The organism is Paenibacillus oleatilyticus, from assembly GCF_018998565.1.
Classification (GTDB): domain Bacteria; phylum Bacillota; class Bacilli; order Paenibacillales; family NBRC-103111; genus Paenibacillus_G; species Paenibacillus_G oleatilyticus.
This window is the reverse complement of the sequence record NZ_JAHNZO010000019.1, coordinates 57,672-148,807: the sequence shown is the minus strand read 5'-3', so window position 1 is coordinate 148,807 and position 91,136 is coordinate 57,672. Positions and strand designations below refer to the sequence as shown.

Annotated in this window: 80 protein-coding genes (1 of these 80 only partly in view); 34 read left to right on the top strand and 46 right to left on the bottom strand. The window is 55.3% G+C overall.

The features are described 5' to 3' along the window. Nucleotides 1–580 precede the first annotated feature (580 nt). The 7 genes from KQX66_RS23075 (at nt 581) to KQX66_RS23045 (ending at nt 8,849) form a co-directional block, all read left to right on the top strand. Entirely contained in the window at nt 581–1,837 is a 1,257-nt protein-coding gene (locus tag KQX66_RS23075) for an APC family permease (RefSeq protein ID WP_216795161.1), read from the top strand. 231 nt (nt 1,838–2,068) lie between these two features. Continuing rightward, on the top strand, nt 2,069–4,501 hold the full coding sequence (gene nirB / locus KQX66_RS23070) for a nitrite reductase large subunit NirB (RefSeq protein ID WP_216795160.1): 2,433 nt from the start codon (nt 2,069–2,071) through the stop codon (nt 4,499–4,501). Between the two features lie 36 nt (nt 4,502–4,537). Next, nucleotides 4,538–4,876: a nitrite reductase small subunit NirD gene (nirD, locus tag KQX66_RS23065; protein WP_216795159.1), complete on the top strand. Its 339-nt coding sequence runs from the start codon at nt 4,538–4,540 to the stop codon at nt 4,874–4,876. A gap of 60 nt (nt 4,877–4,936) precedes the next feature. Beyond that, nucleotides 4,937–5,716 (top strand): formate/nitrite transporter family protein, encoded by a 780-nt coding sequence (locus KQX66_RS23060; protein ID WP_216795158.1) that lies wholly within the window; start codon nt 4,937–4,939, stop codon nt 5,714–5,716. Nucleotides 5,717–5,810: 94 nt separating this feature from the next. Continuing rightward, nucleotides 5,811–6,560 carry an ABC transporter ATP-binding protein gene (locus tag KQX66_RS23055; protein ID WP_216795157.1) on the top strand — a complete coding sequence of 250 codons (750 nt, stop codon included), beginning with the start codon at nt 5,811–5,813 and terminating at the stop codon, nt 6,558–6,560. After that, the gene (locus tag KQX66_RS23050; RefSeq protein WP_216795156.1) at nt 6,557–7,801 is read left to right on the top strand and encodes an ABC transporter permease; all 1,245 of its coding nucleotides are present in this window, start codon (nt 6,557–6,559) and stop codon (nt 7,799–7,801) included. Before KQX66_RS23055 ends, KQX66_RS23050 begins: the two co-directional genes overlap by 4 nt. A 133-nt stretch (nt 7,802–7,934) precedes the next feature. Next, complete coding sequence (locus KQX66_RS23045; protein WP_216795155.1) at nt 7,935–8,849, top strand: alpha/beta hydrolase; 915 nt, start codon at nt 7,935–7,937, stop codon at nt 8,847–8,849. Nucleotides 8,850–8,909: 60 nt separating this feature from the next. On the opposite strand, the gene KQX66_RS23040 is transcribed toward KQX66_RS23045, so the two are convergent. Continuing rightward, on the bottom strand, nt 8,910–9,932 hold the full coding sequence (locus KQX66_RS23040) for a Gfo/Idh/MocA family protein (protein ID WP_216795154.1): 1,023 nt from the start codon (nt 9,930–9,932) through the stop codon (nt 8,910–8,912). A 125-nt stretch (nt 9,933–10,057) separates the two neighbouring features. On the opposite strand from KQX66_RS23040, the gene KQX66_RS23035 reads away from it, so the two are divergent. Next, complete coding sequence (locus tag KQX66_RS23035; RefSeq protein ID WP_216795153.1) at nt 10,058–10,891, top strand: AraC family transcriptional regulator; 834 nt, start codon at nt 10,058–10,060, stop codon at nt 10,889–10,891. A 27-nt stretch (nt 10,892–10,918) separates the two neighbouring features. On the opposite strand, the gene KQX66_RS23030 is transcribed toward KQX66_RS23035, so the two are convergent. The 3 genes from KQX66_RS23030 to KQX66_RS23020 all read right to left on the bottom strand — a co-directional run bounded on the left by KQX66_RS23030 (nt 10,919) and on the right by KQX66_RS23020 (nt 13,621). After that, complete coding sequence (locus tag KQX66_RS23030; protein ID WP_216795152.1) at nt 10,919–11,353, bottom strand: thiol-disulfide oxidoreductase DCC family protein; 435 nt, start codon at nt 11,351–11,353, stop codon at nt 10,919–10,921. Nucleotides 11,354–11,497: 144 nt separating this feature from the next. Beyond that, nucleotides 11,498–12,721, bottom strand: coding sequence for an FAD-dependent monooxygenase (locus tag KQX66_RS23025; RefSeq protein ID WP_216795151.1), 1,224 nt, complete (start codon nt 12,719–12,721; stop codon nt 11,498–11,500). 117 nt (nt 12,722–12,838) lie between these two features. Beyond that, nucleotides 12,839–13,621 carry a helix-turn-helix transcriptional regulator gene (locus KQX66_RS23020; RefSeq protein ID WP_216795150.1) on the bottom strand — a complete coding sequence of 261 codons (783 nt, stop codon included), beginning with the start codon at nt 13,619–13,621 and terminating at the stop codon, nt 12,839–12,841. Nucleotides 13,622–13,798: 177 nt separating this feature from the next. Here KQX66_RS23020 and pyk point away from each other — a divergent pair, with 177 nt between their 5' ends. Next, a complete protein-coding gene (gene pyk / locus KQX66_RS23015; RefSeq protein WP_216795149.1) occupies nt 13,799–15,226 on the top strand; it encodes a pyruvate kinase in 1,428 nt (475 codons plus the stop codon). An 88-nt stretch (nt 15,227–15,314) separates the two neighbouring features. Here the strand turns inward: pyk and KQX66_RS23010 are convergent, their stop codons facing one another. Next, entirely contained in the window at nt 15,315–16,106 is a 792-nt protein-coding gene (locus KQX66_RS23010; RefSeq protein ID WP_216795148.1) for an alpha/beta fold hydrolase, read from the bottom strand. A gap of 206 nt (nt 16,107–16,312) precedes the next feature. Beyond that, entirely contained in the window at nt 16,313–17,257 is a 945-nt protein-coding gene (locus tag KQX66_RS23005; RefSeq protein ID WP_216795147.1) for a protease complex subunit PrcB family protein, read from the bottom strand. A 166-nt stretch (nt 17,258–17,423) separates the two neighbouring features. Between KQX66_RS23005 and KQX66_RS23000 the strand changes: the two genes are divergently transcribed. The 4 genes from KQX66_RS23000 (at nt 17,424) to KQX66_RS22985 (ending at nt 21,586) form a co-directional block, all read left to right on the top strand. Continuing rightward, nucleotides 17,424–17,579 carry a hypothetical protein gene (locus tag KQX66_RS23000; RefSeq protein ID WP_216795146.1) on the top strand — a complete coding sequence of 52 codons (156 nt, stop codon included), beginning with the start codon at nt 17,424–17,426 and terminating at the stop codon, nt 17,577–17,579. Between the two features lie 342 nt (nt 17,580–17,921). Then, nucleotides 17,922–19,016, top strand: coding sequence for a sugar ABC transporter substrate-binding protein (locus KQX66_RS22995; RefSeq protein WP_216795145.1), 1,095 nt, complete (start codon nt 17,922–17,924; stop codon nt 19,014–19,016). 73 nt (nt 19,017–19,089) lie between these two features. Then, nucleotides 19,090–20,595 (top strand): sugar ABC transporter ATP-binding protein, encoded by a 1,506-nt coding sequence (locus tag KQX66_RS22990; protein ID WP_216795144.1) that lies wholly within the window; start codon nt 19,090–19,092, stop codon nt 20,593–20,595. Between the two features lie 4 nt (nt 20,596–20,599). Then, entirely contained in the window at nt 20,600–21,586 is a 987-nt protein-coding gene (locus KQX66_RS22985) for an ABC transporter permease (RefSeq protein ID WP_216795143.1), read from the top strand. A 115-nt stretch (nt 21,587–21,701) separates the two neighbouring features. Here KQX66_RS22985 and KQX66_RS22980 read toward each other — a convergent pair whose 3' ends face one another. After that, a complete protein-coding gene (locus KQX66_RS22980; RefSeq protein WP_216795142.1) occupies nt 21,702–22,109 on the bottom strand; it encodes a hypothetical protein in 408 nt (135 codons plus the stop codon). Nucleotides 22,110–22,285: 176 nt separating this feature from the next. Here KQX66_RS22980 and KQX66_RS22975 point away from each other — a divergent pair, with 176 nt between their 5' ends. Genes KQX66_RS22975 through KQX66_RS22960 form a run of 4 tightly spaced genes read left to right on the top strand, consistent with a single transcriptional unit; the run spans nt 22,286 to nt 24,553 of the window. Further along, nucleotides 22,286–22,843, top strand: a complete 558-nt coding sequence (locus KQX66_RS22975; RefSeq protein WP_216795141.1) for a helix-turn-helix domain-containing protein — start codon at nt 22,286–22,288, stop codon at nt 22,841–22,843. A gap of 5 nt (nt 22,844–22,848) precedes the next feature. Continuing rightward, entirely contained in the window at nt 22,849–23,553 is a 705-nt protein-coding gene (locus KQX66_RS22970) for a YhfC family glutamic-type intramembrane protease (RefSeq protein WP_216795140.1), read from the top strand. A gap of 27 nt (nt 23,554–23,580) precedes the next feature. Then, nucleotides 23,581–24,357, top strand: a complete 777-nt coding sequence (locus KQX66_RS22965; protein WP_216795139.1) for a YhfC family intramembrane metalloprotease — start codon at nt 23,581–23,583, stop codon at nt 24,355–24,357. 58 nt (nt 24,358–24,415) lie between these two features. Next, entirely contained in the window at nt 24,416–24,553 is a 138-nt protein-coding gene (locus KQX66_RS22960; RefSeq protein WP_010495774.1) for a hypothetical protein, read from the top strand. Nucleotides 24,554–24,652: 99 nt separating this feature from the next. On the opposite strand, the gene KQX66_RS22955 is transcribed toward KQX66_RS22960, so the two are convergent. The 4 genes from KQX66_RS22955 to KQX66_RS22940 are packed head-to-tail and all read right to left on the bottom strand — an operon-like array spanning nt 24,653 to nt 27,671. Next, nucleotides 24,653–25,309 (bottom strand): amino acid ABC transporter permease, encoded by a 657-nt coding sequence (locus tag KQX66_RS22955; protein WP_216795138.1) that lies wholly within the window; start codon nt 25,307–25,309, stop codon nt 24,653–24,655. Between the two features lie 30 nt (nt 25,310–25,339). Next, nucleotides 25,340–25,999: an amino acid ABC transporter permease gene (locus KQX66_RS22950; RefSeq protein ID WP_216795137.1), complete on the bottom strand. Its 660-nt coding sequence runs from the start codon at nt 25,997–25,999 to the stop codon at nt 25,340–25,342. A gap of 46 nt (nt 26,000–26,045) precedes the next feature. Continuing rightward, a complete protein-coding gene (locus tag KQX66_RS22945; protein WP_216795170.1) occupies nt 26,046–26,897 on the bottom strand; it encodes a glutamate ABC transporter substrate-binding protein in 852 nt (283 codons plus the stop codon). Between the two features lie 45 nt (nt 26,898–26,942). Then, a complete protein-coding gene (locus tag KQX66_RS22940) occupies nt 26,943–27,671 on the bottom strand; it encodes an amino acid ABC transporter ATP-binding protein (protein WP_216795136.1) in 729 nt (242 codons plus the stop codon). A gap of 271 nt (nt 27,672–27,942) precedes the next feature. Here KQX66_RS22940 and KQX66_RS22935 point away from each other — a divergent pair, with 271 nt between their 5' ends. Next, complete coding sequence (locus KQX66_RS22935) at nt 27,943–29,415, top strand: CAP-associated domain-containing protein (protein ID WP_216795135.1); 1,473 nt, start codon at nt 27,943–27,945, stop codon at nt 29,413–29,415. Nucleotides 29,416–29,490: 75 nt separating this feature from the next. Here KQX66_RS22935 and KQX66_RS22930 read toward each other — a convergent pair whose 3' ends face one another. From KQX66_RS22930 to KQX66_RS37860, 6 genes are all read right to left on the bottom strand, one after another. Further along, complete coding sequence (locus KQX66_RS22930; protein WP_216795134.1) at nt 29,491–30,375, bottom strand: metal-dependent hydrolase; 885 nt, start codon at nt 30,373–30,375, stop codon at nt 29,491–29,493. 38 nt (nt 30,376–30,413) lie between these two features. Further along, the gene (locus tag KQX66_RS22925; RefSeq protein WP_216795133.1) at nt 30,414–31,646 is read right to left on the bottom strand and encodes an MFS transporter; all 1,233 of its coding nucleotides are present in this window, start codon (nt 31,644–31,646) and stop codon (nt 30,414–30,416) included. A gap of 108 nt (nt 31,647–31,754) precedes the next feature. Then, nucleotides 31,755–33,641, bottom strand: a complete 1,887-nt coding sequence (locus KQX66_RS22920) for an MHYT domain-containing protein (RefSeq protein ID WP_216795132.1) — start codon at nt 33,639–33,641, stop codon at nt 31,755–31,757. Nucleotides 33,642–33,747: 106 nt separating this feature from the next. Continuing rightward, complete coding sequence (locus KQX66_RS22915; protein WP_216795131.1) at nt 33,748–34,449, bottom strand: AIM24 family protein; 702 nt, start codon at nt 34,447–34,449, stop codon at nt 33,748–33,750. Then, nucleotides 34,446–34,955, bottom strand: a complete 510-nt coding sequence (locus KQX66_RS22910; protein WP_216795130.1) for a hypothetical protein — start codon at nt 34,953–34,955, stop codon at nt 34,446–34,448. Before KQX66_RS22910 ends, KQX66_RS22915 begins: the two co-directional genes overlap by 4 nt. A 227-nt stretch (nt 34,956–35,182) precedes the next feature. Next, a complete protein-coding gene (locus KQX66_RS37860) occupies nt 35,183–35,314 on the bottom strand; it encodes a hypothetical protein (protein WP_281940989.1) in 132 nt (43 codons plus the stop codon). A 427-nt stretch (nt 35,315–35,741) separates the two neighbouring features. Here KQX66_RS37860 and KQX66_RS22905 point away from each other — a divergent pair, with 427 nt between their 5' ends. Continuing rightward, a complete protein-coding gene (locus KQX66_RS22905; protein WP_010495759.1) occupies nt 35,742–36,215 on the top strand; it encodes a ribonuclease H-like YkuK family protein in 474 nt (157 codons plus the stop codon). Between the two features lie 331 nt (nt 36,216–36,546). On the opposite strand, the gene KQX66_RS22900 is transcribed toward KQX66_RS22905, so the two are convergent. The 8 genes from KQX66_RS22900 to KQX66_RS22865 all read right to left on the bottom strand — a co-directional run bounded on the left by KQX66_RS22900 (nt 36,547) and on the right by KQX66_RS22865 (nt 46,117). Further along, on the bottom strand, nt 36,547–37,389 hold the full coding sequence (locus tag KQX66_RS22900) for a sugar phosphate isomerase/epimerase family protein (RefSeq protein WP_216795129.1): 843 nt from the start codon (nt 37,387–37,389) through the stop codon (nt 36,547–36,549). Between the two features lie 49 nt (nt 37,390–37,438). Continuing rightward, entirely contained in the window at nt 37,439–38,314 is an 876-nt protein-coding gene (locus KQX66_RS22895; RefSeq protein ID WP_216795128.1) for a sugar phosphate isomerase/epimerase family protein, read from the bottom strand. A 94-nt stretch (nt 38,315–38,408) separates the two neighbouring features. Continuing rightward, complete coding sequence (locus KQX66_RS22890) at nt 38,409–39,467, bottom strand: Gfo/Idh/MocA family protein (RefSeq protein ID WP_216795126.1); 1,059 nt, start codon at nt 39,465–39,467, stop codon at nt 38,409–38,411. Between the two features lie 84 nt (nt 39,468–39,551). Next, nucleotides 39,552–40,421, bottom strand: a complete 870-nt coding sequence (locus tag KQX66_RS22885) for a carbohydrate ABC transporter permease (protein ID WP_216795124.1) — start codon at nt 40,419–40,421, stop codon at nt 39,552–39,554. Between the two features lie 19 nt (nt 40,422–40,440). Then, entirely contained in the window at nt 40,441–41,316 is an 876-nt protein-coding gene (locus KQX66_RS22880) for a carbohydrate ABC transporter permease (RefSeq protein WP_216795123.1), read from the bottom strand. Between the two features lie 68 nt (nt 41,317–41,384). Then, a complete protein-coding gene (locus KQX66_RS22875; protein ID WP_216795121.1) occupies nt 41,385–42,725 on the bottom strand; it encodes an extracellular solute-binding protein in 1,341 nt (446 codons plus the stop codon). A gap of 99 nt (nt 42,726–42,824) precedes the next feature. Beyond that, complete coding sequence (locus tag KQX66_RS22870) at nt 42,825–44,360, bottom strand: helix-turn-helix domain-containing protein (protein ID WP_216795119.1); 1,536 nt, start codon at nt 44,358–44,360, stop codon at nt 42,825–42,827. After that, a complete protein-coding gene (locus KQX66_RS22865; protein ID WP_216795117.1) occupies nt 44,357–46,117 on the bottom strand; it encodes a cache domain-containing sensor histidine kinase in 1,761 nt (586 codons plus the stop codon). The genes KQX66_RS22870 and KQX66_RS22865 overlap by 4 nt, the downstream gene beginning before the upstream one ends. A 276-nt stretch (nt 46,118–46,393) precedes the next feature. On the opposite strand from KQX66_RS22865, the gene KQX66_RS22860 reads away from it, so the two are divergent. From KQX66_RS22860 to KQX66_RS22850, 3 genes are read left to right on the top strand one after another with little or no spacing between them, the layout of a single operon-like run. Next, nucleotides 46,394–47,500 carry an alanine racemase gene (locus KQX66_RS22860; protein WP_216795115.1) on the top strand — a complete coding sequence of 369 codons (1,107 nt, stop codon included), beginning with the start codon at nt 46,394–46,396 and terminating at the stop codon, nt 47,498–47,500. Nucleotides 47,501–47,518: 18 nt separating this feature from the next. Next, nucleotides 47,519–49,123 carry an N-acyl-D-amino-acid deacylase family protein gene (locus tag KQX66_RS22855; protein ID WP_216795113.1) on the top strand — a complete coding sequence of 535 codons (1,605 nt, stop codon included), beginning with the start codon at nt 47,519–47,521 and terminating at the stop codon, nt 49,121–49,123. 30 nt (nt 49,124–49,153) lie between these two features. Next, complete coding sequence (locus tag KQX66_RS22850; protein ID WP_108533338.1) at nt 49,154–49,618, top strand: RidA family protein; 465 nt, start codon at nt 49,154–49,156, stop codon at nt 49,616–49,618. Between the two features lie 96 nt (nt 49,619–49,714). On the opposite strand, the gene KQX66_RS22845 is transcribed toward KQX66_RS22850, so the two are convergent. Further along, nucleotides 49,715–50,515, bottom strand: coding sequence for a phosphotransferase family protein (locus KQX66_RS22845; RefSeq protein ID WP_216795111.1), 801 nt, complete (start codon nt 50,513–50,515; stop codon nt 49,715–49,717). 141 nt (nt 50,516–50,656) lie between these two features. Here KQX66_RS22845 and KQX66_RS22840 point away from each other — a divergent pair, with 141 nt between their 5' ends. Next, nucleotides 50,657–51,520, top strand: a complete 864-nt coding sequence (locus KQX66_RS22840; protein WP_216795110.1) for a polysaccharide deacetylase family protein — start codon at nt 50,657–50,659, stop codon at nt 51,518–51,520. A 74-nt stretch (nt 51,521–51,594) separates the two neighbouring features. On the opposite strand, the gene KQX66_RS22835 is transcribed toward KQX66_RS22840, so the two are convergent. Next, on the bottom strand, nt 51,595–52,605 hold the full coding sequence (locus KQX66_RS22835) for an LLM class flavin-dependent oxidoreductase (protein ID WP_216795109.1): 1,011 nt from the start codon (nt 52,603–52,605) through the stop codon (nt 51,595–51,597). 325 nt (nt 52,606–52,930) lie between these two features. On the opposite strand from KQX66_RS22835, the gene KQX66_RS22830 reads away from it, so the two are divergent. After that, nucleotides 52,931–53,785, top strand: coding sequence for an ABC transporter ATP-binding protein (locus KQX66_RS22830; protein WP_216795107.1), 855 nt, complete (start codon nt 52,931–52,933; stop codon nt 53,783–53,785). A gap of 176 nt (nt 53,786–53,961) precedes the next feature. Continuing rightward, nucleotides 53,962–54,612, top strand: a complete 651-nt coding sequence (locus tag KQX66_RS22825; protein WP_216795106.1) for a hypothetical protein — start codon at nt 53,962–53,964, stop codon at nt 54,610–54,612. A gap of 142 nt (nt 54,613–54,754) precedes the next feature. Here KQX66_RS22825 and queF read toward each other — a convergent pair whose 3' ends face one another. Both queF and KQX66_RS22815 read right to left on the bottom strand, forming a co-directional pair. Further along, nucleotides 54,755–55,249: a preQ(1) synthase gene (queF, locus tag KQX66_RS22820; RefSeq protein ID WP_054973159.1), complete on the bottom strand. Its 495-nt coding sequence runs from the start codon at nt 55,247–55,249 to the stop codon at nt 54,755–54,757. A 53-nt stretch (nt 55,250–55,302) separates the two neighbouring features. Beyond that, complete coding sequence (locus KQX66_RS22815; RefSeq protein ID WP_216795105.1) at nt 55,303–55,518, bottom strand: hypothetical protein; 216 nt, start codon at nt 55,516–55,518, stop codon at nt 55,303–55,305. 237 nt (nt 55,519–55,755) lie between these two features. Here KQX66_RS22815 and KQX66_RS22810 point away from each other — a divergent pair, with 237 nt between their 5' ends. The 3 genes from KQX66_RS22810 (at nt 55,756) to nfsA (ending at nt 65,094) form a co-directional block, all read left to right on the top strand. Beyond that, nucleotides 55,756–56,895 (top strand): S-layer homology domain-containing protein, encoded by a 1,140-nt coding sequence (locus tag KQX66_RS22810; protein ID WP_216795103.1) that lies wholly within the window; start codon nt 55,756–55,758, stop codon nt 56,893–56,895. A gap of 868 nt (nt 56,896–57,763) precedes the next feature. After that, a complete protein-coding gene (locus KQX66_RS22805) occupies nt 57,764–64,156 on the top strand; it encodes a fibronectin type III domain-containing protein (protein WP_216795102.1) in 6,393 nt (2,130 codons plus the stop codon). A gap of 203 nt (nt 64,157–64,359) precedes the next feature. Continuing rightward, the gene (gene nfsA / locus KQX66_RS22800; RefSeq protein WP_216795101.1) at nt 64,360–65,094 is read left to right on the top strand and encodes an oxygen-insensitive NADPH nitroreductase; all 735 of its coding nucleotides are present in this window, start codon (nt 64,360–64,362) and stop codon (nt 65,092–65,094) included. Between the two features lie 4 nt (nt 65,095–65,098). Here the strand turns inward: nfsA and KQX66_RS22795 are convergent, their stop codons facing one another. Continuing rightward, nucleotides 65,099–65,791: a DNA alkylation repair protein gene (locus tag KQX66_RS22795; RefSeq protein ID WP_216795100.1), complete on the bottom strand. Its 693-nt coding sequence runs from the start codon at nt 65,789–65,791 to the stop codon at nt 65,099–65,101. 130 nt (nt 65,792–65,921) lie between these two features. Here KQX66_RS22795 and KQX66_RS22790 point away from each other — a divergent pair, with 130 nt between their 5' ends. Beyond that, the gene (locus tag KQX66_RS22790; RefSeq protein ID WP_216795098.1) at nt 65,922–66,353 is read left to right on the top strand and encodes a DUF6526 family protein; all 432 of its coding nucleotides are present in this window, start codon (nt 65,922–65,924) and stop codon (nt 66,351–66,353) included. 580 nt (nt 66,354–66,933) lie between these two features. Here the strand turns inward: KQX66_RS22790 and KQX66_RS22785 are convergent. Together KQX66_RS22785 and KQX66_RS22780 are read right to left on the bottom strand one after the other, a co-directional pair. After that, nucleotides 66,934–68,769 (bottom strand): DUF4179 domain-containing protein, encoded by a 1,836-nt coding sequence (locus tag KQX66_RS22785; RefSeq protein ID WP_216795097.1) that lies wholly within the window; start codon nt 68,767–68,769, stop codon nt 66,934–66,936. Further along, nucleotides 68,747–69,331, bottom strand: a complete 585-nt coding sequence (locus KQX66_RS22780) for an RNA polymerase sigma factor (protein WP_308647263.1) — start codon at nt 69,329–69,331, stop codon at nt 68,747–68,749. The genes KQX66_RS22785 and KQX66_RS22780 overlap by 23 nt, the downstream gene beginning before the upstream one ends. A gap of 189 nt (nt 69,332–69,520) precedes the next feature. Between KQX66_RS22780 and KQX66_RS22775 the strand changes: the two genes are divergently transcribed. Continuing rightward, nucleotides 69,521–70,447 (top strand): M15 family metallopeptidase, encoded by a 927-nt coding sequence (locus tag KQX66_RS22775; RefSeq protein WP_438804207.1) that lies wholly within the window; start codon nt 69,521–69,523, stop codon nt 70,445–70,447. Nucleotides 70,448–70,537: 90 nt separating this feature from the next. Here the strand turns inward: KQX66_RS22775 and KQX66_RS22770 are convergent, their stop codons facing one another. From KQX66_RS22770 to isdC, 13 genes are all read right to left on the bottom strand, one after another. Then, nucleotides 70,538–72,112, bottom strand: a complete 1,575-nt coding sequence (locus tag KQX66_RS22770; protein ID WP_216795094.1) for a copper amine oxidase N-terminal domain-containing protein — start codon at nt 72,110–72,112, stop codon at nt 70,538–70,540. 116 nt (nt 72,113–72,228) lie between these two features. Further along, nucleotides 72,229–73,239: a YeiH family protein gene (locus tag KQX66_RS22765; protein ID WP_216795093.1), complete on the bottom strand. Its 1,011-nt coding sequence runs from the start codon at nt 73,237–73,239 to the stop codon at nt 72,229–72,231. Between the two features lie 122 nt (nt 73,240–73,361). Beyond that, a complete protein-coding gene (locus tag KQX66_RS22760; protein ID WP_216795092.1) occupies nt 73,362–73,637 on the bottom strand; it encodes a hypothetical protein in 276 nt (91 codons plus the stop codon). A gap of 346 nt (nt 73,638–73,983) precedes the next feature. Continuing rightward, a complete protein-coding gene (mglC, locus tag KQX66_RS22755) occupies nt 73,984–74,994 on the bottom strand; it encodes a galactose/methyl galactoside ABC transporter permease MglC (protein ID WP_216795091.1) in 1,011 nt (336 codons plus the stop codon). A 33-nt stretch (nt 74,995–75,027) separates the two neighbouring features. Further along, nucleotides 75,028–76,536 (bottom strand): sugar ABC transporter ATP-binding protein, encoded by a 1,509-nt coding sequence (locus KQX66_RS22750; protein ID WP_216795090.1) that lies wholly within the window; start codon nt 76,534–76,536, stop codon nt 75,028–75,030. A gap of 90 nt (nt 76,537–76,626) precedes the next feature. Further along, nucleotides 76,627–77,703, bottom strand: a complete 1,077-nt coding sequence (locus KQX66_RS22745) for a galactose ABC transporter substrate-binding protein (protein ID WP_216795089.1) — start codon at nt 77,701–77,703, stop codon at nt 76,627–76,629. A gap of 433 nt (nt 77,704–78,136) precedes the next feature. Beyond that, nucleotides 78,137–78,934: a class B sortase gene (gene srtB, locus KQX66_RS22740; protein ID WP_284439840.1), complete on the bottom strand. Its 798-nt coding sequence runs from the start codon at nt 78,932–78,934 to the stop codon at nt 78,137–78,139. 19 nt (nt 78,935–78,953) lie between these two features. After that, nucleotides 78,954–79,724 carry an ABC transporter ATP-binding protein gene (locus KQX66_RS22735; RefSeq protein WP_216795167.1) on the bottom strand — a complete coding sequence of 257 codons (771 nt, stop codon included), beginning with the start codon at nt 79,722–79,724 and terminating at the stop codon, nt 78,954–78,956. 1 nt (nt 79,725) lies between these two features. Then, complete coding sequence (locus tag KQX66_RS22730; RefSeq protein ID WP_216795088.1) at nt 79,726–80,709, bottom strand: FecCD family ABC transporter permease; 984 nt, start codon at nt 80,707–80,709, stop codon at nt 79,726–79,728. 29 nt (nt 80,710–80,738) lie between these two features. Next, a complete protein-coding gene (gene isdE, locus KQX66_RS22725; protein WP_216795087.1) occupies nt 80,739–81,632 on the bottom strand; it encodes a heme ABC transporter substrate-binding protein IsdE in 894 nt (297 codons plus the stop codon). Nucleotides 81,633–81,723: 91 nt separating this feature from the next. Then, complete coding sequence (locus KQX66_RS22720; protein ID WP_216795086.1) at nt 81,724–85,419, bottom strand: NEAT domain-containing protein; 3,696 nt, start codon at nt 85,417–85,419, stop codon at nt 81,724–81,726. A 118-nt stretch (nt 85,420–85,537) separates the two neighbouring features. Beyond that, nucleotides 85,538–86,008 carry an NEAT domain-containing protein gene (locus KQX66_RS22715; RefSeq protein WP_253957368.1) on the bottom strand — a complete coding sequence of 157 codons (471 nt, stop codon included), beginning with the start codon at nt 86,006–86,008 and terminating at the stop codon, nt 85,538–85,540. Next, a complete protein-coding gene (gene isdC, locus KQX66_RS22710) occupies nt 85,905–86,762 on the bottom strand; it encodes a heme uptake protein IsdC (RefSeq protein ID WP_216795085.1) in 858 nt (285 codons plus the stop codon). The genes KQX66_RS22715 and isdC overlap by 104 nt, the downstream gene beginning before the upstream one ends. A 422-nt stretch (nt 86,763–87,184) precedes the next feature. Here isdC and KQX66_RS22705 point away from each other — a divergent pair, with 422 nt between their 5' ends. The 4 genes from KQX66_RS22705 to isdG are packed head-to-tail and all read left to right on the top strand — an operon-like array spanning nt 87,185 to nt 90,263. Further along, complete coding sequence (locus tag KQX66_RS22705) at nt 87,185–88,141, top strand: ABC transporter substrate-binding protein (protein WP_216795165.1); 957 nt, start codon at nt 87,185–87,187, stop codon at nt 88,139–88,141. Nucleotides 88,142–88,147: 6 nt separating this feature from the next. Next, entirely contained in the window at nt 88,148–89,143 is a 996-nt protein-coding gene (locus tag KQX66_RS22700) for a FecCD family ABC transporter permease (protein ID WP_216795084.1), read from the top strand. Continuing rightward, entirely contained in the window at nt 89,143–89,955 is an 813-nt protein-coding gene (locus KQX66_RS22695) for an ABC transporter ATP-binding protein (RefSeq protein WP_216795083.1), read from the top strand. The genes KQX66_RS22700 and KQX66_RS22695 overlap by 1 nt, the downstream gene beginning before the upstream one ends. Continuing rightward, entirely contained in the window at nt 89,943–90,263 is a 321-nt protein-coding gene (gene isdG, locus KQX66_RS22690) for a heme oxygenase (protein ID WP_054977710.1), read from the top strand. The genes KQX66_RS22695 and isdG overlap by 13 nt, the downstream gene beginning before the upstream one ends. A gap of 53 nt (nt 90,264–90,316) precedes the next feature. On the opposite strand, the gene KQX66_RS22685 is transcribed toward isdG, so the two are convergent. Further along, nucleotides 90,317–91,136, bottom strand: the 3' portion of a protein-coding gene (locus KQX66_RS22685; RefSeq protein WP_216795082.1) for a substrate-binding domain-containing protein. Its footprint extends 167 nt past the window's final position; the window shows 820 of its 987 coding nt (coding positions 168–987); its start codon lies beyond the right edge, outside the window — the gene reads right to left on this strand; its stop codon occupies nt 90,317–90,319.

The following is a 91,136-nucleotide window of genomic DNA, read 5'->3' as shown; positions in this document are numbered from 1 at the left end:
CGTTCGTCCTGAGCCAGGATCAAACTCTCCATTAAAGAAAAGCTGATTAAAGCTCAAAAGTTACTACTGACGAGAATATGCATTCTCTTTATGACACTCACTCGATGTTCAGTTTTCAAAGGGCAATTCGATTTTAGTATGCCTCCGAACCGTTTGTTCCAAACAGCCGGAAGACTAACTTACCACATCGTTTGTCTGATTGCAACTGTTAATTTTTTTAGGCCATTCAGCCGTTTCAATTAAGAGAAGCTTTCGAGACAACGATCATTACTCTATCACATTTGCTGTCTGTTTGGCAAGCACTTTATTTTTCCATTCCAGGGGACGAACCCGCAAGCGCAGAAGTTGTAATCAAGTGCTGCATGAGACAGCGAAAGTAACTTTACCACACTTCACGGAGGAGATGCAAGTCCAAATTTTATCAGCTTTTGCACTTAACCTGCGTGAAACTTGTGACCGGCTCAAACGGCCGGAATGACACTATAACATAATTGCTGTCTTATGCGCAAGAGCTCTCAAAAATATCCTCTTTCATGTTAATCTATTTAAAGAAGATAAAGATAAGAAGCGGAGGGCGCGGATGACGAAACGAACAATTACGATGGCACAAGGCGTGGCTCTATATATGGGCGCCGTTCTAGGATCGGGCATTCTGATTTTGCCGGGATACACGGCGGACGCCGCCGGGCCCGCGGCGATTGTCTCCTGGCTCTTGCTTTCCTTATTAAGTGTTCCGATTGCCTACACGTTTGCCAGACTTGCGTTGAAATACGAAAACTACGGCGGGATCGCAACGATCGTGCAGCAGGCGTTCGGAGAAAGATCCGGCGCTGTGGTCGGCTGGTTCTTTTTTGCTTGGGTCGCGACGGGACAAGCCGTGGTCGGATTAACCGGCGCTTCTTATATTGTTACGGTTTTCGGACTGGCGGGCGAATGGCTGTATGGCTTCGCCTTCCTATTTCTCGTAGCGGCGCTTGCCGCCAATCTGCTCGGGATGCGTATCAGCGGGCTCGTGTCGCTGGGGTTGAGCGGGATTGTGCTCGTCCTGCTGGTGCTGACGATCGCCTTCAGCCTTCCAGCCATTGAGGCGGTCCACTTCCGCCCTTTCGCTCCTCACGGATTGACCGGAATCGGGCAAGCGTGCGTCCTTATTTTTTGGGCGTTCTTCGGCTGGGAAAGCATCACCCATCTTGTACCGGAGTTCCGCAATCCGCAGCGGGACGTGATGCGCTGCACCTGGGCCAGCGTCTTTATTATCGGCGCCGTATACACGCTGTTATCCGCGGTGACGATTGGAACGCATACGTACGGAGACATTGGGACCGAAGCGCCGCTGGCTGCGCTGATGAACCGGGCGCTCGGATTAAACGCGGGGCTGGCAACCGTGGTTGTGGCCTGTATCGTCTGTCTCGGCACGCTGAACGTGTACCTCGCCAGCTCTTCCCGCCTCGGGTATGCGCTGGCCGTCGAAGGAAAGCTGCCGCGATGGTTTGCGAAAACAAGCAAAAGCGGGACGCCCTACCGCTCGGTGTTCTTTCTATTTGTAACAAATACGTTGACGCTGGCTTTCAGCTATGCGGCTTCGTTTTCCGTGGACCGCTTGATTTTGGTGCCCACCACGCTCGGGATTCTCGTATATATTGTAGCTTCGTTTGCCTGCGTAAAGCTGTTGTGGAGCGATAAAGCCGGACGGTTGGCCGCATTGACATCGTCAGCGCTTTGTCTGGCGATTGCGCCCTTTTCGATGCAGTACTTGGCCGTACCGGCCGTCGTGGCTGCGAGCTGCCTGCTGTATTTGCGCTATCGACGCAAAGTATCGGCCGTGAATTCGCCATAACGATATGACAAAAGATCGCCATGTCCGGCCAAGGATTTCGGCGGTCTTTTTCGCGTTTGATAACGGAGAACCTACGGCCATTGATTGCAGACGTACTAAATTTGTCACATTTGACGCTCCTCTGTGATAAATATCGCATAGTTGTGAAAAAAATCACTAATTTTTCGTTAGCTTCCCTGTATACTTTCCTTATACAAAAGAAAAATTCAAAGCTTTCGAGGAGGCCGGACAATGACCCTCAATAAAGAGAAACTTGTCGTTATCGGAAACGGAATGGCTGGCATCAGTACCGTGGAACAAATTTTGAAACTGACAAAACGATTCGATATTACCGTTTTTGGCAGTGAACCGCATCCCAACTATAATCGTATTCTGCTCTCCTATGTGCTGGAAGGCAGCAAAACATTCGACGATATTGTATTAAACGGATGGGATTGGTATAAAGAAAACGGCATTACACTTCATACCGGAACGACGGTTTCGTATATCGATCAAGCTGCTCATGAGGTCGTAACGGAAAATGGAGAGCGTGTGCCTTACGACAAAATCATTATTGCGACGGGCTCGAATCCGTTTATTCTGCCCATCCCCGGCACCGACAAGCAAGGCGTCATCGGCTTCCGGGATATTTCGGACTGCCAGCAAATGCTGGAGGCAGCCAAGTCCTACAAGAAGGCGGCCGTTATCGGCGGAGGGCTGCTTGGACTGGAAGCGGCCAAAGGCCTTGTTCATCTCGGCATGGACGTAACGGTCGTTCATCTAATGGAAGATCTGATGGAGCGCCAACTGGATCATCAGGCAGCATCGATGCTGAAGGCGGAGCTCGAACGTCAAGGCATCAAATTTAAGATGGGAGCAAAGACGGTAGAACTGTTCGGAGACGAACGTGTGGCCGGGCTGCGGTTTGCTGACAATACGGTGCTGGAGGCGGAGTTCGTCGTCATGGCCGTAGGCATCAAGCCGAATGTGGCCGTGGCGCAGGCAAGCGGAATCTGGACGAAACGCGGTATCGTGGTAGACGACTATATGCAAACTTCCATGCCGGACGTTTATGCCGTCGGCGAATGCAATGAACATCGCGGTGTCTGCTACGGACTGGTTGCCCCGCTTTTTGAACAAGGCATGGTGCTTGCCAAGCATCTGTGCGGCGTAGATACGCTCCCCTATGAGGGCTCGGTCGTATCGACGAAGCTGAAAATATCGGGTGTGGACGTGTTCTCCACCGGCGAGTTTATCGAAGATCCGGAGCATGTCGTCATTGCCCATAAGGACGAATGGAAACAAACGTACAAAAAAATATTGCTGAAACAAAATGTGATGGTGGGCGCGGTGCTCTTCGGCGATATTACGGAATCCGCCAATCTGCAAAAGCTGATCAAGCAAAAAACCGTGATGACCGACGAAATTTACGACTCGCTCATGGGTACCGGCTGCTGCGGCGGCGGAGCGAAAGGCGCGGCTTCGGTGGAAGCCATGGCTGATGAGGAAATCGTATGCGGCTGTAACGGCGTAACCAAAAAGACGATTGTCGACGCCATTACGGAACAAGGATTGACGACGGTCGACGAAATTAAAGCCTGCACGGGAGCAACGCGGTCCTGCGGCGGCTGTAAGCCGGTCGTTGAGCAAATTCTGCAGCATGTTCTTGGCGACGGCTTCAAGGCTTCCGTCAAGCAAGGCATCTGTGGCTGCACAACCCTCGGCCGCGATGAAATTGTCGCCGAGATCCGGGCTAAAGGATTGACCTCAACGAAAGAAATTATGCATGTGCTGGACTGGAACCAGCCTGAAGGCTGCTCGAAGTGCCGCCCGGCGCTGAACTATTATTTGGGCATGATTTATCCCGATACATTTCAGGATGAAAAGGAATCGCGTTTCGTGAACGAACGCATGAGCGCCAACATTCAGAAAGACGGCACCTTTACCGTCGTTCCGCGGATGTACGGCGGCGTTACGACGCCGGAGGACTTGAAGAAAATCGCCGACGTTTCGCTGAAGTACGATGTGAAGGTCGTCAAAGTAACTGGCGGACAGCGGCTGGATCTGATCGGCGTGAAAAAAGAGGATGTACCCAAGGTTTGGGAAGAGCTGGGGATGCCTTCGGGCTATGCCTACGCGAAATCGCTGCGGACCGTTAAAACCTGCGTCGGCGCGCAATTTTGCCGCTTCGGCACCCAGGATTCGATGAGCATGGGCGCATTCCTCGAACGCAAATTTGAGCGTCTGGACCTCCCGGCCAAATTCAAAATGGCTGTTAACGGATGCCCTCGCAACTGCGCAGAGGCGTGCACCAAAGATATCGGCATCGTCGGCAATGACGGCGGATGGGAGCTGTTCATCGGCGGCAACGGCGGAATTAAAGCGCGTTTGGCGGATTCGCTCTGCAAAGTAAAGACCGATGAAGAGCTGATCGAGCTTTGCGCGGCCATCATCCAATATTACCGGGAGACGGGAAAATATCTGGAGCGTACTTCGGAATGGGTGGAACGAATGGGTCTTGAAACGATCCGCAAGGCGGTCGTTGATGATATGGAGAATCGCAAAGCGTTGGTGGAACGGATCGAATTCGCATTGGCACAGGTAAAAGATCCGTGGACCAAAATGCTGAACGACACGGATACGCGCACGGCTTTGTTCCAAAACCTGGAGCCGGCAGCCCAATAAAACTAAACTTTGGATACAGGAAGGAGTATGGAATATATGAAAGAGCAGGAAACCTTTTATTCAATCGGAACGCTTGATCAGTTTTTGCCGCAAATCGGACGCACCGTGAAATGGCGCGAATGGGATATCGCCGTGTTCCGCACTTCGGACGGAGGAGTCTATGCGCTGGAAAATCGCAGTCCGCATCCGAAAGGCGGACCGCTCGCTGAAGGGATCGTATCAGGGCATTACCTGTACGACCCGCTTCATGACTGGAAAATCGATTTGACTACGGGGCTCGTACAGCTCCCCGATCAAGGACAGGTGCTGACGTTTCCGGCAAAAGTGGAAGGCGGTCAGGTTTATCTCGCTGCGCCCGCTGTCCAAACCGCTTAAGGCGGAAAAGCTTGTCTGACTTTTATACAAGGCAGAAGAGTACCCGGGGAGGACCGCTGTATGTTTACATCAAGCGTAGAAGCAATCGTTGAAGCGGCTGTAAAAAAGAAAGAGAAAATGAACGAGAATCTCGCCCGCTATGTCGTGTCCGCTTTGCTGGCTGGGGCGTACGTCGGGCTGGGCATTATATTAATCTTCTCCGTCGGAGCGCCGGTCGCGGCTGCAAAGTCCGCTTTCCAGCCCATGGTGATGGGGATGTCCTTCGGTCTGGCGCTGACGCTTGTCGTCTTCGCGGGCTCGGAGCTGTTTACCGGAAATAATATGTTTTTTACAATGAGCACGCTTGCCCGCCGAACAACGGTAAACGATACGTTGAAAAACTGGGTGATCGTATTCCTGGGGAACTTGGCCGGAGCCGTAATCCTTTCCTTGCTGATCGTCGGTACCGGTCTTTTCAAAACGGCAGCGCCGGAGCATCTGATCTTCGCCGCTGCGGCCAAAAAAATGGCGCTTCCGTTCTGGGAATCGTTCTTTCGCGGCATTCTGTGTAACTGGCTCGTCTGCCTGGCTTTATGGATGGCCGGAAGGGCGAAGGAAGATATCGCCAAGCTGGTGCTCATCTGGTGGTGTCTGTATGCCTTTATCGCCAGCGGCTACGAGCATAGCGTAGCCAATATGACGCTGCTTAGTTTGGCCTATTTGCTGCCGCAGCATCCCGAAACGATTTCGATTGGCGGCTGGCTTAACAATATGATTCCGGTCACGCTCGGCAACATTGTCGGCGGCGGCATTTTCGTCGGGATGGCTTACTGGTTCATCTCCCCTGTGAGAAGCAAGTAACTTTAATGAATAACGAGAAAAAACTTTGCCGCGACTGCGGCATTTTTTTCTTTTCCGGGGAAAACAAGGTACAATAGCGATGAGGTGAATGGACATGCAGCCTTTATTGAAGGTAGAAAAGCTGACCGGCGGATACAGCCGCAAAAAGCCGGTGCTGCACGAGCTGTCGTTCTCGGTTCGTCCGGGAGAGATGGTTGGCCTGATCGGATTGAACGGGGCCGGCAAAAGCACGACGATCAAGCATATCCTCGGCCTGATGCAGCCGCACAGCGGTCAAATACGGCTCAACGGCAGATCCGTGGAGCAAGACCCGACAGCCTATCGGCAGACGTATGCCTACGTACCGGAAAACCCGCTATTATACGAAGAGTTGACGGTGAAAGAGCATCTCGAAATGGCCGCGATGGCTTACGGCGTCCCTAAAGACGCCTTCGAAGAGCGGGCCGCCGCCCTGCTGGACGAATTTCAAATGACCGCCAACTGGAACCGTTTATCGGCTCATTTATCCAAAGGGATGAAGCAAAAGGTCATGATCATGAGCGCTTTTCTCGTACGGCCTGCCTTATATATTATCGACGAGCCTTTTCTCGGCCTCGACCCGCTCGGCATCAGAGCGCTGCTTGAGCTGATGGTCCGGGTCAAAGAAAGCGGCGGCGCCATTCTGATCAGCTCGCATATTTTGTCCACGATCGAGCGGTACGGGGACCGATTTCTTTTGCTTCATCAAGGCCGGTTGACGGCTGAGGGGGACGTGGAAGCGCTGCAAAAGCAGGCGGATATGCCGGGCGCTTCGCTCGACGACTTGTTCTGCAGCCTGGTTACCCGGGACGTGACGCTGCGATGAACAAACACGAGCTGCCTTCCGATATTTCGGGATTGTGGAGCAAACGAACTTCGGAGTTTTGGCGGGAAATACGTCCCTATGCCGGATATGCGCTACAAAGCTTCTCTTACGCGGCTATTTTGATTATGCTGGCCGGAGGATACTTTTATACCCGGTTACTGAGTGAGGCGCCGCCGGATTTTCCGTTTCGTGAGACCGCAGCGCTCGTGCTCCTGCCCTTTTTGGCCTGGTGCCCGGTTCGGACCTATATAAGGAAAGCGGACTTCATTTATTTGCTTCCGATGGAGACAAAACTGTCGGGTTATATGCATCGGGCGGTGATGCGGTCATTTTGGATACAGTCGTTCCTGCTGCTTGCCGTGTGGATGGCGGCTTGGCCGATGTATGCCATGGCGGCCGGCGGAAGCCTCGTTCCATTCGGTCACGTACTGATCATGGCGATTCTCGCGAAACGCGTGCTGATCTATGGCGCATGGCTAGAGCTAAAGCTGACGGACCGTCTGCCGATCATTCTATGGTCGGCCCTTCGTTGGATCGTGGCCGCCGCAGCGGCGCTGCTTCTGCTCCGCCTGCCGCTGTGGACGGGGACGTTGGCCGTCTCCGCCGTGCTGCTGGTTTACCTCGTGGCGCTGCGGCTCATGGGCGGCAAACGAATCTTGAACTGGCTAAGGCTCGCCGAAACGGAGCAAAGACAGCGGGCGCGCATTTTCAGGCTTCTGAACTATTTTATCGATGTAGCGGACATCCCGAACCGTCCGTCGCCGATTCGCGCGCCGATGAAGCTTCTTCGGGGGCTGGGAGGCTTCGGGTACGGTTCGGCTCATACTTACCGTTACTTGTTCACTCTGGTATGGCTTCGCTCCGAGCTCGGCGGAATTACGATGCGATTGACGGCACTCGGCTTCTTACTGATTGCCTGGACCCGCGGCGATGCGCTTGCCGTTTTCTTGTTCGCCCTGTTTGCGGGACTAACGATGCTCCAGCTTAAAGAGCTGCAAAAAGCATACCGCCACTCCGATTGGTCGTATATTTACCCGCTTCCGCCGGAATTGCGCATACGTTCGGCCGCAGCCATCCGTTTCCGCATTCATGCCGCTTGCCTGCTCCTGCTTGGCGTGCCTCTGCTGTGGGCGATGTCCCATCCCGGATTCGCCGTTGTGACGCTATGCGCCGGGTTGGCGCTGTCTTACGGGTACGCCAGATGGACCATGCGCGCGAAGCGAGCCGCAAAAAAGAAATAGCCCCTGTCCCCTTCTCCGATCCTGTCGTATAATGGGGATTGCTTTTAGAATCAGACCGTTTGGGATATAGAAAGGAACGCGACCTATGAAACCAACCCCTGCGATATCGAGAGCGCCGCGAAGGCGAAGAAGCATGTCGAGGAGCCCGTTATGGCTGCGGATCGTCGTCGGACTGCTGGCTGTGGCGGTGATCGCTTGCATAGGAATCTCGGTTTATGTGGGATGGAAGCTGTCCCACCCTGTGCCGAAGGCGCTGGATGATTCGCCGGAACGCCTCGGACTCGCCTACGAAAACGTGCAATTTCCGAGCCGCGAAGGCGGATTGACCTTGAAAGGCTGGTATTTGCCGGGCAAAGTGACGGAGGGAGAAGGCGCAGCCGCCAAACCGAACATCATTATGGCCCATGGGTACAAAAACAACCGATTGCAAAAAAGCGCCGAAGCGTTGTCATTAGCCAAAGAGCTGACGGACCGGGGCTATAGTGTGCTGATGTTCGATTTTCGCAATGCCGGGGAATCCGAAGGCAGCGTGACATCGATCGGCTACTATGAAAAGCATGACCTGCTCGGGGCCATTGATTGGATGAACCAAAATCACCCGGGCAAGCTGGCGTTGCTCGGCTTCTCGATGGGAGCAAGCACTTCGCTGCTGGCCGCAGCGGAAGAGCCGTCCGTGCTCGGCGTGGTGGCGGACAGTCCGTTTAATCATTTGACCCGCTATTTGAAGGACAATTTGCCTGTTTGGTCCAATTTGCCCAACTTCCCTTTTACGCCGCTGATCTTGAGCATTTTGCCCCCGATGATCGGGGTTGATACGGATCAGGTGGACGGACTCGCGGCGGTCGACCGCATTTACCCGCGGCCGGTGCTGTTCATTCACAGCACGAAAGACCCTTCGATTCCCTACAGCAACAGCGAGTCGATGTGGGAGAAGCACAAGGATAAATTCGAGCTGTGGACGACGGTGGCGGAAGGACATGCCAAGAACTATCCGCCGCTCAAAGCGGAGTATGTGCAGAGAGTAACGGCTTTCTTGGAAAAACTGTAATATGTAGAAAAAAAACGAGCCACGGTGCTTTTATGCGCCGGAGGCTCGTTGTTCGTTTTATTAAGGAGAAGAATAGCGAATCCGCTGCCCGCTGCGGGACGATTCGTAAATGTCCGTCACGAGACGGAGCGCTTTGTAGCCTTGGGGGCCGTTCAGCGCGTAAGGCCTTCCCTTCAGCACATGCTCGTAAAAATCACGGATTTGGTAGCCGTGGCTGACGCCCCAGTACGATTTTGCCCCAAGGTCGTTCGGTACCGGCTCGCTCAGAACCGCCGATGTGCCGTCCCGATGCAGATACAAGGTATCGCCCAGCAAATGCAGCCGTCCTTGCTCGAACACCAGTTCCACCTCCACCGGGGAGTTGACACCGTACGCATTCGTTGCATAAAAAACCGCCGTCGCCCCGCTGGCAAACACCAAATGGGCATGCGCCGAATCTTCGACCTCGATGACGCCTTCAAGCGCATCCGTCGAAATCGAGCCCTTGATGCTCTCCACCTCGCCGCCGAACCACTGCAGCAAATCGAGCGTATGAATCGCTTGGTTGATAAGCACGCCGCCGCCCTCCGTCGCCCAGCGCCCCTTCCATTCGGTCTCGTAATACTGCGGGCTGCGGTACCAGGTCACGATGCCTTTCATGCAGAGCAGCTTGCCTAGCTCCTCCGAATCGATCGCCTGCTTCATACGGACCGAAGCGGGGTTGTACCGGTTCTGGAAAATGACGCCGAGCTGCACGTTCGTATGCTTCGCTGCTGCCTCCAGCATCGTGCGCGCCGACGCCTTGTTCTCGGCCATCGGCTTCTCCGTTAACACATGTTTACCCGCCTCCAGCGCGTCGACCGCCATGGGAGCGTGCAGATAATGGCCGGTGCATACGTGGATGACGTCAATATCGCTGCGCTTCAGCATCTCGCGGTAATCCGCGTAATAATCGCAGCCGTACCGCTGCGCGGTTTGCCTCCCGACCGTTTCGTCCGTGTCGACAACCGCTTTCAAATCGGCCAAGCCGAGCTTGGCGATCGCTTGCAAATGAACGCCGGCAATGGCGCCGCAGCCGATCAGAGCCGTACCTAAACGTTTCACAGGGTTCACCTAGTTTCTTCAGTGGTAGAATAACTCCATCATGACGTATAATAAAAACAACTTCCTTGCATTGATTGCTATATTTATTGCTTTTTTTGACTTTTACCCGACAGAGGAAAACGGCCATGTATATTCACGGAAAAAATAAATATTTCGACTTTACCCACCGCCGGATGGAAGCGCCTCCAAAATTCGATTTTCATCTTCACGACCGGTTCGAGATTTACTTTTTTATCGCCGGCGACGTCCATTATCTGATCGATAAAAACGTTTACCCGCTCAGCTATGGAGACATGCTGATTTTGAACAACCGGGAGCTGCATAAGCCGACCTTTCGTTCGAATGCACCGTATGAAAATGTCGTCATCCATTTTGATCCTTCCATCGCCGCCGGTCTGGCGCTGGTCTCGGATTTCCCTCTGCTCGATTGCTTCGTCAACCGGCCGCAAGGGGAATCCAATCGGATCGCGTTCAGCGGCCCCCGGCTGGATGCCGCGCTCGCTTTGTTCAAGAAGGCCGAGCTTCTGCTTTCCGAGCCGCCGGACGGAGCCGATCTGCTGCTGACCGCCTGCATGATCGAGCTGCTCGTGCTGGTCAATCAGGCGTTCCGCGACCATCGCTCGGGCACCGGCTATAATCCGGTCGTAACGCACGAAAAGCTGGGACCGCTGCTCGAATATATCGACGGGCACCTGGAGCACGATTTGACGCTGGAAGCGCTGGAGCGGCAATTTTATATGAACCGCTATTATCTCAGCCGTCTCTTCCGCAAACATACGGGAAGCACGATTCACGAATATATTTTGCTCAAACGGATTGCCCGCGCCAAAAAGCTGCTTCAGGAGGGGCATAATGTCACCGCCGCCTGCGAAGGCTCAGGCTTCAACGATTATTCGCACTTTATCCGGATATTCAAGCGGTTTGTCGGGGTCCCCCCGGGGCAGTACCGCAAACGATAAGCGGAACGTGGAAACGCAGCAGGCCCCTTACGTATCGAGAAACCGCTCCCGCACTTCGGGAGGCGGGAGCATGCAGGAGTCGCTTTTGCCGAAAAAGCGGTACCGGTTCGCGGCGATCCAGCGATAGACCCAATCCCGCAGCGGCCGCGGGACGACGATACATGCGTAAAGCAGCGGCCACGCCCCGTCCAGCCTGCGGAGCACCCGAAGCCCCGCGGTCGAGCGCGTGTACACCCGGCCCTGCTCAAGCAGTACGAATGTATTCAGCTCGGCAGGATCGAGCCCATGCCGCCGCAGCAGACGGCTTCCGGTCTCGGATTGGATGGCGACGAACCGGAAGGCGGCGCTTCGATCGCGGGGAATTATGAACTGCACGACCCGTTGGCAAAATCCGCACACTCCGTCGTAAAACACAAACGGATGCTGTTCTGCTTCCATATCCTTGTGCGAGCTCTTCTCCATCGCCGTTCCGCCTCCTTCCGTAAGCCTTTCTTTATTGTATTGTACACCATACGTCGTCTTTTTGGCGCGCCTCAAAAAAAGACCGGTCCCGGGAGACGACTTATGCGCCCCGGGACCGGTGGTGGTTGAAACTCCATCTAAACTTTAGTCTTGAAAAGTAAACCGCTCATGTATCGGCACCTTGCCGGACAGGCTCAGCACCCTGCGCTGAACCGCCGCCAGCAGCTTGGTCCGCGTAACCAGGGAGATCACCACCGGCGCAAACGTTCGAATGAACGGGGTCGAGGTAAAAAACATTCTCGCCGCACGCGCTTGCATTTTGTGTACCGAGCGAATTTCGCTGTCGCGCAGCGCTTGAACGCGTCCGAGACGATCCGCAGACACGTCGCCGTCCTGGAGCGCGTCGTAAATGACATCAGCCGCAATCACGGCCGTGGTGACGGATAACGATACACCGACCGCGCCGACGGGCGAAGCGCAATGTGCCGCGTCTCCGATGAGCAGGCAGCCGTTCTTAGCCCACTGCTTGACATAAAAATCCTTGACCTGCAGAAGCACAAACGGCTTGAAATCGGTCAGCGCTTCGGCAAATTCGCGAAATGCCGGATGCGCGGCCAGCAGCTCTTGGCGGAACGGCTCGATGCCGTGCTCCCGGATCGCCTTCCATTCACCCAGCGGCACGGCCACGCCGACCTGAAGACAATTCGGGTATTTCGGCAAAATGATGTAGCCGTAGCCGTCGGTTATTTTCAGCCGCAGCTCGTCGCCCCAATCGTCCGGCTTCGGGATCGTGAACCAGATCAGATCGCCCGCGAGGTGCTCATATTCCATCTCAAACCCGCCCAGCCGGCTGACCGCCGAAAAGCGGCCGTCCGCTCCGACCGTAACGCGGGCGCGTACCTCTAGCGTCCCTTCGGGCGTCTGGGCGATAACTCCGGTTACCCGCTCCCCCTCATAGCGCAGCTCTTTCACCGCGGCATGAAACAGCAGCTCGAAGGAAGGCAGAGACTTCGCTTTGTCGTAAAGCGCCTGCAGCAAAATAGGCTGCGGCATCCAGAGCGCGTACGGAATTTCCTTGGAAATGTTGTCGAAGCTGAACTCGCCGAGCCGCTTGTCTTTGTAATAAAGAGCGCCCTTGCGAACCTTCGACGAAGGGAACGATTCGATATAGCTCCGCAAATTCACCTGCTCCAGCAGCTGCAGAAAGCGCGGCTGAAGCACCTCCCCGCGATATTCGCGGTCAAAGTTGTCATGACTTTCCAGCACAACGACATCGACGCCGGCTTTGGCCAACAGCATGCCAAGAATAAGTCCGGCCGGGCCGCCTCCCGCAATACAAACGTCTTTTTCCATCACGCGATGAACCATCGTTATCGCCTCCGTTTGTGCGAAGATCGTGACTTCAAATCTGAAATGAGTGAGCACTCACTTTTGTATTTTCAGTATACTCCGCCCTCTCACCTTGCGTCAATGGAGAGCTGTCGTCTACCGTTTCTTTTCCCGTTCGCTCATGTAGAGAGAAGGCTTTTCGCCCGTGATCCGTTTGAAGGTGCGCTGAAAATACGACTGGTCGCAGTAGCCCAGATGGTCGGCGATATCGCCGATCGTCAGCTCCGAGTGCTGCAGCAAATATTTGGACGCTTCGATCCGCAGCGCATGGACGTATTCTCCGATCGTTTGCCCGGTCGTTTCCTTGAAGATCGTCGCCGCATAAGCGGGACTTTTGCCGATGAACCGGCCAAGCTCTTCCTTCGTCACTTTTTCCCGGTAATGCTCTTGAACATACTTTTTCATCTGGGCGGTCTGCGCGCTCTTGACATCCGGCCTGCGGAAGGCGTCATAGTCCCGATTGAACTCGGCCAGCAAATCAAGCAGAAGACTCAGACCCTTCACCTGGTAATAATCTGGCCGGTCCGTCCATTGCGCATGCAGCTTCTTCATCAGCCGCAGCAGCAGGTCCATATTTCTCGGCTTGAACACAACTGGTCCGGCTTCATCCAGCACCGGCAGCCAGCCCGCTTCCGGCTCTGCGGTGAACTCGACGCGGTATTTCTCGTGAGCGACGGTCGGAATGCTCTTGGCGTAAAACGGCACGTCGCGCGGCACAAACAGCACGTCGCCTTTTTCCATCACGATCTTCTCTTGGCGGACCCAGTAGCAGCATTTCCCGTAGGCCACGGCATGAAGCGAATAGGCTTGGGGGCTGTCCTCGGAGGCGATGTTCCATCCGTGTCCCAAATCGTGGGCCGAAGCGATGAGCCGAATCATTCCCGCACCTCCTTCACAAGATGATCAAACTATTTTACAAAAAGTGTACTATATTTCATAGTGCAACGGCAATTTTTTCGTTACAATACGTTCATTACAGACATCATGCACCTGCCCGGAAAATTCGGAGACGACGGAATCCCGGATGTCCGGACAAGCCGAAGGAGAATGAGACCCATGCGAAAAACGAAAATAGTATGTACGATTGGCCCGTCCTGCGAGACGGTGGGGCAGTTGAAAAAGCTGATTGAAGCGGGGATGAACGTCGCCCGGCTGAACTTTGCCCACGGCGAACCGGCCGAGCACAGCAGCCGCATTGCAAATATCCGGCAAGCCGGGAAAGAGCTGAACCGGCCCATTGCCATTATGATCGATATCAAAGGACCTGAAATCCGCACCGGCAAGCTGGTTGACGCCTCGTACACGTTGAAGCAAAACGAGCAGGTCGTGCTGACGACCGAACCGATTCTCGGGGACGGGCAGCGCATTCCCGTATCGTATCCGGACCTCCCGAAGGATGTATCCGTCGGTACGTCCATCCTGATCGACGACGGGCTGATCGAGCTGAAGGTGGAAGCAATCGCAGATACGGAAATTCACTGCCGGATCTTGAACGGCGGTGTCCTGAAGGCGCGCAAAGGCGTTAACCTTCCCGGCGTGAGCACCTCGCTGCCCGGCGTGACGGAACGGGATATCGAGCACATCCGTTTCGGGGTGCGGGAAGGCATCGACATGATTGCGATGTCGTTCGTCCGCAAAGCGGCAGACGTGCTGGAGGTACGGCACCTTCTGGAGCTGTACGGGGCGCCGGACATTCAAATCATTTCGAAAATCGAAAACCTGGAAGGCGTCGACAATCTGGACGAAATTCTCGAAGCTTCGGATGGCTTGATGGTGGCGCGCGGAGATTTGGGCGTGGAAATTCCGGTCGAAGACGTGCCTATTATTCAAAAGCAGATGATCCAAAAGTGCAACCGGGCCGGCAAGCCGGTCATTACCGCAACGCATATGCTTGACTCGATGCAAAACAACCCGCGTCCGACCCGCGCGGAAGCGAGCGACGTCGCCAACGCCGTGTTTGACGGCTCCGACGCCGTGATGTTGTCCGGGGAGACGGCCTCGGGCAAATACCCGATCGAGTCGGTCGCCACGATGGCGCGCATTGCCGAACAGACCGAAGCGTCGCCGGAATACCGCAAGCGCAAGCTGGGCCACGTGCTGGTCCGCAGCAGCGTGACCGAGGCAATCAGCCAAGCTGTCGTCGGTTCGGCCGACGATCTGCATGCCAAGGCGATTCTGACCTCCACCGCGACCGGCTTCACCGCCCGCATGGTGTCCAAATATCGTCCTGACGCTCCGATCATAGCGATCACGCCGAACGAGACGGTCATGCGGAATTTGAATTTGGTCTGGGGCGTCGTCCCGATTCTGGGCGAACAGGTCAGCTCGACGGACGAGCTGTTCTCCTCCGTTGTCAGCCGGGGAATGAAGGAAGGGTTGCTGGAAGCCGACGATCTGGTCGTTATCACGGCCGGGGTGCCTCTGGGAGGCACGGGCACGACGAACCTCATCAAGATCCAGCATGTGTGCGAATTGATGCATTAAACGAAACGCAAAGGGATGACTAGCATCCGCGTGTCCAGGCTCAGCCTGACGACGGCCGCCGTCATCCCTTTTTTTCAGTTCAATTCGCTTAAAGCTTCGCGGTAAACGCAAGGACCGCCTGTGCCAGCTCGCCCGGCGCTTCCATCATGCTCATGTGGCCGGCCCCGTCGATCTGGCTGCGCTGAAAAGCCTCCTTGTCGACGGAGAACGTACGCTGCGGCGGAATGATCTGATCGCCTGTCCCGGCGACGAGCAGCACCGGCACCTGCGCAGCGGACAATACGGCGTTGCGGTCCGGCCGCTGCCGCATTCCTTCCAGCGTACGGATCGCGCCCTCCGGGCTTGTCCCCAGCCCGATCTCCTTCGCCTTGCGCACCGCCTCCGGCATCGTCTCCAGATGGGCCGGAGCGAACAGCTTCGGGATCAATCCTTCGATAAACACCGGCAGCCCTTGCTCCCGGATCGTCTCCATCGCCTTCAGCCGGCCTTCTTTACCCTTCTCGTCGTCCGGAAACGCGGTCGAATGTAGCAAGCCGAAGGCAAGCAGCTTGTCCTCATGCTTCTCGGCCAGCGCGAGCGTCACGTACCCGCCCAGCGAATGGCCGAGCACGACCGGACGGCCGATATTCAGCCGGTCGATTAACGCCGCGATATCGTCCGCTATCGCCTCCATCGTATACGTCCCCTCGGGGGCGTCTGATGCGCCGTGCCCGCGCAGATCCGGTATAATCAACCGGCAGCGGCTTTCAAGCAGCGGCGCGACTTCGTCATAATAGGCCGAGCTCCCGCAAAAGCCGTGAAGCAAAATGACAGGGGTTCCTTGTCCCCGGTCGATATAGGCCAGTCTCGTGCCGTTTACGTCCGCATACCGTTTGTCCATGGTGAACCACTCCTCTTTTTTCGCACGCTATCGCTAGATAGCTTTTAAGGGTATTATACCCGTTTTACCCGGGAATTTCCGCCTTGAATCGAACAGAGTGGCGCCAAGATAAACGGCAGCATGAAAAAAGAACCGAATGTCCTCTCCTTCCTCTAGAGATTGGAAGACATCCGGTTCCTTCCCTTTCCTTGCGGCGCTCAAGCCGATTAAGACTGCGGATTGGCCGGGCTGACGCTCGTCGTTGCAGCAGCAGGCTCGGCTACCGCTTTATATTTGGACGACACGTAAGTTTCCGCTGTCGGCTCGGTAATCGCCTGGGTGTTCATGCTGTCCGGCTTCGGATCGGTCAACGTGTACGTAATGACTGCCTGGCCGTCCGCTTCGAATCGGATGCCGCTAATCGCGATACCGTAGCCGCCCGTCGGCTTCTCGCCGCGGGACAGCACGACTTTGTTCACGTCGTCGTTCACTTTTTCGACCGTCACTTTAACGTCTTCCTGCGGCGTCGGCTTTTGCACATTCGCGTGCGATTCGACGAATTTGATCGCCCTATGCAGCCAGACGGCCGCTTCGCCGCGGGTCAGCTCCCGCTTCGGATAAAACTTTGCATCCTCTCCCAATGTGATCAGCTTGTGCAGCACCATCCGCTGCACGCTGTTGCTCACCTTCGGATCGATCTCGTCCTGATCGGCAAGAGTGACGAACATTTCGATCACCGGGTACGTCCCTTTCGTATCGATCGCATGGATTAGTAGATCCGCGTACTGCTCGCGGGTAATCGTGCCGTTCGGGTCGACATCCTTCGGAATCGGCAGCCCGTTCAATTGGGCAATCACGAAAGATTCGGCGTACCACGCGTTATTCGGCACGTTCGTATAATAATCCGAGGCTTCGGGCTTCTTGACGAAGCGCATCGTGTCCATATTCAAATTTAGCCCTTTGACCAGCATATGAACGGTTTGCGCATAGCTGGCTTTGCCCGTTGGGACGAAATGCTCGCCGTCTACCCCGCTGACGATTCCGCGCTGCTTCAATGCCATGATCGGCTCCTTCTGATCGGCGCTTAAATCGTTGAAAGCCGAGGCCGACCCGGCTGTCAAGCTGCCGAGCAGCGCTGCTGCCGACAGGAATGCCACTGTTTTTTTCATCATAATTAAGAACCACCTTTCGCTGTTTGCTCCGGAGTTACTTACTAAACGGACGGGGTCTGCCAAATGTTGCAGCAAAGCCAATGCGGCGGAGCCCATCCAAGGCATGTTCCGAAAAATGGCGCATAAGCTGTAAATAGATACCATTATGAACCGGGAGGAAGTCGGCATGCCCGTAGCGCTGGTGCAAATCGCCTTGTTTCTGATCGTCATCCGTTCCGCGTACATGACGCTCCAGCTTTTCCGGCGTCCGAGGAAGCCGTGGCTCGATCTGCTGCATTACGTCTCGGTTGCGATCGTGGCCGTGTCGTTTTTATTTCATTAAAAGCGGTTGGCTTTCCTTGCTCGCCCCCGGCACGAATCCGTACAATTACTGCTAACCTCCTCCGTTTCATCATCCGATGGCGGAGTTTTTTTACATTTTCCCTTTTTCAGACGGACAAATATTCGGAAAACGCCCATTTTCCCCGTTCCCAACCAGAGAGGTCTGTGCTAGTATGAGGGGTATGATTCAAATTGTCGTATTTTGTAGTTTTTTGAAGGATCGTCTCTAAAAATATTCCCCTACATATTGACCGTTTATGAATAAGAATGGTAAAGTATTTATCACCTACTAATTCCATTGGAATTATATAATTACAGCCATTCGGGGGAGGAACTTATCGTCATGTCACATTGGAGAAAAAGCGTCCTGCTGGTACTCATCTTCGTGCTTTCGATCAGCATGGTCGCTTGCGGCGCGAAACCGCAGGCTTCGGAGCAAGGCGGCACGAACGCCCAAGCGGGAAGCAACGCGGACAACCCGCTCGCGAATAAAAAGATCGCGCTAATTATGCAAATTAACCTCGGCACCTTCTCCGCGCAGTATATCGAAGGCGTGAAGGAGCAGGTCGAGAAGCTCGGCGGCAAAGTAACCGTCACTCCGGCCGACGGCGACCTTGCCAAGATGGCCTCGAACCTCGACGCCGCCATCAACCAGAAGGTCGACGGCATCCTGATCGACCACGGGACCGCGGCAGCGCTGGAAGCAGGCGTGAAGCGGGCGCTGGAGAAGAAAATCCCGGTCGTCGCCTTCGACGCCGATCTGAAGATTCCGGGCGTGACCGTACTGGAGCAGGGCGACGCCAAGATGGCCGAAATGACGCTGGACAAGCTGGCAAAAGACATCGGCGGCAAAGGCAACATCGTCAAAATCTGGGTTGCAGGCTTCGCCCCGATGGAACGCCGTCAAGTCGCTTATAAAGAATTCCAGGATAAAAACAAGGACATTAAGGAAATCGCCGCTTTTGGCGCCGCGTCACAGAACACTGCACTGGATACGCAAGCGCAAATGGAAGCGATTCTGAAGAAATACCCGAACAAAGGCGATATCTCCGCCGTATGGGCCGCTTGGGACGAGTTCGCCAAAGGCGCGTCGCGGGCCATTCAGCAAGCGGGCCGCACGGAAATTAAAGTATACGGCATCGATATGAGTGACGAGGATCTGCAAATGATCCAGGATCAAAAGAGCCCGTGGATCGCTTCCGCCGCCGTCGATCCGAAGGATATCGGACGCATTCAGGTTCGTTACCTGTACCAAAAGCTTCACGGCGACCAAACGCCGGACAACGTCGTTCTCGACCCGGCATTCGTCTCCCGCGACCAGCTGCCGCAGCAGCAGATCTCGACCGCTCAGCTGAGCGAGCATGTGAAAGGCTGGGGCAATAGCCAGCAAGGCTACACCGACTGGCTGAAGAAAGCCGAGAAACCGGCGGCCAAGTAACCATCTGAATAATCCAATCCCACCGACGCGGAGCCGGTGGGATTTTCCGTTGAAGGAGCGTGAGACTGTCCCGATGACCATTTCCGCAGCCCGATTAGAAATGAAAGGCATATCCAAATCGTTCCCCGGCGTCCGGGCGCTGCATCAAGTCGATTTCGAGGTGCGCGGCGGCGAAATTCATGCGCTGCTCGGCGCGAACGGAGCCGGAAAAAGCACGCTGATGAAGGTGCTGTCCGGCGCTTACCGGCCCGATGAGGGCAGCATCCGGATCGACGGGGCCGCGCTGTCGATCGGCGGTCCGCTCGACGCCATCCGCAGCGGCATCCAGTGCGTGTATCAGGAGGTCGATACGGCGCTTGTTCCGAGACTGACCGTCGCGGAAAACATCATGCTGGACCGGCTCACCGCCGGACGCGGCTGGATCGATTGGAGCAGCCTGCAGCGGGAAGCTTCCCGCGTGCTGGCCGATATCGGCTTGACCGGCCTGGACGTCCGGCAGCAGGCCGGCGAGCTGTCTATCGCGCAAAAGCAGCTGGTGCTGATCGGCCGGGCGCTGGCGCAAAAGGCGAAGTTTATCATCTTCGACGAGCCGACCGCCCCGCTCTCCGGCGAAGAAGCCGAGCAGCTCTTCCGCATCATGAACCGGCTGAAGGCCGACGGCGTCGGCTGCATCTTCATCTCGCACCGGCTCGGCGAAGTGTTCCGCATCAGCGACCGGGTCACCGTCATGCGGGACGGGCAGCGCATCTCGACGAAAGCGGCGGCGGACACGGACGCGCAATCCGTCGTCGAAGAGATGCTCGGCAAGCCGTTCGAGGAGGAGTTCCCGAAGGCGGAGGTCGCCATCGGCGAGCCGCTGCTCGAAGCGCGCGGCCTGACCAGCGGCACCAAGGTGCGCGGCGTCGATCTGACGGTGCGGCGCGGCGAAATCGTCGGCGTCGTCGGTCTGGTCGGCGCGGGCAAAACGGAGCTGTCGCGCCTTCTGTTCGGCGCCGATCCGCTGGACGCGGGCGAGCTGCGGCTGCACGGCCGCGGGCTGAAGCTTCGCGCCCCGGCTGACGCCGTCCGCGCGGGGCTTGCGCTCATCCCGGAGGAGCGACGCAAGCAAGGCGTGCTTGTCGAGCTGTCGGTGAAGGCGAATCTCGCGTTGACGCTGCTCGAACGGCTCAGCCGGCTCGGCTTCGTCAACCGCCGCAAGGAGACGGAGAATGCGGACGCCCGCATCGCCGAGCTCGGGATTCAGCCGCCGAACCGGGAGCAGCAGGTCAAATATTTGAGCGGCGGCAACCAGCAGAAGGTGGCGGTCGGCAAATGGCTGCCGACGGATGCCGAGGTCTATTTATTCGACGAACCGACCAAAGGCGTCGACGTCGGCGCCAAAAGCGATATTTTCCGCTTGATCGGACGACTCGCCCAGGAAGGGAAAGGCATCGTGTACTTATCGTGCGAAATCGCGGAAATTCTCGGCATTGCCGACCGGATTCTCGTCATGAGCTACGGACGGATCGTGAAGGAGCTGTCCCGCGACGAAGCGACGCAGGAGAAAATATTGTACTATGCAAGCAGCGGGGAGGCATAAGCAAGTGAAAGGCAAATGGCTGGATGTTTCTTATAAATACGGGGCCTTATTCATCATCGCCGCCGTCATTGCGATTTTTTCTATCGTTAACGAAAATTTCTTGTCCTACGACAACATGGCGGACATTCTCCGCTCCATCTCGATTGTGACGTTCATCGCGATCGGCGTGACCTTCTCGCAGATCGTCGACGGGTTCGACCTGTCGGTCGGCTCTACCGTTTCGCTGACGACGGTTGTCACGGCGACGCTGATGGTCTGGTTCCAGTTCCCACTTATCGTCGTGCTCATTGTCCCGCTGCTGATCGGCATCGTCATCGGACTGCTCAATGCGCTCTTGATCGTCAAAGTCCGCATCCCGGACCTGCTGGCGACGCTAGCCGTCATGTACATCATCGGCGGCGTGCACAAAACGTATACGCAAGGCTTCTCGATCTATAACAACATGCAGATGACCGACGGGACGAAAGCGCCCGGTAAATTCACCGAAACGTTCCTCTGGATCGGTCAAGGCAAGCTGCTCGGCATCCCGGTGCCGGTCGTGCTGATGATTATCGCCGTCGTCCTCGTCCACGTCTTTCTGACGTACACCCGCTGGGGCCGCCAAATGTACGTGACCGGCGGCAACCAAGAGGCCGCGCGCCTGTCCGGCATCGCCGTCAACCGGGTGCGCACGTTCGCCTACGTGCTGTCCGGCATCTTTGCCGCCATCGGCGGCATACTGTTCGCCGCCCGCGTCGGCTCCGGCCAGATCGATGCCGGAGCGCCGCTGCTGATGGAGTCGGTCGCCGCCGTGTTCGTCGGCTTCTCCGTGCTTGGCGCAGGGAAGCCGAATGTGATCGGCACGTTTTTCGGCGCCGTCCTCATCGGCGTGCTGCTGAACGGACTGACGATGCTCAACCTGCCTTACTATGCCTTTGACATCATCAAAGGATCGGTGCTTGTGCTGGCGCTTGCCATTACGTTCATTCATTTGACGCGGCGCCGCGCTTAACATTATCGGGGCTGTCCGGCTGTAGAGAGCCATTACATGCCAGCCCGTCTACTCTGCCCGCTGCCGGCCGGAACGCTTCCGTGCCGCGAGCGGGCTTTTTTTTCGCAAGCAGCCTTCAGTCCAGCTTGGCTACGTGCCCCCGGTGGCGGCGGATCAGATCAACGACCTCGTCGTACTGCTCCTCGGCCACCTTCGCGCTCAGCGCGTAGCGAAGCTCCCGGTCATCCACGCCGTCACCGTCCTTGTCGTGTCCGGCTTCGTCCAACGTACGGAAGCCGAGATAAGCACCGGCCGCTGCGCCCGTAGCGGCAATCGGTCCGGCCTCGCTCCCCGCATAACCGACGCCTGCCGGAATCGTCCCCGTGCCTGCGACAGCAATCGGAAACAGCAGCGGCGTATCACGGTCCGGCGCCTCGTCCAATTGTCCGATTTCAATCTGCTCCACCCGATACGTTTGCAGCTTGATCCGAACGTCCTCGGCTTCGTTTTCCGTATGAAAATAAGCTTGGATCGGTCTGCTCATCCTCCATCGCTCCTTTGTATGGAAATGGCTTTCTCTTTTTCCTTACCCTATGTTGCCCGTTTTTACTCAAGCATGTCCGCTCTTTTCCTGTGTAACCCCGCGCTGCCACCTAGACAAAAGGAGCACAACCCATTATAATCATTATTGATAATGATAATGTAAGAGGTGAAGGCTGTATGAAAGACACCAAAGCCGACCTGATTTTACACCCGGTCCGCTTCCGCATTCTTGGGCTGCTGGTCGGCGGACGCCGCATGTCCGCGCTCGAAATGGTCGAAGCGCTGCCCGATATTCCACAAGCGACGCTGTACCGGCATTTGAACAAGCTGTACAAGGGCGGCGTACTGATCGTAGCCGACGAACGCCAAGTGCGCGGAACGATCGAGAAAATATATACGTTGCCCGATAAGCAAGCCGTCCTGTCCGCGGCAGATTTGGCCCATGCCGACCGGGACGATAACCTGCGCTACTTCATGACGTTCGTCGCCTCGCTGGTGGACGATTTCGGACGCTATTTACAGCAGCCCTCCTTCGACTTGGAGGCAGACGGCGTCGGCTACCGGCAGGTACCGCTATACTTGACGGACGAAGAGTTTGCCGAATTCGCTCAGGCCCTTCGCCCTGTGATTCGGGAAGCCATGACGAAGTCTCCCGAACCCGGACGACGGAGGCGCTTATTCACCACCATCATCATCCCGGAGCCGCAAGCATCCGATTCGGAAGGAAAAGAGTGACGCTCATGAACCCAACCCAAACAACATCTAACAAACCGATCGACAACTACGAGCTTATCGGACGCCGCTTTTATACGGCGATTCCGCTTTATCTGGCCGTTCCCGCCGCCTTCTGGCTCGCTTTCCGCTATGCCGGGCTTCCGGCGGATTGGGCCGCCTTTGGGATCGGTGCGGCCGGTTGGTGGGCCGCGCTCCTGCTTCGCGGTCCGATTGCGCTGCTTGTCCGCAAGCAGCCGAAGGAGCGCGCCGGCCTGCTCGTCGCAGCCGCCTCCGGGCCGCTGGAAGAAGGCGTCCGGCTGCTGGCGCTCTGGATCACCGGCTTCTCGCTTAACTCCGCCCTTTCCCTTGGTCAAGGCTGGGCGGCCATCGAGGTCGTCTTCGCCGTCGTCAACGGGATCGTCCTCGCTTCCATCATCAAGCGGACGGACGAAAAAGCGATGCAAGCCAGGGCGTTCCTTGAATCGACCGGCCAAATGAACAGCTCTCCGCTGTGGGGCTTACTAGAGCGCATTTTCGCCAGCATGTTCCACATCGGCAGCACACTGCTGATCGCCCATATGCCATGGCTGCTCCTACTGATGATCCCGGCGCATACCGGATTCAACCTGGTCTCCGTCCGGCTAGCCAAACGGTCGCTGCCGCTGACAGAGCTGTTCGTAGCCGCCGTCGGAATCGTCACCTTAACCGCAGGTCTGCTTGTATGGCAATAAGCCCCCGAGAAAGGAAGTGAAACGCCCATGGTCAGCTCATGGTCTATTCTATTCATGATCACGACCGCCATATTGTCTGTTGGCGTACCGGCAGCCTTATTTATCGTCTACTACCGCAAAGAAAAGTTTTCGCTCAAAGCATTCGGCATCGGCATTCTGGTGTTTATCCTGTTCAGCCAGGTGCTGGAGAAGCTGCTCCATGTCTACGTTCTGCAGGGCAATCCGTACACTGCAAGCCTCATGAGCCGAAACCCGCTGGCTTTGGCAACGTATGGCGCGCTGGCGGCCGGCATCTTCGAGGAAGCCGGGCGCTACATCGCCTTCCGCTTCTGGCTTAAACGCAACCGGGAGCGGAAGGACGGCATCGCGCTCGGGCTTGGTCACGGCGGGATCGAAGCCGTACTCATCGGCATGCTGGGCAGCGTGCAATCGCTCTATATGTCGCTTCTCATCAACGCCGGACAATTCGATAAGCTGCTCGCTTCGGGCGCCCCGAGCGAACCGCTGCTCGCCGTGAAGTCGCTGCTGCTCACGACGCCCGACTCGCATTTTGCCTTAGGCGGAATCGAACGAATCGCCGCGCTGCTGATTCAGATCGCCATGTCGCTCCTGGTGCTCTACGCCGTCCGCAGCCGCAAGCTGTTGTATTTGGCGTATGCAATCGGGCTTCATGCCGTGATTGACTTTTTACCGGGACTCAGTCAAGGAATGAAATTGAATATCTGGCTGCTGGAAGCCGTCGTGGCGGCATTCGGGCTCGCTTCGCTGGCCTTCATCCTCAAATCGAAGGCTTGGCTAAAATGATGAAATAATTCGCCCCTCCTCTTGGTACGCTAACCAGTAGGAATGGAGGTGAGCAGCCATGACAGGAAGAAACAACAAGCCGGACAACGACGGACCGGCCAGCCAGCCGGGACGCCTCGACCAATTCGGCGACAAGCTGGCGGAAGAGACAGTATCCCGCGAGGCGGGCGCTTGCGACACCGGCAAGAAGAAGTAGCCTCCCGATCCGCGAAAAGAATAGAACCGACTCGCCTGATCCTCTTCGGAGACTCGAGCGAGCGGTTCTTTTTTTGTCAGCGATCCATTTTATTCCAGTCTACGTTTGCCGGACTTCCAGCCGCTTGGCCAGCAGCGACAACACGTAGTTGACTATAAAATAGATCAGCGCTCCGGCAATAAAAACCGGGATGACCCAGTTCGGGTTTTTCGCGGCTACGATCTGCATATTGTGCATGAGCTCGGCGAGTACGATAACCGTCGCCAGCGACGTATCCTTGAGCAGCGAGATGAACTGGCTGACGAGCGGCGGCACCATCCGGCGCAACGCCTGCGGCAAAATCACATGCCACAAAGCCTGAACGTAACTGAGCCCCGACGAACGGGCTGCTTCCATCTGGCCCTTCTCGATCGACAGCAGGCCGCTGCGGACAATTTCGGCAATCATCGCCGCTTCAAATACGGTAAGCGCTACGATTGCGGCGTACTCGGCATTTTGGAACATTTTCAGCCCGACCTCGGGCAGCGCAAAGCGCGTGAAAAAGATAATGAGCAGAAGCGGCAAATTGCGGATCGTTTCCACGGCGACTGCAAGCGCTTGAGAAAGCACGGGAACGCGCGCATATCTGAGCGTGCCGACGAGAGCGCCGAGGATAAAGCTGAAAATGATCGAGAAAAAGGCCACTTTTAACGTCACATAAAGCCCTTGCATCAGAAACTTGAGATTTTCCGGGGCGTAGGCTCCGGCGAAGTCCATGTCGCTTCCCCCTTCCTCCTGCGCCGTACGTCAGAACGCCATCCGTTTCTCCAGATATCGAACGCCGAAGCTTAACGGAATCGTCAGCGCGAGATAGAACAGCGCGATAAAAATGTAGACGCTGAACGTGACGAACGTCTGCGTCGAAACGATGTCGCCGAAGTACATCAGGTCGAGACCTGCGACGACGCCCAGCACAGACGTATTTTTGACCAGATTCAAAAACTGGTTGCCGAGCGGCGGAACGACAATCTTGATCGCTTGCGGGAGCACCACGTGACGCATGGTCTGCAAGTACGTCAGCCCCGACGAACGGGCGGCCTCCGTCTGACCCTGCGGAACGGCCAGGATGCCCGCACGGATCGCCTCCGCAATGAAGGCCGCCGTGTAAATCGACAGCGCGATCGTCCCCGACGTAAAGCCGTCGAACGGCAGACCGAGCGTCGGAGCCGCCAAATAAATCAACAGAACGATCAGCAGCAGAGGAATGTTCCGGATAAATTCGACGTATGCCGTGCCCAGCCAGTTAAGCGGCTTCAGCGGAGCCATCCGGAATATGGCGATGACCGTTCCCAAAATAAAGCTTGCCAGCAGCGCGATCACGCTCGCTTTGACCGTATTGCCGAAGCCGAGCATGTAGGTATCCCAATGCTTGATCAAAATATCGAACCGGAGGAGCTGATCGTTCATGTTCGGTTGAGCCTCCCTTCGGGCAACAGGATATAAGCTTGACTTGTTATTTCGCCGGCTTTTCTCCGAACCATTGCTCATACAGCTTGTCATATTCGCCGCTCGCGTTCATATCCTTCAGGAACTTGTTGACGTAAGCGACAAATTCGCTGTCGCCCTTCTTGATCGCCATCCCGTATGGCTCGTCGGTGAAATTGCCCCCGGCGAGCTGGAAGTTCGGGTCCTGCTTCACCATCCCGAGCAAAATCGCATTGTCCGTCGTCAGCGCATCTCCTTGGCCGGCCTTAAGCGCGGTGAACGCATCCTGGTAATTGTCGAACTCCAGCACGGTCGCCTCCGGCGCTTTGGCCCGAATGTTAACCGCCGACGTGGAGCCTTTAACCGCCATGACTTTCGAGCCTTTCTTCAGATCGGCGATCGACTGAATCGCGCTGCCTTTCTTCACGAGCAGCGACTGGCCCGCTTTGAAATAAACATCGGTGAAGTCGACCTGCTGCTTGCGCTCTTCGTTGATCGTCATCGTGGCAATGATGATATCGATTTCGCCGTTTTGCAGCATCGGAATGCGTGTTTTGGAGGTGACCTCCTTCAGCTCCACCTTCGTTTCGTCGCCCAAGATGCTTTTCGCCAGCCGCTTGGCCATATCGATGTCGAAGCCTTCGACCTTGCCGGTGCCGGGATCTTTCAGCCCGAACAGCTTCGTATCGTATTTGACCCCGGCGACAAGCTTGCCGCGCTTCTTTATGGCTTCAATCGTGGAAGCTCCCGCCTCCGGCTTCGCGGGCGTTCCGCCCCCGGCTCCCGGCTGCTCCGCCGGTTTGGTGCCGCAGCCCGCCATCATCGTCATCATAAGCATCGAAACGAGCGTTAAGGAAAACAGCTTCTTCATTTTGAGCATTTTCACAGTCCAGTCTCCTCTCCAAATTGGAATACGATAATCCGATCAGTGATTCAACACCCGGCTAAGAAACGTGCGCGCCCGCTCCTCGCGCGGACTCGCGAAAAATTCAGCCGGAGGCGTCGTCTCGAGAATTTGCCCTTGATCCATAAAGACGATCCGGTCGGCCACTTCGCGGGCAAAGCCCATCTCGTGGGTGACGACGACCATCGTCATGCCTTCCTGGGCCAAGTCGCGCATGACGTCGAGCACTTCTCCGATCATCTCCGGATCGAGCGCCGACGTAGGCTCGTCGAACAGCATGATCTTCGGCTTCATGGCGAGCCCGCGCGCGATCGCCACGCGCTGCTGCTGCCCGCCAGACAGCTGGGACGGATAAGACTTTGCTTTTTCGGGGATGCCGACTTTGTTCAAATAAATCATGGCCGTTTCCTCGGCCTCCTGACGCGGAAGACCGAGCACCTTCATCGGGGCCAGCGTGATGTTCTCCAGCACCGTCCGGTGCGGGTAGAGATTAAAATGCTGGAATACCATGCCGATGTTGCGCCGCAGGCTGTTGATGTCGGTTTTCTTGTCGTGAACCTTGATCTGGTCCACCGTCAGCTCCCCTCCGGATATCGTCTCCAGCCGGTTGATGCAGCGGAGCAGTGTGCTTTTTCCCGAACCGGACGGTCCGATCACGACGACGACCTCGCCCGCTTCAATCGTCAAATTGATGTTTTTCAATACGTGAAAATGACCATAGTGCTTGTTTACATCCCGGAATTGTATCAAGACGCAACCCCCTTTGTGCATGTCGGCTTTGAAGGATGATGCTTTTTTTGTCCTACGGTCTCAGATTAAGTATGCGGGCTCGCCGCCAATTATGACTGGGCAATCAAAGCTTCACCTGACAGCAAGCGCTTTCAATTCAACTTTTTATTTTGTTTGCCCGGCTTCCGCCCCCTTTGTGCCGCCTTTGCTGGTTAAGATTAACATAGACAAGGAAAGAAACGGCTTATATAGTTAATGGAAACGATACCATTAGGCAAAAGGAGAATGCGCTTTGAACAAACGTTGGTTAACTTATGCTCTGCCCATTGCCCTGAGCCTTGCTTCCGTCTTTTCCGCTTCCATTCCTTCGCATGCCGCCGACGCTTCCGCGTTTACCGATACAAGCCGTCACTGGGGCGCCGAAACGATCTCGTGGGCGGTGAAAAACGGCATCGTCAACGGTTACGAGGACGGAACGTTTCGTCCGAATGCCGTTGTCTCCGAGCCGGAATTTCTCGCGATGCTGCTGCGCGCCTACCCGGACAATGCCGTCCCTGCGCCCGACTCCGGTGTGCCGTGGTACGAGCCTTATTATTCCTATGCCGCCGCCCGCCATTGGCCGCTGCTTCAAAATACGGACCGGAATTCCTACAACCGCGGCCATGTCGCCCGGCTGATCGCAGCCACACAGCAGCAAGCGCTCAATTTGAACGATTCCATCCGCTACTTGCTCGATAAAGGGCTGTCCCGGGGGAAAACGTCTGCGACCGTCGAAGGCTACGCAGCGGCAGATCGCCTGTCGCGGGCGGAAGCGGTTCAGTTCATCCGCAATCTGAAGCAAAACGTTTCCACGCTCCGTCCCGCCCCCGATTCTTCCAAGGAAGCATCGGACATACCGGCGGCCTCCCAAGCTCAAGCCGTCGTCTCCGTCAAAGGCGTAGCTATCGGTGATTCCGCCGATGCGGTCGTGCAAAAGCTGGGGCAGCCGACGCGCAAAGACGCAAGCGAATACGGCTTCCAATGGTATATTTACAACCAGGACTATAAAGATTATGCCCAAATCGGCGTCAGCGGCGGCAAGGTCGTTGCCTTGTATTCGCCGTCAGCCAATTGGCGCACGGACCGCGGGATCGCCGACGGCTCGGGCAAAGCCGAAGTCGAGAAGCAGTACGGCCGTCCGGTCTCTTATATTATGAAGGGAAATACCCGCTTCATGATTAATTACGGCAATGGCGAATATGGCACATACGAAATTGCCGGAGCTTATGTCACCTTTTTCTACGATATTTATCGCGACAACATGGTCACGGGCTTGCAGGTCATCGAGAAACCGACGGAGCAGGCGTTTGCTTCCTTTTACCCGGAAGGCAGCGACGCGCTCGCACGCTCGTTCGAGCTGGAAAGCTTCGATCTTGCGAACGCCACCCGGGTGAAGCTCGGTATGCAGCCGTTCGTCTGGGATGACAAAGCAGCGGAAACGGCCCGTAAACACAGTCAGGATATGGGAGCCCAAGGCTACTTCGACCATAACGATCCGAGCGGACACAGCCCGTTCGACCGGATGAAGCAGGACGGCATTACGTACCGTGCGGCAGCCGAGAATATCGCCGCCGGACAAGCCAGCGCCATTTTCGCGCACCACGGCTGGATGAACTCGGAGGGCCACCGCAAAAACCTGCTGAGCAACATCAAGCGTCTTGGCGTAGGCGTCAGCTTTGGCGGCTCGATGCACATCTACTACACACAAAACTTTTACACTCCGTAACCCCGTTTGAAACAGCAAACGCCCCGTTCCCGGCAATGAATCGCCGGAACGAGGCGTTTTTGCATGAATGCGAGGCTAAAGTCCTTGCTTCTCGATGAATTCGAATAAAAACGATTGTCCGCCCCGGTAAAAGCGCGGGTCATACAGGCCAAGCCTGGTCTCGTCATCGACGATCACGACGAACGGAGACCATTCGTACAGCGTCTTCGCTTTCGGGTTGGCCGCAAACAAACGATCCAGATCCGCGTTTTCTTGGGATTGAAGCTTCGCTGCCGGCTTGACGCCGGTCCAGACCGAGCCCTTCAGCAGGTCGACCGTGCCGCCTTGCTTGCCGATTACCGTAAACACTCCCGGTACGAAATCGGCGGAAAGCGCCACCTGCTCATACTGCTCGGACGCTTGCTTGTACAGCGTGTAGCCTTGGGCGGACTGCGCTCCGACGTAGAGCGCCATCAGCAGCCACACGAGGCGGTACACACGATGCGGCGAACGATCCCGGTCCGATCTCCGGAAGCGGGCCCAGAGCCATCCGGCGAGCATAAGCGCCCAGAAGACAAGGTCGACGATCGGAATCGTTCCGAACGTAATGCGCATCGTCGAGATCGGCTCGAAATAACCGGTTCCCCAAGCGTTGAACAGATCGCTCGTATCATGGATGAAGACAGCGAGACAACCGATCAGAAACAAGCTCCAGCCGCGGGTTTTCCATAGGAGCAGCGAAAGGCCTGCAAGCAGCGCCGCCCAGACCGGCACCAGAAAGACCGAATGGGTCAGCCCGCGGTGCCACATTTGATAGCGCCCCGCCGTATCCCACCACGCGGAGATGACATCGATATCGGGAATTTGCGAGCCTGCGACGGTCGTAAACAGCAGCGCCCGCTTTTCCGCCCGGGTCATGTCGCGTTTGTCGACGGCTCCGTACAACGTAAGGCCAAATAGCGTATGCGTAATGGTATCCACGGTCTGCTCCTCTTCCCTGTTGCTTTACTGCTACCCGTTTAACCTTCGGGCATCCCGGCCTTCGCCGGCATACGCATGACCGGAAGCATGACCAGCACGCCAAGAGCAAATAGAACGGCCGACGCTTCATACATCCCCACGATCGAAAACATCCCTTTCAGCTGGCCGGCCAAGCTCATCGTCACAACCATCGAGCCCATAAAAATCGGGTTCAAAATGCCATTCACCCGTCCGACAAACGCTGAGTCCGTATTTTGCAAAATAAGTGTGTTAATGCCGATCTGAATACAGGGCAGTACCAAGCCTGCGAGGAACTGTGCGAACAGCGTAAACCACAGCACCGTGGAAAAGCCCGTAAGAGCAACGCTTACGGCGCTGACCGCCATACCGATCATGAGCAGCACTTGGGGCGCGAATTTCTTCGACAGCCCCATGGCAATTCCGCCGCCCACAATCATCGCTACGCCGCTTGCGGTCATCAGCCACTGCAAATTTTCTTTATGCAGCCCGAGCCGTTCCGTGACCAGGAAGACGCCGAGCGGTTGAATGAGCCCGATCGCGAAGCCGGCGATCATGAAGCAAAGACCGAGCGTGGTCAGCAGCTTTCGGGACAGCACGTAACGGAAACCGGCGGCCATTTCCTCACGAATGGAAGTGCGCTCCTTGGCCGTCTCCTCTTCGGTATCCGGCGGCAGCATGGCGAGTACCAGGGCGGAAAGCAGAAAAGCGACGCCCATGATGGCGATAGCTACCACAATGCCGAAACGCTGATAGACGAATGTGCCGAGAATCGGGCCCAGCACCATGAACAGCGCGAACATCGTCTGGTAAATCGACATACCCGCCTGAATGAGCGCCTCGGGCACATGCAGCTTGAACAGCCGCATCCCCGAAGGCTGCGAGAACTGAGAGAGGATGGCAGAAACCAGTGTGGCGAAAAATACGGCCTTCCAGCTGCCGTATACCAGAGTCAGCAGCACGGCAAAGACGGATACCGCACTGAGAATATCGCACCAGACCATCGTCCGCTTCGGCCTCCAGCGGTCCGCGAACGTACCTCCGATAAACGAGAAAATAAAGATCGGCGCAAATTCAGCCACTGAGATCATCGCAACGGCGTTCGAATCCCCGTTCGTCTGATCGACAACAAACAGCAAAATGGCAAAGTTGCGCACCCAAATGCCGATTTGCAGCAGTAAACCCGACAGCAGGATGACTTGTACGAACCGGTTGCGAAATAAATTGCCCATACCCGGTGAAGAAGTGGTCATAAGTTCTCATCCTTTCTCTTGACGAAGAAACCCATAATTAATACGCAGCTAAAGAAACAAAGGTTGCTTTTCCGTCCAACGGCGGACAAAAAAATAAGGGCCGAACAGCTAAAGCCGTACGGCCATCTTATCTTCGGTGCAGCGGACCTGGATCGTAAACACGAAGACGGCTCCGTTTCCCGGAGAAGATTCCGCCCGTATGCTGCCGCCCATCAGCTCCACCAGTTTTTTGCTTATCGCCAGACCGAGGCCGGTGCCCCCGTGCTTGCGCGCTGTAGCATCCAATTGATAGAATGGCTGGAATAAATCCGGAATCGCCTTTGCCGGGATGCCGATGCCGGTATCCCGGACCGCAAACTCAAGCTCCAATTGCTCTCCCCTGCGGCATACTTGCCGAATACGGACCTCAATCCCCCCCTGTTCCGTGAATTTGACGGCATTCCCGATCAGATTGATCAAAACTTGCTTGAGCCGGACTTCGTCTCCGATCAGAAACTCGGGTACCGCGGAATCGGAGTACACATTCAGTTCAAGCGCGCGGTGCTGGATTTGCGGCGTGAACAGACGAAGCGTCTCCTGCAGGCATTCCGCCAGATGAAAAGGCTCGTTCTTTATATTCACTTTGCCCGATTCGATCTTGGAAAAATCAAGCACGTCGTTGATGACGGACAGCAGCGCCTTGCCGCTTTTGCCGATAATCTTTACGTACTCGCGCTGCTCCTCGTTCAGCTCGGATTCAAGCAGAAGCTCGCTCATCCCGATCACCCCGTTCAAGGGGGTGCGGACTTCGTGACTCATGACGGCGAGAAATTCGCTTTTGACCCGGGCTGCGCGTTCGGCCTCCAGCTTCGCTTCGATCAGCTGCCGCTCCGTTTTTTTCTGCACGGTGATGTCCTTCGAGATCGTGTAGATATCGATGATCTTTCCGTCCTCCATCATCGGCACGATGGTCGTGCTCAAATGCACGGTTCGGCCGTCCCGGTGGCGAATGGAGCATTCGAGCGTCTGCGGCGTCCCCTCCAGCACCTCGGCGAAGCAGGCGCGGATCTTCATGCTGTCCCGGCGGTTCATAAAGCGGGTGAAGGGCTGGCTGACAAAATGCTCCCGGGAATACCCGCTAATGCGCTCGGCTGCGGGATTGGCCCGAAGAACCCGCCCGCTCAAATCGAACAGACAAACCATGTCGGGATTATGCTCGAAGACAGAGTCGTATCTTTGCTTGTTCCCATCCGCAAGCCGCTGCGCGAATCTTCGCTCCAGAAATTGGCTGAAAGCGAAGAGCAGAAGCACGATAAGTGCCGCCGCCCCGATCCATGATGCCAGAAGCATATCGTCCAAGCCTTGAAGAGCTTCTCCTGCACCATGCCTCAATGCTCCGTTCACTTGAAAATTGGCCGCTTGCATGCCGCTATAGTGCATCCCTGCTATGGCGAAGCCAAGCAGAGCGGCCGTTATGCATTTTGCCGAAAACGACGGCGGTCTCCCTTCGTGTATTTTTCGGTAAACGAACGCCCAGCGAAAAGCGACGAACGAAGCGCCGAAAGCAATGAGCAGCGACACGCCGATCCAATACGGGTTATACGTAATCATGCCGGGAATTTGCATCGCGGCCATCCCGGTATAATGCATCCCTGCAATCGCAAGACCCATCCATAGAAAGCCGGCCAGCGACTGGCGCCGGGTCGGCGCATCCCCGGAGATGGCAGAGAGCGGAGCCCAAGCAGCACCTATCGGCAATAAAATGGACAAAACTAAATAAAGAGAATGATAGCGAACGTCGACGGGAAGATGTAAAGCCAGCATGCCGATAAAATGCATCGACCAAATGCCGAGCCCCATGATGACGGACCCGAGTACCATCCACAGCGATTTGGAACGGCCGCACAGCTTCGGCATCCTTTCACTTAAATCCAGTGCGCAATACGAGGAACAGATGGAAATAAAGACGGACAGCAAGACAAGAGGGATACTGTAGGTTCCGTGCAGGTACTCCATACACACACTCCCATCCCTTTGCAATTTTCGTCAAATTTCATCTTCTAGTAAACCATTTCTACCGGAGGACAAGGAATTCCTGCTTTTTCATGTTTTTTCATAAATTTTACTTTATAATGACTCCGCCGAACGGAAGCGCTTCTCTCAAAATCCGTTTGAACAAGGAATCGCCCTGCAAAGGATCGGCCAGCCCGAATCTCGGTCTGGAAGGCTGCAAAAGCACCTTGCCCGAGCCGGTAATTTCCCAATGGTAGTTCATGCGCTGGCTTGCAAGCGGGTTACCGTAGACGCAAAGCTGCAGCTTGGCTTCCTCCGGATATGCGACGAGACAGCCGATATCGACATAGACCGGTTCCGACGGATCGATCGTCAGCTCGCACAGAGGGCCGCAGCTAAGCAGACCGAGCGTGCCGCCGCCGGAAAATTTCATCCGAATCCAGTCCTGCGTAACAACGGCTTGTTTGATTTTTTGGAACCGGCTCTGCAGCTTCATCCCTTCGCTGTACAGCAGCACATACCGGATGTCGAACAGCAGGCTGCTATCCTCCGGCAGTTCCATCGCCCGGAAACTGTAGCCTGCCGGAACGCCCAGCACAAAGCGGGCAGGGCCGGTCAAACGCGACTCGATCCAACGCTTCTTCCGATAAACTCCGGCCACATTCAATAGACGGTCCTCCCGGCTTCCGGAACGGCCCTGAAAGGCAATGATCTGCTTCGGATGCAGCACCAAGGCGGCTTCGCCGGCGGCAAGCTCCACGGCTGCCGCCTGTCCGTCGCTTCCAGCTCCTTCTTCTACATGAATCTTCATCCGTTCCCTCCCCGGTGGCTTGCGCTGCGGTTCCGGCGCCATACGGCCAGCCGAATCACGCGCATCAGAACAAAATAGAGCACAACAAGCAGCACTCCCGTCAGCGCCGTCCGAACAATTTGTCTCGTACGCTGCGCACTCGCCTCCTCCGCCTCTTCCAAACGCCGGATCAGCTGCTCCAACTGCTCGTTGCGGCTGCGAAGCTCGCGATTTTCCTCCATCAGCCGTTGCTCCATCGCTTTGTATTGTTCCGCAGCTTCCTCCGAGCGCTTCAACGTCGTCTCAAGCTGCTCCCGGTTTCGATCCAGCTCCTGCTTCGTCTCGTTATATTGATTCTGGAGCTGTCCGATCTGCTCCGGCATGTCGTAAATGTCTTTCACCCGGTCCATAAAACCTGCTTGCGCGACAGGCCAGGGAAGCGTCAGCAGCAGAAAAAGGCAAGCCGTCCCCGCTTTGGCCTTGATTCCCCATTCCGGTTTCTTGAACGGATACGGCATCGTTTTCATACGTGCTCTCCCCTTCCTGTCGTACGAATTACAGGCGTATTTCCTTTATTTTACCTGTTTTTTCGACAAAAAGGAACATGCTCCTCTTATGCGGAGAACAAAGAAAAGACCGCGTTCTTCCGGAAGCTTTCACCTGCGGAAAGTGCGGTCTTATGACGATAGACAAACGGAGGAGCAAGACGACCGGAACGGATCCCCGGGCTATCTTCACACACTCTGTCCGATCATTAGATGATATGATGCCGGAATAAATATTCTACAGCGGAACCTGCGAGCCTCATCCACCCGATAGCGGATACCCACAGCGGTATACTGAGCATCGTTCCTATAACGAGTCCAACGGAAAATCTTCCCTCCATGGCGCCAAGCCTCCTTTTACAGCGATGCCGCTGACAGGTTAATTCCATTATATGATGAAAGCGCTCTATTTTGAATTATTTTTCAGAATTTTATTAAAATTTACCGATGGTCTAACGATTTGAATTTGAACTCCCGTTACTTTACAATAAAAGAGGATGTTTTTTTCATTGGCCTGGGCCGTAAGGCTTGGGCTCTTTTTAAAGGACCTGGCTCCTTTTACGAACAACTTGGGTTTAGCACGCTCTACTCTATTACACCGATCCTCTTTTTGCACCTCGTTTGGTCTTTTGCTTTTCTGTTGACTACCCGTTGAGTTCCAAGTTCCGATTCCAGTCGATCCGCTGCAAATTTAAACTATTTTAACGATTTTTGGCGTAAACTATAGCTATGGGGTCATTTTCAATCTTGGAGGGAGTTGGATGACAGATGATGTTCCTTAGCCCGACTAGAGGTTCCGTTGCATTGGAGGAAATGGTTAAAATCCTGCACGACTTTGTCCAAGAAGATCAGGAAGCAAGCTATAAATTGGTTATCGGAACGGATTCCCATACGACCCGGCGCAGCACGACGCTCGTCACGGCCGTCATCATTCACCGGATCGGCAAGGGAGCCCGCTTTTTTTATCGTAAAAGGAGCAGCCGCCCGCTCTTCGACCTGCGCACGCGCATATACCGCGAAACCGAGCTCAGCCTGGAGCTGGTCGAGCTGTTGAACCGCAGCGGAATGAGCGATCTGACTTCCCAGTGGCCGCTGGAAATTCACATCGACATCGGCCAGCAGGGCGAGACGAAGGTGCTGATCCAGGAAATTTGCGGCTGGGTCACCTCTGTCGGCTACGAAGCGCGTATTAAGCCGATGTCGTTCGGCGCCAGCTCGGTGGCGGACCGATTTGCGGAGTGAGGAACGCAAAAAAGAGGGCTTGGATGCCCTTCAGAGTGTAAGAAAGTGGTCAGGTGAGATAATAGAGGTGTACGTGGGGTGGGGTATCTACTTCCGGTCGCTGCTCCACCCCACAAAGTGAAGTTGAATCGGGGAAGCTTAGTCCGATTACTTTGCGGGGACCCCGGGTCCTCGGGAAATTTGATTGGAAGACGCTTAACAGCGGACATTTCCCGCAGACAAAGGCGAACGCTAGCGCTCCTCCAGTAGATATCCCACCTATGTATTATCTCTATTTTTGTTTAGACCACATTCCAGACACCTTGGGGCGTGAACGCCCTCTTTTTTGCGTTTATATAATAGTAGATAAAATTCGGTCCAGGTTTGCGACCGAACGGGTAGCGCCGGATTTTTGCTCGTCGTCGCCTTCGTACTCGACTGTCAGCCAGCCGTCGTAGGCCGCTTGACGCAGCCTTGTCATAAGGCTGTTCAGATCGATGCTGCCTTCTCCGGCGATGCGCCCGGCAAATCGGTCGCCGGACAAGGCTTGATATGAACGGCCTTCGTAATGTTCGTCCACGCGGACGAAGTCCTTGAAGTGTACGTGGGCGACTTGCGCATGCAGCGTTTCCAGCGCTTCTCCCGGATGCTCGTTCACGAGCAGGAAGTTGCCCGTATCGAACGTGCTGCGCAGGAATGGCGAGTTCACTTCCTGCAAGATGCCGAGCACCTGATCGGCCTTCCCGGCGAATACGCCGTGGTTCTCCAGGCACAGCAGAACGTCCTTCTCCGCAGCGTACGCGGCGGCTTCCCGCAGCCCTTCGACGATCCAGCCTTTGACCTCGTCATAGGAGCTGCCGTCCGGCGGAACGTCGCCGGCGAATACGCGAACGATGCGGGTACCCAACGTCCGGGCCAAATCGACCGCGCCCGTAATCTCGCGAACCTGCTCCATGCGTTTGGCCGGATCGCTAAAGGAGAAGTTGTTGGACGCCCCGATTGCGGCTACTTGCAATTGATGGCGGTCGAGCGCGGCGCGGAAGCTTTCCAGCTCCTCCGGCTTCCAATACCGCGTCAGCACCTCGATGCCTGTCGCTTGCGTCTCCTTGGCCACAAATTCAGCCAAATCCGCATGCGACCACTCGCCGCTGTTGAAATAAGAATGAACGCTCCATACGCTCAGCGCAATTTTCATGCTCGTCGCTCCTCCGCTGTTATTCCCCGGTTCCCATTGTCCGCGTTCGTTATTTATAGCGGCGAATAAAATCGACCGCAAGCCGGATGTCGACTTCCGGCTGTACGCCGACTTCGCGCTCGATCGTCAGATAGCCCTGATAACCGATCTCCTGTAGCGCAGCAAAATAAGCGTCGAACGGCACCTTCCCTTCGCCGAGCGGCACTTCCTTGAAAATCTCGCCGGACGTGACCATCTGCGCGATTTTGCCATGATCCATCGGCTCGAAGCCGAGCGCGCCGTACACTTCGCGCGGGTCTACCTCGCGGAACCGGATGCCATCCTTCACATGCGTATGGACGATATAATCTTTGAGCAGCCGCACGCCCTCTACCGGGTCGTCTCCCGTGACCATGACCATATTTGCCGGATCGAAGTTCACCGAGACGCCGTTCGTACTGAGCGTATCCAAGAAGCTTTTCAAATGAGCGGACCGCTCCGGGCCGGTCTCGATGGCGAAATAAGCGCCGCAGCTCTTGGCATACTGTCCGAGCTCCTCGCAGGCCGTCTGCATGTTGTGGTATACTTCGCCGTTCGTATCCTCGGGCACGATGCCGATATGGGTCGTTACGATGTTGGTGCCGAGATCGAGCGCCAGATCGAGAATGCGCTTCGACTTCTCGACCTTTGCCGGGTTGGCCGCGCCGTCCTGAAAGCCGTGCCCGCCCAGGTCGCCGCAGAGCGCGGAAATTTCGAGCCCCAGCGAAGCGATGTATGCTTTCAGCTCGCGCCTTGCCTCCGCCGTCAGCGCGGCCGGGTCCATCTCGCCGCTAACCGCGTAAATCTGCACGCCGTCGGCGCCGACCTCCTTCGCCTTGCGCAGCCCTTCGCGAACCCCGACTCCGAAGCTGTCGACGATCACGCCGATTTTGTTCGTCAATTTCATCTCCGCTCTCCTCCATATTCAGAAGTCCGGTGAACGAGGCAGAGCCGGCGGACCTTCTTCCACCCGCGCAGCGCGCCGTTCACCGGACTTGGTTTTAGAATTGAATTTCGATGCCTTTTTCGCTCGACTCGTAGATGCCGGAGATAATCTTGGTCAGCTCTACGCCGTCTTCGACCGGACTGATCAGTTCGGCCCGTCCGAGACAGCAGTCGACGAAGGTATTGATTTCGTTCTGGAAGCCTGCCATAAAATCAAAGCTCGAATTGTCGATCTGCGGTGTCACGTTCAAAATCGTATCGTGCTTTTCCGTGACGATCGTAAAGTCGGGCTCGACCTCCGCGCCGCCCCGCTCGCCGAATATTTTCACGGCCACCTCGTTGCTCTTCGCATGCAGCGTAAAGCTGACGTCCACCATCAGCGAAGCGCCGTTCTCGAAGCGGATCAACGCGTTCGCCATATCCTCAACGGTGTTTTTGGAAGCGTCGAAGTCCGCGGCCTGATAATAGCTCAAGTTTTGCACGTTCGAGCGGTTGCCGAGCTTCTTGTACGTATTGCCCGTCACCGATTTCACTTTCGGACGGCCCATCAAGTACCAGCATAGATCAATCACATGCACGCCGATGTCGAGCAGCGGTCCGCCGCCCGAACGCTCGATGTCCGAGAACCAGCCGCCCGGATTGCCGAGGCGGCGCAGATAGGACGCTTTCGCGTAATAGATCTCGCCGAGCTCGCCCGCGTCGATGAATTTTTTCAGCACCTTGGTGTTCGTCCCGTACCGGCGCACGAAGCCGACCTGCAGCAGCTTGCCGCTCCGGCGAACCGCCGCTTCCACCTCGAGCGCCTTATCGACGGTCGTGCACAGCGGCTTTTCACACAGTACATGCTTGCCCGCTTCGAGCGCCGCGATGCTGATCTCGCCATGAGAGTTGTTCCAGGTGCAGATGCTGACCGCTTCCACTTCCGGGTCCGCCAGAAGCTCGCGGTAATCGGTGTACACCTTTTTCGCGCCGAACTTGTCGGCGGCCTGCCGCGCCCGTTCTTCCACCAGGTCGCAGACGGCGACGAGCTCTGCCTCGGGATGATTTTGATACGAAGTTAAATGCATTTCCGAAATCGAGCCTGCGCCAATCACTGCTACTTTCAAACCAGCCATGCTGATCCCCCTCTCTCCACCCGGATACTACCACATTTGTCCAAGTCTGTGAATTACAAATATTTCTCCCCGCATGAGATCAATTTATCCCTTGACCGCCCCGGCCGTCATCCCTTTCATAATCTGTTCCTGGAACAGCAGGTAGACGATAATGGTCGGCAGCACCGCGATCGACATCGCAGCCATCGTCAGCTTGTAGTCGGTCGCATACCCGGTGGCAAAGACGGACAAGCTGAGCGGAATCGTTTTTAAAGCGGGCTTGCTGATAAAGACGAGCGCGAACGCGAAATCGTTCCAGAACCGCAAAAAGCCAAGAATCGCTATGGTCGACAAGGCCGGCAGGCTGAGCGGCAGCATCATGCGGAAGAAGATGCCCCAATACCCCGTGCCGTCGATCAGCGCGGCTTCTTCGATCTCTTTCGGAATCGCAGTCAAGTACGCTGCAACGACGAAGATCGCCAGCGGCAGCTCAAACGCCGTATAAGGGAACACGAGCGCCGCGTACGTATCGAGCAGCCCGACTTTTTTCATCAAGACGAAGAGCGGCACGAGCGTGCTGTGAATCGGAATAAGCATGCCGAGCAAGAACAAGCCCATGAACAAAGGCTTCAGTTTAAAATCAAACCGTGCCAGCACGTAAGCCGCCAGCGCTCCGAGCACCAGTGTCATAATCAGCGACAAGACGGTAACGATGGTCGAATTGACAAGCGACGTTCCCATCGCCGATACTTCCCAAGCCCGCGCGAAGTTGTCCCACTGCCATACCTCCGGCAAGGAGAACGGCTTGGAATGAAACTCTTCGTTCGTTTTAAAAGCGCTGACGAACAACCAGAACAGAGGATAAAGCGTAACAAGGGCGTAAAGCGTGAGCAGGACGTTGATAAGCCCGCGGCTCCATTTTGCCCCGACTTTGCCCGTGGCGCTTCCCGTTTTTACTGACAAAGCTTGTTCCATGACGGGTCCCTCCTTTCCATTATCGGTAATTGCGTTTCATGAGGTATTGGCTTCCCAGAATCAACAGCAGGCTGAGAATAATGATCGCGGTCGAGACGGCGCTGCCGTAGCCGAAGCGGAAGACGTTGAACGTGTTGTTGTACATATACGAAGCGAGCAGCTCGGTCGAGTGCGCCGGTCCTCCGTTGGTCATGACGTAGATCAGGTCGAATGCCTTCAAGCTGCCCGAGATGCAGAGCACGACGGCAACCTTGATCGTATCCCAAATCATCGGCAGGGTGATCGAGAACAATTTCCGGACCGGACCGACACCGTCGATTCGCGAAGCGTCGTCAATTTCCGGGGAAATATTTTGCAGCGCGGCGATAAACATAATCATGTACGGCCCGATGTAGTTCCAGATAATCGGGATCATGAGCATATACATGGATATTTTCGGATCGGATAACCACTGCATCTTCCAGGATTCGAGGCCGAGGGCGTCGAGCAGGAAGTTCAAAATGCCGATTTGCGGGTGGTAAATGTAGCTCCAAATGATCCCCACAACGACCGAGGAAAGCACCATCGGCATAAACACCGAAGCGCGGATCATCCGCTGAAAGAGCGAGCTGCTTGTGAGCACAAGCGCCAGAATAAGCGCGATCGGAATTTGACCGAACACCGAAGCGGCGACGATCAGCATGTTGTTTTTAAACGAAAGCCAGAATATCGGGTCGCGGATTACTTCCACGTAGTTGTCGAAGCCGATGAACTTCGCAGCCCCGATCCCTTTCCAATCGAAAAAGCCGTAATACGCAGACCAGAAAATCGGTATAATCGCGAAAAAGACGAAAATCAGCGTGGCCGGGAGAAGACCTATCGCAATAAACCCTCGAATACGTGCCGCTGCCGTCATGGAACCCCTCCTTCTTCCGGAACTGGCGATTCCAGCCCCGGTGAAGAGCTGGAATCGCGCGGCCCATCTTATTTCGCGCCGACCGATTTGGCTTGCGCGTCTTGAATTTTCTTCGCTATGTCTTCAGGCTTGGCGCCCATGAGCAGTTCCTGCAGGCCGTTGTTCACGACATCGGCTGCGGCCGAGCTCAGACGTCCGTCATAGACCGGCGTCCGTTTCACGGTGCCTACCATGTTGTGGACTTTGGCGAACAGCGAGGACACCTTGCTTGTGTCGAGATCAACCTTGTAGCTGACGAGCTGGTTGCTTTCCAGCGTCGCTTTCTGCGCTGCCGGGCCGGACATGGCGTAGATCAGCTCATACGCCGCTTCTTTGCTTGCGCCGGACGTCTTCTTGCTCATGCCGAGACCGGTTCCGACGACGCCGGCAATCGAGTTAGGGTCGCCTTTGCCGTTCGGAACGGAAGGCAGCACCGTCACGTCCATGCCGTCCAGCACTTCTTTGGACGCATTGGCTGCAAGGTTCGTCAGCGCCCAGCCGCCGTCGATCATCATCGCCGCTTTGCCTTGCGCGAACATTTGCTCCATCTGCGTGTTATCGATACTGTTGAAGCCGTCCTGGAACGCGCCGGCTTTGCCGAGCTGCTGCAAGTATGTCAATGCCTGCACGAATTCCGGATCGGTGAACTTCGCGCCTTTTTGCTCGGCTGCGTTCAGGAACCATTCCGTTCCCGTCACGCGGTCGGCCAAGGAGCTCAAAATACTGGACTGGGCCAGCCACGCCGCTTTGTTACCGAGCGCGATCGGCGTTATTTTTTCTTTCTTGAACGTTTCGACCAAGCTCATCATGTCGTCCCACGTTTTCGGCGGCTTGACATTATGTTTATCGAACATCGCTTTGTTGTAGTATAAAATCGACGTCGGCGACAGCCCCATCGGAGCGGCATAAATGTTGCCGTTCAGCGTGAAGTCGTCGAAGGAGCCCGGCAGGAAGCCGTTCTTCCAATCCGCTTTGCTGTCCAGCAGCGGGTTGATCGGCTGAAGCAGATCGCCTCCGGCGAATTCTTTGGTCATGACGCCCGGCCACATCACAAACAAGTCGGGCATTTCGTTCGCCGCCGCAACCGTTTTCAAACGAGCTCTGTAACCATCGGGCGGAATGCCCTGGATATCCAGTTCCACGTTCGGGTGATCCTTCTTGTACTGCTCCATGATCCCCCGCATCGTTTTGGCGCGCAGATCGTCGCCGGTGAAATTATGCCAGAGCGAAAGCTTTACTTTATCGGACGCTTTTCCTTTGTCTCCGCCCGCGCTGCCGCCTGTTCCCGCTTGGTCTCCACCCGAGCCGCAGCCGGCGAGGAGCGAAAGCGAGAGGGTCAACAGGACTCCCGTTGTAGCCGCTTTGTTCATCTTACGAACCCTCCTTGTGTATGTGTGTACTGCTTCAGTATAGAGGACAATCCCCGGGATACGTAACGGGAGAGATTTCGGCCTTAGGGTGGAAAAAATTCAGTCTTTGACCGACTGCCTGAATTCCGTCGGCGTCCGTCCGGTATGCTTTTTGAACTGCTGGCTGAAATATTTGATGTCCTCGTAGCCAACCCTGCTCGCCACTTCGCTGATTTTCGCCTGCGACTCCTGCAAAATCTCCGCAGCCCGCCGCATCCGCTCCCGCGTGACGAATTCGATATAGTTCAGTCCCGTCTCCCGCTTGAACACTTCGCTGAAGTGGTTCGGGTTCAAGTGAACGAATTTGGCCACTTGCTGCAGAGACAAGTTTTGATCCAGATGCTCCTTGATGTAGGCGATCGATTTTTGAATATACGCATAGGGCTTGTCAGCAATCGCCTCGTGGAACGCCGCCATCACCGAAGACAGCAGCTTGAACACTTCGTCCTCGGCGCGCGAATCGACCTCGAACGTATGGAGGGCTGCCTCAGGCTTCCCGCCGCCCTGCGACCGCTCCAGCCAGCGGTGGCCGGCAATGACCATCGATTGCAGAAACGCCTGCACCGAAGACGGCGTGGCCGCCGGATCTTCGAGCTGCTCCCGCACCTTCCGGTTCACCCAATGCCGCAGGTCGGCTCCGTTGTTGCTCATCAGAATGGCCGCCAGCTCCGACTCCTCCTTCTGGGAGCAGACGGTCCGGCCGCCACAGCGGTCCGCGATATCCGCGGACGTGTATAGCCCCTCGGTCCCGAGGAGTCCGCGGTACGCAAATACCGTCCCGGCTTCCCGGTAAGAGGCCTGCAGCTCGCCGTACGAAGCAACGGAACGGCCGAGCGCCGCAAACACCGTGCATTTCAGCGTCTGCCGCACCCGATCAATGGCCCGCTCCAAGCCGCCGCAGTCCGATACGCGGGCTTCCTCTCGCAGGACGAGCACGATGCGGTCGGCCTTCACCATCGTCACCGCCGGAAGCAGCTCGTAGAGCATATTTTCGGCTGCGCCGAGCAGAAGAGCGGCCAGCGCTCCGTCCCCCCAGCCCGTGGCCGCGAGCAGCAGCACCCGCATCGGCGCCAGGGACGATTCGTCCGGCTGCACGCCGTTTTTGCGGAACCAGGCCTGCACCGGCGCCAGGGACGACTCGTCGCCCTGAATCAGCAGCCGGTCCAGCAGTTGGCTGCGCAGCGCCGCCGTTTGCATCGTTTCCTGCTTGGCATTCTCCCACTTGTCCATGATGCGCTGCTTCGCCTTCATCGCCGCTTTAATAATTTCCTCGGGGCGGCTTGTCTTAAGCAGATAGTCGGTGACTCCTTCGCGCAGCGCCTGCTGGGCGTACGTAAAATCGTCGTAGCCCGTCAGAATGACGGTTTCCGTGTCCGGGAGCAGCCGCTTCACCTCATGCGCGAGCTGAATGCCGTCCATTCCCTGCATGCGGATGTCCGTCAGCAAAATATTCGGCTTCTCCACCGGGATGCGCGCCAGCGCCTCCTCGGCGGACGAAGCCGGAGGAAGCAGCGTCAAGCCAAGCTCCTTCCAGTCGATGACGGTACACAGACCGTTCCTTATGATCACTTCGTCGTCTACGATTAAAATTTTCATGCGGGCTCCTCCAATACCGGAATGCTAAAAGAAACGCGGGTGCCTTTGCCCGGCTCGCTGTCGATCGTCAGCCCCGCTTCGCTGCCGTAATGCAGCAGCAGGCGCTGGTGCACGTTGCGCAAGCCATAGCTCGTTTTGGCCGCCGGCGCGCCGTTCCCCGTCCAAGCAAGCTGCCGGCGAATTTCGCGCAGCTTGTCCGCTTCGATGCCGATGCCCGTATCCTCCACGACAAACTTCATCCGCGCGCCGCTCAGCTCGCCGTGAACATACACGAAGCCGGGCTCCTGCTTTTTCTGAATGCCGTGGATTAGACTGTTCTCGATCAGCGGCTGGAGCAGCAGCTTGAGCATCGGCGTCTGGAGCATGGCCGGATCGATATATACCTCCATCTCGAATTGGCCGGGAAAGCGGATCGACTGCACGTACGCATAGTTCTGCGCATGCGCAATCTCCTGCTGCACGGGACAAAACTCCTCGCCCTTGTTCAGGCTGAACCGGAGAAAATCGCTAAGCGCCCCGATCATCTCGGCGATCTGCCGGTCCTGATTCATCAAGGCCATCCAATGGATCGAGGATAGCGTATTGTACAAAAAGTGCGGATTGATCTGCGCCTGAAGCGCAAGGATGTCGGCTTCCTTTTTCTTCGCCTCGTTCAGCTGCACCTGCTCCTTCAGCCGCTGAATCCGGTCGCTGAGCTTGTTGTAGCTGTGCAGCAACAGGCCGACCTCGTCGCTGCTTTTCACCTCGTACGTCGGGATCGGCTCGTCCGGGTTGATGTCTTTCATCGTCTGCGTCATCCGGGTCAGCGGCCGCGTCACCCACTGGATGAAATATAGCACCAGTCCGGCGGCCAGCAGCAGCGAGATGCCGACCGCTACCGCGGTAACCGTCAGCACATAGACGTTCTGCGCCGTATAGATTTGGGTCGGGATGAAGCCGACCAGCTTCCAGTTCAGGCTCGGGAGCGTATAGTACAAAATCGTTTTCTGCCCGTCGCCTTGGCCGTAATTGAGCACGCCGCTCGCCTCCGCCATCGGCCCGATATCCGGGAACAGCTCGCTGACCGGACGGTTCAGCCACGCGGACTCTCCGCCGGACAAAATCCGGTTGTTCGCGTCCAGCAGCAGGATGAACCCTTTGGCTTCCCAGCCGGATTCCTGCAAATAACGGGCAATCTCGGCTTCGTCCAAGCTGATGGACAGCTCGCCGAGCGGCTTGAAGTTGTTCACGTTGCGGATCGGACGAACAAGGGAGACGACCTTCTTCAGCCCTTCCGTCGTCTGATTCTCGTACAGCGGAGTCCACCACTTGGTGCTGCTGCGGTAAATTTCCTCATTTTTGCGGAGCACGTCCGGCAGGCCCGAATAAAGCACCGTCGTGTTCGATAGCGGCGGATAGCCGTTGGCCGAATTGATCGTGATGTTGGAAATGTATTTTTTGGAAAAGGCCAGATTGGTCAAAAAGCCGACGTTCAGCGTATAGCGGGCCACGTCCTCCCGGTCGTTGTCCAGATACGCCTGAACCTCCCGCTGGCCGATAATGAACAGGGACATGTTCTCGACGTCCTGTATAACGAACTCCAGCTTGTCCGCGATTTGACGCAGCGTGTTCATGCCCGATTGCTTCGCCTTCTCCTCTGTGGCGGAGGTCGCTATATTGTACGAAACCGCTCCCGTGGCGAGCAGCGGCAGGACAATCGCAATCAGCAGCAGCAGGGACAGCTTGTGTTTGAGCGACTTCGACAGCCACCGTTTCATTGTGTCGTTCCCCCGTTTAGCTTGGAAATAGAATTGTAAGCGTTGCGATGCCTTAATACTAGCACATTTTCAGGGGGAAGCTAACATACTTTTTTTCAACCAAAAAAACTTTTTGTTTGATTTCACGCTGGATTATGTTAGTATCTTTCTCAGAATGACCCGGGGACCATGCAGCCCCCGGAAACGACCGGTCTGAAGAGGGGAAATCAGCTCGAATCAGGGCGGTGCTCTTATGCCTATCAGAATATTCAAAATATTATGGGAGTGAGTGAGACGATGAACGACCGACTGGACACCCCCAGCGTAATCATCGACACGGACATCATGGAGCGCAACATCCGTTCCATGGCCGACTCGGCCAAAAGGCTCGGCATCGCGCTGCGGCCCCATGCCAAAACGCACAAAATGCCATGGATCGCGCGGAAACAACTGGACGCCGGCGCGGTAGGCATCACCGTCGCGAAAGTGTCCGAAGCGGAAGTGATGGCGGAGCACGGCATCAAGAACATTTTTATCGCATACCCACTCGTCACCCCGGCCAAAATCGCACGCGCGGTACGGCTCAGCGGGCAAATCGAGCTGATCGTCGGCGTCGACAGTCTGGACGGGGCCAAGCTGCTCTCCCAAGCCGCCCTTGAGGCCGGACGCGAGCTGCAGGTCCGCCTGGAGATCGATACCGGTCTGCGTCGGACAGGCGTGCCGTACGACCAAGCGGAAGCGCTGGCATCCGCCATCCACGCGATGGAAGGCCTGCGCCTGACGGGCATCTATACGTTCCGCGGCGCGCTGCTCGGCGGCAAGCCGACGCTCGATCTGCAAGCGGCCGGCGCTGAGGAAGGCCGGCTGATGGCCGAGCTCGCGGACCGCATTCGCGCGCAGGGCGTGCCGATTGCGGACGTCAGCGTCGGCTCCACGCCGACAGGCCTTCAGGCCGCGGTGGCCAAAGGCGTGACCGAAATCCGGCCGGGCACGTACGTGTTCCAGGACCGGATGCAGGCTCGCCTCGGCGTCTGCTCGCTCGGCGATTGCGCCGGCAGCGTCCGCGTAACCGTCGTCAGCCGGCCGGCTGACGACCTGGCCGTGGTAGACGGAGGAAGCAAGACGTTCGCCACCGACGTGCAGCCGAATACGGACCCGATGCAGCTGCAAGGCTTCGGGCACATCCTCGAGCTGGAGGACGCAGTGCTGGAGCGGATGTCAGAGGAGCATGGCATGCTGCGGCTCGGTCCGGCGGCCCAAGCTTCCGGCCTGAAAGCCGGCGATGTGCTGCACATCATCCCGAATCATATTTGCAGCACGGTCAATCTGCATGACAAAGTGTATTTCAAGAGCGGCGACAACTATGAGGAGCGGGCCGTTCTGGCACGCGGCAAGCTGCAGTAAGCGGGGAGGCTCGTAATCATGCTGGATCTTATCATTCGTAACGGACGTATTGCGGACGGCACTGGAAACCCTTGGTTTTTCGGCGACGTCGGGGTGAAAGACGGGCGGATCGCCGCCGTCGGCCGGGTGGAGCAGGAAGCGAGAAGCGTCATTGACGCGCACCGCCAAGTCATCGCTCCCGGTTTTATCGACGGCCATTGCCACTCCGACCTGATGATTTTCGATCATCCGCACAGCGAGATCAAAATCAGGCAGGGCGTGACGACGGAAGTCGTCGGCAACTGCGGACTCGCGCCCGCTCCCTTCGTGAAAGAGCGCGCCGAGCTGCTGCAGAGCTATGTCCAGCCGGTGCTGGGCAAGACGGACTGGGCTTGGCCGTGGGAAACCGTCGAACAGTACATGGAACACCTGGCCCGATCCGGCCCGTCGGAGAACGTCGCCACCTACGTCGCGCACGGCGCGCTGCGCATCGCCGTCATGGGCTTTGCGAACCGTCCGGCAGCGCCGCACGAGCTGGAGCGCATGAAGCTGATGCTGGAGGAAGGGCTGCGGGCCGGCGCCATCGGGCTGTCCATTGGCCTGCTGTACGCCCCCGGCAGCTATACGGCCAAGGAAGAAATCGCGGAGCTGTGCTCCATCCTGCCGAAGTACGACGGGCTGTTCTCCACACACATCCGCGGCGAAGGCAACAATCTGATTCCTTCCGTCAAGGAAGTGATCTGGATTGCGGAGAAAGCCGGCGTGCCGCTGCATATCAGCCACTTGAAGGCTGCCGGCAAGCGGAACTGGGGCAAGGTGCTGGAGGCGCTGGAGCTGATCGAGGACGCCCGGGCCCGCGGCATGGACGTGACCTGCGACGTGTACCCCTACCACGCGGGCTCTACGACGCTGACGACCGTCCTTCCGCCATGGGTGCTCGAAGGCGGCATCGAAGGCACGCTGGAAGCGTTCCGCGATCCTTCGCTCCGCGCACGCATCCGCGAGGAGCTTGGCCGCGAGCAGGACTATTGGGACAACCTCGTCTGCTCCACCGGCTGGCAGAGCGTCGTCATCTCGGCGGTGCATACGGAGAAGAGCCGTCATCTGGAGGGCAAGCATATCGCGGAAATCAGCGAGGAGCGCGGCCAGCATCCGGCGGATTGCATGATGGACCTGCTGCTGGAAGAGGAAGGACGCATCTCGATCGTGTATTTCCATATGTCGGACGAAGACGTCTCGCAGGTGGTCCGCTACGAAAAGTCGCTGATCGCTTCCGACAGCCTGACCTGCGAAACCGGCAAGCCGCATCCCCGGCTGTACGGCACGTTCCCTCGCGTCTTCGCCAAGTACGTGCGCGACCAGCGCGTGCTGTCGCTGGAGGAGGCGGTCCGCAAGCTGACGTCGTTCCCGGCGCAGCGCTTCAAGCTGGGCAAGCGAGGACTGATCGTTCCCGGCTATGCCGCCGATCTGACCGTCTTCAATCCGGATACGATCCAGGATCTAGCCACGTTCGAAGAGCCGAGACAGTATCCGAACGGCATCTCGCACGTCATTGTGGCGGGAAAAACAACGCTCATCGGCGACCAACATACGCATGCCCGCGAAGGCGGACTTATTCGTGCAGCGTCGTGCTGCGCCCATTAATTTAACGAAACTATCGGAGGTATCCTATCTATGTCCCAAATCGAACAACGTTTACAAGAACTCGGCATTACTTTGCCCCCGTCCCCGGAGCCGCGCTTTACGTACATTCCGTGCAACCGGACGGGCAATCTGCTCTACTTGTCCGGTCAAGATTGCCGCATTAACGGCGAATTGATGTACGAAGGCAAGCTGGGCAAGGACGTGACAATCGAGCAAGGCCAAGAAGCGGCCCGCCAAACGATCATCAACTGCCTGGCCGTGCTGAAAGGCTACCTGGGCGACCTCGACCGTGTGGTCAAAATCGTCAAGCTACTCGGCTTCGTCAACAGCACACCGGGCTTCGGCGATCAGCCGTATGTTATGAACGGCGCATCCAACCTGCTCGTCGATGTCTTCGGCGAAAACGGCAAGCACGCCCGCTCCGCGATCGGTACGAGCGACCTTCCGTTCCACACGCCGGTCGAAATCGAGCTGATTGTGGAAATCCGCGACTAAGCGAAGCGAAGACGTAGACGGTCGGCTTAAACTTAGAAGCACCTCCGGCACCGGTGAATCCCCGAGTGCTGGAGGTGCTTTTTATATGGCTGCGCCTTACCCGTTCAGCTGCCGGTTCATCAACTCCAGGAGCTTGCCCCGCTCCTCCTCCGTTATGCTCTCCACAAGCCGGGCGGCCGCAAGCGGCAGCAGCCACGCCTCGATCGACTCCATCGTGCTGCCGGTAAGCCGTATGTATTCTTTCAAGTACGTCCTGCACAAGTGCCGGCGCAGCGCGGTAAACAACAGCTTTACCGGCTTCGGCATCCCCGGCGGAAGCGACGCATAGTCCAAAATGAACCGCGTTCGGGCCGCATCGCCATCCGGATGGCCGCTCATGCCGGTCATCCAGTCGATAATGACCGGACCTTGAGCGGTCATCATCATATTTTCGGGATGCAGGTCCCCGTGACACAGCCTGACCTCTTCGGGCAGCCGGTTCAACCGCTCGATTACCCGGGCCTTGGTCTCCTCGGATAGCAAGGACGTTTCGCGGATGCGGCGTTCGAGCATCTCCTTCTGCTTCGGAAGCCCCGGGGCCTCGCGGCGGTGCATTTCCGCGTGCAGCACAGCGAGCTGCCCCGCAGCTTGAGCGATGCGCCAAGGCTTCGCCGCGATCACCCGCGTCAAAGTCGGACCCGCCACCCGTTCGTAGACAATTCCCCGTTTTCCCTCGGCTTCCTCGATTCCGTAAACCGCGGGCACCGGCAGTCCGAACCCGGCCACTTGGCGGCTGATCCGCCATTCGTATTCCATCAAGTCTCCGGCGTGGGGGCGGAACACTTTAATGATTTTATCGCTCCCCCATGCAAATACTTCTGCGGTATATCCTTGTCCGATACGCTTCCCCAGCTTCATGATGACGACTTCCCCTTCTCTTGGCCCGGTTGTGCCGGGGCGATGTAACTAAACTTGAAATTCGTTCCCGGAACCGATATAACTGACTATAGACGTTTTTATCCGGAAGCTGCTTCAGCTTTACCCGAGGGAGACCCTGCTATGATCAAAAAAGTTTTGGCTGCTCTGCTGCTTGCCGCGATCTTGATCGGCACGCTTGACGCCTGGTCGTATAAAGACGCGCTGCGCTACCGCGACCAAGTGGCCGTCCTGATGTACCATCATGTCCACGATACGGACCAAAGCTCGAGCACCGTCTCCACCGCTTTGTTTCGCGATCAGCTCAATTATTTAAAGTCAAAAGGCTATCATTTCATTTCACTCGACGAATTCAAGCAATTTTACGATGGCGGTTCCGTGCCGGATAAAGCGGTGCTCGTGACCTTTGACGACGGCTACAAGAGCTTCTACGATTACGCGTATCCGATCCTGAAAGAGCTTGACGTGCCGGCCGTTAATTTCGTCGTGACGAAGGATTTGGACGACCCGCTGGCCCCGTCGATTCCAGCGCTGTCCCGCGACCAGATCCGGCAAATGCTGAGCGAGCGGCCTGGACGGTACGATTTTCAATGCCACTCGAACAATCTGCATTTCAAGGAAGGGAAGACGGCTGCGATTACCGGACCGCTTACGCGGGAAGACGGCGCGCCGGAAACGCCCGAGCAGGCCGTCGCCCGGGTGGCGGCGGACACCAAAGCCTGCGCGCAGCGGCTAAACGAGCTGTACGGCAGCGATCATGCGGCAGACAGCTACGCTTACCCGTTCGGCATCCATTCCAAAACGGCACAAGACCTTCTTACGCAAGCGGGCTTTCGTTACGCCTTCACCATTGTGAACGAGATGGCGACCCGCGCCAATCCGAAGCTGGAAATTCCGCGCATCAACGCGGGCAATCCTGCGATCCGGCCGGAGCTGCTGGACAAGCAGATCATGCTGCGCGTCGAAAGCGTCAAGCCTTTTCCCTGAACGGAAAGCTCGCTGTAACGCGATACGGGACTCCTTGAAGACCTGTCAGGTCCGAACGGAGTCCCGTTTTCATGTTACCGGCCGAGTCCGAATAAATCTGCGAGCAGTTCGTACGAACGCAGCCGGGCTTGGAAGTCGTACGTATAGGTCAGCACGATCAATTCTTCTACCCCGTAGTCCTTGCTGAACTCAAGCATCTGCGTCCTCACCTTCTCCGGCCCGCCGACGATCATCCGTCTCCGGTTCGCCTGAATACGCATGCGGTCCCAGTCGGTGTACGGGTAACCGGCCGCTTCCTCCGGCGTTGGGAAGGGCCTACGGAACTGCCCTTGTTCCAACAGCAAGAGGCGCAAATCGGTCGAAGAAGCCAGCCGTTCCGCTTCCTCGTCCGTGTCGGCGCAGATGACGATCACGCATACGTTCGCCTGAGGAGACGCGCCGAGCGGGCCGGGCCGGTAATTGGCAAAATACCGCCGCACCGCTTCATGTCCGCCGTCGCCGTTAATGAAATGCGCGAACGAGAACGCCCCGCCCAGCTCCGAGGCCCGGTCTGCGCTGAAGCCGCTGGAGCCGAGCAGCCAAAGCTCCGGCGCCGTATCGACGAGCGGCGTCGCCCTCACGCCTTCGAAGCGGTGTCCCGGCTCCATCCAGTCGGATAGAAAGCCTCCGAGATCGCGGAGCATCATGGCGAACTGCTCTTCTCGCTCCTTCGGCCGGCCGTACCGCAGCGCCTCCGAAGCAATCGGCATGCCGCCGGGCGCCCTTCCGATGCCAAGATCGATCCGTCCCGGATACAGGGCTTCGAGCACCCGGAAATTTTCCGCGACTTTATACGGGCTGTAATGAGGCAGCAGCACGCCGGCCGAGCCGACCCGAATCCGTGACGTATGCGCGGCAATGGCTGCGATCAAAATCTCCGGAGAAGAACCGGCGAGACCTGGCGTGTCGTGATGCTCGGACACCCAGTATCGCGTATAACCGAGCCGTTCAACCGTCTTGGCCAGCTCTAACGTGCGCGCCATTGCGTCTGCCGCCGTTTCTCCCGGAATGATCGGCGATTGATCCAATACGCCCAGCTTTAACATTTCGAATCCTCCATTCCCCTCCTCGTTCGGACGCGTTCATAAAGCCGGAGGAGGCCACTTGTTTTTCCATTCATTATACGCCCAGAAACCCGGTTGCGCACTTTTAGCGTTTCGCGCTGCCCGCTTTCGATCCGGGATTCACAACTTGTTGGAAAACGGACAAGGAAAATTCCCAAAAAGGGTTGAAATACCAGCCCGTTCTGTTATACAATTCAATTGATAAAGATTCTCATTATCATCGTTCTTGTCATTGTGCTCTAATCGGCACTTGTTGAATAAGATCTCCTGCCTCGGAGTTCAGCTAAATTTTAAGGGAGTGGTTGGGTTGGAACGGTTATATACGGAACGGTTGGATATTGCCTACGGGGAACGGTCCATTGTGCAAAATTTAAATATTAGCATCCCTTCTGGAAAAATTACGGCACTCGTCGGCGCGAACGGGTCCGGTAAATCGACGATCCTGAAAGCGATGGCCCGCATGATGAAGCCGAAGCAAGGCAGCGTCTTCCTGGACGGCAAATCGATCCATCAGCAATCGACCAAGGAAGTGGCCAAGCAGCTCGCCATTTTGCCGCAAAACCCGACGGCCCCGGACGGATTGACCGTCTCCGAACTCGTCACCTACGGCCGCTTCCCCCATCAGAAAGGATTCGGCTCTCTGACCAAGGAAGATCGCGAGATCGTCCGCTGGTCGATTGCCATGACCGGGATGGAGGAATTTTACGACCGTCCCGTCGACCAATTGTCCGGCGGGCAGCGTCAGCGCGCGTGGATTGCTATGGCGCTTGCGCAAGGAACCGACATTCTGTTCCTTGACGAGCCGACAACGTTCCTTGATATGGCCCACCAGCTTGAAGTGCTCAAGCTGCTGGAAAAGCTGAACCTCGAAGAGCGGCGCACCATCGTGATGGTCGTTCACGATTTGAATCATGCGACCCGCTATGCGCACCATATGGTGGCGATCAAACGCGGAACGGTAGCGGCGGTAGGCAGTCCGGCGGAAGTGATGACACCGGAGATGCTGCAAAATGTCTTCGGCATCGAAGCGGACATTGTGCCGGACCCCCGCACCGGAGTTCCGCTGTGCATTCCGTACGAGCTGGCGGGCCACAGCCGGCCGGTTCAGGTCGCTGCTGCCTCCCCTGTCGCCAAGCGGGAGCTTGTTGCGGCTGCCCAGTAGAACGGGAACCCCGTTTGCTGCATATAAGATTTTCGGGACTCCTCCGTTTTTGAGGGGTCCTTTTTTTGTTACCGTAAATGGTTTATGAGAAGAAACATTTTCCGTAGATTTTTCGTTTAATTAAATATCACAAGCGTTCGGAACGATTGTATTCCCGAGCGAAGGAGGGAACGCAAATGAACAGGCGCCGACGGCTTGCCATCGCTTTGATGCTCATCACGAGCACCATTATTTTGAATTGGACTTACCCGGATACCACAGCGCTCGGCGAACGGATTTTTCTTTGGATCGGACTGCCCGTATGGTCGCGGGGCGCCAGCGGCTTGAACTACGTCGGTATCACCTCGATGATGATGCTGTTCGCCGGTGTATTCACGCTCCGAACCTCGCTGCAGCGTCACGCACGAAAGATCGCCCTGCTCGCTTTAATTTTGCCCTTCTGGCTGCCCTCTCAACTAGTCGCAGCTTATCAAAGCGTATGGGCTAAAGGAATCTACGCCTTGGAATACGTCAAGGATGAAAGCAAGTGCAACTTCAAAAAAGAAGACGACCAGGTGACCGGTACTTGTTCGCTCACCTTCGTTAACCATAGCGGTCAAGATATCCAGTTCACCGCCTCCATCCGCAATCAGCGGTATCTCGTCGGCTCGTTCCTGGAATCGCTTGACATCCTTGGGGATCAAACGTTGACCATGCCTCCCAGGCAGAAAAAGACGATCAACGTAGCGTTCACAAAAATAATTGCTGATGCCCGCACTCCTGCCAGTGGTACGTTCTACGGAATGGATTTGGCGGTGAAGAGCGACGAACAAGAAAGAGATTTATAGGCATCTTGGCGCCGTGGAACGCTAAAAAAGCCGCAACGTCCCTGCTGCCAGAGGATGCGGCTTCGTGTTTGCTGTTAGATGATGCCGGGGTTTATGTCAGTCCTGTAATCCGGTCTACGGTTTGCCCGACCGCCGTTGCGGCTTAGCGATTGTCGACCTTCTCCGGGTACAGATCATGATTCAGCAGCCGGTGCTCGGCCATCTGTTCGTATTTCGTCCCCGGACGTCCGTAGTTGCAGTAAGGATCGATGGAAATGCCTCCGCGCGGGGTAAATTTTCCCCACACTTCAATGTACTTGGGGTCCATTAACTTTATCAAATCGTTCATGATGATGTTCATGCAATCCTCGTGGAAATCGCCATGATTGCGGAAGCTGAACAAGTACAGCTTGAGCGACTTGCTCTCAACCATTTTGAGGTCGGGGATGTAGCTGATATAAATTGTCGCGAAGTCCGGCTGGCCGGTAATCGGGCACAGGCTGGTAAATTCCGGGCAATTGAATTTGACAAAATAATCGCGGTACGGGTGCTTGTTATCGAACGATTCGAGCATCTCCGGCGCATAGTTCATCGGATACTTCGTTTGCTGGTTGCCGAGCAGCGTCAAGTCGAGCTCGCCTTCTTTTCTTCCTGCCATAGTGTGCTTGGCTCCTTTCTCTTCTTAAACCTTTATTATAGCCGATCTATGAGCTAAAGGTAAGATTTCGTAAGAAAAAGGAAGGTACTCCAAGCGCTTCCGCCAAAGGCCGGACAGCAGCCGTAACCGTGCCGTCGGTCATTTGAGCCTGTGGCTTCCGTTCCCAGCAGCAATTGATTCACCTTCACTTGGATGGTACCTTCGGCCAGTGCAGCAGGCTGAGCGCACAGCAGCGCCGGCACCGTTACTACTAACCCTTTTTTCTTCATGCTAAACACTTTACGACAAAAATTGCAAAACCTCTTGAAGGTTTCGGAATAAGATGGTATTATAACAACGAATAACGAGCGGAAGAACCGCCTTATCCATGCTTTAGTGGGTAGGGCGGTTTTTGTGTTTTGGCGCAAGAAAAATCTGTAAATTAAGCACGGTCATGGTACAATAGACCTAGTCCTTTTGGATCTGGAAATACATAACTTTGAATTCACTCGAAAGGAAGATTTTTGATGAAACGTATTGTCCCTTTATTCGTGTCCATGATGTTAATGAGCGCCTGCAGCCCGAATGCCAATACGCTGGTGGCCGCAGAGCAGCCGAAAACGGCTTCGGAGTCAAAAGCAGGTGTGTCTTTAAGCGATATTTCCGGTCATTGGGCAGAATCCGATATTAAAGCTATAGTGGCAGCCGGGTACGTCGACGGTTATCCGGACGGATCGTTCAAGCCGGACCACACCGTTACGCGGGCGGAATTTATCACCATGACGGCAAAAGCCGCCGGTTTGAAGCCCGTACCGGGTGGTGATAACAAGGAGTGGCATGCTCCTTACGTCGCAGCGCTTGTGCAAGCCGGAATCCACCAATACAAGGACTTTTCTTCCGGTGACTGGAACACGCCTATTACCCGGATGGAAATGGCCCGCCTCGCCGTCCGGGCATCAGACAAATCGCTGCAATCGCCAGAGGACAGCACCGATGCGAAAAAGTTTATGTTTTTGGCGACGCAGAAGGGTTTGATAACAGGCATGGCCGACGGTCAGCTCGGAAAAGAAGAGTCGGCCACTCGGGCGCAATCCGTGAAGATCATTCAGCGGATTTTGGACGTGAGCCAAGGCAAGAAGCTTGAGGTGGACAAGCGTGCGGCCAGCTATGCGGAAGTGGAATTGACGGGGAGTAACGTGCAGACGATGTGGGGTAGTCATGTGGTTGAGTTGCCGTATAGAATGCCGTTGCGTAAAACGAAAGCAATCGTAAAAGTACATCAAGTCTTGATTATGGATTTAAAGGAGCGGGATGGAGCTTTCCGATCTATGTTCGATGGTGATCTTCGAAGAGTTGATGGGAAACCAATTGGAGACGATTATTTTATAGCTCTGAAAATAGACGTTACTAATGAAAATGGGGGAGAGTCTGACTATACATTATGGCGTCAGTTGGCATCAGATTCAGGAATGGAGGTAAATATCCTTGATAAGACTAGAGAAGTAGATAAGAGATTTTATTCACCTGGTATTCTGTCTTCTGAAGGTTGGCACCTTTTTGTACTTCCTAAGGAAGAAGCTCGTTCTCAAATAGAACGCACCGGGTATGTAAATCTACGGTTACATGAAAATAATGGAGCTACAATTAATCTAGGCATAAAAGAATAACGGAGGAGGCAGGTAGGCTGCTATGTTCCAAAACAAATGGACTAGAATAATTGCAGCAGCCACGATCTTCTTATTAGGGTTCTCCTTTTTCATGTTTTTACGACCCGACTATATCATGGCCGCGATCAACTTTAAAACGTTCGAACCAACGCCCACCTTAACGAACTATTCAGTATCCTTAAATTCGGGTACTCAAAAAGTTGAAAGTGTCGATGTATATATCAAGGTTATTGGCGGCATGGAAAGAAAGATCGATCCGAATGCATATGAAGTAATCAATGATCAGCTCGTATTCAAAAACCTAACCAATGGCATTCCAGAAAAATTGCACGGAAAACGTTATGCGAATCCTGGACACATTATTTGGCGAGACCCTAGTGGAAAGTATTGGGACACCGAGGGAGAAAGAACGAAGCATTATCAATTTCCGGGGAGCTGTAGTGGTTCACCGGACCCAGTTCCTTCTCCTTGCCCCGGTTTATTCCCTGGTGATGCAACGATCTATCCTCCAGATGAAAAAACATTTCCAGGGCAGCCTGTTCGTTTTGACGAACCTGACCTGCGGAAATCTGATGGGTCAGCGGTAACAACAGCTTATGAAATCGAGCCACCAAATGATTTTTATTTTGACAATGGTGATCTTGTTGCACCTGATAGGATAGATCCTAAAAGTATTATCATAATCAATGCAAGAGCCCGAGCAGAAGGAGTACAAGTTGAGGACTTTGGTAGAAAGGTAGATGGCTTTGGATATTTGAAAGTTTCTAAGCCTTTTACCTCTTCATACAATAGGCTTACAATAGATTACCTACTTTGGCCAGAAGGAAAACCAACTTATGATAAGCACCAACAAGGGCGAAATTATGTTATGGATGCCGATACTGATTGGACCGCCACAACCTACAAATTCGAAGGCCGCATTGAAGTGTTCTATAAAGCGCCGACTTTTCCCGACCTGATCCCTTTCGATCTCAAATCGAACGGGCCGGTGAAAATCGGCGAGCCAACGACGTTCACCTACACGTTCCGTAACGTCGGAGAGCCGATCAAGAATAAAACCTTCTCAATCCTGATCCAGAACCGTTCCAACGGTAAAACGATTCACAAGGCATCCTTTACAAACGCCGAGCAGAATGTGGATATAACCGGCACGTTTCAGTACACGGTGACGGACCCGGGAAAACTACTGACCGGATTTTATGTCGATTCGGACAATACGATTGATGAAGGTACGACGGGCGGGGAAGACAATAACTATAAGCCGTTTGATTTTCCGGTCGATATCGGCATCGACGGCGACTTTCGAATTAGGCCCGGACTGACGATCAAAATTCGGGATAATTTCGAGCTGGAGCCTGTTGATTTTAAAATCCCGAAAGGCTGTACCTATTTCGGTCATCAATATCGGTTCAACTATAACGGCCAGACATGGTCGACGAATCGGGTGAAAGGGCAATCGCAGAACAGCGCATTCCCCTATCCGAACGGGAGACCGTTTTATTTTGGAGAAGGTAGCAACTACATAAGTCTGAAAATTCAAACTTCTTGTGGTGAAACGGACTGGATTAAGGAAAAACCGTTAACGGTTCTCCCCGATCCGAACAATAAACCGCCCTATTTTCAGGCAGGCTGGTTTTACGATCAAGACCGGAACGGGATCTATCCGCCGGAATATTTTTTGGTAGGCGACATGGTCAATGTCCGTGTTATTCATAACCAGTACACAGACCCGAAGTCGCCTTCGGACCCGGACAACGATCCGATCCAGTGGAAATGGGATTTCGATTCCGGTACGCATCCTTGGGTTCAAAAAATAGCGAAGCAACTGCACGAAGATTGGGGCAAGACGCTCGACGCCGAAGGCTATTATCACATCAAAGCGGATACGCCGGGAACGTTCTCCGTAAAAGCTACGGCGGATGACGGGCGCGGCGGGACGCGAACGGAAAACGTATCCTTGACTGTGATGGAGCCGAATCCGATCCCGGTCTGCACCGCGCCCGCGGAAATCAAGGAAAATCGTCCTGTCCCTCCCGGAGCGATCCATGCCGATAAAAGCTGGAGCCCGGCGAGACGGTCCATCGACCACTCGAAGGATTTGTGGATCAACAAGCTGGATAAGTACTATAACGGAACGTTGCAGGACGTTACAGCGACTGTCACGCTGGCAAAAGTCGTGGACAGCTCGGGCATGGCATCAACCGGCTACAGCACTTGCAGCATTACCGTCCACCCGGACTTGCCTCCCGTCGGCAAAATCGTCGTACCGCCGCTCGGTATCCGGAATCAGCCGGTGACCATCCGAAACCAATCGTATTCGCCGGACGGCGATCAGATCGTTTCCGTCAAATGGCGGTTCAAATACGACGCGGCAAACAACGGTTTTCAAGACGATCCTTGGCTGGATATCCTTGGGACAGACAGCAGAGTCGTTTCCTTCGATAACAACACGCTTGTATTTAAAACCGACATGGTCGGTAAATATCTGTTCGATGTTCAAGTGACGGAGGACTACGGAAAAAGCGCCCTGGCATCCGATACGCAGCCGGATGCGCTGCGTACGATGGATATCGTCAACAATGCGCCGCACGTTTCCTTTGCCATCGAAGGGCAAAACGATCAGCCGGGAATGAATCCGCCCATTATGTTTAACGCGAGTACAATCGTAAATTCGTGGGCGCTGTTCGATACGAACACGAATATCCGGATCAATAACTATATTTACCGGTGGGCTGCCGAGGGCAACGCCGTCCTACGGGCGGGCTTGGGAAGAGAAATGGAGCGTCAGGAAAGCATTATCAAGCGAGACAATCCGCCACAGGGACCTACCCATGTTTTCGGAACGTTTCTATGGCCGGACCTCGGGTTCGGAGCGAACTTTATCAGCTCATATAAAGGTACGATTTATCAGTGGGTGAACGGCAGACCCACGCTGACCAGTACGCCCATCTTAGTCCCATCAACGATCTGGGACCCGGATGCGAGGACATATGTACCCGGATATTCTCCGGCGAAGTTTAATTCGATCGTACGTACGAATAAAACGTATCTTTATTTTGACGAGGGCTCGAAGCTGTATGCCTTTAATAAAAAGAAGCTGCCGCAGTACAGCCGAAAATGGAACAATGCAGCTAACAACCTGTTTCATCTATGGGATCGGGACCCGTATGATTTTATCCTTGCACCGGACAAGTATACTGTTGCCGTACCGTTCCGGGATTCTCCGAACGGGCCGACCTACACGAAAGAAGCATATTTGCCGGATGAGTATCAAGGTTCTGTGAAGTACGAGGTCGCAGGCGGAATCATCTACAAGGTTTCGAACATCAGAATGTACGATTATTTCACCACTTGCCGCAACGACGATGGTTCGAGAAGCTGGACGTGCGGCGTCGGCAAGGGCAACAACTCCTTTATGATCGAGGCATACGATGCGTATACCGGTAAGCTGATTTCAAGCAATAAGGACAATCCGCTCAAGAGCGGCTGGGAAGAGCTCGGTCTATCGGTTGACGAAAAGGATTATGTCGGCCGGAAAACGTTCTCGCTGATGACCAAAGGCGAAAGCCTCGTTATTGTGTATCAAAAGAATTACAGTAATGGTTTGCCTGCAATTGGGTTCGTCGAAATTAATCCGCAGCTCCGGGAAGTCAGAAGAGGCGGACAATCGTTCCCGGACAGTACGATTAAATATCAAAGAAAATATTATAATACGATGCTGGGACGCCCGGTTCCTGAGCAATATCCGGAAACCTACCAATGCAGATACAGCGATCTAAACGGGTTATGGAAAGGGCCTGACGGGGAGTTTTATACCTACATCAAACGCTCCTGCGACCGGGACGACGGATACATTAAAATCGATAGAAGATATAACGAGGACGCCCCGATCGGCGTTTATCTGCTGCGCATCAATAACGACTTGAGCATGGGATGGACCGCCAGATTGGCGGGCATGGACTGGTTCTACCCTTCCAACACGTCAATGGGTGGAGAAATGCTTTACAACAATTTTACGGCGCTCGTTGTAAATCCATATAATCGGACCTTGCTGACACGCAGTTACACGAATATGGATCTTATGAACGGTCGTGGCGACCACCACAGCTTCGGACAATACGTGAATATGGACACCGGTACGGTGTCAGACGGACCTGTTCCATACAACTATCCATACACAGTTGGCGTAACTCTTGGTGGCGGATTCAATGACGGAGGAGGAGGTTGTTCTTGGGCGACGGATGGAAAGTGTAGCCGTTTCAATGTTCATGAGGGCGAATTATTGAATGAAGCGTCGAATGAACAAGAACGGGGAGACAATTACTTAGGCGGATTTTATGTAGGGGACGGCCTGTTTTTGGGGATGTACAATACGGTAAAAAGACAAACGGGCAATGGCTATTACTTCACGGAAACCGATAAGTACATGTATCTCGAAAGCGGTCCTCTTGATCAAGATCCTATACTGCGGAAAGGGTTTTTTCTCGGCCAGTTCGTTTCTCCGGATAGTTATCGTGACACGGACATTACGTTTCGAATGAAAATGACAAGTCCGAACGAGGATACGAGCTTAAGCGGTTTTTCGTTCCGCATGCTTGACCCGACCAACCGGTATAGTCTGGAAACGGACGGTTCCACGCTCTATCTAAGCCGTTACATTGGCGGCAGCCGAACTGTGCTGCGCAGCCAGACGTGGCCGTTCGATAACATGGACAATTTGTTCAAGATCAGCTTGTCGGGCGATACGATTCAAGTATTCATGAACGGCGTACCGGTGTTTGATGTGCAGGATACCACATTCACGGATGGAAAAATGGGACCTTTCACGGACAAGTCGTTTGTCACATTCACGGCCATTTCCGTTAAGCAGAATCAGGATCACCGGGATTGGATGTCCGACTACGCCATATGTGAGAACGGTTCGGCTTCGGCCAACGTGCGGTATAAAAGCATTTTGTTCGAAGATCCGGAAAACGATCCGATGGCCGGCAACTTCCGCTGGGGGGTCACGCATACGCCGAAGTTCCTAAATAATCAAGGACTTTCCGCGTTAAACGGGAAAACGTTCGATGCCCCGCAGCAAACCTTTGACGCGGTCGGCGTCTATCTGCTCACGCTGCGGGCGCAGGACGATCCGAACCGGAACTATTTATGGGCAAGCATGGTTTTCGATCAATACCGCAAATGGTCCAATACGTTCCAGAAAAAATTGACGGTTCACCGCAGGCCGATCGCGCAGTTCACACTCTCGGAGAACGGGGACGGCACGGTCGCCTGGAACGATACGTCCTACGACCCGGACCGGTTCGATCCGAATCGGGCGGCTTGGGACCCGGCACGATGCAGCGCGCCCGATGTGACAGGCTACGATTATTGCAGCATGCGCGGGATCGTTTCCCGGGAGTATGGCTATGTCGACCCTGACGGTAATTTTGTCGCTGAAAAGCTGACGAGGCCGAAAAAGCCTGGACTTTATACTGCGTATTTACAAGTCATCGATGAGTACGGGGCAAAGTCTTACCCCGCCACCGCTTTGATCCAGCTCAAAGGCAACGTCCCTGAAATTCCAAAACCAACGGTCCAACTAACGTATCCGACCGGAACGCGGGACAATCCGACACTGGAACACGGAACGAGACCGACGATCCATTGGAGGCAGGATGACCCGGCGGGCCACTCGTTTACGGGGTACGAGGTTCAAATCATGGATTCGCACAGAAGTCTTGTCATCAGCAGCGGGGAAACAAGTCAGAATGCGCCGCCGCATAGTACGGCCACGTGGCAAGTGACGACGGATTTGATCCGCGGCGAGTTGTATCAAGTACGGGTGCGCGCGCAAAATCCGTACTATTGGACGGAATGGTCCAATATCGGATGGATGGTCATCAATTCGGCGCCCAGCGTTGTCATCACGAATCCGAACGGACCTGACGCCTATAACCCGACACTTATTCTGGATAACAAACGACCGGCGATTGCTTGGGTTCAATCGGACGGACAAAAGAACTACTATGCGAAAATGTACATCGAAATTTTGAACGAGACCGGCGGCATGGTCTACAATACGGGATGGAATGCGTATCAGAGCACCACGGCAACAACGAACAGCTTCCAAGTGCCGACAGACCTGCCGACAGGCGTTCCTTTACAGGCACGGATGAAGGTCACCGACGACGATCCGAACCTATGGTCCGAATGGAGCAACACCGTATGGTTCTATATCAACATGACGCCGACCGTGACGATGAACGTTCCTTCCGGAACGCAAGCGAATCCGACGCCGATGAGCCCAACGCCGACCGTTTCGTTCACGCAAAGCGATCCGGACCCAAATACGACGTTCACGAAATATCAGGTCCAATTCATCAATGAAGCGGGAAATACCGTGCTCTATGATACCGGAGAACAAGGGCAGCATCTTCAAGGGCAAGTGTCCGTACAAAACGCCTCCGTTCCTAAGGATCATCCGCTGCCGGCAGGAGCAAAAGTTCAGGTTCGGGCGCGTGCTTTTGACGGATTTGTATGGTCGGCATGGTCTGCGCCAACTTGGCTGCTGACCAACCGCCCTCCGACGGGAAATATTACGTTTATCACGCCGATTTACGAGCACGATACACCGGTATTCACCGTATCGGTCTCCGATCCCGACGGCGATGCGATTGACGTGACGGTAGAAAGCAGCTTGAACGGCGGCGCGTTCGGAATCATTCAACAATGGAACGGCGTTCCGTCCGGCCAAAGTAAGGCGTTCACCTACGGGCCACTGCCTCAAGGAATTTACACCTTGCGGCTATCCCTTAGCGACGGCAAGGGCGGAACGTTTAACCAGACCTATTCGTTCGTCGTACTGCCTTTGTCGATTAAAGGCTATGTCACGCATACGCCGGAGTGGGAAAGCTACCGGCTGTTGTGGAACGAGAAGCACCCGGACGCTCCTCGGGCGGCCGACGTCTTTTGGGCCGGGGAGGCGTTCGAGCTGTCGGCGACGGTGACCGATACCGGCACCAGCGTAACCAAGCCGCAGTCGGTCGATGCGACGCTTCTGGAAACCGGCGAGCAAGTCAAACTTGACTCCTCCGACCACATTCGATTCAGCGGGCAACTGGTCAATCCCGATCATGCCCAATCGCTGCGCAGCGGCCAAGCCTACACCTTCCGGTTCCGCGTGCATTGGAGCAACGGGTTGGTTCAGACCGACGATGTGCCGGTCAAAATTCAAGGCAGCATGTATGATGTGATCGTCAATCAGATCCGGCATTAATAGTATGGGAGTTCTTCCGCTTGTCTCTGAAAATAAGCGTCAGTATGAGAATTAGCGGCACGTTATCCCGCCCGGTTTGACGATACGAATCTAAACATTTACAATTTAAGGTAGGCATGTCAACCAGTCTGCTGGAGACCCCCGACAGGGGGTCTTTCCTATTCACTACATCCATACCATTCCATTCGGAGGTGCAACCCTTCATGAACCCCGTAATTGATTTGCTCCAAAGCCACCGCTCCATCCGCAAATTCAAGGAAGTTCCGCTGCAGCCGGAGCACATCGACGCCATCGTCGCTTCCGCTCAGATGGCTTCGACTTCAAGCAATGTCCAAGCCTACAGCATCATTGCCGTGACCAACCCGGAGAAAAAGCAGGAGTTGGCCCGGCTGGCCGGAAATCAGGCCTATGTCGAGCATTCCGGTCTGTTCCTTGTATTCTGCGCAGATCTGTACCGGCTCCGCGAAGCAACCGAGCTGAACGGTGAAACGTTCCATCAAAATACGGAAAGCTTCATCGTCGCCACCGTCGACGCGACGCTTGCTGCGCAAAATGCCGCGGTGGCCGCCGAATCACTAGGATTCGGGATCGTGTACATTGGCGGAATCCGCAACGCGCCAGAGGACGTCAGTCGGCTGCTCCAGTTGCCCGAGCTCGTCTATCCGGTGTTCGGCATGTGTATCGGCGTGCCCGATCAAGAGCCTTCGGCTCGGCCGCGGCTACCGAAGGAGGCCGTTCTGCACTATAACGGCTATCAAGCGGACGATGTACGGCAGCGGATCGAAACGTACGACGAGACGATGCAAGAGTATTACCGGACGAGAACCGGAGGCAAAACAGTGACCACATGGTCCAGAGGGATAGCGGACAAGTTCCGGCAGCCGGTGCGTGCGCATATACGAAGCTTCTTGGAAACCCGAGGCTTTAAGCTGGAATAGGTTATTACGGCTTTCGCCGATCCACATATTTGAGCGCTTCACGGATACTGAGCGGCGATAACGCAGTTTCGGCGACGAACGTGCGGACCGCCGCTTCGTCCGTCTTGGAATATTCCCGAAGCGCCCAGCCGATCGCCTTTCGGATGAAAAATTCCTTCGAGTCCGCGCATTGCCGGATCAGATCAAAAAGTAAAGCCGCATCCGTTCGCTTCTTGTAGCGAAGCTGGAATAATAATGCCGTCCGCTGCAGCCACATCGAATCCGAAGCCATCCATCTTTGCGTATGGACCGGAATCAGCTCGGGAAACCGGGTGAACAATTCTCCTACGGCATGTCCCGCCAATTCATCCACCGTATCCCACCACGATTTGGTCGTTATCAGATCTTCCAAAAGCTCAATTCGGGAGGCATCCGCAGTCTTGCTTCTTTTCCCGAGCAGCGTTAGCACCGCATACTGGAATTCGCGTTCCGGCTGCGCCCACAATTCCCGGACCGCTTGTTCCAATTCCCCATTTTCCGGTACGCCGTACTCGTAAAGAAACTGCCGGACAAGCGCTGTGCGTTCAGGCGATTTGATCCCCAGAAAAGCGAATTGATCTCGCATATATGCCTGCATCGGACCTGCCAATTCCGGGTTCGCATGGGATCGCAGATGGGCTTGCAAACGTTCGGCATAATCAATTGAAACGTAAGCCAAGAAAATAACCTCCAATATCGTTATTTTTCTTCAATTTACAAAAAAGCGGACAGTCAAGCAACCAAGGATGTGGTAAACTCTCACAGTCAGTTATACAATAAAACTAACCTGACTACGGGAGGAAAATCGTTTGGAAACCCAACAGTACGCCAACCATCGTAAACTTGATCCGCTGTTCCATTTCGTGCTTCTTTGGCTGACTTTGATCGTTCTCGTCGGTGCCGTGGTTTATGCCGTCCGTTCCCTAACGGGAGAAGGCGTGTTCGTCGCGCTTCTTCTGCTCGGGCTGAGCGTCATCGCCGCCATTCTGGTCATGCTGGTGCGGACGTATGCGCTCAAGGCTCAAGACCGGGCGATCCGGGCGGAAGAGCAGCTCCGGCACTTTATCCTGACCGGCAAGCCCATCGATCCCCGATTGTCGATACGGCAAATCATCGCTTTGCGATTCGCCGGCGATCAGGAGTACCCGGAGCTGTGCCGCAAAGCGGCGGAAGAAAACATGCGGCCCGATGACATCAAGAAAGCGATCCGGGCTTGGCGGGCGGATCACCACCGGCTGTAACATCCGTGCTGTGAACCTGCCGCCATATACGCCATACGCTATATGCACCATGCGCCAGATGTACCATATGCTGTATACGCCATACACACTAGATGCTCCATACGCTATATGCGCACCTTCCTCCATATACGTCTTAGACCATACGTTATGCGTACCAAATAGAGGAACTGTAGTGAGCTATCGGCTTCACCCAACCGCCATTGGCAACATCTAAAGGAACTGCGATGCGCTATTGCTCCCTTTTGAGGCACAACAAACTATTTTCGACACGAATAGCTAACGTATGTTCCTCTATATTTTTCCTGAGGCCAAAGGTCTGCGATTAGCAAATCGTAGTTCCTCTATTTGCCGCCCAAAACTAACGTGTCTGGCCATCCGCCGCCGTGCAGCGCGGCAACGACTACCGCGAAAGTGGCACGACGGGAGAAAAGCGCACAACAAGAGAAAGTCGTAGCCCGTGAAATCCGTCCGTGCAACTTTCAGCTCCCGCTTTATTCCTCTTGGATAGTAACAGATAAACCGTTGAGGTTCTAGCGACCTCCTCGCAGCGCCGAAACGTGTTTTTCCTTCTTAATTACCTTTATATAAGATTTAATTCGCCAAAACACAATACAGCATTCGGCTTCTCTTCCCCGCCTAACAATCCAACCGGCTTCCACATCGAATGAGTCTGATAAAGCAAAAAGGACAGCTTCCTCCGCTGTCCTTTTGCCTCTTCATTCCGCCCGACATGCAAGTTAAGATCGCCAAATTGCTGGATAGAGCCTACAAGGCCTTCTTTATTATGGTTCTCCGGGCTCCCATTCATTTCAACCGACCAGTCGACGTTGACGTATCGCTTACTCACAACGTTGCGTATCAGCGTGAGCTTTTCCGGCACGGCCAGCATACCGGGGATTTGGAATTCAAAGTCCTCGCTCAGCTGGATCATCCCGTCCTTCCAGCCTGATCCTCCCGCGCTCCAACTTCCGCCCATCGAAACCCGGTACTCTTTCCCTCCCGAATCCCGTGCCATCCAATAGTCATCAAAAGAATCGCCATTCCAGAGTTTCCCGTCGACATACAGCGTACCTTCCGTTTCTTCACTGCTCGTATTCGGCGGTTGCTCGATCGTAAAACCTTTCAACCGGATATCATCGCCGTCCGCACGGAAAAACACCGGTTCTTCCTGCAAACGGGCAGGTGCAAAACTCACCGACGAACCGTCCCGCTCCGCTATGTAATACCCATCGAAGACGAAACGGTACGGCTGGTTCTCCGGGAGATACTGGAACGTATAACTTAAATGCATCAATCCGGCCTTATCTCCAGCAATGCGGGATTGGGTCATCAAACTATTCATGCTGGGGTGTTTTCTCGTATTCACGCTATGAATTTCGCTGCCTGCCGCGTCCTCAAAATGAAACATCAGCTCCTGCTTCTGCCAAAGGTCTCCCGGAGACCGGGCCAATGCCTCCGAACTGAGCTCCGTATCCAACTCCAAACGAACCCCCTGCACCATACGGGTTAACCGCTTTAAGCGAACCGTCATACCGCCTGGGGATGTATATTCTCCCTGCAATTCGGTTATCTTCGTTTGTTTCTGCGCCTCCGTCATATCGATCGGGAACTCGAAATTCCAGTTTCCTTTAATAGCAGGAAAACCCTTGCCCCACGGGTCTCCATCTATTATGCCGATCTGTCCCTCAATCGTGATGCGATTCGATTGAATCGGTTGCACAAAAAAAGCAACGAGATAATAAAAGTCGTTCGTAAACCTAATATCCTCCAATTTTCCAATCACTTTCCCCTGCTCGTCCTTAACAACTATGCGATTTCCGTTTCTTTCTTCCAAGAGTCTTAAGCGTTCCCGCTCGTGCCTTCCGTCCGGGCCGAATAGCTGCAGCGCCACAACCACACGGGTAGGGTCGGCAACAGCCTCGTCGATTTTGAGCGTGTAGCCCTTGTCTTTCACTTTAATGTTCGGATGCTGTACCAAACCGAATTCCTGCGCCCGCAGCAAGCCGATATCTACATTATTGCGTGAAAATAAAGACCGGATAATTTCCGCGACCGTCGGTATTGAATAGAAGGACGCCACACCTAGCAACACGAGAATGGAAGCTACTCCTACCGTGACCCACCAGATTTTCCGGCGGCGCTTCTTCGTCACACGACCTACCCGTTCGGTCATCGGTATGGGCGTCACTGGCTCGATTTCTTCGTCCCGCAGCGCGAACATGACTTGATCCGTGAATGATTCCGGCAGCGTTTCTGCATACATTTCCCGGGCCCATTGCTCCTGTTCCTCTAAAAGAGCGTCTTCCAATCGCTGACAATCAGAGCAAGTGGCGATATGATCGGCTATGCCGCTGCGGTTGGTGACGACAGAGCGGGTTAGGAACATCTCCATTTCATCGCGACTCAAGCATTTCATATTCCATCCCCTCCTTGCTCTCGATCATGAGCTGCTTAAGACGTTTTTTCGCCCGATACAAGTCGTTCTGGACTTTGCTTACGGGCACTTCCAACACTTCGCCGATCTCCTCGTAGCTCAAATCGTTCGTGTACCTTAACAGCAGCGCCATCCGGTAGTTGGCCGGAAGCAGAGCAAGCAGCCGCCGAAATTCGGTTCGACGTTCCGTTTGAAGCACCGATTGCTCCGGACCGTCGCTAACCGCAGTTTCAACTTCCCCGATCGGATGCTCCTCGAATCTGTGCTTTTTCTTGTGATCCTTCAACAGATTGGCGGCGATCGTATACAACCAGGAGGCAAAGCTTTTGTCCGGTTGATGCGAAGCGAGCTTGCGGTAAGCCTTAATAAAGGTTTCTTGCGTCAAGTCCTGCGCATCCATAGGGCTCGCTCCCATCCCCCGCAGGAGGCCGTAAATTTTCTGTTTATAGCGATCGACCAGAAAGCAAAATTCTTGCTTGCTTCCCGCCACAATCCGATGAATAAGCTCTCGTTCCGACTCCTGCCGGATATCGCGTTCCTCCACCAATCGGTCCTCCTAGCGTTCTATACTGTAATAGACGATGAACCAGAATCCGATCTCTCACCTTAGGGAATATTTTTACAAGGAACGGATGGGAGAAAAAATTAGAAACTTTTCGTATTTGTACGTCGTCTATGTAATAAGACCGCTAAAACGCGCGTGCATTTTTAATACAGAAAGGATTTGGCTCTATTGAATTCTCGTCGTACGACCGCGGCAGCGCTGCTGCTGGCCGCTTTCATGCTCGTATCCGCCGCATGCGGAGACGGCGGCAGCAAAACGCAGACCGACACCGCAGCCGGAACCTCGACGCCCCCCGCCTCATCGAATGCCGGCTCGACCGGCACTAGCGCAGATGCGTCCAAGTCGAAACCGTCCGAGACGCCTGCCGCCTCGACGAACGGGCAGAACCAAGCTACCGGTACCCCAGGCGAGTTAAAGCAGACGGCTCAAACGGATACCAAATCCGGCGCGAAGCAAAACGCCTCTTCATCGGGAAAAACAGGAGATGTTCAGGTTGTCGCGAACCCGGCGGACATTGCGGTTCTTGTCAACAAAACGAACAAGCTGCCGGATAGCTACAAGCCGCAGGACTTGGTTGACCCGAACGTTCCTTTTACGTTCAAAGAAAAGCTTGAAAAGCGCAAAATGCGCAAGGAAGCGGCCGCGGCGCTCGAAAAGCTGTTTGAAGCAGCCAAAAAGGATAACCTGCCGCTGGCTGGCGTCTCCGCTTACCGCTCCCATGAAACGCAAAAAACGGTATACGAACGCTATGTGAAAAAAGACGGCGAGGCCGCTGCGAACAAATACAGCGCCAAGCCGGGGCACAGCGAACATGAGACCGGTCTGGCCATCGACGTGGCCGGCAGCTCGGGCAAATGCGCGGCGGAGGATTGCTTCGGTGCGACCAAGGAAGCGAAATGGCTCGCCGAGCATGCGGCCGACTACGGGTTTATCATCCGGTATCCGGAGGGCAAAGAAAGCATCACAGGCTACCAGTACGAGCCCTGGCACCTCCGTTATGTCGGCGTGGACACCGCCAAAGCGATCGTCAAGCAAGGCGTGACGCTGGAAGAATACGCTAAGAACGCTGTGCCTGTAACGAAGCCAAAATCCTGACCAGCTTCGCAAAACGCAACAAACGCCTGATTCTTTTTCCGCAAAGGATGAAGAATCAGGCGTTTTGTTTTTTTCTCTGTGCGTCCTGTATTACGGTTTATATACTTCGATGGAGTATATGCTTTCCTCTCCCTCGGTTTTCACCTTGGCGCCCAATTGCTCGGCTACGAACCGGACCGGAACGTAGAGCGTATCTTCCTTCAGCACGGCGGGAGCGCCGATGCTTTTGTCGGTTCCGTTCACCCGGGCTGTCGCGCTGCCCGCTTGCAGTACGATCTCCGTCTGGGAGCTCGCGATGGTCATCGTTTTCGCTCCCGCATCCCATGTCACCTTATAGCCAAGCCCTTCCCCGAGCTCTTTCCCTTGCACATAGGCGGTATTATTGCCCGAAATATAAGCGGCATTATCATTGTAGGCCGGATAAGCCTCCGTCTCCTCTGCCTCTGCCGCCGGTACGCCGTCCAGGTCGGATTCGGACCAAATGTAGAAGTACAAATACTTCTCCGTAATCCGAAGCTGCTCTTTCAACAGCTTGTAGAACGCCGAATCTGGCTGCACAACCTGTCTCAAGTTGTCCTCGTTCGATAAGTCCTCGTAGAGGATCGCATCCTTCGCGGAGATCATGTCCGGCTTCACATTTCCATTGATGTTCCAGCGATCCATCCGGACGGTAAGCTTGCCGCCGCGGATTCCGTCTTCCATTCCCGGGGGACTTTGCATGGCGATCTCGGCGTTCCATTGGCGAATGTGCTTGCTCTCGTCGACGAATACGTCCGCTTTGAGCTTGGATTGGCTCAGCAGCTCCTGCTCCCAAGCCCCGCCCGTTTCGGAGGTCAAATAAAGCGCAATCGCTTTGGCACCCGTATAAACCGCTTCCGTACCGAGCTGCCGGTCCTGGAACAGCTCCTCCGCGAAGCCAAGCTCTTTTAGCTCCGGATGGAACTTATCATAGATGACGACAGCCAAGTCACGCAAGCCTTGGTCGTCCAAAGCTACGTTTTTAAACGTTGACCGGAATAACGAAGCAAATTGCTCTCCCGATACATCGAACCGGAGCTGATGTCCGCTTACCGTCTGCCCCTGAATCGTTTCCGTCTTCTTGTCTACGGCAAGGGTAGCGGCGTTTGGAAGATTTTTGGCAAGGAGACTTATCGCTTTGTTGGTCACCTCTTGTTGATCTGCCAAGCGAAATTCCTTCAATAACCTTTGCAGCCTATAAACCCAATAATCGTCGTACATCGTCACCTCATGGGACAGACCGGTGAGCTCGTTCGTACGCCAATCGGCAATGACAATCGGCTTGTTCGCGCCTTCCACGGTTAACACCGCAACATCCTTATCCATGGAAACGGCAAACGGAACGTTCAGCTTGGCAGCAGTGAGTGACCCTTTGGCTGACATCGTCTGCTCTTTTCGATTCACCTTCAGGCTGGATATGTTTAATTGAAATCCGTTCCAAAAGGCCGCTCGTTCCTTCTCGGATTCAGACAAGGCACTCGTTTCTCCCACATCGTATTGCAGCGCCATCGACAGCGAAGCCTCGTAAGAATCCGTCTTCAATTCGTTTTCGATGGCCTGATTCATATCCAAACCGCCAAGCGGCTGGCAGCCGGCCGTAAAAACAAGAGCTGCGCTCATGACCCATGCGCCGATTTTTTTAAACAACGGGCATCTCTCCTTCGGTAGTCTTATGTACTTGACTAAAGATTCGATGAGATGGAACGCATTTCCTTCTTCCGTAGCTTTGCAAAAGAAAAAGACATTCCCGCATAACGAGAACGTCACATTTGGCCGGTCAGCGTGCCGACCGCATATCCGGTGACGGAGACGACTAACCAGACGATAAGGCCAAGAATCATTGGCCGTACCCCGGTGGCGGTCATTTGCCGGAAGTCGGCGGATAAGCCGACCGCGGTCAGCGCCACCACGATCATAAACTGCGCCGCCAGATGAATCCAGTGCAGGAGCTGCTCCCCGAAAAGTCCGAGCGTGTACAACAGTGAAGCGGCGAGAAACCATAAAATAAACCAAGGAAATACCTGCTTGATCGAAAACGATCCTCTCTCAGAGGCAGCCGCAGCTTCCCGCTTCTTGCTCCAACCGACGACGACCGCCATAATGATCGCGATCGGTACGATCATCGTGGTGCGCGTCAGCTTCACGATGGTGGCGTAATCCCCTGCGGCAGTGCTGAACGCATACCCTGCGGCGACGACGGAAGAAGTGTCGTTTACCGCGGTGCCCGCCCATAGACCGAACCCCGCATCGGTTAAGCCGAGCGCATGCCCAAGCGCCGGAAAAACAAGGACTGCGACGATGTTGAACAAAAAGATCGTCGAGATCGAATACGCGATTTCCGCTTCCTCCGCTTCGATGACCGGCGAGATGGCCGCGATCGCCGAACCGCCGCAAATACCGGTGCCCGCCCCGATTAGCGTCGCCATGCGCGGCGGAATGCGAAGCAGCCGCCCGAAGCCGTAGGCCGCGGCGAACGAAAGCAGCAGCGTGACGATCATGACCGCGAACGTCTCCGTGCCGGTCTTCCATACCTCCGACAGGCTGAGACGGCAGCCGAGCAGGATAATTGCCCATTGCAGCACTTTTTTGGAGCAAAAACGAATGCCCTGCCATGTATTTTGCGGCTTGCGCCATAGATTGTTCACCAGGATGCCGATCACGATGCCAAAAACCGAGCCGCCGATCAGCGGAAACAGCAGGCCGAGCCCGTAGGCCACGGCCGCAATAACTCCCGTGAGCGAGAGACCCGGGCCGAGCGATTTCAAACCGTTCATAGTGCTTCCCCCCGATTCCCATGTACTTCCGACAGGTGTAATCGTAAGAGATTCGGGAGGAAAACACAAATACGAATCCTTGATGCTATGAATAAGCTTTTATTATGCTTGACGGGATGGCTTTAAATTTTAATCATGAAGAGGCGGTACAGAAGCGCGATGACGGCACCGGTCCAGAAGAGCGCGGGAACATGCAGCCAAGCGGCCGCTCCGCCAGTGACGACAACGATCAGAAGAGCTATCAAAGAAGGATACAGACGGGAAGCGGCAGCCGTGCCGTCCCAATAAGTCAAAGCGTCCAGCAGCCGGTCTTGCGTCTTCGCCTCGGCTCCGCAGTGAGGGCAGATCGATGCGTCCAAGGGTTGAACGCCGGAGCAGTGAGGACAACGTGCCGTCATCGGAATCACCCATTCCTTTCGGTTAATTCATAGTTATTTTATCGGATAAATAAAGATATTGCAATCCTCCTTGGGGCCTAACGCAAAAAAAACTTGCCGCCTATACGACAAGCCAGAGTGTTGAGAAAGTGTTCAAATGGGATTATAGAGGTTACGAGGGGGTGGGGTATCCACTTCCGACCGCTGTTGTCATCGGGAAATTTGATTGGAAGCCGCTTAATAGCGGACATTTCCCGATGACAAAGGCGGCCGCTATCGCTTCTCCAGTGGATACCCCACCTACGTTTTCTTCTCTGTTTTTGTAAAAGCCCACTTTCTCAACAGCCTAAAGCTTTTTGCGACTTCCTTATTTTTTCGCTAAATACTTCCGAATATCAAAAGCGACGGCGGCGACGATAATCAGCCCTTTAATAATGAGCTGCCAATACGGGCTGACGCCGATGAAGGTCAAGCCGTAGTTGATAACGCCGAAGATAAGCACGCCGGCCAGCACGCCCGGCACGGTTCCGATTCCGCCCGCCGTCGATACGCCGCCGACCACGCACGCGGCAATCGCGTCGAGCTCGTACATGTTGCCGTAGTTGTTCGTCGCGCCGCCCGTACGGGCTGCCTCCAGCACGCCGCCCAAGCCGTACAACGCGCCTGCGATCGCATAAATATAGATCAGGTTGCGCTTGACGTTGATCCCGGAAACGACCGCCGCTTGGCTGTTCCCGCCGATGGCGTACATGTTTTTGCCGAGCCGCGTCTTGTTGAAAATGACCCAGACGATAAAAGCGACGACGATCGCGATAATGACGATATACGGCAGCGAATACGGCCCGTTCGGACCGATGAAGCCGGTGCCGATGGTTGTGAAGTCCTGGCGCAGGCCGGCGATCGGCTGCGATTCGTTCGGCTTCAGGTCGAAGTAGATCGAGTTGGCCCCGTAGACGATGACCATCGTGCCCAGCGTTGCGATGAACGGCGGCACGCTCAGCTTGGATACAATCCAGCCGTTGATCAGGCCGACGAGCAGTCCAGCGGCAATCCCGATCAAGATCGGCGCCCAGACCGGCAGATCGGGCATGTCCGGGAAAAACCTCCGTGGGTAGTCGGCCGTCTGCAGCATCGAAGCGGACAATACCGCCGTCAATCCGACGACGCGTCCCGCGGACAAGTCGGTTCCTCCCGTAATCAGCACGAACGCGGCTCCCAGCGCGATAATGGCGCGGGTCGAGTTTTGCAGCAAAATGTCCCGCAAAATATCGACCGACAAAAACCGCGGATCGGACGCCGCAATGCCCGCTACGAGAAGGATCAGAACGATATAAATGGCATATTGCGTAAAAAAATGATTTAGCTTTCCCGTCTTCATAAGCCCGGTTCTCCTCCTTCGCGATGTCCTCTTCTAGTTGGCGGCAAGCCGCATAATTTCTTGTTCCGTCGCCTGCCGTCCGTCCAGGATGCCCGTCAGCCGCCCCTCGGACATGACCATAATGCGGTCCGACATGCCGAGAAGCTCGGGCATTTCCGAGGAAATCATGATGATGCTTTTGCCTTGCTTGGCCAGATCGGCGATGATCGTATAGATCTCGAATTTGGCCCCGACGTCGATGCCCCGGGTAGGCTCGTCAAGTAGCAAGATGTCCGGCTCGGTCAGAAGCCACCGCGCCAGCAGCACCTTCTGCTGGTTGCCGCCCGACAAGTTTTTGATCAGCTCCTTAATCGAAGGCGTCTTGACGCGCAGCTTCTCGACGCTTCCGGCAACTTCCGCCCGTCCCTTCCGCTCGTTCAGCAGGAAGAACGGATTGATATACCGGTCCAGATTGGCGATCATCGTATTTTCCAGAATCGACAGCACGGGAAAAATTCCCGTCACCCGCCGCTCTTCGGTCAGCAGCGCGATCTTGTGCTTCTTGGCATCGGTCGGCGATTTGATCTTGACCTTGCGTCCGCGGAGACGGATCTCGCCGGAAGCGACCGAGCGCAGGCCGAACAGCGCTTCGATCAGCTCGGTCCGCTGCGCGCCGACAAGGCCGCCTACGCCCAAAATCTCGCCCTCTCGCAGCTCGAACGATACGTCCCGGAACGATTTTGGAAAAGGAGAGGTCAGCTTTTCCACCTTCAGCAGCACGTCGCCGGGCTTGTTGTGGCGCTCCGGAAAGCGCTCCTTCAGGTCGCGGCCGACCATCCGGGAGATGATGAGATCCGTCGTCAGCTCGACCGCCGGCCACGTGCCGATCAGCCTGCCATCCCGCATGATGGTCACGTCGTCGGAAATGCGGAGTATTTCCTCCATTTTGTGGGAAATATAAATGATGGATACGCCGCGCCCGCGCAGCTCGTTAATGATCTTGAACAGCTGTTCCACTTCGTTGCCCGTCAGCGAAGACGTCGGTTCGTCCATCACGATGACTTTGGAGCGGAAGGAGACGGCTTTGGCGATTTCGAGCGATTGAATCTTGGATACGGACATCGAGCCCACCAAAGCGTTCGGATCGATATCCATATCCAAATCCCGAAACAGCGCAAGCGTATCCTCGCGCATTTGTTTCTCGTCGACGAGCTTAAACGGCCCGAGCCCCTTCACCGGAAAACGTCCGAGCCAGAGGTTCTCCATCACATTGCGGTGCGGCACCGGGTACAGCTCCTGATGAATCATCGAGACGCCCAAACTCAGCGCATCCTTCGAGTTGTTGATCTCCACTCTCTGGCCGTCCAGGACGATCTCGCCGCCGTCCGGCTTGTAAATGCCGAACAAGCATTTCATCAGCGTAGACTTGCCTGCGCCGTTCTCTCCCATCAAGGCGTGCACCGTGCCCGGGCGTACCTTCAAGGTGACGCCGTCCAGCGCTTTGACGCCGGGAAATTCCTTCGTAATTCCGTTCATTTCAAGCAAATATCGGGTTTCCGTCATGCCAAGGCCCCCTCGCGTAAGGATGCGCGCATACGGCAAAAGGGGCAACGTCCGCAGCCATTGCCCCTTGCCGCTCGGCCGGGTAGCCGATTATTTCGCGTCATTCATGTTTTCTTTAGTGATTTTTTTGTAAGAGATCCAGACGTACTTGCCGTCGGTGATGTCATAGCCAGTGTTTTCTTTGGTCGGCGTCTGGCCTTGCGCGAGCACGTTCGCGATGCTGAACGTCGCTTTCCCCTGGTTCTTCGCGTCGTTCAGCACGGTGCCGAGCAGCGTGCCTTCTTCGAGCGCTTTGAGCGCAGGCGCCGTGGCGTCAACGCCGACGACCGGAATGAATTTGTTGTCTTTAAAATAGCCCTTCGCCTTCAAAGCTTCGATCGCGCCAAGCGCCATGTCGTCGTTGTTGGCGAAGACGGCTTCGATTTTGTCGCCGTGGGAAGCGAGGAACGCAGCCATTTTCTCCTGCCCTTTGACGCGGTCCCACATCGCGGTGTCTTCCGCCAGCTTCTCCACCTTGATGCCTGCGTCTTCGACGGCTTTGATCGCGAACTTCGTGCGCAGCTCGGCGTCCTGATGCCCCGGCTCGCCCTTCAGCATGACGTATTGCAGCACGCCGTCCTTGTTTTTGTCCGCTGTGGGGTTCGCTTTGAAATAATCGACAATGAGTTGGCCTTCCATCGTGCCGGACTGCTCCGCTTTCGCGCCGACGTAGTAGACTTTATCCCATTTTTTCATGTCGTCGGCCAGCGGCTCGCGGTTCAGGAACACGACGGGGATGTTCGCGTTTTTCGCTTTGTCGATGATGACGCCCGCTGCCGTACGGTCGACCGGATTGATGGCGAGCGCGTTGACCTTCTTCGTAATGAACAAATCGACCTTGTCGTTCTGGGTCGGCTGGGAGTTCTGGCTGTCAACGATGTCCGCCTTCGCTTTGCCTTCCGCCGCTTGGGAAATCGCGTTCCGTACGCCCGTCATGAACGTATCGTCGAATTTGTAGATGGCAACGCCGATGGTTGGGTTTTTGGCGGCACCGGCATCGGGCTTGGCGGCCCCTCCGCCCGCATTCGTGTTCGCGCCGCCCGCCGGAGCATTGCCGGAACTGGAACAGCCGACAGCAGTGGCAAGCAGGGCTGCCGCGACGATCATGGATACAGCTTTCTTTTTCATAACATCTGACCTCCTGTTTTTTTGCATGACGTTACGTTGGGTTAGCTACGTTCCCATTATCTTGGATTTCCGGTAAAAAACCCATTCAAAATTCTCATGTGTTTTATCGAAATCCTCATGTGTTTGGGGGAGGACGCAAAGAAACGTCCTTCGAATTTCAAAGGACGTTGAGTGTGTGGAGAAAAGTGGTCGGTTTTAGAGAATAGAGGGTTACACGAGGGGGGCGGGGTATCCACTTCCGACCGCTGTTGTCATCGGGAAATTTTAATTAGAAGCTGCTTAGCAGCGGATATTTCCCGATGACAAAGGCGGACGCTATCGCTTCTCCAGTGGATACCCCACCCGCTTATGGTTCTCTATTTTGTCAAAAACACTTTCTCAACACTTTGGACCGCCCTTCAGATTCTAAGGACGTTTCTTTTATAAGGTTGGGCTAGGGATTCGCAGGCCTATCTTGCTCGATCAGCTTGGCGTGGAGTACAAGTCTGCCCTTCGCAGGGTCGAGCGTATAGTCGCAGGTTGAGAGCGTGAGGATGCGGTCTTCCGCCCCGAGGACGGCGTCCGTTTTGTACAGCGATCGCTCCTGTAGGCTCTGCAGGAAAGCAGCGTATTCTTGTTCGTTACCGAAGCCGGTCTGAATATAATTCAAATCCGCAGTCGCCGGGTAGACGGAGAAAATCTCGGCCCGATAGCTGTGATACAAGGTATCGTATTGAAAAGTGAGATTTTCCTTAAAAAAATCATCTTTAAGAAATTTTTTCAAATCACTGAACATAGAGCCGTCCTTCATGCGATGACCGTAAATCACTGTGTTCGGCTGAGCTTTGCCGATATCGTTGCGAAAGTCGAGGAAAATGCTGCCGGCGCTCGCCTCCTCGCCCTTATAGTTCCGGTTCAAATAATAGGCGTTGTCCTTTCCTTGGACAACTGGATAATCGATTGCCGTATTCCCGATTCGGATCCAGCCGACCACGTCTGGATTCACGTCGAGCAAAGTCTTAAATTGAGCACGAGTCTCCTTGGGGGATTCCGTCTGCTGAGCCTCCTCCTTCGGGGCTACCAAGGTCTCAGCGCGAGGCAGCTCGGGCTCTGCGTGCCCACCGTACAACTGCCGGGCTTCGGCCATGACGACCCGGTTGTCGTGGTAGCTTCGGAGAATACCGGCTAACTCGTACCCGGAAAACAGCATCAGTCCCAGGCAGAGCGGCGTCAGCCATTTTCGAATGTGCAAGTCATCACCTCAATACCGGTCAAATGCCGACCGGAATCATATACAGTCCGGCAGCTTCTTCATGCTTGACGATCACATCCACGCCATAGATCGTCTTGATCGAAGCTTCCGTAATGACCTCGTCCGGCGGGCCTTGCATCTGAATCTCGCCGTTCTTCATCACGATCAAGCGGTCGCTGTAACGGATCGCCTGATTGATGTCGTGAAGCACCATGACAATTGTAAGGCCGTGATCGGCATTCAACTTCTTGATTAATTCTAATAGTTCAATTTGGTAATAAATGTCAAGAAATGTTGTCGGCTCATCCAAAAATAACATCGGCGTGCTTTGCGCCAAAGCCATTGCTACCCAGGCTCTCTGCCTCTCGCCCCCGGACAATTGGTCGAGCGTTGCCTGACGCTTTTCCAGCAGGTTCGTGCAGGAAAGCGCCCACTCGACAGCCTTGTCGTCCTCCTCACGGTGCGGGGCTAGCATGCTCCGATGCGCGATCCGGCCAAAGCCCGCCAGCTTCTCCACGGTGATGTCCGAGGGCGCGTCGTTCTGCTGGTGGACGACAGCCAGCTTTCTGGCCAGCTCCTTCGGCTTGTAGCTGCGAATCGCTTTCCCGTCCAGCACGACCTGTCCGCTGTGCGGAGCGTAGTTTTGCGACATCACGCCGAGCAGCGTCGACTTGCCCGATCCGTTCGGGCCGATAATGGTCGTGATTTTGCCGGGTTCGATCCGGCCGTTCACCTGCTTGAGCTGGTCGCGCTTCTTGTCGTACGAAAAGCTGACCTGTTGAATTTCCAACTTAATGTCCATGGACCCGATCACTCTTTCTAAGCAGAAATATCAAGAAAGGCCCCCCGATCACCATCATAATAATCGAGGCCGGAATTTCGGCAGGCGCCAGCACCGTTCGTCCGAGCGTGTCCGCCGTCAAGATCAGCAAGGCCCCCGCCAGGGCGGAAAACGGAATAAGCACCTTATGATCCGAGCCGACGAGCAGCCGGGCGATATGGGGAACGAGCAGCCCGACAAAAGCGATAAGCCCTCCGATAGCCGTGGCAACACCCGCAAGCAGGACGGCGACGGCAGAGATCAGCAGCCGGGCGCGCGCGACGGGAAGACCGACGTTCCGGGCCGATTTGTCCTGCAGCGCAAGCACGTTGCACCAGGAGCACAGCAGCAGCGAGAGAACAAGACCGGCAGTGCCGTAGATGAGAATCATTTCGACGTCGCTCCACGTTTTCAGGGGAAACGTAGACGTTGTCGCCTGATTGACGCTGGTCACCGCATAGCTGCCTCTATAATTAAACGATTGTCCCAAGCCGGTAAACATCGCGTTGATGGCGATTCCTACAAGAATAATCCGAATCGGGCTGAGGCCCGATTTCCAGGAGAACGAATAGACCAGAAAACATGCCAAAGCGCCGCCAAGAAAAGCAAAAAACGGCAGCCAGAAGAAAAGACCCGGGAATAGCGAGACCATCAGGATAGAAACAAACCCGGCTCCCGAAGAGATGCCGATCACGCCGGCGTCCGCAAGCGAGCTTCGCATCACGGCTTGCAGCAGCACGCCCGATACCGCCAATGCCGCTCCGACGAACAGCGCGACGATGATCCGGGGCAGACGCAGGTCGCGGATGACTTCCACTTTCTTGTTTTCGCCGGTAACCAAGCCTTGAATCAGCTCGAAACCGCCGACCTTGATGCTGCCCGTCGTTGCGGATACGATGACCATGATGACGAGCAAAAGGATGACGGCCGCCAGGCTCCAAATCGTTTTGTTCATGTGCAAACGTCCTCTGTCACTCCATAGTTTTACGGGTACAGCATGTTCGTCACAACGTCCAGCGCTTCGATCGCCGCCAGATTTCCCGTTGTCCCGAACAATCGTTCCTTCAGATCGTATACCCTGTTGTTTTTTACCGCATCGAAATGCTTCCAAATGTCGTTTTTCTTAAATTCTTTATCGAACATTTTGACGACCTCTTCCGGCATCCCGTGAGCCGCCCGCAAAATGACGTCCGGGTTCGCCTGCTGGAGGTATTCCGTATTGGAGGCCAAATATTCCACTTTTTCGCCCTGTACGATGTTTCTCCCGCCGGCCAGCTTCACCAGATCGCCAATGTACGAGTTCTCCGTCGCCACCAGATAGCTGCCCGGCACGCCAAGCAGAATAAGCACGGACGGGGACGGTTTGCCCGCGATCCGCTGCTTGATTTCGGCGAGCTTCTTGTCGTATTGGGCTGCGATCGCTTCGGCCTGCTTCTGCCGGCCATATTTGCCGCCCAACGTCTTGATGGCCTCGTTCATTTTGTCCAGACTGGTCAGATCAAGAAAGCTCGCTTCGATCTCTGCATTTTTGAAGACCGGCTCCAAGTCGTATTGCAAGGTCGTCACTGATAATACGTCCGTCGGATCGAGTGACTTCACCAGCTCCATGTTCGGGCTCATCGGATTGCCTATTTGGGGCAAGGACGCATAGCGCTTGGGCAGCTCCTTATAGCTGGTCGGAATCCCGACCAAATCGACCTCCAGCGCATCCATGATTTCCGCAGCCGCCACGGTCGTGGCGATGATCCGATGCTCCGGCTGCGTCGTTACCGCCTCCGTGCCTGTATTCGCAGCAGCGGTACCATCAGTGTTCGCCTTCGCCGAACAGCCTGTTATGAGCAGCAGGAGGACGATTGCAGCACTCAGCCATTTGCCCATCTTGGCGATTTCTCCTTTCCTGAAAAAATTACGGAGGACGCCGGTCGCCCGGCATCCCCGCTCATCCGATTTGTGAGGCTTCAGCTTGCCATTACTTGACATAGTTCAGCATTTTCAATACCAGGTTCACCGCTTCGACCCGGGTTACGTTCGCATGGGGCGCGAAACGGTGGTTGTAGCTTGCGCCGACGATGTCGAGCTTATGGGCCGCATCAATGTAGGGCTGCGCCCATGGCGCAATTTGTCCGGCATCCGCGAACGGAAGAGACGCATTCGCTGCCGGCTCGATCTTCAGAGCGCGTACGATCATGACGGCCATTTCGGTCCGGCTAACCTTCCGGTCGCCCGAGAACGTTCCGTCCGCATAACCGCTGATGATGCCCGAGCTTACGACGCTGGCCAAGTTCTCCTTCGCCCATGCGGGAATGCTGTCGAGGTCGGCGAAGCTCAATTCGCCCTGCTCCCCTTTCAGCTTGAGCGCCCGGCTGATCATCGCCGCCACTTCGGCCCGGCTTGTCTCGTTGTCCGGACGGAACGTGCCATCCTCGTAGCCGTTGACGATGCCCAGCGCCGCAGCCCGCTCGATCAGAGCTTTGGCCCAGTGGTCCTCGATGTCGGTCAGCTTCGCAGGTACGATTGCCTTCACCGCAGGCTTGGTTTCCGCCGCCTTAGGCTCTTCCTTCTTCTCCTCTTCCTTCTTGACAGGCTTGATGCTGTCCAAATCGAACGTCATGTCCACGGTGTATATCAGATTATATTTGTCCGGCCAGTCCATTTTGATCCGGGCTTTTTTCGTGCTCGCGTCCTTCACTTCGAACTGAACGACCCGCGTATTTTCTTTTTCATTGGAAGATACGACTTTGACGTCGGCAAACGGATCGGCATCCTTCTCGACCTGATCCCGCTCGACCTGGATCATCGGCATTTCTTTACTTTTGTTCACGGTGAAAGTAACGAGCTTCTTGCCATCTTCCTGAATGGTCAGGTTAGCAGGATGCTTCACCAGATCGTTGATGAACGATTTTTTCGGCGCATTTTTATCTGCCTTCTTATCCGTTTTATTGTCTTCCGTCTTCGCTTGCTCCGGGCTTGTTGCCGAAACAAGCAGCGTATAGTTCATCGTATACTCGCCGGCCTTTAGTGATTTAGGAAACGGCTTGGCGTTCAGGACTTTGGACAAGTTGCCGTTGAGCGGCCTAATGCTGCTTTTGTCGAACGCAAGGTGCACGTCATAGGAATGGAAATAGTTGAAGGCCGCCCAATCTACTTTGACCCAGCCCTTCACCTTCTCATCCAGATTCGGCACTTGGAATTTTACGACCCGCGTGTTTTCTTTCTCATCGGTGCTGACCACGGTCGTGTCGGTCAGACTACCGCCCTGCTCGACTTTGAATTCCGTAATTTCCTTGCTTTGCTTGAGCACAATCGAGACGTATTGCGTCCCGTTCACCACTTGTAAGCTTCCCGGCATTTTCACATAATCCTGCATTACGGATTTGGTATCGGTGCCGTATTTCAACACTTTAAAATCGATGCTGTATATACCGTCGACAAGCCCGTTCGGGCTTTTTCCCGGCGTGACCGGCACGTTCGGGTTAACCGGCCCGGGTCCTCCGGGCGAAGCAGGCACGATGTTGTTCAAAGCGATGCGGAACGAACGCTCCTCTGTTCCGTTATCCTTCGGCACCGCCAGCTTGACGAGATAGGTGGCTGTCACATCGTCGATCTCGTATCGGACATCTGCCGCACCCGAAGCTAACGTACGGGCGGTTTCAGGCTCCGGCGAAGTCGGCGCTTCCTGCGTCGGAATATCCCGGGTCGTCCCGTCGGCGCGCAGCAATTGGAAATTCGCAATCGATACGCCGTTTTTCCGTTGAAACGAGAGGAATTTCTTCCCGTCTTGAACGGTCAATTTCCCGGTATGTTCAAGATACGAGCTAACGGACGAGCCGAAACGGTCGCCGGAGATGACGACGAGATCGAAGCTGTACTGCCCGTTTGCCACGGTCACCGGAGTGCGGGGGCTTGTCACGACCGCAGCTTTAAATCCGGCAATCGCCGCTTCCAGAGCGCCTGCGACCTGATCCACCTGCCCTTGCTCCGCTTCGTCCAGACCGGCTATGGCTTGTGCCTGCCGGATCGCCGTATAAAGCGCGTTCTTGGCTCCATTGGCATATTGACCCGGGAACGTGCCTTCGACCGCTGCGTTATGCAGCGCTTCGGCCTCCGAGATTAGTGCGTTCAACTTCCCTTTCTCGGCCGGGCCCGCTTGAATGGCGAGCGTATACCAGCTGTCGTCTACCTTGAGCCGCCCGTTATGGTTGTTCACCACGACGTCGCTTAACGCAACAAGCGCATAAGTCGCCTGTGTCACCGATTGCGCCTGAAAAGTGAGCGTGATGTACCGATTGTTTACCGGCAAAGGCCGCACGCCTTCGTCCAGGCTGGTCGACAAGCGGACTTGTCCAGGCGCGATCTCGTACTGCTCCGTTAGGCGAAGCCCGTTGATCAACGGGGACGCTTCAACCAACTTCAGCTTGGCCGGATCGAAGCCCAGCGTCAGCCCTTGCGTGTACACCTGCTCGTATACGCTGTTCGTCACGCCGCTCACCCCGAACGTCAGCTTCAACTGCTGTCCGGCTTTCACGGTCGCCGGTCCCGTCAATTCGGAGGACGGGATTTTCTCGGCGTTTGCGGAGTCGAACTTCAAGCGGATTTTGTGCGTTTTTTGGTAAAGCTGTCCGTTGTACGAGGTTTCCACCCGCACTTCGGCATTGACAAGAGCGGTCAGATCGCTCACTTCAAATTCCACCACCCGGGTGTCGTCCGCCGCATTGCGGCTCGCCACGGTGGCATCGAGCATCACGCCGCCCTGCTCCACCTTGAATTGCGGAATGATCGAGCTCTGCTTCACCGTGAAGGATACCTTCTTGCGCCCCTGCTGAACCGTAAGCTTGCCCGGTTTAGCCAAGTACGAATCCATGCCCGACGTCTGATCCGCCGTCGCATGAAGCGCTGTAAACGGAAGGCGGTATATGCCGTCCTTCGCCGGATCGGGATTTGCGGTATTCACCGATGCTTTGAACGCATCGAGGGCTGCTTGCAGCGCAGCCGCCGCCTTGTTCAGCTGCGCCTGCGCAGGCGATGCGCTGTCGGCGACAGCCTTGGCTTGTGCAATCGCCGAGCTCAATTTGCTCCTGGAGCCTGCGGGATACTGCCCCTTCAGGCTGCCTTCCACGGCGGTATCGTGCGCCGATTGCGCTTGGGTAACGAGCGCCGTCAGCCGGCTCTTGTCCCCCGGCTCCGCTACGAGGGTGTCCGTATCGAAAACGATACGCACCGTATAATAATTGTCGTAGACAAAGTCGGGCATGCCCGGCAAGCCGATAATTTTCACATGGATCTTGGCATTCAGCTTCGCCGACACATCCGGCACTTCGAACTTCACGACTCTCGTATTGTTGACTTCGTCCCGACTTACGACTTCCGCATCGACGAATTGTCCGTTGTTCTCCGTCTTGAAATATTGCCACCAGCTGCTGTTAAGCAAAGTGATGGATGCGAATTGCTTCCCGTCCTTCACTTCCAGCTTGGCCTGAACCGGCTTCGGAAGGTAATCGTTCACCATCGACGGCTCGTCCTTATCTTCCTTCAGCACGGTTAAACCGATCGTATAGCTGCCCTCCTCAAGCGAGGGGGCTGCACCGGCAAGCGGAATTTGAACCGCAGCGAGAAATACGAAGACGGCTAGAAAAACGGATAAAGCTTTCTGTAAAGTCCTGCTCAAAGTCATAACGCTCCTTTGTTGTCTCATAAATAAACCGGGGATCAAGCTCCCCTTGCTTTCCTGGCCGCAGCGGATTACAGGTGCTTCTTAGCTACAACGACGCGCCTGGATGACTTGCTTATTGCGGTTTAATGGTGCTCGTATTGTATTGAAGTTGAACGTTGTACTTGTGGTCGTAAGGGAACGGCAGCGTTGTAATTTTCACATGCGTGTACACGTTCGTTTTGGCCGTTAAATCGGATACCGGGAATTTAACGACGCGGGTGTTGGCTGCCGGGTCCGTGCTTACCACGGTTGCGTCAACGTAGCTTCCGTTCTGCTCGGTTTTGAAAAATTGAATCCAATCGCTGTTTTTCAACGTAACCGAGACGAATTTGCTGCCGTTGATCACTTCCAGCTTAGCTGGCTTCTGGAGATAGCCGTCCATGGTGGACGTTTGGTTGGTTTGATCCTTCAACACGGTGAACTCAACCGTATAAGTTCCGTCAGCAAGCGCAGGATTGGCTCCGGCCATCGGGGCCTGAACGAAGGTCAGCAGCGCAAACATCATCATAAACACGGCAATGGCTTTGGTAAATTGCTTTCTCAAAGGGATTCTCTCCTTTTAGGGTCCAGTGGTTTTGGAGGCTGCGGACCAGATAGCATGCTGAAATGAAGAACAAAGCTGTAAAGAAAGCAAGGGGCGCTTGATCCCCGGTTTGCGGGTTGTCGGCTGACAGCATGACTTTGTCCGCCGGCTGCTTGGCAGCGTCGGCTGTCGCCACAGGCTTCGTGCTCGCAGCCGGAGCTGTCGCACCGGCCTTCGCGCCTTTGTCGGCGCCGGTCTTCTCCGCAGCCGCAGTCGAAGCGCCTGCTTTATCTGAGGCTGCTTTTGCTGCCGATTCGACTTTCTTTAACTTCTTCGTATCGAAAATAAAACGGATCGTGTAATCATGGTCGTAGTTAATCGATTCGACCGTCACATGAATTTTGGAAAGCAACGGCTTGGACAAATCGTCAAGCTTGAATTCGACAACTCGGGTGTCTTCGTTCTCATCGCTTTTGATTACCTTCGCATCGGCAAAATCGCCTTTGTCCGGCACTTTGAACATAGTGATCCATTTGCTGTGATTCATTTGAATTTGCGCGGTGATCTCGCCTTTGTTCACCTGCAAGGTCGCCGGCTTCTCGAAATAATCGTTCGCCATCGAAGCCGACTCGTTCTCCGCCTTGACAATGGTGTAGTCAACCGTATACGTACCGTCGGCCAAGTCGGAAGCGGCTTGCGCTCCCGGCGCAAAGAACAGGCTCAGGACGAACGGCAGCGTCAAAAAAAAGGAGGATAAAGCTAATGACCTTTTCACGTTGTACGGGCTTCCTTTCCGGTTAGTTTACAGAAAAATCATTGATAATCATTATCATCAATATTGATTATCATTCTCAATTAGAACTCAAAAAAAATGATCCCTTCCGGCTTCTTCTGTTGTTCTTTTCGTGATTGTCTGAACATGGCATCCCTCCCTTATTTCAGTTTTGGAAATATTTAGACGAAATTTTATCCGACAGGTTGATCTTATTCCAGATTCAAGGAAATTGTCAACCCAAATTATTGGCGGGAATTAAAAATTCAGTTACTCTATCACGCTCAAAAAATAATTTGGATAAATCCCTCAACACCCCATTGACATTGAAAGTGATAATCATTATCATTTGTTTCGATCATACAATCTAATATCCGGCTCCGCCAGATAGGAGGACGCAAGTGAAACGATTGTGGCCTATAGGCATGGCCATTCTGCTGCTCGGGGCGGCCGGATGCAGTCCGGGGCCTTCCACGGGGAGCGGTGCCACGGCTGCGCCGTCCGAGGCGAAGCCGTCTGCTGCGAAGGCGGCCGATACGAAGCTATCCGTCCAAGATTTTGCCGGACGCAGCGTGACCTTCCCTACCATCCCGACCAAAATCGCCGCATTAAGCAACGGTGAGGTGGATATTATTTATGCATTGGGCGGCAAGGTCGTGGGACGGCCGACGTCGGCAGGACCGGCGGCCGTCAAAGAAGCGGCCGGCGCGGAGCAGATCGGCAGCACCCACGGCATCGATCTCGAAAAAATCGCTGCGCTGGATGCGGATGTCGTGCTCGGCAACCATCCGTTGAACACGAAAGACATTCCTTCGGTCGAAGGCATCGGCTCCAAGATGCTGCTGACCTCCGCCAATTCGATCGGCGATATCAAGAAGCAGATCGCTTTGTTCGGCCAACTGCTGCAGAAGGAAGACAAAGCCCGGGAGCTGAACGAAAGCATCGAGGCGAAGCTCAAGGAAACCGGTTCCGGCTCGACCGGTCCCAAACCGAGAGTCTTGCTCGTTTACGGTGCTCCGGGCACCTACATGGCTGCGCTGGGCAACTCCTTAAGCGGAGACATTTTGGCGAAGGCCGGAGGGGAAAATATTGCTGCGGACTATCCGAAGCTGGAAAACTATCCGCAGTATGCTCAATTGAATACCGAAAAAATCATCCAATCGAACCCGCAGCTGGTTCTGTTAATGAGCCACGGCAATCCCGAGAAGGTCAAGGACGGCTTCTTGAAGGAAATGCAGCAAAATGCCGCCTGGAACAGCCTGGACGCCGTCAAGCATAACCGCGTGGAGGTTCTACCGTCCGACCTGTTCGGCACGAATCCCGGCACCCGGGTTATTGAAGCGCTTGACCGGCTGAAAGCCTTGCTTCAAGCCGTGAAGTGACGCCCGATGAATAAACAACAACGCCTCTTGAGAAGAAAGCTGCTATGTATTGCGGCACCGCTCCTTCTCCTCGCCGTAGCTTTTTATGGCATCGCCTACGGGTCTGTCTCTCTGTCGCTTAAGGAGGTATGGACGGTCTTTACGGCGAACGGCCCGCCTGCGCACGAGAAAATCGTCATGAATCTAAGGGTTCCCCGCGTGCTCGTCGGCATGCTGACCGGCGCATGCCTGGCCGCAGCCGGTGCGCTGCTCCAGGGCGTGATGAAAAATCCGCTGGCCGACCCGGGCATTATCGGCGTCTCGGCGGGCGGAGGCCTTGCTGCCATCTTGGCGATGATCGTGTTTCCGCAGCTCAGCTATTTGCTGCCCGCTCTCGCTTTTCTGGGGGCGCTGATCACCTCCGTGGTCATCTATGGGCTGGCGTGGAATAAAGGGGCCTCGCCTCTCAAAATCATTTTGGCCGGCGTCGCGATCAATGCGCTGCTAGGCGCCGTAACTAATGGGCTAATGGTGACGTACAGCGACCGGGTGCAAGCCGTTCTGCCCTGGCTGGCGGGCGGGCTAAGCGGCCGGAGCTGGCATCATTTGCAGTTCATGGCGCCCTACGCCATCACAGGGCTGGCTTTGTCCGTCCTTGCGATCAAGCCGGCCAACCTGCTGCTGCTCGGAGACGATGCAGCCAAGCTGCTGGGCCAGAAGGTGGAGGTGCAGCGCCTGCTGCTGATCCTGTTGTCGTCCTTATTGGCCGGGGCTGCCGTCAGCGTCGCCGGATTGGTCGGCTTTGTCGGCCTGGTCGTGCCTCACGCCATCCGGCTGCTGGCCGGCGAAGATTACCGCTTCCTCCTTCCGCTGTCCATCGTGGGAGGCGCAGCGCTTGTCGTGCTGGCCGATACGATCGCGCGCTCGTGGTTCGACCCCATCGAGCTGCCCGTCGGCATCTTGCTCGCAGGTCTGGGAGCGCCGTTCTTTTTATTTTTGTTGAAGAAACGGGGAATCGTGTGATGACCGCCACCGCTATTCATACGGACCATCTGGAATTCCATGTCGGCGCCTTCCGGCTTCGGGACGTTACGGTCTCGATCCCGAAAGGCAAGCTGACGGCGATCGTCGGGCCTAACGGCTCCGGAAAATCCACTCTATTAAAAATTATAGCGCAATTGCTGAAAGCCGATCAGGGAGAAGTTTACGTTCATAACCGGCAAGCCAAGACCTATAAATCGATCGAGTTTGCCCAAACCGTAGCGATGCTTACCCAATCCAAAGGCCAGCTTCCCGAGCTGACCGTGCGGGAGCTGGTCGCTTACGGCCGCTCCCCATACAAACGTATGTTCGAACGCATGACGGCGGACGACGAGCGGATTATCGATTGGGCGCTGGACCTAACGGGCACCGCAAAAGCAGAACAACAGATGTTCCACACTTTATCGGGAGGTGAGCAGCAAAAAGTCCGGATCGCCATGGCCTTGGCCCAAAAAACGAATATTCTGCTGCTGGATGAGCCTACCACTTATCTGGATCTCGCCCATCAGCTCGATGTGATGGAAATGCTGCAAAGGATCAATGAGACGCACCAGTTGACGATTGTCATGGTGCTGCACGATCTTCAGCAAGCCGCCAATTATTGCGATTATCTCATTGCGATGAAGCACGGACACGTGGTAGGGTCCGGAAATCCGAAAGAAATCATCAATCCGCAATTTTTGCAGGACGTATACGCCATCGAAGCCAAAGTCGCCTTCGACGACGACTATCCTGTTATCATTCCGATTCGAAAAACCTGTAAACCTAAGGAGGAAATCATATGGTCATTGTAACGAATACGTCCCACATCACGAAGGGCAACGCGCATAAGCTGATCGAACGGTTCGACAAGGTCGGAAAAGTGGAATATATGGAAGGCTTTCTCGGCCTGGAGGTGCTGCTGACGGAAAATACGCCGGAATACGACGAAGTGACGGTCAGCACCCGCTGGAGTAAAAAAGAGGATTTTCAAGCGTGGACCCGCAGCGAAGCGTTCCGGGAGGCGCACTCCCACCGCGGAGGCATGCCGGATTATATTATTTCCAACAAAATCTCGTTCTATGACGTCAAAATCGTAAGACAGCCCATCGCCGCAGGCTGATGAAGCAGGAGAGAGCGACCGCTTAGGCGGCCGCCCTCTCCTTTTCTATATCGTCACTTCACAAAAGGAAACAACAGCTTCTGGTTGTCCGACCAGAACATGTTGTCCTGATCGATCACCTTCGTTCCGGTATCGAAGCGGGCGGGCACCTTTTTGCCCTCCAAGGCTTCGACCGCATATTTGACGCCCAGATACCCCATGCTGAACGGATTCTGGATAATCGTCGCCTGAATGACGCCTTCCTGCAGCGATTCGATATTTTCGGCCGTGCTATCGAACGTGACGGCCTTTACTTTTCCTTCCAGTCCCAGCTCCCCGATCGCCCGAACAACCTCGATGGACGAAACGGCATGCAGCGCGACGATCCCGTCTACCGGCTCCTGAAGAAGCCTGCGGATTTGCCGGGCGCACGGAGCGGGGTCCGAGGCGCACTCGACCTGCTCCACCACCTTCATCTGGCTGTGCTTGGCGAGTTCGTCCAGCACGCCCTGCTCCCGCTGCTCGGTCGTCCTCACGCTCGGCTTGAAGCCGATCACCGCGATACGCCCCCGGTTCCCGACGAGCGATGCCATTTTGAGCCCGGCCTTGCGCCCGGCCTCGAAGTTATCAATGCCAATGAAGCTGCGTACCCGCGGCGAGTCGATCTCCGTGTCGATGGCGATGACCGGCATGCCTCGCTCCGCGGCCTGCCCGGCCGCTTCCGCCAGCGCCCGATCGTCGTTGGCCGCCAGCACCAGCGCATCCCGCTTATAGTTGACCGCTTCGTTCACCAGCTGAATTTGGCCCTGCACGTCCTCTTCCTGCTTGGGCGCCCCGACCGACAGCTCGACGCCGAATTCTTTTGCCGCCGCTTCCGCGCCCGTACGCACCGTT

What these genes read in the sequence shown, in the direction of transcription:
- KQX66_RS23000 (WP_216795146.1), top strand. Translation starts at nt 17,424, where the DNA reads ATGCCCGTAGCGCTGGTGCAAATCGCCTTGTTTCTGATCGTCATCCGT.
- KQX66_RS23030 (WP_216795152.1), bottom strand. Translation starts at nt 11,353, where the DNA reads ATGGAGAAGAGCTCGCACAAGGATATGGAAGCAGAACAGCATCCGTTT.
- KQX66_RS22845 (WP_216795111.1), bottom strand. Translation starts at nt 50,515, where the DNA reads ATGAAGCTGGGGAAGCGTATCGGACAAGGATATACCGCAGAAGTATTT.
- KQX66_RS22840 (WP_216795110.1), top strand. Translation starts at nt 50,657, where the DNA reads ATGATCAAAAAAGTTTTGGCTGCTCTGCTGCTTGCCGCGATCTTGATC.
- KQX66_RS22990 (WP_216795144.1), top strand. Translation starts at nt 19,090, where the DNA reads ATGACCATTTCCGCAGCCCGATTAGAAATGAAAGGCATATCCAAATCG.
- KQX66_RS22945 (WP_216795170.1), bottom strand. Translation starts at nt 26,897, where the DNA reads ATGCTCAAAATGAAGAAGCTGTTTTCCTTAACGCTCGTTTCGATGCTT.
- KQX66_RS22825 (WP_216795106.1), top strand. Translation starts at nt 53,962, where the DNA reads ATGAACAGGCGCCGACGGCTTGCCATCGCTTTGATGCTCATCACGAGC.
- KQX66_RS22910 (WP_216795130.1), bottom strand. Translation starts at nt 34,955, where the DNA reads ATGAAAACGATGCCGTATCCGTTCAAGAAACCGGAATGGGGAATCAAG.
- KQX66_RS23060 (WP_216795158.1), top strand. Translation starts at nt 4,937, where the DNA reads ATGTTTACATCAAGCGTAGAAGCAATCGTTGAAGCGGCTGTAAAAAAG.
- KQX66_RS23010 (WP_216795148.1), bottom strand. Translation starts at nt 16,106, where the DNA reads ATGGACAAACGGTATGCGGACGTAAACGGCACGAGACTGGCCTATATC.
- KQX66_RS22750 (WP_216795090.1), bottom strand. Translation starts at nt 76,536, where the DNA reads ATGACGGAAACCCGATATTTGCTTGAAATGAACGGAATTACGAAGGAA.
- nfsA (WP_216795101.1), top strand. Translation starts at nt 64,360, where the DNA reads ATGAACCCCGTAATTGATTTGCTCCAAAGCCACCGCTCCATCCGCAAA.
- nirD (WP_216795159.1), top strand. Translation starts at nt 4,538, where the DNA reads ATGAAAGAGCAGGAAACCTTTTATTCAATCGGAACGCTTGATCAGTTT.
- KQX66_RS22850 (WP_108533338.1), top strand. Translation starts at nt 49,154, where the DNA reads ATGTCCCAAATCGAACAACGTTTACAAGAACTCGGCATTACTTTGCCC.
- KQX66_RS23075 (WP_216795161.1), top strand. Translation starts at nt 581, where the DNA reads ATGACGAAACGAACAATTACGATGGCACAAGGCGTGGCTCTATATATG.
- KQX66_RS22705 (WP_216795165.1), top strand. Translation starts at nt 87,185, where the DNA reads ATGGCCATTCTGCTGCTCGGGGCGGCCGGATGCAGTCCGGGGCCTTCC.
- KQX66_RS22815 (WP_216795105.1), bottom strand. Translation starts at nt 55,518, where the DNA reads ATGAAGAAAAAAGGGTTAGTAGTAACGGTGCCGGCGCTGCTGTGCGCT.
- KQX66_RS22965 (WP_216795139.1), top strand. Translation starts at nt 23,581, where the DNA reads ATGGTCAGCTCATGGTCTATTCTATTCATGATCACGACCGCCATATTG.
- KQX66_RS22760 (WP_216795092.1), bottom strand. Translation starts at nt 73,637, where the DNA reads ATGACGGCACGTTGTCCTCACTGCTCCGGCGTTCAACCCTTGGACGCA.
- KQX66_RS22905 (WP_010495759.1), top strand. Translation starts at nt 35,742, where the DNA reads ATGATGTTCCTTAGCCCGACTAGAGGTTCCGTTGCATTGGAGGAAATG.
- KQX66_RS22955 (WP_216795138.1), bottom strand. Translation starts at nt 25,309, where the DNA reads ATGGACTTCGCCGGAGCCTACGCCCCGGAAAATCTCAAGTTTCTGATG.
- KQX66_RS22855 (WP_216795113.1), top strand. Translation starts at nt 47,519, where the DNA reads ATGCTGGATCTTATCATTCGTAACGGACGTATTGCGGACGGCACTGGA.
- pyk (WP_216795149.1), top strand. Translation starts at nt 13,799, where the DNA reads ATGCGAAAAACGAAAATAGTATGTACGATTGGCCCGTCCTGCGAGACG.
- isdE (WP_216795087.1), bottom strand. Translation starts at nt 81,632, where the DNA reads ATGGGCAAATGGCTGAGTGCTGCAATCGTCCTCCTGCTGCTCATAACA.
- KQX66_RS22920 (WP_216795132.1), bottom strand. Translation starts at nt 33,641, where the DNA reads ATGGAGTACCTGCACGGAACCTACAGTATCCCTCTTGTCTTGCTGTCC.
- nirB (WP_216795160.1), top strand. Translation starts at nt 2,069, where the DNA reads ATGACCCTCAATAAAGAGAAACTTGTCGTTATCGGAAACGGAATGGCT.
- KQX66_RS22925 (WP_216795133.1), bottom strand. Translation starts at nt 31,646, where the DNA reads ATGACCACTTCTTCACCGGGTATGGGCAATTTATTTCGCAACCGGTTC.
- KQX66_RS22875 (WP_216795121.1), bottom strand. Translation starts at nt 42,725, where the DNA reads ATGAACAAAGCGGCTACAACGGGAGTCCTGTTGACCCTCTCGCTTTCG.
- mglC (WP_216795091.1), bottom strand. Translation starts at nt 74,994, where the DNA reads ATGAAGACGGGAAAGCTAAATCATTTTTTTACGCAATATGCCATTTAT.
- KQX66_RS22960 (WP_010495774.1), top strand. Translation starts at nt 24,416, where the DNA reads ATGACAGGAAGAAACAACAAGCCGGACAACGACGGACCGGCCAGCCAG.
- KQX66_RS22700 (WP_216795084.1), top strand. Translation starts at nt 88,148, where the DNA reads ATGAATAAACAACAACGCCTCTTGAGAAGAAAGCTGCTATGTATTGCG.
- KQX66_RS22765 (WP_216795093.1), bottom strand. Translation starts at nt 73,239, where the DNA reads ATGAACGGTTTGAAATCGCTCGGCCCGGGTCTCTCGCTCACGGGAGTT.
- KQX66_RS22745 (WP_216795089.1), bottom strand. Translation starts at nt 77,703, where the DNA reads ATGAAAAAGAAAGCTGTATCCATGATCGTCGCGGCAGCCCTGCTTGCC.
- KQX66_RS22950 (WP_216795137.1), bottom strand. Translation starts at nt 25,999, where the DNA reads ATGAACGATCAGCTCCTCCGGTTCGATATTTTGATCAAGCATTGGGAT.
- KQX66_RS23050 (WP_216795156.1), top strand. Translation starts at nt 6,557, where the DNA reads ATGAACAAACACGAGCTGCCTTCCGATATTTCGGGATTGTGGAGCAAA.
- KQX66_RS23025 (WP_216795151.1), bottom strand. Translation starts at nt 12,721, where the DNA reads ATGGTTCATCGCGTGATGGAAAAAGACGTTTGTATTGCGGGAGGCGGC.
- KQX66_RS23055 (WP_216795157.1), top strand. Translation starts at nt 5,811, where the DNA reads ATGCAGCCTTTATTGAAGGTAGAAAAGCTGACCGGCGGATACAGCCGC.
- queF (WP_054973159.1), bottom strand. Translation starts at nt 55,249, where the DNA reads ATGGCAGGAAGAAAAGAAGGCGAGCTCGACTTGACGCTGCTCGGCAAC.
- KQX66_RS23005 (WP_216795147.1), bottom strand. Translation starts at nt 17,257, where the DNA reads ATGATGAAAAAAACAGTGGCATTCCTGTCGGCAGCAGCGCTGCTCGGC.
- KQX66_RS22995 (WP_216795145.1), top strand. Translation starts at nt 17,922, where the DNA reads ATGTCACATTGGAGAAAAAGCGTCCTGCTGGTACTCATCTTCGTGCTT.
- KQX66_RS22810 (WP_216795103.1), top strand. Translation starts at nt 55,756, where the DNA reads ATGAAACGTATTGTCCCTTTATTCGTGTCCATGATGTTAATGAGCGCC.
- KQX66_RS22975 (WP_216795141.1), top strand. Translation starts at nt 22,286, where the DNA reads ATGAAAGACACCAAAGCCGACCTGATTTTACACCCGGTCCGCTTCCGC.
- KQX66_RS22805 (WP_216795102.1), top strand. Translation starts at nt 57,764, where the DNA reads ATGGATGCCGATACTGATTGGACCGCCACAACCTACAAATTCGAAGGC.
- KQX66_RS22880 (WP_216795123.1), bottom strand. Translation starts at nt 41,316, where the DNA reads ATGACGGCAGCGGCACGTATTCGAGGGTTTATTGCGATAGGTCTTCTC.
- KQX66_RS22785 (WP_216795097.1), bottom strand. Translation starts at nt 68,769, where the DNA reads ATGAAATGCTTGAGTCGCGATGAAATGGAGATGTTCCTAACCCGCTCT.
- KQX66_RS22915 (WP_216795131.1), bottom strand. Translation starts at nt 34,449, where the DNA reads ATGAAGATTCATGTAGAAGAAGGAGCTGGAAGCGACGGACAGGCGGCA.
- KQX66_RS22885 (WP_216795124.1), bottom strand. Translation starts at nt 40,421, where the DNA reads ATGGAACAAGCTTTGTCAGTAAAAACGGGAAGCGCCACGGGCAAAGTC.
- KQX66_RS22835 (WP_216795109.1), bottom strand. Translation starts at nt 52,605, where the DNA reads ATGTTAAAGCTGGGCGTATTGGATCAATCGCCGATCATTCCGGGAGAA.
- KQX66_RS22895 (WP_216795128.1), bottom strand. Translation starts at nt 38,314, where the DNA reads ATGAAATTGACGAACAAAATCGGCGTGATCGTCGACAGCTTCGGAGTC.
- KQX66_RS37860 (WP_281940989.1), bottom strand. Translation starts at nt 35,314, where the DNA reads ATGGAGGGAAGATTTTCCGTTGGACTCGTTATAGGAACGATGCTCAGT.
- KQX66_RS22695 (WP_216795083.1), top strand. Translation starts at nt 89,143, where the DNA reads ATGACCGCCACCGCTATTCATACGGACCATCTGGAATTCCATGTCGGC.
- KQX66_RS22970 (WP_216795140.1), top strand. Translation starts at nt 22,849, where the DNA reads ATGAACCCAACCCAAACAACATCTAACAAACCGATCGACAACTACGAG.
- KQX66_RS23045 (WP_216795155.1), top strand. Translation starts at nt 7,935, where the DNA reads ATGTCGAGGAGCCCGTTATGGCTGCGGATCGTCGTCGGACTGCTGGCT.
- KQX66_RS22980 (WP_216795142.1), bottom strand. Translation starts at nt 22,109, where the DNA reads ATGAGCAGACCGATCCAAGCTTATTTTCATACGGAAAACGAAGCCGAG.
- KQX66_RS22865 (WP_216795117.1), bottom strand. Translation starts at nt 46,117, where the DNA reads ATGAAACGGTGGCTGTCGAAGTCGCTCAAACACAAGCTGTCCCTGCTG.
- KQX66_RS23035 (WP_216795153.1), top strand. Translation starts at nt 10,058, where the DNA reads ATGTATATTCACGGAAAAAATAAATATTTCGACTTTACCCACCGCCGG.
- KQX66_RS22900 (WP_216795129.1), bottom strand. Translation starts at nt 37,389, where the DNA reads ATGAAAATTGCGCTGAGCGTATGGAGCGTTCATTCTTATTTCAACAGC.
- KQX66_RS23020 (WP_216795150.1), bottom strand. Translation starts at nt 13,621, where the DNA reads ATGATTCGGCTCATCGCTTCGGCCCACGATTTGGGACACGGATGGAAC.
- KQX66_RS22860 (WP_216795115.1), top strand. Translation starts at nt 46,394, where the DNA reads ATGAACGACCGACTGGACACCCCCAGCGTAATCATCGACACGGACATC.
- KQX66_RS22890 (WP_216795126.1), bottom strand. Translation starts at nt 39,467, where the DNA reads ATGGCTGGTTTGAAAGTAGCAGTGATTGGCGCAGGCTCGATTTCGGAA.
- KQX66_RS22870 (WP_216795119.1), bottom strand. Translation starts at nt 44,360, where the DNA reads ATGAAAATTTTAATCGTAGACGACGAAGTGATCATAAGGAACGGTCTG.
- isdG (WP_054977710.1), top strand. Translation starts at nt 89,943, where the DNA reads ATGGTCATTGTAACGAATACGTCCCACATCACGAAGGGCAACGCGCAT.
- KQX66_RS22730 (WP_216795088.1), bottom strand. Translation starts at nt 80,709, where the DNA reads ATGAACAAAACGATTTGGAGCCTGGCGGCCGTCATCCTTTTGCTCGTC.